Genomic DNA, 115343 nt, shown 5'->3' with positions numbered 1-115343 from the left:
GTACATGGTAGAAGCGGGTCCATAAATCACCTCAATCCGATCAATATCAGACAGCGCATACTGGCGCGAGATGGGAATATTACTCGATGCTAAATCGTTCTCTTCTACCCCGTCGATGAGCATGAGTGTCCGGTCGTTGGCGATGGAACGATAGCCACGCTGGTAGAAATAAGAATAGCCAGGCCCATTGCCTTTGATGATATCAAACCCAGGCAAATCGTGCAAAACCTGTTCGAGACTCTGATACCCCCGTTCGGCAAAGTCCTTGCTCGTCAACGCAATAACCGTAGCGGGTACGTATAAAATATTTTCAGCCTTTTTCGACACCGACGTTACCTGAACAATCTGTTCCTGCGAATCCCGAACCTGCTGAACCAACGCCTTATACCGGGGCGGGGCGCTAAAATCGGCTTCGTAACGCGGATTAAGCGATAGTAACTGATTAATAAATCGTGAACTCTGCTGGAGAGAGTCGATAGCCAGGTAGGTCATCGACAAAATTTTGAAGGCCTGTATACGCCCATTTTCACTAAAGCCTTTTTCGGCACAAGGCATCAGAATCGAGACCACATCGTCGAAATTTCCGGTGGCGTATTTCTTCTCAGCTTCCGGAATCGCAACCAGCTCATCACAGTTCACCTGAGCCCGTGCGGAAAACCACATCAGCCCCAGAAATACCATAAAAATTAGACGATATTGATGCGCGTGAATCATGATAAAGACTTCTAAAGATCAAGTTCTTCGTTGATGAATAAGCGAATGGTTAAGGTTTAAAAGGTTCGTAGGGAATATCCTTGCCGATGTATTTAGTCCACTCGTCAAGGGTTAGGGACCGTTTTACTTTGCGGCTTAACTCGGCGTATAGATCATCGGTATCGACATTTCGAATCCGAACGGTTTTATCGGCTCCACAAGCGGCCAGCCGTCGGCCATCACTGGTAAAGCGGATCGCCATCACCCAGGAGTCGAAATCGTTGATCACAATGGGTTGAAGCTGGGGTGAAAGCGCACTATAATCCCAGATATGGATCGACCAATCCGAGCTACAGGTAGCCAGCAGTTTTCCATTGGGTGTAAAAGCAATATCGTTTACGGTCGATTGGTGCCGACCCGACAACTGGGTACCGCTCGTTTCAGGCTCTCCTCCGCTCAGTTTCCAGCTATACACCAACCCTGCGGCATTCCCCGTAACCAGTCGGCTTCCATCGGGACTAAACGCGAGCGCCGTAACCCGATTCCCAAACTCAGCCCGACTGATCACTTCCGGCTTCTGCTTCAGATCGGCCATCGCAAACCGCACAATCTGCCCATTGCGGGAGCCGCAGTACAAGTATTTCCCGTCGGGTGTCAGTCGAGAACTATAGAATGGGAAATTCACCTGTACATGCTGAAGCGAATCGATACCTGTGGCCGTTGAACGCCAGGTTCGTATAGCTCCACTGCCGGTTACAGAAACCAGATTGCTACTGCCCGGAATAAGCTGTAACGACAGAACAGGATTTTTATGAGCTTTCACCTGAAAGGGCAAATCAGCCTGACTGACATTCCAGCGATAAAGCATACCTTTTTCACTAGCTCCAATCAGTTGTTTACCGTCGTTGACAAACAATATGGCTCGTATGCCATCAGGTTCTCTGGTCGGTATTCCCAAGGATCGAACAGTCTGAGATGGGTTATCATATGGCCATAGTTTTACCGTTCCATCATCGCTTCCCGATGCCACTAAATCTTCCTGTAAGGCAATCGATCGAACAATGTCGGTATGCCGACGCATAGCATTCTGGACATTCGTTGCTTTCGAAAGCGCATTAAAAATGTCAGGGTTATCCGATTGCCCTCCGTTTTTCAGATTTAACCGGTAGGCTTCCAACGCCAGCAAGGCATGCAAGTCGTCCTGGCCATTATCTGTCATTTGAAACGACTGAATGGCCAGGGTCCGGGCAACGGCTTTTCCGCGCTGCTGCTCGGCATATTTCTGCGCTACCTCGGCGGCATGTTTCTGCGTTTCGGCAACGGTCTGAGCAGCCTGGGCCAGATTCTTTTGTATTTCGGCATTTTTCTGAGCCCCTTCAGCCACAGTTCGTTGCTGCTCGGCGTTCTTCTGGGCAGCAACGGCCAGCCGTTGCTGCTCTTCAGCATTATGCTGGGCATCTACCGCAATAATCCGCTGATCGTCGGCATTCTTTTTTTCGCGCAGGGCAATCAAACGCTGCTCGTCGGTCAGTCGCTTTTGCTGTTCAGCGATAATTTCCTGCTGCTCTGCAATTTTCTTTTGCGTAATGGCTTCACGCGTCTGTTCTTCGGCCCGACTACTCTGAATCAAGGCCTGTTTTTTCTCATTGAGGGCTTCAGTAGCACTTTGTTGCGCCTGCGTGCGCAACACAGCCGATATGAGCAGAAACAACAGCGAAACGCCCGCACTGGCCCCTAGAAACAACGCGAAAAAACGAGTCCGACGAAGTTCGTTACGCTGGCGATCTTCCTTGTTCTGGATCTCAAATTCGTATTGATTCCGGCTGTATTCCAGAAAATTAATCGCCCGTTCCAGGTAAGGATCATAGCGGTTGGCCCAAGCCTGTGTAGGTCGATGATCGGCCAGCCATTTCAACCCAATCTGCAACTCAGGATTTACCCATAGCCCTGTTTTGCCCTCATGGTATAAGGTAGCGGACGTACTGAGCTGTCGATAAAACTTCGCCGATTCTACCTCTTCATTCATCCAGCCTTCCAGCCGCTCCCAAAGGTGCAGAATGCGCTCGTGCGAGATGTCGACAATCAGATCCGGGCTAGCCTGGATCGATGTTGGCGGTGTTAAGAACGCGACCTCGGGGTCACGAAACTTGTTTAATACATCAATGAGCAGGTAAAGAGGCACTCCCGACAGCTCGCTGAACGTTTTGACGGGAGCGGGCATGATGACGCCTTCATTCCCCTCGTTGAGTACCAGCAAAGCCTTAAACAGTCGCTCGGTAGCCCGCTGGCTTTTCTCATCGGGCAGGCTCTGGAATACCTCTTCGGCATGGATCGTGATTGCCTTGCTCATGCCACCGATAGCCCGATAATCATTCATACCAATCGGTATGCTCATTTTTCGGTTCTGTTGCCAGTGGTTCCAGGTCCGCATCAGGGCATGCTGCAAAATGGGAAGCTGGTCCGTTCGGGCACCGAGGTCATCCAGCAATTGCACGGTCAAGTCTTCCGAGATGGAAGCGCCCATCACATTGATCGGTGTGACAATAGCCTGCCGGATTTCCTCCCGGTTCATTTTGGGGAGCAGGTAAGAGCCATGATTAATGGCTTCTGTCAAGCCCTCGTAGTCGGTACACTTGTCCAGGTAATCGGAGCGCATGGTTAGCACCGCATAGACCGGGTAGGTTTGCCAGCGCGTCAGTTCCAGCAGCAGATTAATAAACTGGGTTACCTGTTCGGGCTTATTTTCCAGTTGCTGATACCTGAATAGCTCCTCAAACTGATCGATGATGAACAACAGGTTCGCCCCCTGGCACCAGGTCATGAGCTCCTGCGGATTATTGACCAGTAGCGTTTCGACCGATTCGACCGAAAACCGACTGGCAAACATCCGGTTGCGCTCACTGAGTGTCTGGTGTAAAGCGCGGGCGACGTTAAGGATTGGCGTAGCCTCTGGATTAAAATAGCTGATGAGCCATTCTTCGGCATCAGGTAGTGTTTTGTTCACCAGCAGGGGCACAAGTCCAGCCTTTACCAGCGACGATTTACCACTACCTGATGAGCCAATAATAGCCAGAAAACGAGAATCAGCCAGTTTTCCCTTAAGTTCCCGAATCTGATTGTCGCGGCCGAAGAACAAATACGCATCCTCGCGCTCGAAACTTCTCAAGCCCGGAAAAGGATTTGTGTAATTGACTTTGTTGTACGCGTCAACCATAATATCTCCGTTGGTAGCTTCCAAACCTTACTTCGGTTCCACCTTCATTGTGAAAACATTCCGGTTTCGTTGGTTACCCCATTCATATTGGTAGGTATCAACCGCTTTAATGGCCAGGTGTATACCCATCCCGCCAATTGGTCGTTCTTCGAGCGGTTTCGACAAGAATTCGTCTGTCAACTTGTCGCGCTGTAATGGATCAAATTGCGGGGCCTCGTCCTCCAGAATAACCGTCAGATGCCCATCGGCCTGTTCAGTCAGGAGATCAATGGGGCCAGTCATACCATTTTCTTCGTAGCCGTGTACAATAATGTTGGTCGCTATTTCATCAATCGCCAACATGAGATTGTACGCGGCTTTTTTGGATAAACCAGCCTGTTCTGCATTTTCTTTGACAACCTGCCGAATGCCATCAAGTGAATCGAGTGTCCCTGGAAATAGTGTACGCTCCATGCGGTTATCCTTAAGAAGTTATACCAATCTCAAAAACTTATATGACCGAGCCAGACAGGCCCGACGTTATAAGTAGTGATCCACAATATTGACGCTATGCTGAAGACCCGTTTTTTCAAGGGTGTCAACCACCGACTCAGCGGGTTTTACGATGTAGATATTCAGGTGCGAGCCAATTTTTTGTTTGGCAAAAATCAGCACCCGCAGGCCCGCCGATGAGATGAATGTGAGGTTTTCGACCAGCAGGACCAGATCGTCGAGGGGCGAGGCAGCCAGCCGTTCAACTTCTTTCTGAAACTCCCGTGCCGAGAGCGAATCAATTTCACCAACCAGGGTAATCTTTCCAATTTTTTTGGCTTCTGCCAGTATGTTGAAACTCATGATGATACTACGTTTTGAAAGTGAAAAAAGGGATAGGGTTTTACTTACCAATCAGGATAACCACACTGCGTCCGCCAACCAGGAAGCTCGATTGGTTGCCCAGCAGGTCTTCCTTTCCATTCTCATAAATGTCGCCGGGGGCAGGCATATCGGTATTCACAAAGAGGTACCACTTCTTCTCGGACGGTAGTTGTGGCAATTCAAAATGAAGGCCTTTCCAGTACATATTCATGGCTACATACACCATGTCGTCTTTTACGATACCCTGCTTGGCATGGCTGCCATCGAGCATAAACGCAAACGCCCGACTCGATGCCGAGTGATCGGCACTCCAGGCATGTGTTCCATGAAAACTGACATCGGGGAAACCACTCTTCATTGAATCCCAGAACTGGAAGTGTACCGGACTACGCAACACAGGGTGCATCCGCCGGAAGTGGATAATATGCCGCGAAAAATTATAGATGTCGGCATTGGTATCCAGTTGCGTCCAGTTGAACCAGTTCAGATCGTTATCCTGACAATAGGTGTTGTTGTTTCCTTTTTGAGTTCGTCCTACTTCATCGCCCATCAAAAGCATGGGTATGCCCTGGCTCACCATCAGAATAGCCAATGCATTCTTGATCTGCTTGTGCCGCAGGAAATTAATAGCCGGATCGTCGGTTGGACCTTCCCAGCCGCAGTTCCACGAATTATTGTCGTTAGCGCCGTCGTTGTTGTCCTCGCCATTGGCTTCGTTATGCTTCTGGTTGTAGGAAAACATATCATACAGTGTAAATCCATCATGGCAGGTCACGAAGTTGATGCTGGCCGATGGACCACGCTGACTGTACAGATCTGGAGAACCCAGCACCCGCTGCATCATGCCACCTACTTCGCCAGGATCGCTTTTCAGGAATTTACGCACGCTATCGCGGTACTTACCGTTCCATTCGGCCCAACGCCCATAGGCCGGGAATGAGCCTACCTGGTACAATCCACCGGCATCCCAGGCTTCGGCAATGAGCTTACACTTGGCCAGTACCGGATCGTGGGCCAATGATTCCAGCAGCGGTGGGTTGCTCAGTGGGCTTCCGTCTGGCGAACGACCCAGAATAGCGGCCAAATCGAAGCGGAAACCATCGATATGGTATTCGGCAGCCCAGTAGCGCAGGCAATCGAGTACCATATTCCGAACAACGGGGTTGTTACAGTTCAGCGTGTTGCCCGTACCTGAGAAGTTGAAATAATACCCTTCGGGCGTGAGCATGTAGTACGTTTTGTTGTCGATACCCCGGAACGAAATCGTAGGTCCACGCTGATCGCCTTCGGCCGTGTGGTTGAACACCACATCGAGCATAACCTCTATACCGTTTTTGTGCAGGTCTTTGATGAGGGTTTTCAGCTCATCGACCTGCATCCCAAACTTTCCGGTAGCGGCATAGGCGGCTTTGGGCGAGAAAAAGTTGACCGTACTATACCCCCAATAGTTTACAAGAGGCTCACCCGTTACGGGGCTAGGACGGCTGTTTTCCCACTCATCAAACTCGTAAATAGGCAGCAACTCAATACAGTTAATTCCCAGTTCTTTCAGGTAAGGAATTTTTGCCCGAATAGCACTGAACGTACCAGGGTTTTTCACCCCCGAGGACTCATGCTGGGTGAACCCCCGCACGTGCATTTCATAAATGATAAGATCTTCGATGGGTGTTTCGAGCGGATGGTCGTGCTCCCAGTCGAAATCCTCAAAAGCCAATCTCGAACGGTACTGATATACGTTATTCCAGTCAGGCTTGCTCAACCAGGTGTCGCGCCCACCAATCACCTTGGCATACGGGTCACTCAGGATAACCGATTTATTGAACCGCCAACCCACAGCCGGATTATACGGTCCATCCATCCGATAACCGTATTCAAGCCGTTCGTAGTCCAGGTCAAACACCGTCATGCAATACACATTGCCAATCCGAAATTCATCGGGAAACGGTATTTCGGCGTACGGCTTCTCGGCTCCGCGCTCAAACAACACGAGCGTACAGTCGGTAGCGGCACTGGAATAAATGCTGAAGTTTACACCACCTGCTACCATCGTTGCGCCAAAGGGCAACGCATGCCCTCGCCGAAACTTAATACCATCGTGTTCGTGTGTCGGGTAATAATCAATACGAGAGTCGAGCATAGCAGTTAGGCAGCTTTAAGGGTGGCAATACCTTCTTCGAGTGTGGCCGCCGTCAGGAAGAATGACAGGAATCCTGTATTGGCCATAATGTCCAGAATTTCTTCGGAGGTGCCTACCAGCACAACCTTACCGTTTTTGGCTTTCACTTGGCGATAAATCATCAGGAGCACCCGCAAACCGGCACTGGACAAAAAATCTACATTGGTCAGATCAAGGAGTACTTCACTTTGTCCCTGAATAGCTGTCAGAGCCATTCGCTCAAACTCGGGAGCGGTTTTGCTGTCGATACTGCCGGTGGCCTCAAGGATAGTAATGGACTCAACCGTACTAGACGTTACATTCATGCCTAGGGAAATTAAAATAAGTGGTTAGCAGAATAATAAGCGCGTGAAACCGCAACATACTTTCCAAGCATCCGATCAGGACTCCTACGGTACTAACTCGTTGTAAATCCTGATCGGAATGATTGTATCAGATGTCTTTTTAAAAACCTATACCCTTCTGTTCGGACAGTCAGGGGTTTCTAAAAAGCATCGGCTATTAAACCGGCGACAATAAAACCTTCACCCGAACCTGCTTGTCGGTATCGGGAAGTTTCACGGTCAGAGCCTCGGCGTCGAAATCACTGTAAGGAGCGTCGTCGATGTAACATTCGCTGATGACAACACTACCTTTGGGCAGAATATCAGGCGACACATACAGCGTATTGTTCTTGAACGAATCTGGATATGGCTTGAAATAGAAATAGGTAGGTTGCTTGGTAATCAGCAGGTTGGTATATACTGCCGACAGGTAGCAAAGCTCTGTGCTGTGGTAGGCGCTCATGGAGTGGCTACCTTTCAAGCGCTCAGTACCCATCAGATAAGGCATCCCGTTGGCAAACACGTTGAAGTACACCCCACCATCATCGGTATCGAGGAAGAACGCGTTGTAGAACGATGCCGCTTCACGGGCCTGCTTTTCGTATTCTTTGTCGTCGAGCAGACCGTGCAGAATCATGTAGGCCAGAATAGCCTGTTCCTGCTGCCACCAGGCTTTACGGTCGTGCCATACAAACTGGTGCCGCTTGTAGCCAGGCTTTATGACCCGTTCGACCACGTCGTACCAACCACCCCGCTGCTGGTCGGAGCCAGCTTCGGGCATGATCTCGGCAATTTTCTTGGCGAAATCGAGGTATTCCTGCTTCGGCCGCAGCGACTGCATGCGCATCAGGTTCCAGGCAATTTTGAGGTTGTGCCCGACAACCGCCCGGTTTTGCTGCCAGCCCCAGGTCTGGTCTTTGCTCCAGTCTTCCATGAATTTCTCCTGCACGAAGGGGCTGTTTTCGTAATCAGGGAAATATTTGGTGATGGTATCGAAGGTGTATTCCAGGAAATCGGCGTACTTTTCTTCGCCCGTGGCCAGATACAGGTTAATCAGGTAAGCCGGCGCATGGTCGCCCACCGAGTTCCAGTTTTTGCGGGCACGGTTATGCTCCAGGCTGGCATCGCGGGGATCGAGCCCGATGGGATCGATGTGCGAGAAATACCCGCCCTGTTCGTTGTCTTTGAAATAGGTTTCGAATAGGTCGATGGTTTTTTCGATGTCGAACATGATCTTTTTGTCGCCCGTAATCCGGTAGGTCTGGGTAGGCCCTGCCAGCGCGTAGATCTGTTCATACATCGGGATGGAATAATAATCATCGCCGAATTCGGAGGTCAGCAATTTGGTTTCTTTGGCTCCATCTACTTTTACACCGTGGTACCAGTAAACCAGGTTCGCATCCTGATCGAAAAACCGCATGTGCTCGCGGAGGTATTCGGTTCCTTTTTCGGCCCCTTCCAGGAATGCATCGTTACCAGTAAGCATATAAGCCGACGCAAAGCCATAAACCATCCGGGAAATGGTATCGGTTTCCTGCAGGTAGTCGCCTTTTTTGGCACCGGCCAGGTGCAGCATGGTCCGATAGTTGGCGTAATCGATCGGCTCTTCGGGGTGGTTAAACTGCCATTTCAGGTAGCTCGAAGCGATCGACGAAATCTGATTAATCCACCAGTCCTGGTTTTCGTGGCGGTACTGCAATGGCTGCTGACCTGGGAATACCATCCACTGTACTTCGAAGATTGGCTCCACTTGATCTTCACTAGGATAGAAAGATCCATACGCGTGTACATACTGGCCCTTCTGCGACAGCATTTCAAACATTAGGCCCGTAGCATCCTGATAGGGTTCGTTCAGATTCCGGACGGAACGAGCATACGTAGAGGTGATCAGGTATAATTTAAACAGACGGCCATCTGACGTGGTGAGCGTAAATGCTTTTTCAGTCGGGAAAAATTCGGTAATGTACCCCGAAATGGTATCCGAAAATGAAAAATTAATACGCATGCTGGGGCCAACGGTAGGCAGTCCTTTATCGCCAGTGGCTACGTTTTGTGTATCAGTTTCCATGAATGCTGTTTTTGGTTATAAGGTTAAAATCATACTTGAAAAGAGGAAGGACACAATCCCTATTCGTCTGTATAGCCCTGGCTTATTTCTACGATGTTGCCATCAGGATCTTTGATCCAGACCGTTTTCCAGCCGGAAATGAACGCACTAAAATCCAGCGGCCCGAGCGTAATTTGAGCGGCACTACCCATCTGCTCAAGCACCTGATCGACGTCGTCGACCTGAAACGCCAGGTGTCGTATACCACTGTAGTGAGGGCCATCGTTCGTAGCTGCCGGGAAACCTGGATGCTCAGCGTCGGCCTGGAATAACTCCAGATAGACAGACTGATCATTTTTCAGAAAAACGATTTCGGCCCCCTCTCCCAACGGAATGGTACGAGCCCGGCGAAAACCAAAATGATCGTGATAAAACTGCTCCGTCAGGGCAGGATCAGCACAGGAAAGCGCTATGTGCGAAAAAACCATCGGTTGGCCAGTTAAGGTGTGGATAGAAGCTCAATAATCTTTTTAGCAAACAAATGGGCATGGCCTCCCGAACGTCCTGTCACCAGATCGCCATCGACCACCACGTCTTCGTTGGTATAGATCGCGCCATAGGCTTTGGCATCACCAATCAGGTTGTTATGGCAAACCAACGGACGACCTTTCACCAGTTCAGTAGCAGGAGCGGTAAGCCATAAGCCATGACAGATAATTCCTTTCAGAATGGACTTTTCGGCAAACACCCGTTTCAGGAACTCCGTGGCGGGTGGAATTTTTGTCACATCCTCGGTATACCGAAGGCGGTCCGATACCATACCCGAAGGGACAATGATGGCCGAATAGCTTCGCAGCTCTTCGTCGCTCATGTTTTCGAAACTCTCCCAGCATTCCATGGGCACTTTGTATTCGTGCCCGTGAAAGGTGATTCGCTCCTGTCCCCACAGCCGGGTCAGGAAGTGCAGATCTGCCCCTTCTTCCGGAAAGCGGTACTTATAGTAAAAGATTTCGTTTTCGTAGTAGTCGCTTTCCAGAAGGATCCCGATCTTCTTGCCACTTAGTTTCATGGTGATCGTTTTAATAAGTCAGTACGTAAACCGATTAGGCAGAAAGGGCCTCTACGAGCTGCTTCCCAAAAGCAATTGATGATTCAACCGACAGCGCTGTCACGAATGGGTGATCGTAGGCAACCTGAGGCTTTTCGCGATTGGCCGTTGGGTCAGAATATACCTTGCCCATTGGTCCAACAGCATCTTCCACGATCACCTGCAATGGGAATACAAAACCCTGGGTTACCAGGTTAGTCCCTGCATTTTCGTCCGTAGTACGGACCAGCGGATAGTCCATTAATCCAGTGAAATCCCATTCGCGGGGGTGCGCAACAACCTGCTTACCGTAAATAATTGACCGGTGCAGCGTGTCGGAATCGCGGGCCCAAACGAAAGCGCCAACTGCATAGCAGAGCGCACCCAGCAGTTTCTCCTGCTTATACGCGTCTACGCAAAGCTGGTGTACGTAGGGGTTTCCAACAATATCGAGTGGCGAACCCGGACCACCGACCAATACCAGCGCGTCGTAGCCATCCATTTTGGCATCTTCCACTTTGATTGGCGAATCCCATTCACCCGAATCCAGAATTTCGTTGATACGATCCACTACTTCGGGCGGATTCACATTGTAGTTCTGCATGGGATCAATAAAATCTTTATCCATGCTGAGTTTAAGCGGTAGCGGAGTGATTCCTTTGGGAGTTGCCAGGGTTACGTCAAAGCCAGCTTGTTTGAGGGCGTCCCAGGGTGCTTGCAGTTCTTCGCCCCACAATCCTATGTTCGAAGCTAGTATTAAGACTTTCTTGCTCATGGTATGCAAAAAATTAATGAGTTTACGGAATTGATTAAAAATGAGAAACTAGTGGTAATGAGAACCCTTATGCGTTATTGGTATTGTAGAGCGAAAAGGCCGCTAAATCCAGCATATCGACTACTTTATAATCGGGGTATTTTTCCATGATCCGACGTTTGAGTTCGGCTCCATCGGCAGCGGTTTCAAAGACCGACTTGCAGAAAGAAAGCGTGTCGATCAGGGTATCGCAAACGCCTGAGTCGGCGGGTAGGCCGTGACCGGGCAAAATGGTATCATACCCTTTCGCCTTGACGCCTTCCAACGTCTTGATCCAGTTATCGAAACAGGTCTCTCCCGTGATATAGCTCCGGTCGCCGATGTAGGGATAAACCCCGTTGTAAACCAGATCCTGCGCGATAAGGACATTTAGCTGAGGCAGTTCTACCATCAGTGAAATGGTCGACTCTGTCCCTGTGTTTTTGTGGTAGACGATCTCCAGGCCATCCACCGTTTCCGACTCGACCAATAAGGGTTGTGCTGCGAGCACATTGCTGGTCACCGCGTCGCCAAAGGCTGGTTTTTTGCTATAGAGCACCATCTGGCCGTAATTCTGAATTTCATAGACGATTTCCGGAAGGGTGCATATCGGGACATCAGCAAAGGACTCCCACCCAGCCCAGTGGTCGGGATGGAAGTGGCTGATAAGAACCTTATTGATCGGTTTGCCAAGGCTGTTCGCGTAGTCTCTAACGGCCTGAGCCTGTTCTTTCAACAACTGAACATCAACGATCATCAACGCGGAGGGCGTTTCAACAATCTGGGAGCAAACCATCTCGGCCGATTCGGGGCTGAGGTAGCTATGAATAGTGTACGGTCCTTTCTCGACTTTGGTAATGGTGGCAGAATTAGTAAGGCTTGGGTTCATGGCAACAGGCGTTGTAGATGATTGGTCTTGCGTTACGATTACTTGATACCCGAATAATGGCGGAATATTTTCCCATCCTTCATGTATAAGGCATCGTACACTTTTGCCGGGCCATTGGTGGTATTGATGGTAGCTTCCAGAAAAATGCTGTCGTCAGTAATGGCCAGCTTTTCAGTGGAAATAAAGCCCCGGTAGATGTAGTCGATGTAGTCGCTTAGCTGCTTTTTAAGAGCATCTTTTCCCGTTACGAAGATAGGCTCATCAGCTACCAGCAAAATCATCTGTGCGTCGTCGTGGTAATCGTGCTCGACCAGTTCGTTCGCGTCTTTGTTGGCCAGTAATGCCAGGTGGTTTTCGTAAAATGCGTTATTGTCCATTATCGATTAAAAAAGAGGAAGGAATAAGTCAGAAAATAGGTTGGTCAGGAAATGGCTTATTTTACTTGTTCGGCCAGGCTTGTCAGGGCCCGATTGACAACGACATTAGCCAGATGTCGTTGATACCCTTCAGGAACTCGGGTATCCAGAATCGGCAGTTTTGCCTGCTTTAACTGCTCAACGACACGAGCTATTAAATTGGGCGTTAATACGTTGCCTTTCAGGGCTTCTTCTATACTTTCTAACCGTAAGGGCTGCTCGGTGAATCCGGCCAGAACCAACCGAGCCTGATCGATTATGCGTCCCGATTGCGTTATGCTTACAGCAATTCCATGATTGGCCGGCCGACCCGAGAGCTGTTTGAGCGATAGGTATAAGCCCGTTTTTAAGCTTGCGTTGGGAATGACAATCCCCGTCAGTAAACCACCCTGAGGGAGCATGACCCGGCTGCCATTCTGACTAAAATAGTGGATCGGGAGCCGGATGTCCTGGTCACGGGTCAACACAACAGCGGTAGCATCCAATGCCATCAGGGCTGCCAATACCGACGCATGATCAGGTCCGCCGTAGTTCAGCGTGCTGCCAAGGGCACTATGGTGCCGCAGATGCGGATCCGAAATAGTCGATAGTGCCTGAGCCAGTATAGGGTACTGATTAAGTGCCGGATGCTTCAGTAGATCGTTGTATGAAACCGACGTGCCCAGCCGAAGTTCATTGTTCTCGACGTTAATGGTAGCCAGTCCTGGAATTTTACGTAAACTGACCAATGTATGAAGCGCAGGTGTTCCTTTTTTAAGGCCATTTATCAACGATTGGTCAGCTGTAAGAACCTGATGACCTTCACGGCCAATCAGGTCCAACGCTTCCTTTAGCGATTCGGGCGCTTTGTAGGTAAGTTGAATTCCGATCATGGCATTACTATACGGTTAAGGGTTGTTTCTCGTGGAGTATTGTCCAGAGTTTTTCAGGGGTTACGGGCATATCAATATGCTTGATCTCAAATTCAGCCAATGCATCGCAAATGGCGTTGACGATGGCTGGTGCTACGGGCGGATTGCTTACGTCGCCAGCTCCTTTAGCTCCAATCGGGTTGGATGGCGATGGCGTTTCGGTACGATAGAGCTCGATGGATGGTAACCAGCTGGCCCGGGGAATGATGTACGAATCAAGGTCGGTTGTCAGGACCAGACCTGTTTCTGGATCATACTGCGCTTCTTCCGACAGCGCCTGACCGATCCCCAAGGTGATATTACCGTACGTCTGCCCATCGACAACACCCGGATTAACCACGACACCAAAATCATTGGCGGCTATGTATTTCTTAAGATCGACCTGGTACGTCTCCTGATCAATCTCTACAATAGCGATGTGCGTACCGAATGGGAAATTGAAGTTTTTGGGTTCGAAATAGGCCGTAGCTTCAAGACCGGGGTCCATCCCTTCAGGCAGATCCCAGCCAAACCAGAGCATAAGGGCAACCTGCTGGAGCGTCATGACCGCCTGGTCGGGCGCCGGAATGCCAATCACTTTACCCTCTTTGTACTCAATCAGATCAATCGGCATTTTGAACAGATAAGCGGCATACTCACGCGCTTTCTGGATGATTTTCTGACAGCCTTTCTTAACCGCGGCCCCTTCCACACTGAGCGACCGGCTGCCGTAGCTCGCCTGACCGTAATAGATCGGGTTGGAGGTATCCGAATGCTTCAGGCTGATATAATCGACCGGAATCTGTAATTCCTGAGCGGCTACCTGCAAAAACGTTGTATCCTGCGACTGCCCGTGCGGCTGAGCGCCCGTTGTGATGGCAACCTCTCCCGATGGTGCTACGTGAATATACGAACTACCCCAGGTACCACTCAACAGCCCTTCTCCGCCCATTTTGGCCGAGTTGCCTACGCCCGCTACCGCCACATAGGAGCCAATACCCAACCCGAGCCATTTTCCACGCAGACTCGCTTCGGCTTTCATGCTGGCCAGATTGGCATAGTCTGCTTTTTCCAGCGCCAGATTCAACAGGTTTTCGTAGTTACCCGAGTCGTAGGTCCAGCCAAGGCCGTTATCGAACGGAAACTGATCGGGCTGCACCATATTGATTCGACGAACTTCGGCAGGGTCCATCTTCAGTTCACGGGCAAACATTTCGATCATGCGCTCGATAAAGAAGATAGCTTCTGCCCGGCCCGAGCCGCGCATGGGCGCAGTCGGTACCTTGTTAGTATACACGACATCAACTTCGTAGCTGGCATGCGGAATCACATACGCCCCCGGAATGCTTCTGCCAATCAGGGGTAGCGGCTGGCCCGGTGCATTGATTACCGGATAAGCCCCGACATTACTAAACGCCCGGCAACGCAGGGCGGTGATTTTTCCATCCCGCGTACCGGCAATTGTTCCGTACTGCACCTGATCGCGGGATTGGGCCGTGTTACGCGAGAAGCCTTCCCGCGTATCGACCCACTTTACGGGTCGGCCGACCTGTTTAGCCATCCAGAGTACCAGTGGCGTGTCGGGGTACAAATTGCCTTTGCAACCGTTGCTCTCCCCGATGGCTGGCACAATCACACGCAGGCTATTGTACGGAATGCCCAATACGTAGAGCGATATGAGCAGGCGGTGCGGAAACGGAATCTGTGTATTGGTCCAGAGCGTATACTGGTTGGTATGCGTATCGAAGTTGCCCAATACACCCCGAACCTCCAGCGTGTTGTGCATCATCCGCTGGTTATAGATCCGCTGCTCCACCACAACTTCAGCCTCCGCTATGGCCTGTTCGACAGCCGCTTTGTCGCCAAAAACGGTCGTCAGCATCCGGTTGTTAGGAACTGATTCGTGGAGTTGAGGGGCGCCCTCTTTCAGTGCTTCTTCGGGATCAAGTACGACCGGAAGCGGTTCGTAATCGACTTTGATTTTGGCCAGTGCATCATAGGCTTGCTGACGCGTTTCGGCCACCACAGCCGCTAGCTGATCGCCCGCGAAGCGAACTTTATCGGTCGCAAAAACGCGGTGCGAACCCGGCACAATGCCCGATGGGTGCGACAGGAAGTGGCTTTCGGTATAGGGTGGAACCCAGATAACGGGCATGGGCATTACCTGCTCGGTATCTTTGGCCGTAAACACCCGAATCACGCCCGGCATCGCTTCCGCTTCCGAGGTATCAATCGATTTGATAATAGCGTGTGCGTGCGGGCTTTGCAGGATAGCCGCGTGCGCCATGTTGGGCATATCCATGTCGGCGATAAACTTCGCATCGCCGGTCAGGAATGCTTCCGTTTTCCGGGTTTTGAGCGATTCGCCCACCCCCTGGCCAGCCGGTGCCTGTCCATTGCTGTATTGGTTTGATAAGCGTTTGGCGGCTTCTTTTACCGCTTTCACGACCTGCTCATAACCCGTTTCGCGTGCGAGATTCCCCTGAAGCCATTGCTTAATTTCATCATCGCTGGGATCAGGATTATTCTGAAGCAATTCAACCACCGACATGATAGTGCCCGGTGTAGAAAAGCCATTTTGGACGGCAAAATTTTCCCAGAAAGCCGTCTGAACGGGGTGTAGTCCGGTGTCGGAGGCCAGACCCTCGATCGTCGTAATGGCACAACCTTCAGCCTCAACAGCCAGCATTTGGCAACTCTTGGTCGTTTTGCCATCCACTAATACCGTACAGGCACCGCAACTACCCGACCCGCAGCCCCATTTGGTTCCGGTCAGGTTGGCATAGTCGCGTAAAAAATCAATCAATAATAGGCGAGGTTCAACCTCTTGTTGGTGGGTTTTCTGATTGATAAGGAGTTCCAGCTTCATAGGGCTAAGGGAGGATAATCTTTACTGGGCTAGGCTAAAGAACCGTCGGGGTGTTGCACCATACCGGCAAAATGAATCGCAATACGTCCATCGCGAAGCACCCAGCTGTCGGCAAACCGCATGTGGCTTTCGCCATCGGCTGTTTTCATGGTGATCTGCTCCGTAATCATGAGCGTTTCGGGGTCTTCGGTTTCTGCCCAGAATACGATATCGGTTTCCAGCCCATCGATTCCCAGAATTCCCTGCATATGCTCCCGAATCTCATCACGCCCTTTGTAAATGATGGGCTGTTTGGTGAAGCTGCTAATCAGCAACGCGTCGTCGGTATATTGGTCAAGCAGCGCTTCAATGTTTTTGTCCAGAATAAACTGGATATGCGCTCTATACATCTCACCAAGTTTGGTGCTGGGTACGTTTGTCATGGTGGTGAATGGGTTATAACGTGGCCGATCCTTCGTGGTATTTCAGTTCGTCGACCGTGTAGGTCGTCACGACTATTTTGTCGGACTTAGCAGCAACTTCCCAAGTCTGATAGGCATCCAGCTTAATCCGTTTGCTGTTGGCATCAGGAGCATTCCAGACACTGGCCTCCCATTGCACCACAACCTTCACCGTAGCTGTGTCGCCATTGATGGTCGACTCTACCGATTTGACATTATGTACCTCATCAAAGAAAATGCGAATCACGCGCTGATACCAGCCTTCAAAACCGGCATGTCCGTAGACGGTTGCTTCGGGAAAAATCATCTTTAGCTCAGCGTCGGCCAGATAGGGCAGAATTTCTACCATCGGGACGTGGATGTCGAGCATGTGGTACCAGTCTTTGGCTAGTTTGGTAATCGACTCATTCGTTAACATGATGATTTTCAGAAAGATGAATAAAAAAGAGGAAGATAGTTTTATTGCGCACAGTTGGTTTTAACCCAATCTGCATGGTGATTCCCTTCCAGTACTAAGTCAATTAGGAAAGGCTTATCGTCGGCCATCATTCGCTCGATGGCTGGCCCAATTTCTTCGGGCTTTTCTACCCGTACGGCATCGACGCCCATTGATTGCGCCAGTAGATCGAATCGAATAGCCGGATAGGACAGATCGAACGAGAGCGGGTAGTTATGCATATCGATGTTCCGTTCTTTCCAATACACGTCGATATTCAGCTGGAGCAGTTTGTACGAACCGTTGTTGCAGACCACAAACTTGGCTCCTGCATTATGCCGGACGGCCGACCACAAAGCCTGAATCGTATACATGCTACCGCCATCGCCCGAGAAGCCGATGACCGTTTTGTCGGGATTGGCCAGCTTAGCCCCTATTGCGCCTGGAAAACCAACGCCTAATGACCCACCCCGTGTTATAAAATAAGAGCCTGGTAAGCGAGGGGGAATGGCCTGTTGTACGGCACCAGAGCTAGTCAGTGCCTCATCGAAAATGACCACATCTTTCGGTACTTTCTGCGCTAATACCTCCGCAAAATGAGCCATTTTGAGTGGTTTACCGTCGACCGGAGCTTCGGGAGCTTTGGCATTACGAGCAGCCTGAGCTTCGCGAGCCGCTTGCATTCGACTTTCGGCAGCCGCTTTCTGTTCAGGAGTCTGTAGTTTTTCGAGGGCTACTGCCAACGCGGTCAGCGATAGTTTAGGATCACTGACTACGCCCAGATCAACACGGTGGTTTTTCGCAATTTCGTAGGCGTTCAAATCGAAATGAATCACCTTGGCTTCTGGCTTATAGATGTCGTCCAGATGCGGAAAAACCTCTGGAACCATATACGTACCCACAACCAGGTTAGCGTCACTCTGGCTGGTCAATGGATAGCTATAATCGCCAAACATATGGCCTGTTGTACCCTTATACAGCGGATGCGAATTATCCATGAAGATGTCGCCAAACTCAACGCCATATACATCGGCACCAAGCAGTTCGGCTACCTTTTCCAGTTCACTGTTCGCACCTGAATAGGCAACGCCATCGCCCGCAAAAATTCTTGGTAGTTCGGCAGCCAGCAGCCATTGAGCCGCTTCATCAATTTGCTCAGGAGCAGGCGCTACGCGTGTCGAAGGAATGTTCGTCGGAAAAACGGGCTCATCATTCAGGGCATCCAGTACATCCATGGGCAAACAGATATAGACGGGTCCCATGGGTGGCGTAGCGGCTATTTTAATAGCGCGACGGAGCGTACGGAGCACCGACTTGGGCGACAGCACCATGGTCGAATACTTCGTTACGGGCTCCATCATAGCCACCAGGTCGTTTGCCATCTGGGAATCCATATTCATATACTGGAGTCCGGCATCGGAACCGATCACCACCAACGGAGCATGTCCGCGTTTGGCCTGATACAAGGCCCCTACGCCATTGCCAATACCTGGCGAACTATGAAGTTGCACAATAGTAGGCTTCTGTGTAGCCCGTGCATAGCCATCAGCGACCATAACGGCTACTGACTCCTGAAGCGTGAGAATGTACTTCATCTCGGGATACTCCGCCACAGCGTCCAGGAAACCCTGTTCTACCGTGCCGGGATTACCGAACATGTAGTTCATGCCATCGGCCAGAAACTGCTCAATTATTTTCTGATTCCCAGTTTTACCAGCCATATCGCTTTAAGCCATTATCCAACACATTGACGAACTGATCCCCAAACTCCAGCGAGCATTGCAGCGAACGGGCCGTAATGAACGGATAATCAACAATAACCGATGTTTCTTTTCCGAAATTGCCGTGGTACTGCCCTTCTGGCCCTACGGCATCGCTCAGGATGTATTCGAGTACATACGGTGGGGGTCCCATGTTCAAATCGGTATTCAGGAAACCCGTACCGTCGTGGTAATCGTACTCGATGCAGTGGCCAGTTACGTGTTTACCCCGAATAATGGACCTACGTTCGTTGAAATCGCGGGCAAAAACCAGAGGAGCCACCCCGTAGCAGATAGCACCGATTGGCATGTCTTTCTTGTAGAATGCCAGGATAATATCGTGAACCCGCTGGTTATTCACCATATCGATGATGGGGCCACTTCCGCCCACCAGCAACAGGGCCGCATAGTCGTTGGTGAGATCTTCCTGGGCCAGTTTCAGATCGCTATAGTATTTCTCAAAAGCGCGCAGGAAGTTGGGTGTCGAAAAGTAAGGGCGCTCAGGAACTACCTCCGACATGTTCCGGCGGGTTTCCAATCGATTAGTTGCCTCAAAGGCTTTGACCATTTCAGCCGCTTCAGGCGTTGTCACACACACACCCAGTGGCGGATCTACGTAGGTGGTATCGTAGCTGGGAGGAAGCGCTTCGGCCTTTTTACCAGTGGGCGTCATAAATTCGACGGTGTACCCCGCTGCTTCTAGTTTACTTAAAGGGCCAACGAGCTCGATACCCCAGTAGCCATACTCAGATAGAATGGCCAGAATTTTTTTGGACATGACAGAGAGAGTCGTTTTGGAAAAGAGGGAAAAGCACGCAAAAACAGACCAACTGATAATCAAACGATTAAACAGTCATATGAATCATCCAACCCTTAAGCTGGATAAGAATGCCACAAGCGATCAGGCTATGTCCTGAGAGAAGAATTACTAGTAGAAGAGAAAGCCATTTTGGTTGAGGAGAGGAATTAAGTTGATTGAATAGGTTCTTAATGCGAGCCTAATGTTAAAAGTAGCTCCTCTATTAAAAGACTGGGAAAAAAAGGCGTAAACAACGAGCTCGTAGGTGCAAACGACAACCTTTTGGGTGTCAAGTATAGAATTTAATGAATTCAACTTGAATTATTGGTACAGAACTCATAAAAAGTACCTAATACGACCAAAAAATTAACTTATTAATTGACAATCAACCACATATACCGCTTAGTAGCAAATAGGCTAACTACAGCCAGTAACCTCCACCTAACTATAAATTGATTGAAAATGCTAAGATTTAACACCCGGTTTTCTACTCAGAAAGAAATCTTCCCTCCCGTATTCAGAAATAGAGTCCCATTCTGCGTTACTTGCTTCGCCTGAACGGCCTGACTGACTGTAACATGATGGCCTACTGAAATCGTGACTCCATCGTAGTGCCCCGGTACACAGTTACAATTCCAGGTACTGGCGCTCGACCAGTTTCCATCCTGCACGCTGGCTATGATACCATAGGTAGTCAAACTGGTAGACGATGAACAGCCCAACGATGTACCCGTTACCGAATACACCCCGGACGTAGTAATCACAATCGAAGTTGATGTGGCACTGGTCGACCAAAGGTAAGAGGTAGCTCCTGAAGCCGTAAGCGTAGTCGATTGTCCACTTGTGATCGTCGGACTGGGACTAGCTGTAACAGTCAGGCTCGGAATTGGATTTATAGCCAGGGTAACGCTGGCTATTGGACTACTCGCTCCATCAGTAGCCGTCGCGGTAAGCGTATAAACAGTCGGTGTGTTCACCGTAGGGGCCGTAAACGTGGCTGTAGCTCCGGTCGCCGACAGTCCAGTTGGCTGACTCGTCCAGGTATAGGAAGACGGGGTAAAATTGGCCGTTGTAGCTGTCAGGCTAAAAAGCGTCCCCGAACACACAGCGACCGGATTTGCCGGGCTGATCCGTACGATGGCGGGCCCTGCCACCTTCCGTACCCGTTGATTGTCCGTGTCTGCAATGTAGAGGTTATCATTGCTATCGATCGCTACATTCAGTGGATTGGCTAAGCTAGCCGCTGTAGCAGGCCCACCATCGCCACTAAACCCATAAAACTCATTTCCAGCCACTGTTATAATGGTTCCGTTCGCCAATACTTTCCGGATGCGATTATTTTGGGAATCATCAATATAAAGGTTACCGTGAGCATCTAGTACGACATCGGCCGGGTTGGCCAGGTTAGCTGCCGTGGCAGGACCGCCATCACCACCAAATCCAAACGTGCCGTTACCAGCTACTGTAGTGATACTGCCCGCAGGAGTTACCTTCCGAATCCGATGATTACCCTGATCGGCAATGTAGAGATTGCCCGTTCCATCGATGGCAACGGCAGCGGGATAATTCAGTTTGGCCGCAGTCGCTGCTCCGCCATCACCACCAAAACCAGCCGTACCAGTCCCGGCTACCGTTGTTATACTGCCCGCCGGGGTTACTTTCCGGACACGGTTATTCTGCGAGTCAGCAATGTATAGATTTCCATTACTGTCAATGGCTACACCAGCCGGGAAATTCAACTTAGCGGCTATTGCTGCTCCCCCATCTCCCCCAAACGCTGCTGTGCCATTCCCGGCCACCGTCGTGATGCTACCTGCCGGGGTTATTTTACGAATCCGGTTGTTTCCCTGATCGGCAATAAAGAGGTTACCACTCCCGTCAATCGCAATACCTGCCGCATTGGCCAGACTGGCCCCCGTTGCCAAACCGCCATCGCCACTGAATCCATAGGCGCCATTACCCACTACGGTTGTAATGATGCCCGACGCACTGATCTTACGAATACGCTGATTTTGCTGATCGGCAATGTACAGATTACCGCTAGCATCTACTGCCAACCCGAAGGGATTCGACAGACTGGCCAACGTAGCAGGACCGCCATCACCACCATAGTTGATGGTTCCATTGCCCGCAACGGTCGTCATAATGCCTCCAGTCGATACGTTTCGGAGACGATTATTCTGTGAATCAGCAATGTATAAATTTCCAGTTCCATCGGTGGCTACTCCTTTAGGTGAATATAAGCTTAAGGTTGTGGCAGACGCACTATCGCCATTATATCCAGCCGTACCATCACCCGCCACAGTACTGATGATGCCACCAGCCGTTACCATCCGAATCCGATGGTTGCTGGCATCCGCAATGAATAGGTTACCACTGCCATCCACCGATATGCCAAATGGATTGTTCAGACTAGCTGTAATAGCCAGCCCGCTATCGCCACCAAAACCGGCAGTACCATCACCAGCAACCGTAGCAATGGTGCCCGATGCCAACACTTTTCGAATGCGATTATTTTGCGAGTCGGCTATATACAGGTTACCACTACCATCTACCGAAACTCCAGTTGGACTGTTCAAGCTGGCCACTGTAGCCAGCCCCCCATCGCCACCATAGCCAGCCGTAGCACTACCGGCTACGGTTGTAATAATGCCCAGAGCATCAACCTTTCGAATACGATGGTTCTGTTGATCGGCAATGTACAGATTACCGGCTCCATCGACAGCTACCCCCGTCGGATTGGCCAAGCGGGCTGATGTAGCCTGATCGCCATCGCCACTAAAGCCAGCCGTACCAGTCCCGGCCACCGTTGTGATACTGCCCGCCGGGGTTACTTTACGAACGCGATTATTCTGCGAATCAGCAATGTATAAATTCCCACTGCCATCTACAGCCACACCCGCTGCATTGGCTAAACTGGCCGAAGTAGCCTGCCCACCATCGCCACTAAACCCATAGGCACCGTTCCCCACCACTGTAGTGATGCTGCCAGCCGGGGTCACTTTCCTGATTCGATGGTTACCCTGATCAACAATATACAGATTGCCGCTGCCATCGACGGCTATGCTAACGGGATTAGATAGATTAGCGCCGGTCGCTAGTCCGCCGTCGCCTTTTAGTGAAGAACCCGCCACGGTTGTGATAACCTGAGCAGCGAGTTGCGTATGTACGGCAACTAAGGAAACACTTAAAACTAGTCGGATAAAAGAGGTAAAGCGAGGAAAGTTCATAGCGAAAAAGGAAAGGAACGAGCTAGCCCATTCTACTAACTCCACAAGCTTTATTCGCTATCAAAATGTACGCCTAACTATCAACGAGTTAACCTTATCTGATTCTATGGATCATCTATTTCAGCAGGGTACTACTAACTTAAAATCTGGTGAATTTAGAAATTAAACAGCAAAACTAAATAAACGGTACAACTGACTCCAGGCTCATGCCACGCGAGCCTTTGACCAGAAGGTGCGTATCGGTCATGGGATGGTCCATTAGCCAGTTATGCAACGAAAACTTATCGGGGAAATAGTAGGCCTGAGGCAGATATGATAGCGCAAACTTCATGTCTTTACCCGCCAGAATCACCAGATCGAATTTCCCCTCGGCGATCAGTTTGCCCAGGGCGGCATGTTCGGCTTCGCTCTCGTCGCCCAATTCGTACATATCGCCTAAGATTACGACTTTCCGGTTGGCTGGCATGGCGGCAAACTGACGAATGGCAGCCGCCATCGAGCTGGGGTTCGCGTTGTAGGCATCCAGCAGAATCGTGTTTGTCCCCTTCGTAACTACTTGTGAGCGATTGTTCGTCGGATTATAGTCGGCAATAGCCCGGTTGGCTTCCTCGGTCGTTACGCCAAAATAATCGCCGATAGCCAGAGCCGCCAGCATGTTTTCGAAGTTGTAGCGACCGGGCAAATGCGTCGTAATTTCCTGTCCGGTTGTATCCCGATAAATGACAACGGGCGATTCCTGAAGTAGGTCAACGGGTTCGCCCGGATAGAAGATGGCTTCAGCAAAGGTCGTTTCGGGGCGATGCGTTTTAAGGCGGTCGCGGTACAGGGCGGTCAGGATCTTATCGCGAGAGTTGATAAATACCGTTCGACCGTTTTGCGCCAGATAATCGTACAGTTCACCCTTTCCTTTTTTAACCCCTTCGAAACCACCGAACCCTTCTAAGTGTGCCTTGCCCACATTGGTTATTAGCCCATGCGTTGGTTGAGCAATTGAACAAAGCAGTTCAATTTCTTTCTGATGGTTGGCTCCCATCTCGACTACTGCCATTTCGTACTGGTCATTAATAGCCAGTAGCGTCAGGGGCACGCCAATGTGGTTGTTGAGATTACCCAGCGTAGCGTATGTCCGATATTTTTTCGACAAGACCCCCGCAATCAGTTCTTTCGTTGTCGTTTTACCATTTGACCCTGTCAGGCCAATTACCGGAAAGGTGAAGGTTTGCCGATGGTGTCGGGCCAGGTCCTGCAAAGCCGCCAGGGCATCAGCAACAAGCAGACACGAACCGGTTAGCGCTTCACGAGCGGCTACCCCGGCATCATCAACCAGCGCATAGCGAGCCCCGGAAGCCAGTGCCTGTTCGGCAAACTGATTCCCATCGAATGTATCTCCTTTCAGTGCCACAAACAGACAACCGGGCGTAATTCGACGCGTATCCGTGGAAACACCGGTACATTCCAAAAATTTCTGATAGAGTTGTTCTGTGGACACCATGCCGATAGACTTAAATAGATGCTTCGTTCGTTGTTTTCGTGAATTGGCTGGTATACTGGACCCAACCTGTTTGCAAAGGCCCAAAATTAGATGAAAAAGCTATTTACGCTTTGTTTTTTGACCCTACCCTTTTTTACCCATGCTCAGTCGGGTGGTAAAATCGGGTTTCGGTACGACCAAAATCCGACGGTAAGTGTGAACGGCAAGGCCCTGCTGAATCCCTGGGCAGGCGGACTTAATTCGACACAATACTCAACCATCCGACTCAACGACGATACCCGCGATGACCTCGTCGTATTTGATCGCAGTACGGGCAAGGTCAATACCTTCGTCGCCATCGATAATCCAACCGGTAGTGGTATTGCCTGGCGGTACGCACCCGAATACGAAACGACTTTCCCACTAAATGTGTACAGTTGGCTGCTACTGGCCGATTACGACGGCGATGGCCGGAAAGATGTGTTTGCTGCCAGTTCGGCCGGGGTGCAGGTGCTGCACAATGAGTCGCAGAATGGGCAGGTAGTGTTTAAAACGGCCGCCAATCCGCTCTTGACGGTTGGCTTGAGTGGGCTACGTATTCCGATCTATGTAGCGGGTACTGATATTCCGGCCGTTACGGACTTCGACGATGACGGCGATATTGATATTATCACGTTCGATTCGGACGGCAACATTCTAGCCTACCAACAAAATATGAGCGTGGAACGAACCGGCACCAAAGGGCTGGATTTCCAGCGAATGGGCGGTACCTGCTGGGGGCACTTTCGCAAAGAATTCTGTAACGATTTCACCTTTGGTTTTGTGTGTGATGACAACGCTGGTGGCCGGCTAGCGGCTCAGTCGACCGCCGGTAACGCGCGACTCGCTAAACCCTTGCATACGGGCAATACGCTTACGGTTGTCGATACCGATGGCGACGGGCATAAGGATCTGCTATTTGGGTTCGTGAGCTGTGAAAACATCGCCCGACTAAAAAATGCGGGGCCCAATAGCGACAAAGCCAATTTCGTCAGTTACGACAGTCTGTTTCCGGCAACCGCCCCCATTCTGTTTCCTGCATTTCCGGCTACGTATTGGGAAGATGTGGATGGTGATGGACAAAAAGATTTGCTGGCATCACCAAATGTTAGTACCAACGACGGATACGCCTTCGATTTCCGGGCGTCGAGCTGGTTTTATAAGAATACAGGCACCACCCAGAAACCCGTTTTCCAGCTCAGCCAGAAAGATTTTCTGCAAACTGACATGCTCGACCTGGGCGAACGGGCAGCCCCTGCCCTGGCCGATCTGGATGGCGATGGCGACATGGATATGCTGGTTGGTTTCGGTGGAGTTGGCTTAGGCAGCAGCTACCGCTCGGGTATCTGGCAGTTTGAAAACAAAGGCACCTTGCAGAATCCGGCATTTGCACTGGTAACGACGGATTACCTGGGCATTTCCAAATCACTGACGTTAACCAACACGGTTCCTTCATTTGCCGACGTAGACGGAAATGGTAGTATGGACCTGATCCTGACGGGCGTAGGAGCCAGCGCTTTCGAGATTCGTGTGCTGGTCAATGCAACGGCCAAAGGCGCTCCCGTTCAGTACAATCTTGCGAGTGCTGTGCGCTGGACAACACCCAGCCTAATGGGCCCGAGCGATCTGCTGACCGTAACCGATGTTGATAAGGATGGAAAAGCTGACCTGCTCGTTGGCCGATATAGTCTGGGCACTATTCTTTATTACCGCAACACTGGAACGGCCACCAGCCCCTCTTTCCAATTACAAAACCAAACCTTCGGCGGCATCACCACCGACGATTATATATACGCCAAAGCCCGATCGCTGGTCGTAGCGGACTTAAATGGTGATCAGAAGAATGAGTTGATCGCTGCGGCCGACAATGGCACCGTTCGAGTCTATCAGTTTCCCGATAAACCTGACCAATCACTGACCCTGATCGATTCATTGGCCTCAATCGGTGTATCGGGTAAAGGACTCATTGCCACAGTAGCGGATTTGGATGGCGACCAACTCCCCGATCTGATTCTGGGTAGTGTGTCGGGTGGATTGCGCTATCTGAAAAATACCTCGCAGAAAGTTGTTATTACGGGTACGACCGACGAGCCAACCGGCCCCTGGGCATTTCCGAACCCAACGGATCGTTACCTGACCGTACGGCCCCCCTTTACCGGACAGGTAGAACTGCTCTCCTTATCGGGACAGGCCATGCTGCCTACGCAGCCTGTAGCACTCGATACCGACTCGGTCCTGGACCTGGGCAACCTGCCCGACGGCACCTACTTACTCCGGCTTACTGGCGATAATCGTCCGGCTCAGATACAGAAAGTCGTTGTCTGGAAATAATTCCAAACTCTTTTTTCTGTCAGTAGTTAGTCAATAATCATTTGAGGTCATCCCGACCCACCCTTTCTAACTAGTAATGACTATGGAAAATACAGACAACGCCGACATGCAAAGCCCGAATCAGGCTATGGGCAATCCGATGAAGGGCGTATCGCCCCAGCACAATGATCTCCCCCCCAACGATGAGAGCGACGACACTGTCATTTACACCGGGCTGGGCGTCAATAATCATCCCGACATTATGAACCCTGGCGACCAGGAAGCTTCAGATACAGTACTGCATACCGACACCGCAACCGCCCGGCACGCAACCGATGAACTATCGAACGATGCGGAGGAAGACGAATTCACCAATGACTTTGCCAATACCGACCTCTCCGACGATGACATTGATGAGCAAATCATCGAACTAGCCGAAGAGGAAGAAGAAGGCAATGAGCGCTATTAGAAAATCTTTTGAATAGGATAAAATTGAGAGTCCTTCTTATCTTGAAGTTCCTCAATACCAAGATAATGAACGGAATTGCGGCTAATCAGGGCTATAAAGACGGTTCAGTCCGTACGCAAGGGCCAGGCACGGCTGGCAGGTAGAGATTGCACCGCACGGCGGACCGTAAAAGTCAGAAAGTAGCCGGGGCTTTATCCCCAGAAGAATCGTTGGCCGATCGAGCGAAGCTTTAGCTGGTTCAATTTTCGACGGCGGTTGTTTCGGGGCGGAGAAAAGACAATAGAACGTTCGGAGGCTGTGATGCAGGTTGGCTTTATTTCCGTCCTCATCAATTGACTCCCCTACTAATCATCCAAAACATACTCTTATAGCAGCAAACCCACACTTTCGCGTGGGTTTGCTGCAACTTCTACCAATAAATAGCTGGCCTTATCTTAGATCGCCTATTCGCTGTGGCCGTTTAGTTTGCTTGATCACATACGGCGCACAGATGTCAGCTGGACAACCACAGACCGTAGGCATCAATATCACCGTCACATCCCGATAACAACCCGATGCAGTGTACACCCGAACCGTGTAAGCCTGTGCCGTAACTGGATTACCCAGGTTACTCACAATCACCCCGTTGCCCGGTATCGCCTTGGCAGCTCCCGACAGGGAGGCCGCTGGGTTGAAGCTGGCTCCTAACGAATATTGGTACGTCAGACCCGTTCCGAATTCGCTTAAAACGATTTGTCCATTGCTTTGAGCCGTGTTGCCCACACAACTGACCGGTAGGGCCTTAGCCTTAAAGTTCGGCAAGGTATCCTCGACCACAATGAAGGGACAGCAGCTAAAGTCGGGACACTGTCCTGAGCTACCATCGACCACCAGTGAGTAAGTCCCTGCCGTCGTTACACTCAGCACATTGGTCGTTGCCCCTACAATCTCGACACCATTCCGGTACCACTTGTACGAACTTCGACCGGCTGGGGCAGTTAGCTCAAAGGCATACTCATCTCCTGCACACATGTGTACTGGCACAGACGTACAAACTTTGGCTGTATCGCCCGGAATCGTCGCTGTATTATAGAGAATACCTGTACTGTCGGCCCGAGCCTGGAAGGTCAAACGTAAACTTTGACCGGCACTGATGGCCGGAATAATCCAGTTGCTGATGGGACTTCCTGGCGTAAAGGTGGTACCCACCGGAGCCGTTGCGGAATTAGCGATATAGCTTAGTCCAGTCATACTCGAATCCCGAACAACCACATTGGAAGCCGTCACTGTACTTGTATTGGTGAGCACCAATGTGTAGGTCAACACATCACCGACCTGGGCCGTCGACTTATCGACAAGTTTATCCAGCGTGAGCTGAGGAGCCGGTGTACACGATGCCGGAGCCAAATAAGCGGTGTTTACGGTTGAGCATCCTGACTGACTGGCTACCACCGTATGAGAAACCCCATCCGAAATCAAGCCATTGAATACGGCTGTATAGGTCGCTGAACTTACCGCACTAGTAGCAAAAGTCAAACTTTGGGCACCATTGGTAACGGTTAACACACCCGCCCCAGGATTGTTTAACGTCACTACCGCCGTGGCCGAGTAAGTGTTGGTTGCCGAAGCACACTGACCAGCACTTACAACCGCACTCATCGAGCAGACCGGACTCACCGTAATCGATTCCAGATCCGAATCATCTTCATCGCCACCCTGCAGTCCATTTTCATTGATAACATCATTCTTGATGGCACCATCATTGGAGGGGTTATTGTCTGGATTAGAGTCAATATCGGTACCTCCACTTGCACTGCTGATCTCAGCCAGATTGGTGATGGTGCCACTCAAACTGCTTACCGTAAAGACAATGGAGCGAGTAATGGAAGCTCCTGCTGCCAGACTGGCAATTGGGCTGTTAAGGGTAGCGGTGCTACCTGAGGCTGTCCAGTTGGCATCGTTCAAGGTCAACCCAGATGGGATGTAATCCGTAAGTTGGATATTGGTAGCCGCCAGGTTCCCCTGGTTGAATACAGTAATCGTAAACGTGACACTACTACCTGTGGTGACAGTAGCACTTTGGCCAAGAGCGAGGGTTTTACGCAAAGCCAGGTCAAACACAGGTGTTACCAGGCAGGAAGTCGGCGCAGTATAGGTCGTTGAAGCGGTCTTACCGGCATAACTCACCGTCACCGTATGCGAAGCGCCATCCGAAGTCAATCCACTTAACGAGTAAGCTACGGATGTGGCTCCGGCTGCCACACTCACCGTGGTGGTGCTAGATCCATCACTGATGGTAGCTGTACCCGCTACCGCGTTAGTCAGGCTCAAGGTTCCACTGATGCTGTACTGGTTGGTGGCACTCTGACACACACCGGGGGTGACACTCACCGCAATAGCGACTGTACAAGCCGTTGGTGCGGTGTAGATAGTCGAAGCTAGCCCACAAGTGGCCGCCGAGGCTGTCAATGTATGCATCACCCCATCGGAGTTTAGTCCTGTGAGCGTGAAGCTGACAGGCCCATTACCACTCAATGACAAAGTAGTACTGGCGGCACCGTCGACCAGAGTAATCACCTGTGTACCAATAGCATTAGTGGCCGATACAGAACCCGTTATGCTGTACTGGTTCGTTGCTGAGTTACACACACCAGGTGTCACGGTCACCGCCAACAGACAAGGAGGAGCTACAGTACAGCTAGCTGGAGCTGTATAGGTGGCACTGACCGTCTGGCTGGCATACGCAACAGTTACGGTATGCGAGCCTGTCCCTGAGGTAAGCCCAGGTATTGCAAACGTTACCGAGCTAGTACCCGATGCTACTGTGACGGTAGTTGAACTGCTTCCATCAGTGATAGTAGCCGTTCCAGCGGTGGCATTGGTCAGTGACAGGGTGCCAGAAACGGTGTACTGGTTAGTAAGCGAATTACATACACCGGGCGTAACGACCATAGCCAACGATGGCGCTACCGTACAGGAAGCCGGAGCTGTGTAGGTGACTGAAGCAGTCTTACCGGCATAGCTCACCGTGACGGTATGGGAACCTGTTCCTGAAGTCAGCCCTGTCAGCGAATAAGCCACCGACGTAGCCCCCGCTGTTACACTTACTGTGGTTGTGTTGCTGCCATCGGTAATAGTGGCCGTACCCGCAACGGCGTTGGTCAGGCTCAACGTTCCACTGATGCTGTACTGGTTGGTGGCACCTTGACACAAACCGGGCGTTACACTCACTGCAATAGCGACCGTACAACTAGCCGGAGCCGTGTAGGTGCTGGTTATGGTTGAGCAGCCGGGTAACGAAGCCACTACTGTATGCGAAGCCCCATCCGACGTTAAGCCATTGAATACGGCTGTATAGGTCGCTGAACTCACCGCACTAGTAGCAAAAGTCAAACTTTGAGCCCCATTGGTAACGGTTAACACGCCCACCCCAGGATTACTCAGGGTAACTACAGTCGTAGCCGAGTAGGTATTAGTCGCCGAAGCACAGGCCCCAGCCGTTGTTATCGCACTCAGACTACACACCGGGGCTACCGAACAGGAGGCAGGAGCCGTGTAGGTGCTGGTTACCGTTGAGCAACCGGGTAAGCTGGCTACCACCGTATGCGAAGCACCATCGGAGACCAACCCGTTGAACACCGCCGTATAGGTCGCACTACTGACAGCACTGGTGGTAAAGGTCAAACTCTGACCACCGTTGAGCACCGTGAGTACACCCGCCACTGGATTGGTCAGGGTCACTACGGCTGTGGCCGAGTAGGTGTTAGTGGCACTGGCACATTGCCCGGCAGTGACCACTGCACTCATGGAGCAGACCGGCGCTACCGAGCAACTAGCTGGTGCCGTATACGTAGTCGAAACCGTCGAACAACCGGGCAAACTCGCCACGACCGTATGGGATCCACTACCCGAAACAAGTCCGTTGAAGATCGCCTGAGTCGTCATAGTACCTGCGGTCGCTGGTATGTTAAAGGTTAGGCTACTCACGCCGTCAGTCACCGTCAATACCCCAGCCGTTGGATTGCTCAAGCTTACGGTTACGGTGTTGGAGAAGGTGTTGGTCGCCGAAGCACATTGACTCTGGGTCGTTATGGCACTAATTGAACACACCGGCGCCACCGAGCAACTAGCCGGGGCCGTGTAGGTGGTCGAAGCCGTTGCACAGGCGGTTGCACTGCTGGTAACCGTTACCGTATGTACGGCTCCATCACTCTGTAGCGTCGTATAACTGAAATTGATCGTTGTTGTACCGGCAGCGGCCGTCAGTGATCGTACATAGCTACCATCCGTCAAGGTGAGTGTCTGACTGGTAGGGCTATTGGTCAGGCTGATACTACCCGCCAGTACATACAGGTTAGTAGCTGGATTACAATTGGTCCCCGTCGCGGTTACCGATAGGCCACAAGTTGGCGCTACCGAACAGGAGGCAGGAGCCGTGTAGGTGCTGGTTACCGTTGAGCAACCGGGCAAGCTGGCCACCACCGTATGCGAAGCACCATCGGAGACCAACCCGTTGAACACCGCCGTATAGGTCGCACTACTGACAGCACTGGTAGTAAAGGTCAAACTCTGACCACCGTTACTCACTGTGAGTACACCCGCCACTGGATTGCTTAACGTCACTACCGTTGTGGCCGAGTAGGTGTTGGTGGCCGAAGCACAGACCCCGGCCGTCGTCACCGCACTCAGGCTACACACCGGTGCCACCGAGCAACTAGCCGGGGCCGTATAGGTACTAGTCACGGTTGAGCAACCGGGTAAGCTGGCTACCACCGTATGCGAAGCCCCATCGGAGGTTAAGCCGTTGAAGACAGCCGTGAAGGTATTCTGGGCATTGGCTGTGGTGGCAAAGGTCTGGGTGACCCCGGCCAGACTGACGCTCAGGCTACCCGCTACCGGGTTCTGCACCGTCACGACGGCGGTGGCCGAGTAGGTGCTGGTGGCCGAAGCACACTGACCGGCAGTAACCACCGCACTCATGGAACAAACCGGCGCTACCGAGCAGGAAGCTGGCGCGGTGAAGTTGGCAGTGGTAGTGCCGCAGCCAGGTAAGCTAATGGTGGCTGTATGCGAAGCTCCATCCGAGAGAAGCCCCTTGAAGACAGCCGTGAACGAAGGGGTTCCGGCGGCAATCGTCTGGCTGATGGGTGAACTGCCGGGCAGGCTGATGGTCAACGTACCGGCTGGCGCATTGGCCAGACTCACCACGACCGAAGCCGAGTAGGTGTTGGTGGCCGAGGCACAGATGCCCGCCGTGGCGGTAGTGCTTAGGGAGCAGACTGGAGCCACCGAGCAACTAGCCGGGGCCGTGTAGGTCTGGCTGACAGGGCTACAGGCCGCATTGGTATAGGTGGCTGTAACGGTGTAGGTTTGCCCATCACTGACCAGCCCTGAGTAGCTGAAGGTACCCGATGAGTTGCCAACCGGCAGGGCGATAGTACGCGAACTAAAGGCGGCCGAACTTAGGGTTAATGTACCGCTAGTGGGCACATTGGTGGCTGTCAGGGTACCCGAGAGGACATACGCGTTGGTCGCCGACAGGCAAAGTCCGGGGGTCAGATTCAAGGCCAGTCCACAGGCAGGCGCTACCGTACAGGAAGCCGGGGCGGTGTAGATCGTTGAAGCCGTCTTACCAGCATAACTCACCGTGACGGTGTGCGAAGCACCATCGGAAGTCAACCCACTTAACGAGTAAGCCACTGATGTAGCTCCGGCTGCCACACTCACCGTAGTGGTGCTAGCCCCATCGGTAATAGTGGCCGTTCCCGCCACCGCATTGGTTAACGAGAGCGTGCCACTGATGCTGTATTGATTCGTTGCACTTTGACATACACCCGGCGTTACACTCACCGCAATAGCGACCGTACAACTGGCCGGAGCTGTATAAGTAGTTGAAGCGGTTTTACCAGCATAACTCACCGTGACGGTGTGCAAGGCCCCATCGGAGTTGAGGCCACTCAGCAGGTAAGGGACGGAGGTCGCCCCGGCTGCTACACTCACCGTAGTGGTGCTGCTGCCATCCGTGATGGTAGCTGTGCCTGCCACCGCATTGGTCAGCGAAAGTGTACCTGAGATACTATACTGATTAGTGGCACTCTGACACACGCCTGGTGTGACACTCAAACCCAGTCCCACCGTACATGACGAGGGAGCAGTGTAGGTATTGGTGACAGTCGAACAACCAGGCAAGCTGGCTACTACTGTATGCGAAGCCCCATCTGAGGTCAAGCCGTTGAATACCGCTGTGAAGCTGACGCTGCTCACTGCCGTTGTCGCAAAGGTCAGACTCTGCACGCCGTTGGTCACCGTGAGCACACCCGCAGTCGGGTTACTCAGGGTGACTACAGTGGTAGCTGAGTATGTATTGGTGGCCGAGGCACAGACTCCTGCCGTCGTCACGGCTGTTAGCGAACAGGGAGCAACGCTACAGCTAGCGGGAGCCGTATAGGTAGCCGTTGCACTACCACAGCTGCTCAGTGTGGCCGTAACGATATGGCTTGAGGCATCCGACATTAAGTTGGTAAACGTAAAATTGACGGTACTATTACCTCCCGCTACACTCACACTCGTAGTGCTACTACCATCGGTAATAGTTAAAGTCCCCGCAGTCGCATTGTTTAGCGTAACGGTTCCAGTTACAGTATATTGATTGGTCGCTGGCTGACAGGTACCCGGCGTTACACTCACACTTACCGGCTGGCTACGAACTACCTGTACCGTGTCGGAACAACCGTTCAGGGTATATACAAACCCATACGTTCCATTTGCCGTCATTCCGCTGACAGCTCCTGCGTTGGTCACACTAGCGGAGGCAGGGTTGCTTCCCAATGCGGTCCAGCTTCCACCGGTTGGCGTAGCCGACAAATTAGCCGTAGTGCTGGGCGCACAAATGCTTTGATCCGTACCAGCATTCGGTTTTGCATTTCGCACAACGGTCACTAAGCTGGTACAGGAAGTCGCCTGCGAGCAAATCGTCTTGTCAAGCTTAATACGGAACTGAGCCGTTGGGTCGAAATTACCGACTACATTGCCCCAATCGAACTTAGCTGTCCCCGTCAAGGTGAAGCCATTCGCAATGGAGTAACCACGAATCAATAGGTCATCCGTGCTTTGCCCTGTCTGTAAATCCAAATTTCCGGCAATCGAGCTCCCGTTGAGGACAAGATTATCAACAAGCACTCTCGTATTCAGCGACGCATTGTGTGCCCCAAAAATACGGATGGCATTAATATCCATTTCGGTGGGATTAGTACTGGTCGTCGGATCCCATTGAAGCACAGTTGTGCCATTGATGGTAAATACAAATTTGTTAGTACCCGAAGCGGCCGGATTAAAGACCATTGTAAACGGATAGGCCGTGCCACTCACGTAGTTGAAGTTTGACGACGTTTCTACGACGTACGGGTAACTGTGCATATCAGCGATCGCTACCGAACCGGTCGGATTAGTGGTCGTTAATACGCCTGCCGTTACGCCAAAGTGTTGTTCTACCAGACCATCGATCACACTACCATTCGCTCCATAGTCAGTTACGGAATTACCAAAACAACCATCGCCCACCGGAACGTTATTTGTAATTCGGAAAGTATAGGTACCATTAGCCGTTAATCCGCTTATGGCTCCACCGGCGGTAATGGTCGCATTGGCAGGTCCCGACACAAACTCCCAGGCCTGATTGGAAGCCGCTGCCGGTAATACCAAAGCCGTGGTGGCCGGAGCACAAATAGTAGTACCTGTAGTGGTAGGTGGCGTACAGGTCACAGGTGTGTTACAACTCATAGGAGCCGTATACGTTACGCTCACGGTCTGCCCTGCATAGGTGGCCGTTACCGTATGCGTTCCCGTACCACTCAGACTGGTAAATGAATAGGTACCATAATTATCCCCGGCACTAATAGGGATAGTCGTCGTATTGGCTCCATCAGTAATGACCATTGAACCTGCCCCAGTGTTTGTAAACGAAAACTGCCCATTGACGGTATACAGGTTAGTCGTGGTATTACAAGGTCCGGGTACGGCTGTCAGAATAAAGGGAGAGACAACACATGACACAGGAGCTACCGTGATAGTCGTGTCCTTAGAACAGCCGGTTATTCCATTAAACAAGCGAATGGTGTAACTACCTCCCGTATTAGGAATATTGGATTGGACATTGATTGGCAGTGTACCAATGGTTGTTGCGGAAGCATACGCTGGACCTGTATACGTACTACCCGTACTTACACCATACCGATCCGCATTAGAGACTGCCGTAAGCGTGATTTTACCATTATTGTTGGCTGTCGATCCTGTACAGGTGGGAGCAGTTTGAGTAAAGGTAGGAATTGGGCAGACGTCAAAAAATATCACATCCTGCTTGGTATTCCCTGAATTGGAAGCTACGTATAAAGTGAAATTAGTCCCCGAACCATTATTAATGACCGAATTTTTAATCGTATTAAAGATGGTTAATGCATTCCCCGAGGTAATAGGAGTAGTGCCACCAGACTCTGTTATTGTACTGTTACCACTATTAAGGTCCAAAGAAGCCGCCGTACCATCATAGTCCATAACAATTTCAGAAATGGCCATCCCGATAGCGGCTGACAAATCGCCATACGCCTGGGTGGTCCAGTCCATTGTAGCCAGTTGGGTATAATAGGTGGCAAAAATATTTTTGATAGCATTAAATTTCAACGTGCGATTGACAGCCCAGTTATCGCCCAGCCCAAGGTCGTAGCTCAGTTGAGAGCCATCTGTGGCATAAGTATAGAGTACACTACTGTTGGGGTCATCGAAAAGAGGATTGACACAAAACCCCTGTACAGCATGCCCATTTAAGGCCGCAGCGGCTCCTATTGCCCCTGTAACCGTCATCTTAAAATTATAATACGGTATGTTCAGGTTATTCCAGTAAGGGCTCGACCCATCGTTTGCATTATAATATCGATATACCGGAATATTCGTAGTAGGTGTACTGGAAACGTTGGTAAATTGAATATCTTGAGCGAAGCTATTCGCCATAACCCCCAGCATAAGTACTATCCATAGACTGATAGCCTGGATACGAAAGGTAATGTCACAATACGCAACCTCATCTTCTGGGTGAGCATAATGAAACCTTCTTATGAGCAAAAAATTTCTTAAACGGGTAGTTGTTGTCATATTGGTCGATAGCTATAGGCCTAAGTACACAGCCGTAGTTCAATAAGGCCTATACATGACAAACAACATGCCATTTTTGTATACACTTAAATAGTTAAAATATATGAATACATATAATAATACCTTTATTTATAATCAAAAACACGATAGTAATCATACCCCAAAAACGGTAACCGGCCCGCGCTATTAGCAACATATGTGCCAGATAAAAGCAACTCGGCAATTTAAGTCTTGATAGAGTCCTGTTTGTATAGAGGTAGGTTATCCAACGCAGATCTTTACAATCATCATAAGAGATGACCCTGTAACTAAGCCTGAAGCCTGGAATAGCATTTTAACAAGCCCTAATAGGAGTCCGATAAAACAGATATAACTGGAACTCACCAGTTTCCATTTTTCCCATGGGAAGTAAGGTGAACCCAATAAAATTTTGTGGAACATTCCGTGGAACATTTCTTGCTTTCGTGAAAACTATCCGGCATCTTTGGACCTGCAACGTACAGACCCATGGGTAAAGTCATTGCTATCGCCAACCAAAAGGGTGGCGTCGGTAAAACTACAACAACGATAAATTTGGCCGCCAGTTTGGCCGCCCTCGAATTTCAGACGCTCATTGTTGATGCAGATCCTCAGGCGAACTCCACGTCAGGGCTGGGTTACAATCCGAAGGAAATCGAAAACAGCATTTACGAGTGTATGGTCGAAGGTGTTCGACCACAGGATGCTATTATCCAGACGGATTTCCCGAATCTGGATTTGCTGCCTTCTCACATAGACCTCGTTGGTGCTGAAATCGAAATGATTAACCTCCAGAATCGGGAGGATAAGATGAAGGAAGCACTCGGTAGCCTACGCGATGAGTACGACTTCATAATCATTGACTGTTCGCCTTCGCTCGGGTTGATTACCATCAACAGTTTAACGGCTGCTGACTCGGTTATTATTCCGGTTCAGTGTGAATATTTTGCGCTCGAAGGATTAGGCAAATTGCTGAATACAATCAAGATCATCCAATCTCGACTGAACACGCACCTGTCTATTGAAGGTATTCTGTTAACGATGTATGACTTACGGGTTCGGCTGTCGAATCAGGTCGTGAGTGAGGTAACGAGCCATTTCCAGCAGATGGTATTCAATACCATCATTCCGCGCAATATTCGGTTGAGCGAATCGCCCAGTTTTGGTGTCCCGGCCCTAGCCCAGGATGCCGACAGCAAAGGAGCCGTTAGTTATCTGAATCTGGCTCGCGAAATTCTGATTAAAAATGGCATGATGCCACAAGAAGCTTAAAACATGTATGATGTATGATGTATACAGTATGATTGCTGATTAGTGGTCATACATCCTATATCATACATCTTATATCATACATCTTTACGCATGGATAACACCAAAGCACCGAATAAGAAGATGATAGGATTGGGCCGCGGCTTAGGTGCCTTGTTGCACGATACAGAATCGGTCAATCGACAGTCGAAACCGTCACCGTACGAATCCATTAGTACGATGACCGAAATCGGTCTGTCGCAGATTGAGACAAACCCCTTTCAACCGCGTACCCGCTTTGATGAAGAAGCTCTTCAGGAGCTTGCCGATTCGATTCGGACTCAGGGCATTATTCAACCCATTACCGTTCGGCAACTAGGCAAAGATCGGTATCAACTTATTGCTGGTGAACGCCGTTTGCAGGCGTCCAAAATAGCAGGGTTCACGCATATACCTGCGTATGTTCGTACCGCCAACGACCAGCAAATGCTGGAAATGGCCCTCATCGAAAACATACAGCGTGAAAACCTCAACGCCATAGAAATTGCACTAAGCTATCAACGGCTTATCACCGAGTGTAGTCTGAAGCAGGAAGAACTGGGCGAGCGGGTTGGTAAAAACCGGACAACGGTCAACAATTACATTCGGTTACTGAAGCTGCCTCCTATTATCCAGGCGTCTCTCCGCGACAACAGGATTTCGATGGGTCACGCACGGGCCATCATCAACATCGAGAACCCCGACACACAAATCCGGCTTTTTACCAAAGTTGTTGAAGAAGAATGGTCGGTACGGAAGGTTGAAGAAGCGGTTCGGAATTTAGCCGACGGCATTGAGGAAACAGCTAAGAATCGGCGGATAACCCTACCCAAGCAGGAAATCCGCAGCCTTCAGTTCAAACTGTCTTCGCTGTTTGGTACCCGCGTGTCGATCAAAGCCGATGAAAAGCATAAGGGGGAAATCAAAATTCCGTTCACCTCGCAGGAAGAGCTAGCCAAAATCCTGGAAGTGCTGAACTCGCAGGCCTAATCGTGTTAAATTACCTTAAACGGGTGGACCGGCGAGCCCACAGGCATGGGCTCGGGCGTTGTCTATGTATGAATTCATTATCAACTTCATGCAGTATTGTGCTGTTAGTCATTTTAACAGCCGGATCGCTCTTTGCCCAACGCCCAGCCATTAACCCTGCTCCTACACCACCCCCAACCGATTCGACCCGGCAACTCCGCTCAGCTTCCGACTCCATTCCGACAACCATCCGCCGAAATGGAATTCGCGTAGGCACATCAATCCTAACTCCTGAAAATGATTCAACGTCGCTGGATCGTCCCGACACGGTTCGTTTAACGGCAAAACAGGAGCAGAACATTCACAAAATTGTACCCAGAAAAGCCACCACGCGGGCGCTCGTTCCGATACTGGCGTTGGGGCAGGCGTATAATCGGCAATATTACAAGATGCCCTTTGTGTATGCGGGTTACGCGGTCATGGGCTACTTGTTTGTTAAATACCGGGGCCTGGCTCAGGAAGCGGCAATCGGGTATAAACGACTCTTATTTGGCGATGTAGTAACTGGCGCTTATAAGGTTGAGCTTAATCCTACTCTATACCCGTCCAATCTGATTGGAGATCCTATCTCGGTCAAGGCAGTTTCTACACCACCTGAGTTTGTCGTCATTGGCCCCTATAAGTACTATACATCAACGGGGGCTAAAAATGCGTATGATACCTACCGGCGCTACCGGGACTTAAATGTTTTATTATCTGTGGCACTTTATGCCATTTCGATTGTTGAAGCCAATGTAGCGGCCCACTTGAAAACCTTTGATTTATCCGACGACATTTCGATGAACGTCGAACCCAGTGTGCTACCTGCGCCCGGTGTTGGCGTAGTACCAGGTGTTCGGGTAGCATTTACGTTTAAATAATTATGAACATACTTCTGCTTGGCTATGGCAAAATGGGCAAGACTATCGAGCAAATTGCACTCGACCGGGGTCACCAGATTGCAGGCCGTATCGATGCTGATAATCACGCCGATTTGGCGAATCTGGAACCCGACGATGTCGATGTGGTCATTGAATTTAGCTCGCCCGAATCGGCCGTCGACAATATATCCTACTGCCTGAAACGGGGTTGGCCAGTCGTATGCGGTACAACGGGCTGGCTGAGCCATCGCACTGAAATCGAAGCCTTGTGCCGCGAAAATAAAGGCGCTTTCTTCTATGCATCAAACTACAGCATTGGCGTCAACCTGTTTTTCCGGTTGAATAAAATCCTGGCTCAGTTTATGCGGAATTACCCATCGTACCATGTGTCGATGACCGAAATTCACCATACAGAAAAGAAAGATGCGCCAAGCGGCACCGCTATTACCTTAGCCGAAGGTGTCCTTGAACAGTTACCACACAAACACCGCTGGGTAGTCAACGAACCGGATAAAGAGCCCGCTATTGTCGGTGAAGACGACATTGAAATTAAGTCGCTTCGCGAAGGAACGGTACCCGGAACGCACATTGTCCGCTACGAATCGGACGTAGATCGGATCGATATTAAGCATATAGCCCACAGCCGGCAAGGTTTCGCGCTGGGCGCTGTCGTCGCTGCCGAGTGGCTGGTCGGGCGCGAGGGTATATTTGGTATGGACGATCTGTTAGGAATGATGACCGGGTCGCCGGAGCGATGATGAATGATGAAATAAAATCGTTTCATCTTCGTAATTTCGTTAGTTATTATTCATAGTAGCATACCCACAAATTCGACATTCATCATTTATCATTTATAATCGGACCGGCGATCCGGTCATCATTATTGAACGTGTCTGAAGTTAAAACCAAGGCCGAAGCACCGGCTAAAGCCAAGAAATCGCCCATTCGGGAGTGGTTTGATTCCGTCTTATTCGCCGTTGTAGCGGCTACGCTCATTCGGTGGCTGTTCATGGAAGCCTTTACCATTCCAACCCCTTCGATGGAAAACAGCCTGATGGTAGGCGACTTCCTGTTTGTCAGCAAGTTACATTATGGCACTCGAACTCCACGGACACCGTTGCAAGTGCCTCTGACGCACCAGAAAATCTGGGGAACCGATATTCCGTCATACAGTACGCTCATTCAGCTTCCCTCCTACCGGTTGCCGGGTTTTACGCACGTCAAAAATGGGGATGTGGTGGTGTTTAACGTACCGCCTAAGTACCTCAACGACAACATCGATTATCCGGTCGATTTGAAAACCAACTACATCAAGCGGTGCATCGGGATTCCGGGCGATGTGATTGAAGTAAAGATGCGGGACGTGATTGTCAATGGCAAACCCTTCCCGAAACCTCCCCGTTCGGAGCAGAAATATTTCATCAAAACAGCTGAAGTGCTCGATGCTACCTTCTTTCGTAAGTACGACATCGTGAATGACTACCGCGATCCGAACCAACCTACCGAAAACTGGAAGCCACTGGAACAATATGACGATTCGACCAAAACGTCGAAACTGGTTGGTTACAGCGTGAATACGACGGAAGAGGTGATTGCCAAATTCAAAGCGTTCGATTGGGTAAAAGGCATTGAACCGATGGCTGAAAAACCGGGTGAAGCCGCTCCGATGATTTACGGAGCGCCGACTTTCAAGTGGAACCATGACAATTTTGGCCCTATTACGGTTCCGAAAAAAGGGGCTACCATCCAGATCAATCCACAAACAATCGCGTTGTATGGTCCTGTTATTCAGCTGTATGATGGAAATGAAAAGGTTGAGTTGGATTCGGCAGGCATCAAAATTGCCGGTCAACAGATCAAGTCGTATACCTTCAAACAGGATTACTATTTCATGATGGGCGATAACCGCGACAACTCGCTCGACTCACGGTTCTGGGGCTTTGTTCCCGAAGACCATATTGTTGGGAAAGCCGTATTCGTCTGGATGTCACTCGATCCAAATCCAGCCAATATCTGGAACAAAATCCGCTGGAACCGGCTATTCCGAACGATTGATTAGCGAACGAACCAATAAGCTACTCGGTCAACCCCCGACTTTGTGCAGAGAGCCGCAAAGTCGGGGGTTTATCATAAATGCAATTTGGTGACTCATTCGCCCGTTTTAAGTCCGAAATTGAAACCATTTTATCCCTGAAGCATGATTAAGTCGCTACCCAAACTGAATACATATGGACAGATAAGGCTGTTGATTTTACTGGCTTTACTGCTTATTCAGGGAAGTGGTCGATTGGCGTTGGCAAAAGGGAAAGAAAAATCGGCTGCACACCGGGTTCGTTCCGTCAAGAAACGACCGTCGATAAAGTCGGTCAAACGGACTAGTTCGGCCAAAATCCGATCGGTCAGTCATAAATCGGCCACGAAGGTATCCATACCTGAGAACAAGGCTGCCGCTGTGGCTTCAATGGCATTATTAGGCGCTAACTATGCCCGAGTAGCGGTTAAAGACCAAAAACTAGGCGGGGCCGTCTATTACCTGGCCTCAGGACACGGCGGCCCTGATCCAGGGGCCATTGGTCATTATGGAAAGTACGCGCTGGCCGAAGACGAATACGCCTATGACGTAACCATCCGGCTCGCTCGCAATCTGATGGAACATGGTGCAACGGTCTACATGATCATTCGAGACCCTAATGATGGCATACGAAACGAAAGTGTACTCAAACTGGACCACGATGAAGTCACCTACCCCAATCAGGCTATTCCATTAAACCAGACACTACGGCTTCGCCAGTGTACGGATGCAGTAAACCGACTCCACCGAAAGCATAAAGAAGTGTACCAACGTTTTGTTACCATCCATGTCGATAGCCGGAGCGAAGGCCAGAACATCGATGTATTTTTTTACCATCACGAGAATAGCAAAGTCGGTAAGCGACTGGCCAAACACATTCATAAAAGTTTCAAATTGGGCTACAAACGCAGTCAGCCCAATCGCAATTATCTGGGAACCGTGTCGGACCGAAGCAGCTTGTACGTCGTTCGGAACAGCCATCCGCCCACCGTCTTCATCGAACTAGGGAACATCCGCAACGACAAAGACCAGCGACGTTTCCTGCTAGCCGATAACCGACAGGCCCTCGCCAACTGGATTTGCACCGGATTACAAACGGATTATAAAACGAGATAATGTGTTTAATCCCACTTCTACCACTCTATTGGGGCTAAGCCTTTACTTTCCAGGTAGGCATTTGCCTGACTAAAGTGCTTATTACCGAACCAGCCACCATAGTTAGCGGCCATTGGCGATGGATGCTTGGCTTTCAGGACCAGGTGCTTTTTGCTATCAATCACCGCGCCTTTTTTCTGTGCATAAGCCCCCCAAAGCATAAACACGATGTGCTTTTTCTCAGTCGAAAGCAGTTTGATGACGGCATCGGTAAATGTTTCCCAGCCTTTCCCCTGATGGGACCCTGCCTGTCCGGCCCGAACCGTCAGGGTCGCGTTCAGTAGCATAACGCCTTGGCGCGCCCAGCGTTCGAGGTTACCCGACTTCGGAATGGGTTTGCCGAGGTCATCCTGAATTTCTTTGAAGATATTGATTAGCGAAGGTGGCTTGGGAATTCCATCGGCTACCGAAAATGCCAGTCCATTCGCCTGCCCCGCACCATGATAAGGGTCCTGACCCAGGATCACTACCCGTGCATCGTCGAAGCTGCATTTGTCAAACGCATTGAAAATCAGCCGACCTGGTGGGTACACACGCTGTGTACTGTATTCATGGCGCAGAAACTCAGTTAGTTCAGCGAAATAAGGTTTGTCGAATTCGGGCTGTAGTCGGGCTTTCCACGATTCAGCGATAGATACATTCATGGATAACGGAACTGATAAGAGTTATTTGGCATTATAGGCCTATACCAGGCGCAAAGACACTCTTTGAAATTTTTTCGGGAACAGTCTTGCGTAACAAAACTAATCAACTTAATTTTCGTTCTTAGGTTGCAAACGATACTAAATTTATGGTTTCGTCAGTCACAGAAGGCGTAAAAGTTAGCGTGAAAACAGAGTACCAGGCCGACTATTCCAGTCCGCTTCAGGCACATTATGTATTCACCTACCGAATCACGATAGAAAATGCCAGCGACTATACCATCCAGTTGCTTCGTCGGCACTGGTTGATTTTCGATTCAAACGGGACGATCCGGGAGGTCGAAGGCGAAGGAGTCGTTGGCCTGCAACCCGTACTGGAACCGGGCGAAGTCCACGAATATGTGTCGGGCTGTAACCTTCGGTCAAGTATCGGCAAAATGTCGGGTACCTACCTGATCGAACGAATCATCGACGGCAAACAATTGCGCGTAAACATTCCCGAGTTTACGATGGTCGTGCCTTATAAATTGAATTAATAATGAAAAATGCATAATGGATAATGGAAGTGAATGAGCGGTGGTCAGACTCCCTCATCATTCATTTTACATTCTACATTATCCATTCCTTATGTTGCTTCCTTATTTTCGTTACCTGAGTCGCGCCCGCGACGAACATTCGCTGCATTCCCCGTTTCTCTTTTCGCTGTACACACAAGTCATTCGGGCCCCAAATGGCTCGAAAGCTGTCTTTACTCCCATCCAAAAGCTCCGAAAAGAACTTCGAAAAAGTCGCCAGTTGATCACCATTACGGACTTTGGCGCGGGCTCCAAAGTAAATGCATCCCGGCAGCGTACGATTGGTGATATTACCCGACACTCACAAAAATCAGCCCGCTTCGGCCGACTCTTGTACCGACTGATTCGTCGGTTTGAAGCGAAAACGATTATTGATCTCGGTACATCGCTTGGTCTCACAACGGCTTATCTGGCCGAAGCCACCCGGCCATTTTCGGGAAACGTTCTCACGTTTGAAGGTTGCCCGGAAACGGCAGCCATTGCTCGGCAGAATTTCGAGAAGCTAGGTATCCAACATGTAACGCTGGCTATTGGTAATCTGGATGAGCTACTGGTTCCTCAAATCGCGGCCAGTAAACCGATTGATTTAGCGTTTTTTGATGCGAACCACCGCTACGAGCCAACCGTTCGCTACTTCGAAACCTGCCTGACCAACATTCATAACGATACGGTTTTTGTTTTCGACGACATCCACTGGTCCGATGAGATGGAACAGGCCTGGGCGTACATTAAGGCGCATCCGGCCGTCAGTGTAACCATCGATCTGTTCTGGATCGGTCTGGTTTTTTTTCGAAAAGAACAGCCGAAACAGGATTTCATCCTTCGCTTTTAACTGTAAGCCAGTTTAAACTTTTCGTTTTGTAGAACATGTAAGACTCTTTTTTTGTCATTCCGACGCAGGAGGAATCTCAAGTTTCATATTAATCAAGCTTGAGATTCCTCCTGCGTCGGAATGACAAAAAACCGATCCAGCTATACAGAAAGTTAGAAAGTTCAAACAGGTTCTTTAACAGAAAAGTCCAGAATTAACGTTATCTTTCGAAGGGCTTTTTTGGCCTGAAACGGACTATGAACTTCCTGACTTGTACCCGCTTAAGCCTTTGCGTGGGAGTGTCGGCAATTCTGCTGAACCTGGTGTCGTGCAGCAAAACGACCACCGACTCACCTAACCCTACCGAAACAGCTTCCTTTGATCTGATTCAACAGAAAATTTTCACCCCATCCTGCGCACTATCGGGTTGTCACGCTTCGGAGAAAGATGCGACGTTCATTCAGCATGGTCTAGTACTAGCTGAAGGGGTTGCCTATGCGAATCTGGTAGGTGTTGATCCGAAAAATACGAATGCCAAAGCCGATGGGCTGAAGCGAGTGAAAGCCTATGCGTCGCTGGAAAGTCTGCTATACCATAAACTGAACATATCGGCAAGTCACCACTCTGGCAAGTCGTACGGCAATTCAATGCCCCTGGGCGGGAATACGCTGCCTGATGGGCAGATAGAATTTATTCGACGATGGATTGAATCAGGCGCTCCGAAAACCGGTACCGTCGTTGATGCAACGCTATTGGCCGATAATACCGTAACTATTACCCCTTACGAATCGCTATCAGTGCCTGCCTCTGGAACCGGCTATCAAATGGCCGTCCCCCAGTTTGACATACAGCCGAATTTTGAACGGGAGCTATTTACCCGTCGGATGGTAGGCAATACGACCGATATTTATGTAAATCGGTACGAAACCAAGATGCGGAATGGAAGCCACCATTTCGTCGCCTATGATTTTTCGAATAAAAGTCTCCTACCCAACCTAAACGACATCCGTGACCTGCGGAATCCAGATAACTCGCTCAACGTCGTTACGGCCCTGAGTATGTCGAATCATGTTTATCTGGCTGGTTCACAGGCGCAATATCAGAACTACGTCTTTCCTGAGGGGGCGGCTCTACTCATTCCCGCCAATGCTTCGCTCGATCTCAACTCGCACTTCGTCAATAAAACAACGTCGGTCATGAAAGGTGAAGCGCAGATCAACTTCTACACGATTGATAAATCGAAAGTGGTTAATGTGGTGCAAACGCTGAACCTGAGCAATACGAATCTGACGATCCCGACCGGAAAAACCGTTACGCTGAGCAAGTCATTTACGTTCGACAAACCACGCAAGGTCCTGACACTTACCTCACACATGCACAAGCTGGGAACCAAGTTCGTGATCAAAATCAAAGGGGGTACCCGCGATGGTGAAGTGGTGTTTACATCGACCGACTGGGAACACCCTGACATCATTACGTATGCTACGCCGATCGCACTCAAGAAGGGCGAAGGACTAACCTCGGAAATCACGTATACGAATACGACAGCCAAAGATGTGAGCTTCGGCCTGACAAGTGAGGATGAAATGGGGATTATCTTCGGCTATTACTACGAAGATCAATAAGAATTTTATTAAACCCAGAGGCACAGAGAACACAGAGAAAATGAATTTAAAACTCTGTGCTCTCTGTGCCTCTGGGTTTAATCATTAATTAGATTATGTTCGGTATCGACAATTATCTGGCTTTTCTGCTAACAGGGATTTTATTGAACATCACACCCGGTTCGGATACATTATACATACTGGGGAGAAGTCTATCACAGGGAAAGCAGGCAGGTATTTATTCGGCGCTGGGGATTTCGGCCGGGTGTTTTTTCCATAGCTGCCTGGCTGCTTTTGGCCTATCGGCCATTATTGCCGAGTCACAACTGGCCTTCGACATCGTCAAGTATGCAGGCGCTGCGTATCTGGTCTACCTGGGGCTTAGGATGTTGCTTACCAAAGAGGCTACCTTAATCATTCAATCTACAGACAAGGCCAGTAGTACAGGCAAACTGTTTATTTCGGGCGCGTTGACCAACATGCTGAACCCGAAGGTTGCCCTATTCTTCCTGGCATTCCTGCCTCAGTTTGTTCAGAAAGAATACAGCCATGAGCCACTTCCTTTCCTGCTACTGGGCCTAACCTTCACACTGACCGGAACCATCTGGTGCATTTTGTTGGCCCTGTTTTCGTCTGGTTTGAGTTACCGGCTGAAAGAAAGTCCAACGATTCAATACTGGTTTGCCAAAGCTACGGGTAGCGTTTTTATCTTACTGGGTCTTAAACTCACGCTGGAACAGGCCAAGTAATACAGGCTAAACGTTTATTGTTCGATCAATAATTGGCGTGAGTTTGTCATTCCGACCGTAGGGAGGAATATCAAGTTTACCTTATGGGCACGTTGAGATTCCTCCCTACGGTCGGAATGACAAACTCACATCTAATTTTTCTGTAAAAGGGAAAGTTTAACAGTTTCCTTAATAAAAACAGCCTGAAAGTTTACTGCTTTCAGGCTGTATAAAATACTCTATCTCTTACAGAATTAGATGTATTGATTGATAATGCTTTCAAGCCATTCCTGCTTACCACTCCGCATCTGTGGTTCTCCGTTCTCCAATGTGTACGCACGCAGATCTTCCAATGTCAGTGTACCGTCTTCAAAGGCTTTACCCTGACCATTATCGAATGATGCATACCGCTCGGTTCGGAATTTGAGGTAGTCGGACTCTTTCAAAATGGCATCGGCAACGATAAAGGCACGTGCAAAGGCATCCATACCACTGATGTGCGCGATGAACAGGTCGTCAACATCAGTCGAGTTCCGACGAACTTTCGCATCGAAATTGATACCGCCGGGCTTGATACCTCCTGCCTGTTGTATCACTAATGCAGCCTCAACAAGTTCATAAACATTAATTGGGAACTGATCCGTATCCCAGCCATTCTGATAATCACCCCGGTTAGCATCGATACTACCCAGCATGCCCGCATCGGCAGCTACCTGTAATTCGTGGTCGAAGGTATGGCCCGCCAGCGTTGCATGGTTGACTTCGATGTTCAGTTGGAAATCTTTATCAAGTCCATACTGGCGCAGGAAACCAATTACCGTAGCTGCATCGTAATCGTACTGGTGCTTAGTTGGCTCCATGGGTTTCGGCTCGATGAAGAAGGTCCCTTTGAAACCTTGTTTCCGGGCGTAATCACGGGCGATGGTCAGGAATCGGGCCAGGTGCTCCACTTCCCGCTTCATATTGGTGTTCAGCAACGACATGTAGCCCTCGCGACCACCCCAGAATACGTAATTCTCACCACCCAGAGCAATGGTCGCATCAATGGCGTTTTTCACCTGCGTACCGGCATAAGCCAATACGGCAAAATCAGGGTTCGTCGAAGCACCATTCATGTAACGAGGATTCGAGAACACATTGGCAGTTCCCCACAGCAGTTTTACACCACTGGCGGCTTGTTTCTGCTTGCCGTAGTCAACGATGGCTTGCAGGCGACTCTCATATTCGGCCGCCGACGAGCCTTCATCGACCAGATCAATATCGTGGAAGCAATAATACGGAGCACCAATTTTGGTGAAAAATTCAAAAGCCGCATCCATTTTGAGCTTAGCCCGAACGTTTGCATCGCTATCCTGATCCCAGGGGAAGATACGCGTACCAGGGCCAAAGGGGTCACCACCCGTTCCACAGAAGGTATGCCAGTAGCTAATCGCAAAACGCAACTGCTCGCGTAACGATTTACCGTTTATGATCAACTCGGGGTTATACCATTTAAAGGCTAACGGATTTTTGGATTTAGGGCCTTCATAGGCAATCGCACCGATACCTTTGAAAAACTCCTTATCGCCAAGCGTGATATTTGACATGTTTTGAAATTGGTTAAGCGTTAATGTTTCAGCAATTTCTATAGTGTAAAGTTGACGCTTTATTTTTAATTGTCAAAGTGACAATTAAAAAAATGTGTGAGTTTTCTTTTACACAGAGATGGTCGATTACCATTCAAGTAAATAGTATGACCTCATCGGGGCCGTACTATTTACTTTGTTCTATAAAGCAAACGTTTACAGAATGGTATCCGTATTCGGAATGAAGTTTAGAAAGGAATTGGTTAGCTGGCTGTACTTGGCCGCATCGACCTGATAGTAGTACGCTCCCTTTTTCGAGAACCCCTTCTGCTTCTCGTCTAATTTGATGAGCAACCCCGTTGAAAGAATCTTCCGGCTGAAATTCCGCTTATCGAAATCCGTGTTGTAGATCGCATCGTAGAGCTTCTTTAGCTGAGGGATGGTAAATTTTTCAGGAAGCAGCTCAAAGCCAATTGGATGCTGGGCCGCTTTATATCGTAATCGCTTGATGGCCAGATCAACCATCTCGGCATGATCGAACAGTAGAAAAGGCAGGTCGTAAATCGAAAACCAACGGGCCTGAAACGCTTCGGAGAGGTTGGTTTCGTAATCGGCTACTTTGACCAGCGAAAAATAGGCAACAGAAATTGTTCGAACGATGGGATCGCGGTACGGATCGCCGAAGGCATGCAGTTGTTCGAGATAAACGTCGGTAAGGCCAGTAAGCTCAAACAGAATACGAGCAGCAGCCTGCTCCAGACTTTCGGTAGGTTGAAGCCAGCCACCCATCAGCGACCATGTATTGCCTTCAATGCCCCGTTTTACCAGCAACACCTTTAAGCCTTCCCCATCGAAACCGAAAATAATTGAGTCTAAAGCCAGTAAATAAGGTTGCTGCTGTTTATATTGGTCTACCATCGACAATGCTGTGCGATACGAGTGGGAAGGTCGTTCAAGCCGCAAACTACGGAATTTTAGCGGCTTTCTTCAGAACAAATAGAACACAGATCATTATGATGATTATGATTTGTTAAGATCTGCGTTGATCATAATCATCGGTGTTCTATCTGGCCTCAATCTAGGGGCCGTTTGAGTTTAAATTCTTTTCCGATCTCAACAGAGGTTTCAAGCGGTCGGTAAAAGCTTTCGGGTGGACCGAGGTAACTTGGCTTTAAACCGCCAAAGTCAACTACGAGTTTCTGGAGCACCACTGCCGGATCTACCATCCAGAATTTCAGTATGTGTTCGCCGGGTTTGGCAAGGGTATGCTGCGATGTCAGAATACGGATATTATTGGCTACAGATTTCTCCCAGCCTTTGGTCGTCTCTCCTGCGTGCATATCAATGACTTGTGGCTTCTCATCATCGAAGGAGATCGCGAACCGTAATCCTTTGTTCTCGTTGAAATTAAGTGTAGGCGACAGATACGTATGGACCTTCACGGTGCCCGTATCGGCGGCATAGATGCGGTATTCCAGATGTGGGCTTTTTGTCGTAAGCTCAGCCTGACCGGGTGCAGTAACTGGCGAAATTATCATGCCTGTTCCCATACGGCCAATATCCGGTACAATCTCCCACCGAATCGAATCCGTATGAATCGCTTTGGTATAATGTGCAGCCTCCATCGATACATAGCCATCGCTTTCCAGAAAACCATCCATTTCGCTACGTTTCGGCCATACAAGGTTTTGAACAACGGCATCAATCACAATGACCTGACTGCCGTTAAACCCGCTGACCGTAATCGGAATCCGGTGTATACCGATGGGCACTTTCTTCCAATCCAAAACACTGACAGCCACGCGCTCCTGGTCTGTTATGCGGGCTCCTGAAAGGACTTTCAGCCAGGGAACGGATGATTCGATGGTACACGTAAACGGCGTTTTCCCCCGGTTGAACACCTCAAAATAAACCGATTGGTTCTGATATGAATTGATAACGGGCAGTACTGGTTTGGCCGTTGCCGAAGGCCACCAATCGTCCGACCCTTCGATGGCCACGCCCATTTCCTCCGCTGTTGGTTCATCGATCGTCTTTACCTCAGGCATTGCATTTTTGTCGGGTTGTTGCCAATAGGTATAACCAATGTGTGTCTGGTCCATCAGGTGGTGCCATTTGCCATTCGTCAATGTATCGTTGTAATAACGCGTAATTTGGGCATCACGCTCAAACAATTCGGCAGCCCGTTGTGCCAGTTTATTCGTCATGGCTCTCCGCTGCGTAGCATACTGGCGATTTTTGGCAACGGTTACGTAGAGTTCATTCAGGTTGGCACAGGCCCGTACCGGATGTAATACAAGCTGATAATAGGCATCGTGATAGGCGGCTGGCAGGTCACTGTAAATCTGCTCAGCTTCCCGAAGCAATGCGTTATATTCGTTCACCACAGTTTCCGCTTCGCGATAGTGGTTAAGGCTATATGTATCGGGCGAGAGTAGCTCAGGTTTTCGGCGACTGTTGTAGCTGGTGTATTTCTGAAGGATACGGCCAATGGCCCGGGCGTGTTTTTGCCCAAACTGACGCTCGGCCCATAGCGACGCATAGGCATCCAGCCGCTCGGCAGGCCATCGATCAGGTGCCCAGGCATAATCCAGAAAAAACTCAATCGGGAATTCCATCGGCTTAATATCACCGACGTTCACGATCCAGATACGATCAACGCCATGGCCATACGCCAGGTGCATTTGTTCCCAGGTACGGGCAATCGGACTGGTGTTCAGCCACTTGTAGTTCCGTGGTCCACCCACGTAATCGAAGTGGTAGTAGATGCCATATCCCCCAACTCGTTTGGGTGAACCTATAGCGGGCAGCTTGCGGATATTTCCCCAGTTATCGTCGCAGAGCAGCAGCGTTATATCATCGGGAACCCGCATGCCTCTGTCATAATAGTCCTGTACTTCTTTGTATAGGGCCCAAAGCTGCGGGGTTTCTGAAGGATCTTTATGCGTGACGTCGCCAATGATTTTGCGCTGATCGGCCACAATTCGCTCCAGCAGGGCAATATTACTTTCCTGACTCATAGGCTCATCGCCATCGCCCCGCATGCCAACGGAAACGATGCTTTCATTCATCCCCATGCGTCGGATACCTTCTTTCCAGAAACTCTTCAATGCGGCCTCATTTTTCTGATAATTCCAGGGACCTTTTCCATAGCGTCGCCACTCGTCGTGAGCCCGCATGAGCGGTTCGTGGTGCGTAGTCCCAATCACGACACCGTACTCGTCGGCCAGATACGGATTCAGGTTATCGTCGTCGTAAAAAGCACTTCCCCACATGGCAGGCCAGAGGTAATTGCCTTTCAGCCGGAGTATTAATTCGAAGACTTTCTCGTAGAACTTGTGGTTGAACCCGCCGAATTTTTCTTTTGCCCAACCTGACAGAGCCGGTGCTTCGTCGTTGATGAAAATCCCCCGGTACTTAACGGCCGGCGTTCCCTGGCTGTGTCGTCCTGGCAGAACATAAAGTGACGACTGCGGACTTACTGGTACATCGGCCCACCAGTTCCAGGGCGATACACCGATTTGAGCCGACAGGTCATAAAGGCCGTAAATCGTCCCGCGCTTATCACTTCCGGCAATCACCAAAGCCCGATCAACACCTGGTGTTGGGTTATCAACAATCTGCGTCAGGAATGTTTCCCATTTGCCCGTGATAGCCGTCACATCCAGTTTCTTCGTCTGAACGAGTCGGTCGATGAGGGGGCTTTTTCCTAACGTACCAACCAGAACGATCTCGTTGGCATACGAGTCTTTGTCATTCTTCAGTACCGGCAGAACTTCGGTTACCTGTTTTATATCGGCTTGTAGGTTTTTTAAAGCCCGAACGACACCCGGATATTCAGCCGTACTGGCCATGAAAGGTGTTGCCTTTCCGTTGGCAACCAATGCAAAACGGCCCGTTCCGTTCTGGTTACTCACATACGCATTGGTGTCGATAGCCTGCGTGGTTAGGGGAAGCTGACAGGCAATGAGGAGGATGAAGTAAATGATCCGCATAAGAAACCGAATTAAAACCTCCCTCCTGCCAACTGACAGGAGGGTGTCTTACGTTAACCTATGATTAAAATTTGTACTAGTACCTTTCGGTAGCACCTAAAAGCGCCTGTTTGGTTAGTTATAACGATAGAGCTTCACTTTCTGAATGCCATACTCACCTACAGGAATACGGATATGCCGCCCCTGATGGTCCTGATCGCCATTTAAACGTCGTCTGGCCACCCATTTCCCGTCGATAAATTTTCCTTCGTCGATTCGGGCGATACCGGCCACAGGCGCGTCGGGTTTGTCGGACACGCAGGTTAGTACGATACCTGTTCCGGCTACGGTAAACTCATCGGATGCGGTCTGAATAATAAGTCCGCCCGTAGTAGGCCATTCATCATCCTTGGCTTTTGGCGACCAGCCCAGCGTATAGTCGTGCTTACAGGTAAAGGTATAGCCGCCCAATCGGATGGTATCGACGGCCGTTTTTTTATCAAACAGCACTCCGTTCATCACGCCTTTACCCTGATGCGCCAGAATAAGCGGGGTTAGTTGTTCCAGTATCGAATAGCTTCTGGCAATAGGTTCCTCAGCCGGTTTGTCGGTTGATTCAATCGAGAACGGCGAAAAACCCATCGCATCGTAATGCCCGATAGCATAAAACACTTTGGCGGCTACGGTTGGCTCGAACCGAATTTCCGGGATGAACAATGGATTATCTTTCCGGCTATACTGGTCGTTCCAGTGCTTGAAATCGGGATTGTAAAAGTCGGGCGATAGGAAATCGACGGCCGGAGCTGCTGCTTTCCAGATGTCGATGATGTGGGGCAATGGGCCACCGCTGGGGTAATCGCCCGGTTTTACGTTGGGTCGGTTGAGGGCTGCATTTACAAACATGGGTAGCGGATACACGGCTTTACCTGCCTCTGTAACCCGATTGGCATATTGTGCCAGATGCCAGGCAATAAAGATTTCGTCCGTTGCCAGACTCTTACCAAATACTTCCTCCCAGGTTCCATCCATTCGGAATCCACCAGCTTTCCAGGCATTCTGCACGGCAGGCGTTAACGTATTCCGGGCAATCTGTAGGTGTTGCATCAACGTTTTCGGAACGGGTTGACGAAACACAGACGTAGCCGCAGGCGAATGGTCACGGGCATCGGGTAGCATACCAATTTCGTTCTCGACCTGAATCATGACTACTGTTTGTTGCTGCTCGTCAATCTGACGTACATGTCGCAACAGAGCCGTAAACGCCCGAATGTCGGCCTCCAGATTGTTCTGACTAAAAGGCGTCAGGATTTCCTGCCCCCGCCCCGCTTTGTTCTGCGCTCTCGGAAAACGTTTGGTATCCGTTTTAACCCATTCCGGTACGTAACACGACATGCTGTTTTTCCAGCTACCAAACCATAACAGTACGAGTTTCATCTGGTGAGCCCGAGCGTCCATGATCAGTTCATCGACCAGCGTAAAATCGAACTTACCCTCCTGTGGCTCCAGCAACTCCCAGTAGATGGGCGTCAGTACCGTATTGACATGCATCTGCTGCAGTTTCGGCCAGATTGGTTTCATATACCCCATATCCGACGCGCTGGAATTACCCAGCTCACCGCCCAGCATCAGAAAAGGCTTACCATTGATAATTAATTGGGTAGCTCCGCCTTGCTTTTGCAAATGCGGTATCTGCGCATACAATGACAGTGATAGGAATGCGATAGCCAGTATAAAGTAACAGCGAATCATGGATCAACAAGGTTCAGGTAAGTCAGTTAGGATGCAAAATTAGTATAATTAGCATACATCAATAGAACGCAGATTTTTATGATGATTATGATCAGTGTAAATCATAATCATCATAAAAATCTGCGTTCTATTGATAGCGTACCATCACCTAATTTGACTGACGACTATCCAGTCCTTGAGAAGGTATCGACTTGAATTTCCGAAACCAGATGGAGCCTTGTCGGCAAATGAGTAACTTATAGCAACTGAATCTTACAACAACACACTCTGAAATACTTCGTCCAGACGAGTCACCGGTTTAACACTGATCTTATAATCTTTGGTGTCGAGCCCTTTCATGTTGTATTTGGAGATAAAGATTTTCTTGAAACCCAACTTTTCGGCCTCAGCAATGCGTGATTCTATCCGGCTGACCGCCCGAACCTCGCCCCCTAAACCGACTTCGGCCGCAAACGCTACCGAGGGCGGAATGGCAATATCTTCGTAGCTTGAGACTACGGCTGCACAAACCGCCAAATCGATGGCCGGATCTTCAACACGTAAACCACCGGCAATATTCAGAAAGACATCCTGCTGTCCTAGACGGAAACCGCCACGCTTTTCCAGAACTGCCAGAAGCATATTTAGTCGTTTGGCATCAAAGCCGGTACTACTGCGTTGAGGAGTGCCATAGGTAGCGACACTGACCAAAGCCTGGGTTTCGATCATCAGTGGTCGATTACCCTCCAGCATGGAGCCGATAGTTACACCACTTAGGGCTTCATCCCGTTGGGAGATCAGGATTTCAGAGGGGTTGGTTACCTGGCGAAGTCCCGTGCCGAGCATTTCGTAGATACCCAGTTCATCGGTGCTGCCAAAGCGGTTTTTGGTGGTTCGCAGAATCCGGTAGGTTGTATGACGGTCACCTTCAAACGTTAGCACCGTATCAACCATGTGCTCCAGGACTTTAGGCCCGGCCAATGACCCTTCTTTGGTAATATGGCCAATCATAAATACGGGCACTGCACTTTCTTTGGCGTACTTCATCAGTTCGGCCGTACACTCGCGTACCTGCGACACACTACCCGCTCCCGACTCTACCAACGACGACTGCATAGTCTGAATGGAATCGATGATCAGGATTTCCGGCTCAAAATGCTCGACCACTCGAAAGATGTTCTGCGTCGATGTTTCCGACATCACATGGCAATCGCTGGTGGGTGCATCGAGTCGTTCGGCACGCATTTTTATCTGTTGCTCGCTCTCTTCGCCCGATACATAGAGTACGCGCATACCAGTCAGACTGAGGGCAATCTGAAGCAATAGCGTCGATTTACCAATACCGGGCTCTCCACCAATCAGCACCAGCGACCCCGGCACAATACCTCCACCTAAAACCCGATTCAGTTCAGCATCGGAGGTCCGAACGCGCGGTTGTTCCTCATAATTAATGGCATGAATAGCTTTCGGTTTCGCAGCAACTTTTAAGCTGCCTGGGCCCGACGATGGGCTGCGCCAGTTACCTTTTTCGGGTTCGTCCTTCTGTACAATTTCTTCAACAAAGGTATTCCATTCGCCACAGGATGGGCAGCGTCCGAGCCATTTGGCTGACTGTAGACCGCAATTCTGACAGAAATAGGTGGTTTTTAACTTGGCCATCTTTTCGGGTGAAAGTAAACAATAAGGCGAGATCAGCGGTTGGATAGCGGAAGCTGATTAAACCTTTTCAACAGCGTTTTATCCAACTCGCATCAGCAACAAACTGACACCTGTTTTAGGGATAACTGCCTACTAATTTAAACGCCATTCACTCAAAATTAGTTGGCTTTTTGTACCGGAATAAACCGATTTCCGTTAATCAGACAGTACAACCATTTTACAACCAGCTATGAACAAAATCCTGCTTTTCGTTTCACTGACTCTTTTGCCCGCATGCGTGTTTGCGCAGGGCTTTCAATTTGGTATTAAAGGAGGGGTAAACCTCTCCAAGCTTAGCTTTGGTAACTTCGTTTCGACTGGAACCAATACCAACGGGTCGCCTAGTGTGAGTGTGGATGGCCAGACCTTTCGCAACAATCTGAACACGAGTCTGGACAGCCGAACGGGAACGTCGTTCGGTGTGTATGCACGTATTGGTAATAATCTTTTTGTACAACCCGAGCTTCTCTATTCGACCCGAGCTGGTTCGTTCGACGTGATCCGGAATGGCCAGACGGAGACAGTTACCGTAAAGACCACTACGTTCGATGTACCGGTGCTGCTTGGTATTAAAGGTGGGCCTATTCGGGTGGTAGCCGGGCCGGTAGCCTCCTTCCGGATAAACGACAACCAATCGTTGGGGCAGGCCGTCAAACAATATACCAACGGAACGCTGAACGATGCCTGGTCGCAGGCCTATTATGGCTATCAGGTTGGTGGTGGTCTGGATATTGGTTCCTTCGGCCTTGATGTCCGCTATCAGGGTAATATTACCGACATTGCTCAGATTAAAGACAATTCGTCGCAGTTCAGTCAAGGCATGAAAACCTGGCAAATCACGCTAGCTTTCAAAATAATCTAATAGTCGATAGTCGTATCTTTGGAAACATTAACGACTATTAAAAAAACAAACCGTTGCTGTCCGCCCCAGAAGGGTTTGCAGCAACGGTTGTTTTTTTAATTAACCCACTAAATACGTACAGTCTTTGAATCGACAGTCTTCAGCAGTGATAAATGATTCACTTATCACTGCTGAAGACTGTCGATTTTTTAATTATACAACCGTTGCCAGTACTGGGCCAGTTGCTGCGAAATGTCTTTCATACGCCGACGGGAAATCGCGACTTCACGTCCATCAGCCAGCCGAACCTGACGATCCCGGTTGAAGATGTTGCGCTGCACATAAGCCAGATTGACGATATATGATTTGTGAATACGAAGGAACATCGAAGCGTCTAATGTCTTCTCAAACTCTTTGAGTGTTTTTGACACTAAGAATCGCTTCCGGTCGCGAGTGTGGAGGAATGTATAATTACCCTCTCCCTGGAGACACAGAATATCATCGACCGAGATAAAAATGGTACGGTTCAGATAAGGCAACGCAATACGTTGCGCACTACGCTGATACGAAGCGGGGAAATGAGGAACAACGGAAATCGGTTGAGCGGACGAGAATAAATTGGCTTCCATGATAGAGAGTGTTTTGGTTCGTGTTCTAAGTGGTTACTGACGAAGCAAAACTACCTGATGGTTACCGCCTGAAAAAGAAATGGCCTGATCAACAAGGGTCGAAAAATAAATTCAACCAGTTGTTAATCAGACCATTACGATCTAAAATCGTATTTTATTCGAGTGAATGTACTCAGAGTATTGCGTAAAACTACGTGGAGGTAAGTATGTGAATTTGCCCTATAATTAATCGGGAAATTCCACCTTTACTCCTCAAACTAAGGCAACGGGCTGAAAATCCCGAATCCGATCCATAAACATCTGCGCCCGTCGACGTGAAATTTTAACCTGCTGTCCATCAGTCAATTCCAGCTCGCCTTCTTTTTTAACAAAGAACTTGCGAACAAAGCCAAGGTTAACGATACAAGATTTGTGTACACGAACGAAAGCCTGTCCATCGAGCATCAGTTCGTATTCTTTTAAGGTACGCGACACCAGCATTTTGGTACCATCTTTTAGAAAGAACTTGGTATAGTTTCCACAACCTTCAAGTCTTACTATTTCGTCAGTAGAGACTGTACGTTTCCGATCATAAAATGGGATGAGTAATTTCTGTAGGCAATTCGTATCGGCAATTTTTTCCACACTATTGTGGAAGCTTCTGGACACTGTGTCAAAAAGTGAGTCATTAGCGAATGCATTCATAGCTGTTTGATCAGGTGTTAAATTATGGTTATATAGAGGCTGACATTCAGAAACTTACCAATCAAATCTACGTACCGGCGTCACTGGTTAACCTGTCTTCTCTCTCGAATCAGTCTACAAGAATCAGTCCTACTTATTAAAAGTTACGTATATCCATAAAACTAGTTTATAATTAACTATAAATCAGACCATATTACCTTTCACTCAACAACCGCCCTGTTATCCTTCTATACTCCTTGTCTTGGGAACGCCCAAATTTGACGACAAGCGCCCCATTTCATAACAACCACCGTAGCCAAATGCGGCTGCTCTTCTTAGTTTTCCCTACCTTTGTAGAAGCGAATAGCTAACTGAGTAACCTATGCTGGACAAAGTAAGAGACCTCCATCAGGAGATTGACCAATATACTGTAAGCTCACCCGAGCAACTGGAGCAGTTTCGGATGCGATTCATTAGTCGCAAAGGGGTAATAACTGAACTATTTGAACACCTGAAAACCGTTCCTCAGGCCGACCGTCGGGCGGTTGGACAAGAGTTGAACGGGCTAAAAAATCTGGCGCAGGAACGCTTCGACTCCTTCAGTCAATTGATCGACGAACAACGTTCAGCCGCCAACAACGCCCCTCCAGTCGACCTAACGTTACCAACCATTCCCAATCTAACGGGTACACAGCATCCGCTTAGCCTGGTTCGGCAACGTATCATCCAGATTTTTGAACGAATTGGATTCAATGTAGCCGACGGCCCCGAAATCGAAACGGACTGGTACAACTTTGGTGCGCTAAACTTCCCCGACAATCACCCTGCCCGCGATATGCAGGACACGTTTTTCGTGGAGAAATCGGGCATAGGAGAAACTTCGTCCGACGTATTACTACGTACCCATACGTCTAATGTACAGATTCGGCTGATGGAACGGCAAAAGCCGCCCCTTCGATCCATTATGCCTGGGCGTGTTTACCGGAACGAAACCATCTCGGCGCGGGCGCACTGCATGTTCCATCAGGTCGAAGGTATTTACATCGACCGGAATGTTGGTTTTAAAGATCTGAAAGATACGCTTTATCATTTCGTCAAAGAGATGTTTGAGCCGGGCACGCAGATTCGTTTTCGGCCATCGTATTTCCCGTTTACGGAACCCAGCGCCGAAATCGACATTTCGTGTCAGATTTGTGGCGGAACAGGCTGTAATATCTGTAAGCATTCGGGATGGGTCGAGATAGCCGGTTCAGGTATGGTCGATCCACAGGTAATGGCCAATTGCGGTATCGATCCCGAAGAATATACTGGTTTCGCATTCGGCATGGGTATCGAACGCATCACCCAATTAAAATACGTGGTGAACGACCTGCGACTCTATACCGAAAATGACGTCCGTTTCCTCCGTCAATTTGAAGGATTATAAACAAAGAGCGAAAGAATGAAAGAGTGAAAGAGCGAAATAAAATACGCCAGCCGGAATGCCGGAAACTCTCTCTTTCACTCTTTCACTCTTTCACTCTTTCACTCTTTCACTCTTTAATCATGTCTCCAATTCGCCTTTCTGATCTGGCCTTTACGCTCGAAGCTGTCCTCGACGAAGCTTTCGGTCAGAAAGCGATGTGGGTAGTGGCCGAAACCAGCGATATTAAAAATTACCCCGATCGGGGATACTGCTTCCTGACGTTGGTGGAGCGCGACTCGGCCAGCCGCGAAACAGTGGCGAAGCTGGAAGCCTGCATCTGGCGCCGGAATTATCACACGATTGGCGATTTTGAGCGGGAAACAGGAGTGGCATTTGCCCGGAATATTCAACTGCTGCTGCTGGTATCTGTTGCATTCAACCCTGTATACGGGCTACGATTGGAGATTTTGAAGATCGATCCCTCGTATACCCTCGGCAATCTCGAACGGGAACGACAGGCCGTACTGGATTCGCTCGTCAAAAATCACCCGGATCTGGTCTGGCTCGAAGCCGGGCATTACATTACTGCTAATCAACTTTTGCCACGACCTGCCGTTCTGCAACGAATAGCCCTAATTGCGGCTCCTAATTCGGATGGCTGGCGCGATTTCCGGCATGAGCTGGCTCAGAATCCGTTTGGGTACGACTTTGTGGTGGACGAATACCTGACGCAGGTACAGGGACAGGGAGCCGAACGCGCTATATGTGGGCAACTGGAGCGTATCCGGCTCAGCGGAATTGCGTATGATAGCGTTGTGATGGTTCGGGGAGGAGGTTCGCAACTCGATTTTGGCTCGTTCGATACCTATTTGATGGGCCAGACAGTAGCCGGTTTCGAAATACCTATTTTGGCGGGCATCGGACACGAACGCAATGTAAGTATCACGGATTTGCTCTGCCATCAGAGTGTCAAAACACCAACCAAAGCGGCTGCCTTCCTGATTGAGCATAACCGGCAATTTGAAGAAAGTTGTCTACAGCTTCGTGAACGACTGCGCCTGGTGGCTCGGGAAGCGATGCTGACGGCTCGGGAAAACCTGGACCGGGAAACGGAACGATTGCGTTTTGTGACACAGACCTACTTTCGGGAGCGCCATACCGATCTTACCGAAAAGGCGGTCACCCTACGACACCTCGACCCGTCGAATGTATTACGACGTGGCTATGCCCTTCTACTTCGGAATGGACGGATCGTTACGCAGGCTAGTTATGTTCAGCCAGACGAAAACCTTCAGGTGCAGATGCGTGACGGAACGCTAAATATTAAGGTTATAGAGTTATAGTGTTATAAAGTTGTAACGTTTTTAATGAGCCGGGCAACGTTACAACTTTATAACACTATAACTCTGAAACTACCCAAAAATGACTTATCAGGATGCTTACGACCAACTGACGACGCTGGTCGATGAAATTGAGAATGAACAGGTTCCTCTGGATGAACTACCCGCCAAGATTCGGATGGCTACTGAGCTGATCACATTCTGTCAGGAACGGCTTCGGGCAGTAGAAACGGAGTACCAGGAGGTTATCGAAAAGTTGCCGAAGCGATAAATTAGGATTTTTATTATAAGGTCGTATGTAACCTTTGCTAAACCTTGCCTAATTTTATCCCCAATGAAAAATGTAGGGTGGTTTTAGGAAAGTGTTGGTTGTGATGAATGAATAAGCCCCCCATTTACCGCCTGATTGAGTCTGTTGAAAATATGAATTTATTCGCCAATATAACGAATGTCTTAAGTTCGGATGTTCTGTCGCGCATTGCTACGTACATCGACGAACCACCTGCTAAAACTACCAAAGCCGTCAACGGTCTCGTCTATACGATTGTTGGGGGGCTGATGAAACGGACTACGAGCGAAATAGGTGTTAATCAACTATATAGCCACATTCAGAAAGGCCGGTTCGATGGATCGTTAGCTGAGAATCTGGCTACTGTTCTCCGCGATCCATCACTTACCAATACGCTCATCATGCAGGGCAACGATGTCATTAGCCACTTGCTGCCTGCCATGAAAAGTTCGATTGGTAACATGATTTCGGGCTATGCAGGGATTCGCAACTCGTCGGCCATTGCTCTGTTAGGTTTGATCACCTCACTTGTACTTCATGTATTGGGTAAACAGGTAAAAGATCAGAAACTTGATGCCGACGGATTGGCTGCGGCTTTATTTACGGAACGGGAAACTTTTGTCAATGCCGTACCGGAGGACTTTATGCCCCAGTTGGTGGAGAAAGTAGGGCTTCATCAGGTTGTGGCTGGCTTAGCCATGCCTGCCCGGCGTTCAGCAGAGTCGTCGGGTCGTTCGACGGCAACAGCTACCCGCCCGGCGGTCAGCTATGAGCCTGTAGATGATTCTGATAACGAAAACGAAACCTTAACCAAGTGGGGCGTAGGGGCCCTGATTGCTGTAGCACTGGCTATTGGCGGGTATTATCTTTATCAGAATACCCAACGGTATTCTGATAGCAAGGAAGAAGTGCAGGACGTAACCACGATCACCAGCGATACGGTACAGGCTGATACGGTGGCGCGGTCTTTGGCTGTTCCTATTGACTCTTCGGCCAAAACTCCTCCTAAGTCAACCTCTGTGGCAGCCGCCACCACTACGGCAGCGGCTTCGACGCCGGTAGCCACTGCTGGTGATCTGACCAGTCGCATAACCCCCTATTTAACGAATGCAGCCCTACCTAAAGGTCGTGTATTCCCATTAACATCCGTTACCTTCCAACCCGGCTCATTCTCCATGACACCGGGCTCAGAGGCTGGTATCAACGAACTGGTTACACTGCTGAAAACCCATCCTAGCTTACAGGTCCAATTTGTTGGCTATGCTAATGACGCCAAAGGCGATATGACCAACAAAAGCCTGTCGTTCAAGCGGGTAGTTGAAATTAAGCATCGGTTGATGGCCGCTGGTATTGATTATATGCGACTCGATGCCATTGGTCGCGGTACGGGGGTTTCCAAGGCCGACACATCGGGTATTCCAAAGCCAACCATGCGAAAAATCGATGTGAAAGTCGTGGTCAAATAATCACGTTTTTTCGATAAATAGCTGCCAATGAAAAGGTCTGCCCGTACGTACGGGCAGACCTTTTCATTGGTTCATTATCCAGGAAGTTGTTGAGAATTTCTAGTCATTTTCTCTAAACAACTTCACTCGACTACAGTTCATACCCCATAGTGACTAACTAACAAACTGGTATGAACACACAAACAGGAAAAACCGCTCTGATTACAGGTGCCTCCAGCGGTATCGGTCAGGAAATTGCCAAACTGTTTGCTCAGGATGGCTATAATTTAGTGTTGGTAGGCCGTAGCGATGAAAAATTGGAACGGTTGTCCGACGTCTTCAAAAATAACTATGGTACCCAGCAAATCACCGTAATTGGCAAAGACTTAGCCACCGAAGATGCCGCACAGGATGTGTATGATCAGGTTAAGGCCAAAGGAATAACTATTGATGCGCTGGTTAATGATGCGGGCGTTGGTCTTTACGGCATGTTTGCTACGGATACGGATTGGGAGCGGGAAAAAGCCATGATCCACCTGAATGTGCTAACTCTCACCCAGATGACCAAGCTGTTTCTGTATGACATGCTCTCCCGGAACGACGGTAAAATTCTGAATCTGGCGTCGATAGTTTCTATTACCCCAAATCCGATGATGGCGGTGTACGCTGGTACAAAGGCCTACGTGTATAATTTCACCCAATCGCTTATCAACGAGCTGAAGGATACTAATGTGACGGTGACGGCTCTCCTGCCCAATGCAACCGATACGGATTTCTTCCACAAAGCGGGAGCCGACAACACGAAGGTAACCGACGAAGTCCAGGATCCGATGATGGTGGCTAAGGCCGGTTATGATGCTTTAATGGCGGGCAAACACAAGGTTATTCCGGGTGGACTGAAAAATAAATCGTACGAAATTCTGGCTTATGTAGCTCCTCAGGAAACGTTGGCAGCTGTGATGCGAGGCAAAATGGCCCAAAAACCGGAACCCGAAGAGGCCGAAAAATCGTCGGCAGCGGCCTGGGGTATTGGCTTCGGCATTGCCGTACTGGCAGGTATTGCTCTTGGGGTCGCCTATGCTAACTCCAATGCCCTTGATCGAGTAAAATATCGGTATAAGGCAAAATCGTGGGGCGATACGATTTCGGATGCACTCTCATCCGTGACCGACAACGTAGTCGACTCCTTGGTTGATGCGTATAAATCCACGAAGAGTAAAGCTGAAAAGGTTGTTGCTCGCGAAGCCGAAATGGTCGAAGATGAAGTTGAAGCTTAATAAGTTCAAATTATAAGCCTTGCCGAAGTTGATCTAAAGTCATGAAAAACTCATCATTCTGGCGCATTGCTACCGCCGTTGTCGCCGTAGGAAGTATAATTTACACGACCGTTATGAGCAATCGGTCAGGGTCGCAGGCCGATCAGCAGGCCGACGATGATGAACCCGGCGGCTCAGAATATGAATACGACGTTCCGCCCGAATACCAGCACGTTTTTGAGAAAAACAGCCTGGTACCGGCTGGCTGGGCATTTGGCGTTGTCTGGTCAACGATTTATACAGGCTTAACGGCGCTGTCGGTACACCAGGCTCTGCCAGATCAGGAGGGGAACCCCCGGTATAGTCGGGCTGTACCCTGGTGGTGGGCAAGCTGGGCTTTGAACGCTCTCTTTGGGCGATTCTTCGCCGAAAACGACCCACAGAGTATTGTCATTTCTGACTTAACGACCAAGTTCAACTTGCCAGCAGCCCTTGCGCTGCATCAGAGTCTGGAGATTGGCCAAACCGATGTACCCTCGCCTGAAAAGTATCTGCGCATTCCCGTTAGTCTGTACGCAGGCTGGCTCACGGCGGCTACGGTTGTTGGTACGCCGAATACGCTGCTAACGCTGGGGCTCTGGCAGTCCGATAAAAAGCGGGATGATGCCATCGCTTCGGGTATTCTGAGCGCTACCGCTGGTGCTGGCTATCTGATTGGGCGTCGGCTAAACGACCCGTGGTATATGCTCCCATTCGTGGCTGGTTTTTCGGGTATCGCCAGCCGCCAGTGGAATAAGCACTCACTAGTGGGCTGGACGGCGGCCGTTCTGGCTGCTGCTTACGCCGGTGCCCTTGCCTATTGGCTACCCAAAGGTAAATTCCATGACTACAACCGGATTGCCGTTCACGATGCCGAAGCGGAAGTGTTAGCAGGCCCCATGGAAACCGACGAACCTGTTCAGGCAGCCATCGCCCGCGAACGGACTAAGCCTTTTGAGGTTGAACATATTGATTAAGTTTTATTCAGCAAGTAGTCAAAAAGCCATCTCTATAACAGGGGTGGCTTTTTGGCTACTTAATACGTTACACATAGCCTCAATTAAAGACATTTTGACCGAAAACCATACATAATACCCATAAAACAGGCCAAAATGTCCGAAAAACTTCCCCGGCCCGTGATTTGTTAATGAACAAGGTAGAATGCACAATGAATAATGTCGGAGGCTCCAAAATCCCATATGCATTGTACATTATCCATTTCATTCCTGAACAATCATGGACTTTAAGAATTACACCATCAAAGCACAGGAGGTCGTGCAGAAGGCGTCGGAAATTGCCCTCGGAAACGGCCAGCAAGCTATTGAAACAGGTCACCTGCTCCAGGCGATTCTGTCGGAAGATGAGAACGTGATTGGTTTTATCACTAAGAAATTAGGGATAAACCTACAGAATACAACCAGCGCTTTACAGGCTATACTGACCACTTACCCTAAAGTGTCGGGCGGCAATGGAAGCGTTTACCTAAGTAATGATACAGCCGTAGCCTTAGCCAAAGCCAGCACCATCACTAAAGAATTCGGCGACGAATTTGTCAGTGTCGAACTGATGCTGTTGGGACTTATGGCGGGTAAAGACCAAATTGCAACGCTATTAAAAGATGCCGGTTTTGTCGAAAAACAAGTGAAGGCGGCCATCAATGAACTTAGAAAAGGAAACTCAGTGAAAGACCAGAACGCTGAAGCAAAATATCAATCGTTAGATCGGTACAGTGTTAACCTGAACGAACGCGCCCGCACGGGTAAGATCGACCCAGTAATCGGCCGCGATGAAGAAATCAGGCGTGTACTGCAGATTCTGAGCCGCCGGACCAAAAACAACCCGATTCTGCTCGGTGAACCTGGTGTTGGTAAAACCGCTATTGTGGAAGGGCTGGCCCAACGCATCGTATCGGGCGACGTACCCGAAAACCTGAAATCGAAAACCATCGTTTCGCTCGACATGGGTCTGCTCATTGCAGGGGCCAAGTATAAAGGCGAATTCGAAGAGCGTCTGAAAGCTGTTATCAAAGAAGTGACGGATTCCAATGGCGAGATCGTTCTGTTCATCGACGAAATCCACACGCTGATTGGCGCCGGTGCGGGTGGCGAAGGGGCTATGGATGCCGCCAACCTGTTGAAACCAGCCCTATCGCGCGGTGAGTTGCACACCATTGGTGCTACCACGCTGAAGGAGTACCAGAAGTACATTGAGAAAGATAAAGCGCTCGAACGCCGGTTCCAGGCCGTCATGGTCGATGAGCCCGACATGGCCGACGCCATTTCGATTCTGCGCGGTATCAAAGAAAAATACGAGCTGCACCACGGGGTTCGGATCAAGGACGACGCTGTTATTGCTGCCGTTGAACTGTCGACCCGCTACATTACCGACCGTTTCCTGCCCGACAAAGCCATCGACCTGATGGATGAAGCTGCGGCTAAACTGCGGCTGGAAATGGACTCGGTACCCGAAGAGCTTGACGAATTGAACCGGCGGATTATGCAGCTCGAAATTGAGCGCGAGGCCATCCGTCGTGAGCATGATAAGGAAAAAGAAACCTTATTGAATAAGCAAATTGCCGACCTAACCGAACAACGGAATAGCCTTCAGGCTAAATGGGAAACCGAAAAAGCATCGGTTAATGAAGGGCGAACCTTGAAAGAGGAACTTGATAAATTACGACTGGAAGCTGAACAGGCCGAACGGGCGGGCGATTACGGCAAAGTAGCTGAGATTCGATACGGTCGAATTCCTGAAATCGAAACTAAGCTGAATACCCTGGCTAAAGAAGGTGGTGACAACGGCTCGTCGGACCGGATGATGCAGGAAGAAGTTACGGCCGAAGACATTGCCGAAGTGGTTGCCAAATGGACGGGCATCCCAGTCTCGAAAATGCTGCAAAGCGACCGCGAAAAACTGCTGAATCTGGAAAAAGAACTTGGTAAGCGGGTAGCTGGTCAGCAGGAAGCCATTGAAGTCGTTTCGGATGCCGTCCGTCGGAGCCGAGCCGGTATGCAGGACCCTAAGCGGCCAATTGGTTCGTTTATCTTTCTGGGCACCACAGGGGTTGGTAAAACCGAAGTGGCCCGGACGCTGGCCGAATACCTGTTCAACGATGAGAACGCCATGGTACGGATCGACATGTCGGAGTATCAGGAACGTCACGCTGTTAGCCGACTGATTGGCGCTCCTCCGGGATACGTTGGGTATGACGAAGGTGGTCAGTTGACCGAAGCCGTACGTCGGAAACCGTACTCGGTCGTGCTACTTGATGAGATCGAAAAAGCGCACCCCGATGTCTGGAACATCCTGTTGCAGGTGCTCGATGAAGGCCGACTAACCGACAACAAAGGTCGTGTAGCGAACTTCAAGAATACGATTATCATCATGACATCGAATATCGGTAGCCACCTGATTCAGGAGAAATTTGCCGAAGATGAAGGCTGGAATCACACGCTGGTACTGGAAGAAGCTAAACGGGCGGTGATGGAGTTACTGAAACAAACTATCCGACCGGAGTTCCTGAATCGAATCGACGAAATCGTAATGTTTGAACCGCTAACGCAGGCCAACATCCGCAAGATTGTGGACATTCAGTTCGGCGAAATCAAGAAGCGACTGACCGAAAACGGTATCCAGCTCGATGCAACCGACGAAGCTTTAACCAAGCTTGGCGAAGAAGGATTCGATCCGATCTTTGGCGCCCGTCCGCTGAAACGCGTACTGCAACGCCGGGTTTTAAATGAGCTGTCGAAAAGCATCCTATCGGGCGAAGTAAAGAAAGATTCAGTCGTGCTGATGGAGTTGAATCATGACGGTGAGATTGCTTTCACCAACCTCGACGCTGAAATTGAGTTGTAAACGATACCGGCCTGATGGCCGTACAAACAAGCCCGGCTGCTGCAAAGTAGCCGGGCTTGTTTGTCTATTTATAACGTATGAATAGTTATGCTATTCATAAATAGAGTGCCTCCCTCTATGATAAATACAATTTTATTTACTTCTGCTTGCTTGTTTGCATAATTCTTCTTACTTTTGCAACAGATTTTCTAAAGCGGCATCCGTCGCGTCTCTGTTTCTCTCCTTTTTACACGCTGAGTTAGGTCTGACAGAGCCAATGTACGGATGTACAGGATGGGTTTCTGGGTGGACGCTTCATGAGTGAAGCATTTGCGCGTGGGCTAATCGTAGAATCGGTCATAATCAGTACGTCGTGCGTCGACACACTGGTTTGTTGTCATTCCCCTTTAAATAGGTCGGATCGGGCCGCCGTTGCGGGATTATATGGGTCCTTGTTGGGTCGTTGGGCAGCTTCGTTGGGCAATTCTCACAGTATCGCGCCGTTCACCGGCATACACTCGTCTTCGCTTGGAGGTTTATACATCTTATAATCCAGGTTAATGAAAACGAAAACAACCAAAGCCGTAGATCAGGCCGATCTGCTGGATATTGACAAAATTGCTACCGAACTGGCAGCACAGGCCGAACCTAAAAAAGCCAAAACCCCTAAAAAGAAAGTAACGCAGGAAGATGACCTGGCCACTGATTCGGCCGTTGAAACCGTAGTGGAAGGAGTGGCCGATAAAGTGATCATCGTAGCCGACGAACCCGTTGCAACGCCTGCCGAAGCCCCCAAAGCAACCGTCGAAACAACACCTAAAGCCGACCCTAACCAGATCCTGTTCTCTAGTCTGGATATTTCAGACGAAATTCTCCAGGCCGTAACGGATATGGGTTTTGTGAGCCCATCGCCCATTCAGGCCGAAGCCATTCCCCCCATTCTGGCCGGCCGCGACGTGATTGGTCAGGCACAAACAGGTACGGGTAAAACTGCCGCATTCGGTATCCCAGCCCTTGAACTGATTGATGTACAAGACCGTGCGGTTCAAGCGCTAATCCTCTGCCCTACTCGCGAACTGGCCCTACAGGTAGCCGACGAAATTCGGAAACTGGCCAAACACAAGCGTGGTATCCGGGTAGAAGCTATTTATGGTGGTGATTCCATCGAACGGCAGATTCGCTCCCTCAAGAGTGGTGTCCATATCGTGATTGGTACGCCCGGCCGGGTAATGGACCACATGGAGCGCAACACGCTGAAGCTCGACAACGTCAAGATGATGATTCTCGACGAGGCCGACGAGATGCTGGACATGGGCTTCCGTGAAGATATTGAAAGCATTCTGGACGACATGCCCCAGGAACGGCAAACGATTCTGTTCTCGGCTACCATGTCGAAACCCATCATGCAGATCACCCAGAAATTCCTGCAGGACCCTGTATTGGTGAAAGTGGTTAAGAAAGAGCTGACCAATACCAATATTGAGCAGGTCTATTTCGAAGTGAAGCCAAAAGCTAAAGTGGAAGTAATGTGCCGACTGATTGACACATACGACCTGAAACTGCTGCTGGTTTTCTGCAATACCAAGCGTAAAGTGGACGAAATCGTTGAAGATCTGCAAATCCGTGGGTATCAGGCTGAAGGGCTTCACGGCGATTTACGGCAGGCACAACGCAATAACGTCATGAGCAAATTCCGGTCAGGTACCACCAGCATTCTGGTCGCTACCGACGTAGCGGCTCGGGGTATTGATGTCGACGATGTAGATGCCGTTATCAACTTCGACATTCCGCTCGACGAAGAATATTATGTACACCGCATTGGCCGGACGGGCCGGGCTGGTAAGTCAGGCCGGGCGTTCTCGCTGGTGGGTCGTGACGAAAAATTCCGGTTCCGCGAAATTCAGAACTATACCAAGGTTCGGGTTGAAAAAGGCGTTATTCCGTCCTTCGAAGATATCGTTGGCATTCGGAAAGCCCGTTTCATCGAGCAACTTCAGCAGACCATTGCCGAGAGTAATGACCTGAATCTATATGATGACCTGCTTACCCAACTGCATCACGCTGGCTTCTCGACCGAACAAATCGTAGGCGCTCTGGTGAAACGTAGCATGGGTATCGAGAAAAACGAATTTGCTGACCAAAACCTGGGTCTGGACGATGACCGTCGTCGGGAGGATCGTCGGGATCGTTTCGGCGACCGTGACAAGGGTGGCCGTTTTGGCGACCGTGACGATCGTGGACGTGGCCGTTTTGCGGATCGTGATGATCGGGGTCGTGGTCGCTTTGGGGATCGTGACGACCGTGGCAACTCGCGCTTCGGCGATAGAGACCGGGGTGGTAACTTCGGAGATCGTCCACGCTTCAATGACCGTGATCGTACTGATCGGGAACGTTCGGTCGGTCCACGTGACGGTGGCCGTGGCGACGGACCGGGCCGCAACGGCTATTTCGAAAAAGACGACAAACGCCAGCCTCGCGAGCGGGAAGCCAACATGACCCGTCTGATGGTGACCATCGGTCGTCGGGATTACGTACGCCCAGGCGACATCGTAGGCGCTATTGCCGGTGAAGCTAATATTCCGGGCAACAGCATCGGCAGCATCGACATTTTCGACAAGTTCACGTATGTGGATGTACCGAAAGATGTAGCCAACCGGGTTGTCGACGCTATGGAAGGCAATACCATTAAAGGTCGTCGGGTCAATATCGAAGTGGCTCGGTAATCCTTGATTTTGATAAAGAAACAGGCTGGGAGGGCAAACCTTCCAGCCTGTTTTGTTTTGGGCCACCCGTTTTGCATATGATGTAACACTTCTGTTCAGAAACGGACAAAATCTGTACGGTTTCGGACAGGCATTTTTTACAAAAATGCCCAATTCAGCCGGATTGGGCATTTTCCTGTCATGGCATAGTAGTTGACTCCGTTAGTTAAGCCAACGAATCCTAAACCGCTAATGGTCTTGCTAGTTGATGGCAGCACACGGATACAAGCAACGTTTTGTTTCCCGAACTGTCTTTGCGGGGACACTAGCCTGGAGCAGGGTCGGCATGGATTACAAAGAATAAGCAAGTCCTTGCAATCCATGCTAACCCTGACCCAGGCAACTCTTTTCCCCTAAACCCTTAGCCTTTATGCTCAGAAACTATCTCAAAATCGCGTTTCGGAATCTATCCAAAAACAAGGCGTACTCGGCTATTAATATTGTCGGGCTGGCAGTCGGCATGGCAATAGCCATGTTGATTGGTTTATGGATTTATGATGAACTGTCGTTCAACAAATTCCATAAGAACTACGACCGGCTGGCTCAACTGTATATTAACCAGACATTCAACGGGACTACAGGAAGCAGTCGGGCTGTATCTCTTCCTTCGGCCACTACGATCAAAAACAACTATAAATCGGACTTTTCCGACGTAGTGCTGGCTTCGTGGAATTATGGTCACCTGCTGGTAAACGGCGAGAAGAAGATCAATAAAGAAGGCATGTATGCCGAGCCTGAGCTGCCGAAGATGCTCTCGCTCAACATGCTCAAAGGGGATTACGCCACAGCCCTTAAGGAGCCATCGTCCATTCTTATTTCCGAATCGATTGCGAAAGCCTTGTTTGGTGATGCTGATCCAATGGGAAAGATCATCAAAACAGACGCTAAGCGCGATGTGAAGGTGACGGGGGTTTTTGAAGACCTGCCGTTCAACTCCGAGTTTTACCGTGTCAATTTTTACCTACCCTGGAGCGCTTACCTGGCCGATAACCCCTGGGTGAAAGAGTCGTTGCAGCAATGGGGAAATCACTCCTTCCAGAGCTTTGCCCAGATTGCCGACCGGGCGGATATGGATAAAGTATCGGCCAAAATCCAGGATGTAGAGAAAAAACACGCTTCGGTCAGCGAAAAGCCGGAGTATTTCTTACATCCAATGAGCCGCTGGCACCTCTACTCCGACTTTAAAGACGGCAAAAACATTGGAGGGGGTATCCAGTTTGTCTGGCTGTTCAGCCTGATTGGGGTGTTTGTACTGCTGTTGGCCTGCATCAATTTCATGAACCTGAGCACCGCCCGAAGCGAGAAACGGGCAAAAGAAGTAGGGATTCGCAAAGCCGTTGGCTCGCTTCGTCAGCAACTGATTTTCCAATTTCTGAGCGAATCGATGCTGGTCGTTTTCTTCTCTCTGATTATCGCTCTCATCATTGTACTAATTGCCATACCGTCGTTCAATGATCTATCGGGCAAGCAGGTTAGTATTCCATTCGCCAACCCCATTTTCTGGTTGCTTCTGATCAGCTTCTCGCTCATCACGGGTTTCCTGGCTGGAAGCTATCCGGCGCTATATTTATCGTCGTTCAATCCGCTGAGTGTGCTGAAAGGTACATTCCGGGTAGGGCGCTGGGCAGCTATTCCCCGCAAAGTGCTGGTGGTGGTTCAGTTTACGGTGTCCATTACGCTCATCATTGGCACTCTCATTGTATTCCGGCAGATTCAGCACGCTAAAAATCGCCCGGTTGGCTATGACCGGTCCAATCTGCTGCAAACTTCCCTTAGTCCCGGAACAAACGGCAAATACAACCCGCTGCGGGAAGATTTGCTCAAAACGGGCGTGGTGTATGAGATGAGCCAGTCGTCGAGCCCCACAACCGGCATCTGGTCCAATCAGATTGGGTTCGAGTGGGAAGGCAAAGACCCGAAATCATTACCTCTGTTCGGCATTGTGGCCTGTAGTCATCATTTTGGCAAAAGCATCGGCTGGCAGATTCTGGAAGGCCGTGATTTCTCGAAAGAGTTTTCAACCGATACCTCAGCCTTTATTCTCAACGAATCGGCCGTCAAACTGACCGGTTTGAAAAATATCGTCGGCAAAACCATCCGCTATAACGGCAAGCCCATGCAGGTCGTAGGTGTTGTGAAGAATATGGTGATGGAATCACCCTACGAACCCATCAAACCGACTATTTTCCTGATCAATTACGACTGGGCAAATGTGGTCAGTATCAAGCTAAAGCCTAATGTACCGATTGACGATGCCCTCAAGCAGGTCAAAGCGGTTTTCAAAAAATACGACCCTGATACACCTTTCGACTTCAAATTCACCGACGAAGAGTACGATGCCAAGTTCCGGGCCGAAGAACGGGTAGGTAAACTGGCGCGGGTATTTGCCGTATTGGCCATCTTTATCAGTTGTCTCGGCCTGTTCGGTCTGGCTTCATTCGTGGCGGAACAGCGGATTAAGGAAATTGGTGTTCGGAAAGTACTGGGCGCGTCGACATTCAGTTTGTGGGGATTGCTGTCCAAAGACTTTGTGCGTCTGGTCATCATTTCGTTCCTGATTGCCACGCCCATTGCCTGGTATTTCCTGGACGACTGGCTCCAGCACTATGATTACCACACCACCATTTCCTGGACCATTTTTGCTCTGTCTGGTTTAGGAGCCACCTGTATTACACTCATGACCGTCAGTTATCAGGCCATACGGGCCGCCTTAATGAACCCAGTAAAATCGTTACGAACGGAATAAATAGCGAGGAGCATGGGGCTAGGGGCAAGGTGTAAACTTCTCCCTGCTCCTCGCTCCTAGCCCCATGCCCTATGCTACGCAACTACATCAAAATTGCCTGGAGAAATATCTGGAAGAACAAGACCTTCTCCTTCATCAACATTCTGGGGCTGGCCTTAGGCATGGCCTGTAGCCTGCTCATCATGATCTGGGTGCAGGACGAACGCCATATGGATCACTTCCATACGAACGATGCCCGGCTCTATCGGGTGATGGAAAACCAGCATTATGTGGGTGTGATCAACACGTTTGCGTCGACGCCAGGGATTCTGGCCGAAAACATTGTGAAAGACATTCCCGAGGTTCAGATGGCGAGCCAGATGCTTTGGGAAGAACAAACGCTGTTTACGGTAGGCAATACGTTCGAGAAAGAGAAAGGCCGTTCGGTACAGGGCGATTTCCTGACGATGTTTTCGTTTCCGCTCAAGGAAGGGGACCCCAAAACGGCTCTCAAACGACCCGATGGACTGGTTATTAGCCAGAAACTAGCCGACAAATATTTCAAAGGGCAGAATCCGATGGGTAAAATCATCCGGGTCGATAATACCGACGATCTGATGGTAACGGGTGTCCTGGCCGATATTCCCGAAAACTCCTCACTGAAATTCGACTACCTCAAAAGCTTTGACCACTGGTTGAAAAACAATAAATGGGCCAAAGAATGGGGTAATAACGGGCCACGCTGCTATGTGATGCTGGCCAATAACGCATCGGTCGATAAGGTCAATGCCAAGATTAAGAACTATATCAAAACCAAGAATAAAGACAGCAACGTGGAGCTGTTTTTGCAGAACTACGGCGATTCGTACCTCTACTCGAACTGGGAAGGTGGGGTGCAGAATGGCGGACGGATTGAGTACGTACGCATCTTTTCGATTGTTGCCATTTTTATTCTGGCTATTGCCTGCATCAACTTCATGAACCTGGCCACGGCCCGCTCGGTCAAACGGTCGAAAGAAGTAGGTGTCCGGAAAGTAGTAGGTGCTTATAAGGCTAGCCTGATCGGGCAGTTTCTGGGTGAGTCCATGTTGATTACGGTGCTCTCGCTGGTGTTTTCGGTCTTGATTGTTTTATTGATCCTGCCCGTTTTCAACGAACTGACCAGCAAAACACTCTCGCTCGATTTTTCCGACCCTACCTTCCTGCTCCTGCTGATTAGTTTGTCAATCGTAACCGGGCTTGTATCGGGAAGTTATCCGGCCTTGTTCATGTCGGCGCTGAATCCGGTGGTTATTCTGAAAGGTTCGCTAAAGTTCAGGTCGAGTGCAACGTACTTCCGCAAAGGGTTGGTGGTGTTGCAGTTTGGCCTGTCGATCATGCTGATTCTGGGTACGCTGGTTGTGTATCGCCAGATCAACTACATCCAGACGAAAAACCTGGGTTATGACCGCGAAAACTTACTATACACGTCGCTGGAAGGTGACCTGCAACGCAACTTCCCCACGTTCCGGCAGGAGCTGGAGCGGCAACCGGGCATTAAATCGGTGACCTGTGCGCAGTCGGACCCATTGGAAGTAGGCAGTTCGACCCAGGGCGTACGCTGGCCCGGAAAAGATACGACCCAACTGATCCTGTTCAGCCAGAACGCCGTTTCGTATGACTACATCAAAACGATGGGCATCAAATTGCTCGACGGACGCGATTTTTCGAAGGATTTCAGCACCGACACCAGCAACTACATCATCAACGAAGCATCGGCCCGGAAAATCGGTTATAAAAATCCCGTTGGCAAAGAATTGACGATGTGGGGCAGGAAAGGGAAAATCATCGGCCTGATGAAAGACTTCCACTTCAACTCGCTCCACAGTGCCATTGAACCACTGATCCTGCATTTACAACGCGGCAACGATACGACCCGAAACTGGGGTACGATTCTGGTGCGTACGCAGGCTGGCGAAACTAAACAGGCGATTGCGAGTATGGAGTCGCTGCACAAGAAATTCAACCCGCACTTCCCGTTCAAGTACCTGTTTACGGATCAGGAGTTTGGAAACCTGTATAAAGCCGAAAATACGGTCAGCAAATTGGCTAGCTATTTCGCCTTTCTGGCCATTTTCATTTCCTGTCTGGGTCTGTTTGGGTTAGCCGCCTTCACGGCCGAACAACGCACGAAAGAGATTGGTATTCGAAAAGTGCTGGGGGCCAGTGTACCCAATCTGGTCGGTATGCTCTCGAAAGAGTTTATACTGCTGGTGCTACTGGCGGCTTTCATTGCCTTCCCACTGGGTTGGTATTTCCTGAGTGGCTGGCTGGAAAAGTATGCCTACCGCATCGAGCTGGCGTGGTGGTATTTCGTAATTGCGCTGGTTGCAGCTATGCTCATTGCCCTGATAACGGTAAGTTTTCAGAGCATTAAAGCGGCTTTATTGAATCCGGTCAAGTCGTTAAAAACGGAGTAGAGACGCGAAGGATCGCGTCTCTACGCAAAGATTTCGTTTAATACCAGTTCGATTCCGGTTGTTGGATCGGTCAGGGTTGTATCATCGGTGAAGAATTTATACTGATTCAGACTGGTATATACAGAGATCGCTTTGAAGATGGGCATAACTAACCAACAAGACTGGACACCCGCGTTGAAATACCGCTCGAATTTGGCGATGATCTCAGCATCCGATTGGGATGGAGAAACAATTTCAATAACCGTCAGGGGCATCTCAGTCATCGACGAGATGTCATGCAGAAAGTCGATTTGCAGTTTAGGATAAATGGCGATGTCAGGAACGGTATCAGGGCGTTCTGGCATCGATAGGTTGATTTCGGGCAGTAGAGAAAATTGGTTGCGATAATGAAGTTTTAGCGCAAAGGTCAAATTGCCCTGTATAATCGAATGATTCAGAGTTGGTATAGGTTTCCCTCGCTGGAGTTCGTAATCAGATACTTGTTCGATGATTTCTTCCATAATCGACAGTATTTTTTGGCAGAGTGATTTAGTCAAAGATAATAAAACCCGGTACTATGTTTCGAAACTATCTTAAAATCGCCGTTCGGAATCTGTGGAAAGCCAAAGCGTTTTCTGCGGTCAATGTGCTGGGACTAGTCGTTGGCATCACGGCCTGTCTGATGATTCTGGAGTATGTTAGTTTCGAGCTAAGCTTCGACCGCTTTCAAAACGGCATCGACCGGATTTATCGCGTTACCAACGACCGTTTCCAGAAGGGAAAGCTCGTGCAGCATGGTACCATCACTTACCCACTCATCGGTAAAACGATGGCGAAAGATTATAACGAAATTGAAGGCTATACGACAATTGTGGGTGGTGGCAATCTTAAGTTTCGTCTGGACAAAACCATTTACCCCGAAGACAACGGCCTATACGTCGACGACCACTTTCTGACGTTTTTTACGTTCCCCATGCTAGTGGGCGATCCGAAAACGGCCATGAAAGCGCCCAACAGCCTGGTACTAACGGAAAGCAACGCCCAACGTATTTTTGGCGTTTCATCCGGCAACTATACCAAACTGATCGGCAAAACGCTGTTCATCGACCGGGATACGGTGCCGTTTCAGATTACGGGTATTATCAAAGACGTTCCGGCTACTTCACACCTGCAATTTGGTGCCTTGTTCTCCTACGAAACGCTGGTCAGAACCTGGGGCGACTGGGTGAAAACGAGTTGGGATGGTTCGGATATGTGGCACTACCTCAAACTCAAGCCCAATGCCGATGCGGCTGCACTGGAAAGCAAATTCCCGGCGTTCAGCGATCAATATTTCAAAGGCGATCAGGTATCGGGTAGTGTTGAGAAATTTTACTTACAGCCCCTGAGCAAAGCCCATCTGTACTCCGATTACGAGTATGAAATCGGGGTGATCAACAATGGGAAAGCGGTTTGGACCATGCTCATCATCGCGGTATTTATTCTGCTCATTGCCTGGATCAACTACATCAATCTGGCCACGGCCCGGTCGCTGGAACGCGCTAAGGAAGTGGGCGTTCGGAAAGTAGCAGGCGCTACAACTAGTCAACTTATCCGGCAGTTCCTGTCCGAATCCATTCTATTGAACCTGGTCGGCTTGCTACTTGCCCTTCTGCTGACGGTAGCCTTACAACCGCTGCTGAACGAGCTTATTGGGCGACCACTATCGTTGTCGCTGCTCATGGGTGCGGGCTACGGGGACACGCTGATGGCCCTGAGTTTGCTACTCGTTTTTGTCCTGGGCATGCTGCTTTCCGGTTTTTATCCGGCCTTTGCCATTTCGTCGTTTCAGCCCATCAGCGTCCTGAAGGGAAGTTTCAAACGGTCGGTAACGGGAATATGGGTACGTAAATCGCTGGTCGTCTTTCAGTATACGGCTTCCATCGCCCTGATTGTCGGCACGTTCATCGTCTTCCGGCAAATCGACTACATGCGGAAAGAAAACCTGGGGTTCAATATGGAGCAAACGCTGGTGATTCCCGGCCCAGACCTCACCAACTGGGACTCAACTTCCATTGATCGCATCAACAGCTTTAAAAACGATCTCAGGCAATATCCCGCCATTAAAGCGACCTCGGCTTCGATCAATCTGTTTGGTGATCGACTTCCCCGCTCATTCAATGTGAAGCGGGTTGGCTCAAACGAAGCGAAGGGAGTTACGGTCAGCAGGATGGCCGTTGACCATGAGTTCTTTACTACCTACACCGTGCAGCGGTTGGCCGGGCGGGATTTCCGGGTAACTGACTCCAATCCAAATCTGCAGAAGGTGACCAACACCATTCTAAACCGATCGGCGGCCAAATTACTTGGGTTTACGGATGCGAATGCCGCTGTAAGTCAGAAAATTCAGTTTTTCGGCAGATCCTGGGAAATCGTTGGCGTTGTTGATGATTTTCACCAACAGTCGCTTCGCCATCCGATTGAACCCATTGTTTTCCTGCCCTACTATGCCAACGGAGGGTATTATTCATTCAAAGTTGCCACGGCCGATCTACCGCAAACCGTTGATCTTATTAAGCAGAAATACCAGGCATTTTTTCCGGGCAACACGTTCTCGTATTTCTTTATGGATGAGCAGTTTAACCGGCAGTACAAAGACGATCGGATTTTTGGTAAGATCACTAGTTTCTTTTCGCTGTTGGCTGTACTGATTGCGTCACTGGGCCTGTTTGGTCTATCATCGTACACCATTGCCCAGCGCACGAAAGAAATAGGCATTCGGAAAGTGCTGGGTGCTTCGGTATCGGGTATTGTGGCCCTGCTGTCGAAAGATTTTCTGAAGCTAGTGCTGGTTTCCATTCTGATTGCCTCACCCATTGCGTGGTTCGGAGCCAATCAATGGCTGGCCGACTTCGCCTACCGCATCGACATACCGTGGTGGGTGTTTGTATTGGCAGGTGCACTGGCGGTTGCCATCGCTTTCGTAACAGTAAGTTTCCAGAGTATCAAAGCTGCCCTGGTGAATCCAGTGAAATCATTAAAAACGGAATAAATGGCGTGGAGCAGGGAGCAGGGAGCGTGGAGTAATTCAATCCTTGCCCTTGGCCCACGCTCCACGCCCCCTGCTCCTATGCTCTTCAACTATCTCAAAATCGCCCTGCGGAATTTAAGCAAGAACCGTGTTTATACCCTGCTCAATATTGGCGGACTGACGACTGGCCTAGCCTGTTTTGCCTTTATTGCCCTGTGGATCAGCGACGAGTGGAGTTATGATCGTTTCAACGAAAAAGCGGATCGGATTTACCGGATTTCGGGGAGGATCATCAACGAAACAGAAACCTTCGAGCATGCGGTGTCGTCGGTACCGATGGGACCTAATCTGAAAAACGATTATCCGGAGGTGGAAAACTACGTTCGGTTCGACCAGAGCGACGCCATTGTCAAAAACGGTACGCAGCAATTTCTGGAAAAGGATATTCTGGCAACCGATCCCTCGTTCTTCGACGTTTTCAGTTATAGTCTCACCCAGGGAAATCCTAAAACGGCCCTCCGTGACCCCTATTCACTTGTGCTGACGGAAAGCATGGCCAAAAAATACTTTGGGGCCGAAAATCCTCTCGGCAAGTCACTGACGATTCTTCTCTACGACAGTACGGGTCGGGGCTTACCGTTCCGCATTACAGGCGTTATGCCCGACGCGCCCAAAAACGCCCATTTCAACTTCAATTTTCTGACCTCCTTTGAATCCCTGATCGCCTTCGATCGGCGGCAATTTATGTCGTCCGATGCCTGGGGCGACAATAGTTATTATACCTATCTCTTGCTCAAACCGGGTGTCGATTACAAATCGCTGGAAGCCAAACTGCCTCAATTCTACGAGAAACACATTGCCCCGATCATGCGTAAGTATGGGGATAACAGCAGCCGTACCGAATTTACGCTACAACCCTTAACCGACATTTACCTAACCTCGCACCGGCGCTATGAAATCAACCCAACCAGCAGCCTGAACAACCTGTATATTTTCGGTACCGTCGGACTGTTTATTCTGTTACTGGCCGGTATCAACTACATGAATCTGGCAACGGCACGGTCGGTTCAGCGGGCCAAAGAAACGGGTGTCAAAAAAGTCATTGGCGCCTTGAAGGGTCAGTTAATCAGTCAATACCTGGTCGAAGCGTTAGTGCTAGCCCTTGTGTCGTTCGTGCTGGCCATAGGCCTTTGTCAACTGGCCCAGCCCCTTTTCGAACTTATTACGGATAAGGCGGTTTCCGTGTCCGACTCGCCTATCCTCGTTGGCTTTATGCTGGGGGTAGCCTTACTGTTGGGCTTGCTTTCTGGTCTTTACCCTGCTTTCGTCATCTCGTCGTATAGCCCCATAACCGTACTGAAAGGGTCATTCACCACCTCGACTAAAGGTACCTGGCTGCGTCAATCCTTAGTGATTTTACAGTTTACGATTACTGTTATTTTGCTGGTGGGCATTCTAGTGATTAACGCGCAGATGTCGTTCATTCAGCATAAGAACTTAGGCTTTACCAAAGATGCGCTTCTGACGCTGATGGTAACCGACCGCGATGTTCAGACCAATGTGGAAGCATTCAAAAACGATGTACTGGCCAGCAATCTAGTCAAGGGATTAACCACCTCGAATAGCATTCTGGTGGGTGGGCTGGGCAACAACGGCGTCAGCACGGTCGATCGGCAGGGTAAGAAAGTATCAACCAGTATGTATCGGCTGTTGGTCGATTATGATTACCTCAACGTGATGAACATAGCCCTGGCAGCCGGTCGTAATTTTTCCCGCGAGTTTCCGGCCGATGCCCGAACCGATTCTACGCAAAACTACCTGCTGAACGAAGCGGCTATCAAGTCATTCGGCTGGCGAAATCCGGCGGAAGCCATTGGCAAACCGTTTGCGATGAATGGCAAACGAGGAGTTGTCGTTGGGGTGGTCAGGGACTTTCATTTTAATTCGTTACAGCACAAAGTTGAACCGGTGGCACTGCTGCTTCGTGGCGAAAACTTTGCCCGGATGGTACTAAAAATAGACATGCAGCATCCGAAGGAATCGATTGCCTGGATCGAAAAACAATGGAAGAGCCACTTCCCGACGGCCTATCTGGACTTTAGTTTCCTGGATGAAAAACTCGGGGAGCAATATCAGGCGGAGACTCGTTTTGCGGCTATTTTCTTTTATTTCTCCCTGCTCTCGGTTTTAATTGCCTGCCTGGGCTTATATGGACTTACCGCATTTGCTACCCAGCAACGGACCAAGGAAATCGGCGTTCGGAAGGTATTGGGCGCATCTGTTTCCAGCATTGTCACCCTACTGTCGAAAGATTTCCTGAAGCTGGTGTTGATTTCGACACTGGTGGCGGCACCCATTGCCTGGTACGTGATGGATCGATGGCTGCAGGATTTCGCTTATCGAATCGATGTTGCCTGGTGGATGTTTGTTGTCGCCGGTCTGCTGGCGTTTGGCATTGCGTTATTGACCGTCAGTTTCCAGAGTATTAAAGCAGCGTTGATGAATCCCGTAAAATCACTTAAAACGGAATAAATGGCGCGGAGCTGGGAGCGTGGAGCTGGGAGTAATTCAATCCTTGCTCCTTGCCCCCAGCTCCACGCTCCCAGCCCTTATGTTCAAAAACTACATCAAAATCGCCTGGAGAAACCTGCTGAGAAATAAGCCGTTTTTCCTCATCAATACCCTCGGTCTGGCTGTGGGTATGGCCGCTTGTCTGCTCATTTTGCAGTACGTTACCTTCGAGCGGAGTTACGACAGTTTCCATTCCGATGGGCAAAACATCTACCGCGTTGAGCTGGATAGTTATCAGAATGGCAAGCTGGCCTTTAAGTCGGCGACATCCTATCCGGCTATTGCGCCTACGCTGAAGAAAGACTTTCCTGAAGTAGTGGAAACGGCCCGGCTCTACGACGCCAACACGGGCGTGGTGACCTACCAAAATATCCATTACCGGGAAGACAACTACTACTTCGCCGACAATTCGATTTTCAATCTGTTCAAGATTGACTTTCTGAGTGGCAATCCGGCGACTGCGTTGACCGATAAAAATACAGTAGTCATGTCTGAACGGATCGCCCACAAATATTTTGGCAATCAGAATCCGCTGGGCAAAACAATTAAACTGGGTAACGATCCGTATCTGGTCAAGGGTGTTTATAAAGATTATCCAAAAAACTCTCACCTTGAACTGGATCTGATCTTCTCCTACCTGACTGACCGGGACGCCCAAACGAGCTGGGGCTGGTACGATTTCTTTACCTACGTAAAACTGAAGCCTGGTACGAATCCCCAACAATTTGAGGCCAAGATGACGGACCTGGTCAGTAAATACGAGCCAAACCGGGCAAAAAACGGCAATCTGAACAAGTTACTCCTTCAGCCCCTGCGAGATATTCACCTGAATTCGAACCTGAATCAGGAAGCCGAAGTCAATGGTAATGGTCGCTCGATAGCGGTATTATCGATTATTGCCTTATTTATTTTAGCCATCGCCTGGATCAACTACATCAATCTGGCCACGGCCAGGGCCATGGATCGGGCGAAAGAAGTGGGAATCCGCAAAGTAGCCGGTGCCGAACGTACGCAACTGATCTTCCAATTCCTCCTGGAATCGCTGATACTCAATCTGCTGGCCGTAGCCGTGGCGCTGATCATCGTTCAACTCAGCGCTCCTTATTTCAATAGCCTGACTGGCCGACCACTCTCCTTGGCCCAATGGTTACAGCGCGATTTGTGGCTTCCGGCAGTTGGGGTGTTTATGGCCGGAACGTTGCTATCGGGTTTGTATCCAGCCTTCCTGCTTTCGGGCTTCCAGCCGATCACTGTCCTGAAAGGGAAGCTCAATAACCTGACCGGTGGGCTTTCACTTCGACAAAGCCTTATTGTGTTCCAGTTTGTCGCTTCGGTTATACTGATTATTGGCACCATTACGGTCTACCGTCAACTGCGATATATGCAGGAACAGGATTTGGGCTTTAGCGTTGCCAACAAACTCATTGTACGGGGCATCGAAAACACCGATTCAACCTACGAAGCCAAAGCCAATGCCTTCAAACAGGAACTGATTAATGCCAATCTGGTTGAAAAAGCCACCATTTCGGCCTACGTTCCCGGCATCGAAATTCTATGGACAAATTCGGCAAAGCGGTTAGATCGTACCGATGCGGTCAACAATACGCTCTACAACACATCGATGGATTATAACTTCCTGGATGCGTATGACATCAAACTGGCCGCCGGTCGCAATTTCGACCGCACCTTCGGCACCGATCGTCGGAATGTACTCCTCAACGAAACGGCTGTTAAACTATTGGGGTATACCAATCCGGCTGACGCAGTAGGCAAACGTATTCGATCGGGCGATACACTAACGATTGTTGGGGTGGTTAAAGACTATCACCAGCAAGGGCTGCAAAAAGGACACTGGCCAATGATCGTCCGGTTCCGCCCGTCCAATGCCCGATTCTTTTCATTGAAGCTGGCCTCTACCGACGATCTGGAGCATAAGCTGGCGGGTATCAAAGCCAAGTACGATCAGTTTTTCCCAGGCAATCCGTTTGAGTATTTCTTTTTAGATACGTTCTTCAATGAGCAGTACAAAGCCGAGCAGCAGTTTGGCCGGGTATGCACACTCTTTGCCGGATTAGCCATTTTCATTGCCTGCCTGGGGCTATTTGCTCTTGCCACGTTCATAGCGAAACAACGTACCAAAGAGATCGGCATCCGTAAAGTGCTCGGGGCCAGCATCCCCAGCCTCATTGGCCTACTCTCGAAAGACTTTTTAAAACTCATTGTTGTCGCCATTCTGATTGCGTCACCACTGGCGTGGTATGCCATGAGTCGCTGGCTCGAAGATTTCGCGTATCATATTGCCGTTCCCTGGTGGGCATTCGTGTTAGCCGGATTCGCAGCCGTTGGCATTGCCCTACTCACGGTAAGCGCTCAAAGTATAAAAGCGGCCCTCATGAACCCGGTAAAATCGTTACGAGCGGAATAAAAAGCGTGGAGCAGGGAGCGAGGTGCAGGGAGTAATTCAACCCTTGCTCCCTGCACCTCGCTCCCTGCTCCACGCTTTTTTTACCCACCTACTAAAAATTCGGCTTTATTGCCCTATGTTCGCTGCCAATCCCGTGACTTCATTTTTGGTTTATGCGACACCTGGTTCTGTCTTGTATTCTACTCTATCTTCTTGGTTCATGTACCGCTGAAAAGCAAACCGACAAAACGGAATTTGATGACCTACCGGTTTCGGGTCTTTCAGGTAAGCAACTGGCGGTAGCGCATTGCAGTCGGTGCCATGCGTTTGTGAGCCCCGATTTATTGGCAAAAACGAACTGGCGGGATGTGTTGCCAGCCATGGGGCATCGGATGGGTATTTACAGTAGTGGCGTTAGACCCGACAGTTTGTTTGATGCGGGCGAAAGTGGAGCCGTTGTGCGTGAGGCCAATATCTTTCCAGAAAAACCCGTCCTGGCCAAAGAGGATTGGCGGAAAATAGAAGCCTACTATCTCCAGAATGCGCCCGATACCATCGTACCTCCGCTTCGCAAACATCCTATCCGAATGGAGTTAAAACACTTCAAGTATCGGGAAGCTTCGTTTTCAAATCGACCTGCTTTTACCTCCCTAGTGAAGATTCTGCCCGATAATCGAGGAATCGTTTTTGGCGATGGTAAACCCCGACGCAATAACCTGACATTTCTAACCCCTGACCTGCATGAGAAGTACAGTATGCGGATAGGGACAACGCCTATTCAATTTGATGAAAAGGGCAATGAGCTGTACCTGACAACCGTTGGGAAGGGCGTTTTTCCAACCGATGCCGCCAATGGATCACTAACCCGATTGCAGAAAAATGGGACGGGGTCGGGCTATACAACAGAAACAATCGCGATTCCCAACTTACGGCGCCCCGTGTTCATGGCATACGGTGATTTGAACAAAGATGGGTTTGAGGATGTGGTCGCCTGCGAATTTGGTAACCAGACCGGGCAATTAGCCTGGTACGAAAACGATGGAAAGGGCAACTATGCCAAACGGGTTTTACGGCAGAAACCCGGTGCCAGCACGGCCATTATCAAGGATGCCAATCACGACGGCTTGATGGATATTTATGTCCTGATGGCGCAGGGTGATGAGGGCGTTTTTCTGTACGAAAACCAGGGATCGGGTAAATTTCAGGAAAAACGATTGCTCACCTTTCTGCCGCTCAATGGCTCTCAACAGATAGAACTGGCCGATTTCAACAACGACGGGTTTGAGGACATCGTCTACGTCTGTGGCGACAATGCAGACAAAACCCCGATCTTAAAAAAATACCACGGTGTCTATATTTTCCTGAATGATGGGAAAGCTAATTTTAAGCAAGCGTACTTCTATCAATTGAACGGTGCATATAAAGCCATCGTGCGCGATTATGATTTGGATGGCGACCTGGATATAGCCGCTATTTCATTTTTCCCGGATTATCAGCGTTACCCGGAAGAGAGCTTTGTGTATCTGGAAAATAAGGGGAAGTTAAAATTCGAGGATTATTCCTTTCCCGAAGCTACCCGAGGTAGATGGGTTGTTATGGATGCCGGCGACATGGATGCCGACGGGGATATTGACCTGGTGTTGGGATCGTTCGTCTATTTCATCCCCCAGGGCGATACCACTGGATTAGGCAAAAAGTGGCTCTCGGATGGACCATCGGTCATTGTTTTAGAAAATACAAGTCGGTAAAAGGATGAAGGGAAAAAGGAGAAGGGAGAAAGGGATTTGGACTGCCGACTCCCTCCCTTCTCCCTTCTCCTTTTATTGATTCACCATTTTCTCCAGCACGATCTCATACTGCTTGTCGGTGGCATTGTACCGGATGGCATATGAACTGGGGTAATAGCCTGCAGGTGCTATTTTCTGGGGTTGTTTGATCACAACGTGCTCATGCGTTGCTTTCTTCAGGTAGTCGACCGTAATCATGGGTTCGTAGAAGATAACATCCCCTTTGTTACTGCCATACAGGAAGGCCTTGGTAAATGTCTGCCCGTTGAGTTCGGGGCTGGTGGCATCCACCCAGTGGGCGCCCATCATCGGAACGGGGCCTGCACTCACATAACCCGTAGGCAGATAAGCAGCATCCGGTGCTTTACCGATTTCATTCATCTTATCCGGGGTCATCGTCAGCCGTTCGGCATTGGTGATCTTGTAAAAATGGAAATCGAAGTGCGGAATGTTGTAGATACCATCGGGCTCATGACCATGCGGCATATACGTGACGTAGGCATGCTTGAAGGGTGTCTTTGTTCCTTCGGTCGGTAGGTCGAGGACCAGTTCAGCCATGTCGGCAGGTAGGCTACTCAACGCACTTTCCGAAACAGCAATACCCACTTCATCAGGGTTTCCATTACCATCCAGCTTGACAAAGGTACGGGCGGTACCCTTGCCCAGCGTCTGCGATGTACCGTAATGGGGAGCCGTTGGGTCGGGCGTAGTGACCTCGTCTTTTTTACAGCTGGTCAACTGTAAGGTGATAGCCAATAATGGCAGCGCAATCAGATAAGTAGTCTTCATAAAAAGAGAATATTTGTTGTTTAACAGCCCAAAAGTAGCGGGACCATTACGAGCAGGTAAATGCCTACCTCCTGAACAAGCAATTCTATTCTATGAAGTGGCCAAAGTGGCCGATGAACTAGCAGGATTCTACACTTACACTTCGCCGGAGAGTATCTTTTCCCGATGTAGCTTACCCCAATCATACAGGGCGTCAATGACTCCGCTGAGGGTTTTGCTATGCGGAGTCAGGGCATAAGTGACTTTAACCGGGTAGGTATCGTATACGGTTCGTTTGACTAACCCGTTCAGCTCCATATCACGCAGTTCTTTCGAGAGCATGCGATCCGTAATGCCGTGGACTTCTTTGGCAATCTCGCCAAACCGCTTCTCCCCGAAGGTAAGGGCCACAATGATGGGCAGTTTCCATTTACCATTCAATACATCCAGTGCATCCCGGATAGGGCGCAAAATACTGACACATTCTTCGTGTTTTAGCTCAAAGGTTTCCATGGCATTCTGACAAGCTCAGATTCGCTATACTGAAGTATAGTGCTATACTATGATATAGTACTTACAAAAGTATAGCAAACAGCGTAAATTTGCATCATCAATGAGGGCAAAATTTTGAGGCCTTCTTTAACAAAGACAGAATATGGATTTCCATAGGAAACTAGTCAATATATACACCCCGCCTACGCAACCGGGGTTTTTAGGCGCTGGCCACCTGGCAAGCCCAGTTATTCAGGTCGATTTCACCGAAAGTGATCCGTTCATCGTGTTGATGGACGATCGGCTCAACAAACAGGATGATGAGCCTGTTGGCGGACCACACCCACATGCCGGTTTTGAAACGGTATCCCTACTACTAAAAGGCGAAATGGGCGATGGGGCTCATCGGCTTAAAGGAGGTGATTTACAACTCATGACTGCCGGAAGTGGCATCATTCATACCGAAACCATCGATCGGAAAGCGTCGATGCGGTTGTTACAACTCTGGTTGAACCTGCCTAAAAAAGATCGGTGGACTGAGCCTCGTGTACAGGACCTTCCGCTCGAAAAAGTACCTACTTTCTCACATAATGGGGTCGACATAAAAGTGTACAGCGGTTCGCTGGCAGGTGTAGCCTCACCGATTCAGAACTATACACCAATGATTATAGCGGATATACGGTTGCAGCCAGGGGTAACGACCATACAACACCTTCCTGCTTCATACACAGCTTTTCTGTATGTCATTGAGGGAAGCCTGCAAGTGGGCAACGAAACCAGTGGTTTAAACGGCTTACATCAGGACCAGGTGGGTTGGCTCAATCGATATACCGAAGAGGGTCAAAGTGAACTCAACTTGTCGGCGGGTGAAACTGGAAGTCGGGTCATTCTTTACGCCGGACAGCCACAAGGCGATGCGATCGTGTCGTATGGGCCTTTCATTGCTGATACCCAGGACGACATTCGACGGCTCTATCAGGAATACAGACAGGGCAAAATGCGTCATATAGAAACCGTTCCGGCAGCACAACGAATTCTCTGGTAAAGCCGACCGCTTCTGTCCACTGTGATTTTGCCTGCTGTATTACCTACAGCACTTATCAGTACGTACCAATTACTAATTTTTCTCACTCTATGTCTACTACAAAATGGGTCCTCGACCCCACACACAGCGAATTAGGTTTCAAAATCAAACACCTGATGATCAGCAACATCTCAGGTTCGTTTCAACAATTTACGGTAGAAGTTGAAACCGAGAATGACGATTTTAGTACAGCCCAGATACAGGCTACTGCCGAAATTGCGTCTATCCATACCAACAACGAACAACGCGATCATCACCTGCGTAATTCTGATTTTTTCGAGGCCGAAACCTATCCCCAGTTACGCTTTCAATCCACAAGCGTCGAAAAACTGGATGCGGAAACCTTTACTATTTATGGCGATTTAACCATGAAAGGTGTTCGGAAACCGGTCAAACTGACGGTTGAGTACAGCGGCATTACGAAAGATCCCTGGGGTGGTGTACGAGTCGGCTTCACCGTTTTGGGCAAACTAAACCGTAGTGATTGGGGTATTAACTTTAACGGTGTCCTGGAAACAGGCGGATTAGCACTCAGTGAAGAAGTAAAGATTCACAGTGAAATCCAATTGGTGAAACAACTTGAAGCCGTACTGGCATAAGGTTTTTTTACGAGAGTGCATTTTAAACTGTGGCACGGCTAATGCAAGCGTCTGATTACCAAGCGTAAAATCAGCCGTGCCACAGTTCGGCGAGCAGTCTCTTTTTTACACGATCTGTAAACCGAAAAACGACCCGATTATCCAACTGGTAATCGGGTCGTTTTATCTAGACGACAGAATAAAAAATACTGACATGACGGCGCAAGGGCAGACTGTTGCGCTATCAGTTTTTATCATCGTCAACCACTTCGCCTGATGAAGTCAACCCGGAGGCTGTCTTGACCAATCGCACAAACTCGCTCCGATACCCTTCTGAATCGTCGGTCAGAGCACCCTTTGCCAGTTTAACCACCTGCCCATATCGGGCAGCCCCTTTGTAGGCGGATTCACTTAATAGCAAGCCAAATTCAGCCACAGCAGCCGCAAACCGAAAGTCAGCCGTTACCCGATCAAAGGAAATCGTCTGCGTTTTAACAACCCGCTGCAATTGCTGACTGACCGAGTCGGCGGGTTGTTTATACCGGACTTTAAGCGTTAACAATTCACCCGATTGGGTCGATGCTCTGGTGCCTACCAGCGTCTGGTATTTTAACGAGTCAGCTTTAGGAAGATACGGACTTTTCGTACCAGCAGGAATCAGTTCGTAGAGCGCCGTTACGCTATGGCCCGCCCCCAGATCACCCGCGTCTTTCTGATCGTCCTTAAAGTCTTCGTTCGCTAATCGTCGATTTTCGTAGCCCAGTAACCGATAGGCTTGTACGTAGGTCGGGTTAAATTCCAACTGTAGTTTTACGTCTTTAGCTACCGTAAACAGTGTTCCCCCGAATTCATGAATGAATACTTTACGTGCTTCGGGTAAGTTGTCAATGTAGGCATAGTTGCCGTTGCCCTTGTCGGCCAGTGTTTCCAGATGGTTATCTTTCAGATTGCCCATCCCAAAGCCCAGCACACTCAGATAAATACCAGTTTTCCGCTCCCGCTCGATCAATCGCTGGAGTTCGCCCTCGCCCGAAACACCCACGTTGAAATCGCCATCGGTAGCCAGAATAACCCGGTTATTGCCGTTGCTAATGAAATTATCTTTAGCCACCTTATAAGCTAGCTCAATACCCGCCCCTCCGGCCGTAGAGCCACCCGCGTGTAGTTGGTTGACCGCATCCTTAATCCGTTGGGGCTGGTCGCCCGACGTTGGCGGCAGCACTAACCCAGCCGCTCCAGCATACACCACAATAGCCACGCGGTCGATGGGGCGGAGCTGGTCAGCCAGCAGATTAAGCGAAGCTTGTACCAGCGGCAGTTTATTCGCATCGCTCATCGAACCCGATACATCCAGCAGGAACACCAGATTCGACGGGGGAAGCTTGTCATTTTTGACACGACGAGCCTGAAGTCCAACCCGAAGCAGTTGTAGACCGGAATTCCAGGGCGATTCGGTCAGTTCGGTGGTAATCGATAACGGGGCATCGCCAGTGGGTTGCGGATAGTTGTAGCTGAAATAGTTGATCATCTCTTCCAGCCGAACGGCGTCTTTCGGAGGGCGTTGTCCATTGTTCAGTAATCGACGGATGTTACTATACGAAGCCCGATCGACATCGGCAGAAAAGGTGGTAACGGGCTGTCGACGAACATCCTGGAATCCAGTCTCCTCCATCGCTTTATAGCTTTCCGTTGACGGATTTGGCTGAGGTCGGAACAATCTGGGTTGAGCGCCCATTGTGGCAACACTACCTGTGATACTTCGTTTGAATTGCGTTTTATAGCCGGTCACAACAACTTCGCTTAATGCCTGAGCGTCGGGCGCAAGTGTTACATTGATCGTTTGCCGATTTCCGATGGCAATTTCTTGCCTGATATAGCCAACATAACTGAATACCAGGTAGGTATCACCGGTAGAAACGTCAATTGAGTAATGGCCTTTGGCATCCGTAGTTGCTCCCTTTGTGGTGCCTTTAATCCCTACAGCAACACCCGGCAATGGCGTATTACTAACTTGTTCGGTTACTGTCCCCGTAATGGTTCGGACCTGGCTGGATTGCGCGCTGGCACAGGCCATCAAGCCCAGCAGCATCCAGCATACAATGAAATTTTTCATGATCAATGGGATTTAGGATAGTCGATTTCTACTGCTACTAACAAGTCACTCACTAATTGATGATATGGATTCCATTTTTCCACAAAGCGTTGGGATGAGTGGGTTGTCTGGGCCGAAAGCTTTGTAAGTCTGGTCCTTTTCATCTCCCGTTTCCATTCATTCCACCTGCCCAAACTTCCGTTTCACCCATGACTCAACTGGCGATCTGACGAGTGGTCCGCAATTTTGATCCAGCAAACAACAAGTACTGGCTCAAAGCGCCATTCACCATGAAGATTTTTATCGCCTTTTTCCTCTTTATCTGTCTCTGTACAACCGTGCAGGCTCAGTCGATCACCTACCGGGGTGTTGTGATCGACGGGCAGACTAAAGAGCCTATACCCGGTGCTACCATCCGCCCGGTAGGCGTCAACACAGGGACAAGTACCGATGTACAGGGCCGTTTCAGCCTGACGGTTCAACAAGCGTCTGATAGCCTGATAGTGAGCACAATGGGTTATCAGGAGTACAGAATTGATTCGGGTGATAACCTCACCATTGCCCTGATTCCCAAGGTAGAAGACCTCCAACCAGTGGTTGTAACGGCCAGCCGCGAAGCACAGGCCCGCTCGGAAGCACCGATGGCGATCAGCCGTATTTCGCCAACGATGCTACAGGAAACTAAAGCGGTGAATCTGTACGAAGTCATCAACAAAACACCCGGCGTCGTAATGCCGAATTTGGGCAACGAACAGCACATGATGGGCATCCGCCAGCCCTTCGGCACCAATGCGTATTACCTCTATCTGGAAGATGGCCTGCCTGTACGTCCAATGGGGGTCTTCAACCATAATGCGTTGATCGAACTGAATTCGTTCGCGATTAGCTCGGTCGAGGTAGTTAAAGGGCCGGTTTCGTCACTGTATGGCCCAGAAGCGGTGGGTGGAGCGGTTAACTTTCTGACGCATCGGCCTACGGCGGTGCCTGTCGTTCGGGTTGGCGTTATGGGCGATGGCTGGGGGTATCGCCGGGCACAGGCGGGTGCAGGGGGTATGCTATCCAAACGGCTGGGATTGTTTGTCGGTGCTTCGGCCGCTCAGCAGCGCAATAGCTGGCAATCACAAAGTGATTTCGACAAAATTTCGCTGAACGCTCGGGTCGAGTATGCCCTCTCCAACAAAACCCGACTGACCAGCACAGCCACCTACAATCAATACCATTCACAAACCGGGGGTAGCGTGGATAGCGTGGCTTATTACAGCCGACAATATACCAGCACGACGGATTTTACCTACCGGGATGTAGTGGCGCTTCGATCGCGGCTAACGCTGGAACACCAATGGACTACCAATAGCGAAACGTCCGTAACCGCTTTTTACCGGGATAACAGCCTGAAACAGAATCCAAATTACAGTATCCGCTGGAAAACGGGAGCCACAACGGCCACGGGCGAAATCAACGAAAACAGTTTTCATAGTCTTGGCCTGATGGCCCAGCATAGCCAACGGTTCGCCTGGATGGACAGCCGACTGCTGGCAGGGGTTCTGTACGACAATTCGCCAAATTCATATTACGCGTATCAGACCGATTTACAAGCGGTACTGAGGGCAGATGGCCGTTCGGTCGAGCGGTATAGTCAGGTGCGGGAATTGCCCGATCAGTTTCTGAGCCGCTACGAAGCCACGATTTACAATACGGCGGTTTATGCGCAATACGACTTCATGCCTGTATCCCATCTGCGCCTGTCGGTCGGTGCTCGCTATGACCGGATGGCGTTTGACTATGAAAACTTTCTGGATAAAACGACGGGTACTAAATCCTATAACCAGCTCACCCCCAAGCTTGGTCTGACGTACAATCTGGGACAAGGTCGTGGATTTTATGCCAACGTTAGTCGTGGCTTCTCACCGCCGGGCCTGACCGCCATCTTCCGCAAAAATACGACTGTTACGGCTGGCCAACCTCCTTTTTACTACAACCTGCAACCGGCCTTATTTACCAACGTTGAGATCGGCGGCTGGGCTTCATTCCTGAACCGGAAAGTGCAAGTCGACTGGGCACTGTACCAGATGAACGGACAGAACGAACTGCTAAGCATTCGCCAACCTGACAACTCAACGGATTACCAGAGCGCGGGCCGTACGCTCCATCAGGGATTCGAATACAGCCTGACCTATAAACCATCCAGCCAGTGGTTTTTCCGGTTCGGCGGCACTAACTCAGTCCATCGCTTCATCGACTTCGCGCTGAGCAACAAACAGTCCGACGCGGTGCAGAACCTGGCAAATTACGACATGCCACAAGCACCACGCTGGGTCGCTAATACCGAACTCACCTACAAACCTCGCTGGGCAAAAGGATTACGACTAGCTGTGGAGTGGCAGCGGATCAGTACCTGGTACCAGAATCAGGTCAACACGGTGCGCTACGATGATCGGGGAGCCTTCGGAGCCAAAGGAGTTAGTGTGCTAAACCTACGGACGGGTTATACCTATAAAGGTATCGAGCTGTACGTCAACGTGCTGAACCTGACAGATGAACTTTATGCCAACAACGCCACCCGTGGCAATGCAACAACCGATCGGACCACCTTTACGCCAGCCGCTCCCCGCACGTTTGTGATTGGATTACAATACCAGTTCACAGGAAAATAATCAACCGACATGAAAGCTACCTTCCTCTTTTTTAACCTGATATTCAGCATTTTTACAGCTATAGCGGGTTCGCCTGTTCCACAACTGACAATTCCCAAAGCAGCTTTCCCCCGGCTGTCAACCGATGAGCGCGGACGTCCAGTACTTAGCTGGATTGAACGGAACGATACCAATCTAACACTGGTCTACCGAATTGCTACTGACGGTGGAATCACCTTTGGCGAACCGAAACGGATTCTGTTGCCCCCTGCCACAGCAGCGCATGGCGAAGATGTACCCAAGCTGATTTTTAAGGTCGATGGCACCCAGATGGTCGTATTCAGCCTGCCTAAGCCAATGCCGGAGGCTCTTCGGGCCGGTAATCTGCTCTACCAAACATCGACCGATCAGGGAAAAACCTGGACTGCTGTCCAGCCCGTTCACCGCGACACCACAGCGGGTAAGAGCCACTCCTACGCCGACCTGACCCGACTACCCAATGGCGAAATCGGGCTGATCTGGCTGGACGATAAATTACCCGGTCATGAAGGGCGTACCGTTCGATTTACCCAGACGTTACCCTCCGGCGGTTTCGGCCCCGAAGTAATCGTCGATTCCAACGCCTGTCAATGCTGCCGCCCCGGCATTGTGGTCGATAAACAAGGTCGCATCTACCTAACCTACCGCGACTGGCTTCCTACCGAAACAGGTCCGGGTGCTCGGGACATTAGTTACGTGGTTTCGACGGATGGCGGCCAATCGTTCTCGCAGCCAACGATTTTGGCGAACGACAACTGGCAGATCAATGCCTGCCCTCATTCTGGGCCTCAGTTGTTCGTGCATGATGAAGCCGTCTATGCGACCTGGTATTCGGGGGCAAGTGGGCACGAAGGCATCCGACTCACCCGTCTGGATGCCCCCCAGTCGCCCGAATTCATCCTGGGTCCGCAACGGACGCATCCGCAACTAACCGGCTGGGCCGATGGTCGCCTGGCACTGGTTTGGGAAGAACTCATCGGCGAAGCGCCTAATGCTTACCGCCAAACGATGCTGCGCACTTATACTGCCAATGGCAAGTCCCGAACGGTAGCGTTAACCGCAGCCGGTGAACTAACCTCGCTGCCCGTCTTGCTGCCAACCGAAAAAGGCCTGTTGGTTGCCTATCAGGTCTGGCATGGGCAGGAAACCAGTGTTACCCTAAAGCAAATTTCTTTTTTTCAACCATAAACAATCAAATCTAATGAATCTAATTGCTCTGGCTCTTGTAGCCGCCACCACCCTGACGGGTTCGATTGACACGCCTAAGGGCGACAAAAAACCAGCTACTACCATTCACTATGGTGAATCCGTAAAAGCGGGTAACGGTACACTGCGCTCGTTTGTACGCACCGACGAGAAAGGAAATCCAACTCAGTTTGGCGTAGCCATTTCTGAAGCTACGCTCAATAGCCTTTCCACGGAAATGTCGCACTGGATTATCAGTCCGCCTAAAGAGGCCGACAAAACCCTGATCAAGCACGTTGCCTTTGGCTGGATGCCGCACGGTCACGAACCCGATGGCGTTTATAACGTCCCCCATTTCGATTGTCATTTTTATTTCACCTCCAGTGAAGAGCGGGATGGTATCCAGCCGAACGATCCCCGGTTTGCGAAGAACCCAGATATGGCCTATCTACCTCAGGGGGTTATCCGTGATGCAGGCGTTCCACAAATGGGTGTACACTGGATTGACCCAAAAAGCAGCGAATTCCAGGGGAAACCGTTCACCACAACCTTTATCTATGGCGCACTCGATGGTAAAGTGACGTTCCTGGAACCTATGTTTACGCTGGATTTCCTGAAAAAGGTAAAGGATGAGCGCCTTTCGGTCAACCAACCTCAGAAAGTTGAAAAAGCGGGTTATTACCCCACCGAGTACCGGTATGTGTACAACGCTGCCGAAAAACAGTATGAGGTAATTCTGGAAAATCTGCAAAGCCGTCAGTAGGCTAATCCGTTTAAACGTTCAAGAACGAGTTATCAAAAATCGTTTTGTCATTTCGACCAAAGGGAGAAACCTCAACGCTGCTAACTAGGAGCCTTGAGGTTTCTCCCTTTGGTCGAAATGACAAAAATGAATTCTAGGCAAGCGGTTCTACTGACTGTTAATGGGCAATGTCCACAAGCACACCATCCCGTTCCTGAAGCACCTCCTGCTCGATCAGCCGGCGGAGGTAGTTCTCGATACTCCAGTCGCCTAAGCCATAAATTCGATCCGTTGACAACCATTCGCCCACAACCTGCTGGGGTGTCTTAGGCGACGACTGAACCAAGCTAAGCAATTGGTTTTCGATCGTAGATAATCCATTCTCTCCCACCTGCAACCGATCCAGTTGCGCCCGTAAAGCCTCCCGTAGGTAACGTAATCGGCCAAAATCTTCTGATAGCAAATTAGTCAGTGTGGTTACGTCCGCCGTAGCATAGGCCGACCAGACATGAGCTGCCAAGGCCAATTCATAATCGGTTAGGGGTTCAGCCTTTGGATATAATGTGGCCAGTTGAGCGCCCGTTAGTTCCCCAAGTCCTTTAAAATTCGGCATACCATCGAACTGATTGACAGACACTTGCTTCACTACGGTTGTCCCCAGTTCGACACGGGAAAAACGGGAGAGCAGAAAGACCAGATTGATCTGGCAAAACAGATCGTGCTCAAACCAAAGAATGATCTGGTCGTACGTGTTGGGTTGATAAATTCGTTCAAATTCAGCCACGACTTTCCGGTAATACGTATCTGCCTCATTTGGCCGGTCGCCAAACTGGGCATTTAGCCAATTTTCGCGCAATTTCCATAAGTCATCAGTTTGCAAGGCATCCAGCAATGGACCTTCGGACAGCATTTCACGCCATACGGCTACGTCGCCGGGTAACCCAGCTTCTGCAAACGAATAAGCGGTACTATCACCATTGAGTACGTGTAAGATTTTTTCCATTAGTCGATGTTGTTGGTTTTAACCCTGCTTATCTCCTCAGTTAAAGATAGCTTTTCCTGTTCGATCAGCTACCGTTGTCAACCACAAACTACCCGAAAAAGGCAGTTAGCTAGGCCGGCAGATATACCCAGAACGTAGCGCCGGACCCTGGCGCACTGGTAGCTGTAATACCGCCCCCATGCGCTTCCGCTACGCGCTGGCAAATGGCCAGGCCCACCCCCGTTCCCGCATATTCGTTTTTACCGTGTAGCCGTTGAAAAACCTGAAAAATGCGGTCTACATACTGAGGGTCAAAACCTATTCCCTCGTCGCGCACACTGATCTGGTAAAACATAGACGCCCGACTGGCAGGCTTAACCGTTTGAGGCAGTTCACTTCGGGGTCGGAGCGTACTGCCGACTTCCACAAACGGACGCTGATTGGGCAGGCTAAACTTCAACGCATTGGAAAGCAGGTTTTGAAAGAGCTGTTCCAGTTGCGACGCATCCCCATTTACCATCGGTAAGTCATGTATTATTACCTGAGCATCATATTGACTGATCGCCCAGTCGAGTGTGGTCAATACATCGGCAACAACGGTAGCCAGAGAAACAGAGTCGAAGTACTGTTGATCAATGGGAGTGCGTGAATAAGCCAGCAGATCTTTAATCAACAACGACATGCGGGCTCCCGACTGGTTTATACGCTGGAGATAACTGCTGCTGGTTTCGGTTAGCTGTCCATCCAGTTGACTAACCAACAGAGAACTAAAGGATTGAATTTTTCGTAGCGGCTCCTGTAGGTCATGGCTGGCGATATAGGCAAACTGCTTTAAGTTTTCATTGGAGCGGTTCAGCTCGTCAATTTTAGCTTCAAGCTGGAGTTGCAGTTGCCGTAGTCGGGTGAAATCGGTAAAGAGAACAACCACCTCTTCGTCGAGCTTGAAGGTACTCATCAGATTATACAGCTCAAGCCCGTCTTTATCGTAGTGTATTTCAAAGGTAAGCGGCTGGCCTGTTCGGTAGGTTTCAATCGGATTGGTAAAACTTACCGTTTCAAAATAGCCCGGAAAAACCTCGCCGACTCGTTTTCCCTGCAACTGGTCCGGCGTCGTGTTCGCATAGGACGCATAGGCCTGATTGGTGAGTTTAAAGCGAAAATCGACGATTTCGCCATTCTCAAAAATCGGCTGTAGAACCTGCAAAGGTTCCTTTAATAAATTGATGATGGTCTGTAAATATTGGTTTGCCTGGGCCACCTCCACCAATTGCACTTCATGAGTCACGTCTTCGACCGAGTGGATGATATAGGCTAGTGCCCCATCAGGGCCAATTACGGGTTTATTGACCGGTCGCCAGACGCGCCATTCGGGCAAACCCGTTTGAGCATTAGGCCATTGGCGACGCTGATCGGCCATTGCATGAACCTGTCTGGTTTCTATAACTTGCTGCAAGGATTGCCGAAGTTGATCAGCAATGACCTCATAAATCCCGTCTCCAAAGAACGCATCGAATAGCCCATGCCCGACCAGGGATTCCCGTTGAAGGTTGATAGCAGCCAGGTATTCGTCCGATACCGCAGCAATGGTAAACGTTGGCGCATCAGGCCACAAGACCAGATGCTTACCAGGCATCGCATTAAGAAGATGAATGGGGATGGATTGGCCATCCGGTTCATTTACTAAAAAAGGCGTCATCAAGAACCAACCTGATAGATTTTAACGACTATTAACGATGAGTGGGTACCGCAGGAGCGAATGCAGAACAGATAAGTATCTCTATTACTGCTCTAAAATTATAAGCAAAGTAGATATTTACCTAACTTATACGTAGGAACGGTTCTTTCCAGCGCCCAGAGAGGCTTTTTACTAAAGAAAAAGGGACCGTCAGGCAATCGCATTCACTCAGAAATGAGACGAACCCGATCATTAAAAATGAAAAGTCTATAGGCTACTATCGTCCTTGCTGCTACGCTACGTCGGAATGCGTATCTTTCGGAAAAATTAAGTTTAGGCAGTACGCTATTTTCTCATGAACAACAATCGATTTTTAGTTCTTTCGGCCACCATTCTGCTGACCGTATTCACTGTCACCGTCACCACCGCACAGTTAAAAATACCGGCGGCCAGCCCTTCTCAAACCACCAAACAGAGTTTCGGACTAGGCGAAATCACCCTTGATTATTCAAGACCCGCTATCAAAGGCCGGGCCATTTTCGGCGATCTGGTTCCTTTCGACAAAGTATGGCGCACGGGAGCCAATGCCACCTCAAAAATCACGTTTTCTACCGACGTAAAATTTGGCGGAAAAGAGGTGAAAGCCGGAACATATGGCTTATTCACCATACCCGGCAAATCAAGCTGGCAGGTGATGTTGTCGAAAGATTTGAATCTGGGGGCTAATGTCGCCGATTACAAACTGGAGAACGAAGTAGCGCGGGTGGAGGTAAAGCCGATGAGCTTACCGTATAAGGTCGAAACGTTTACGATCAATATTGCCGACATCCTGCCCAGCTCGGCCACGCTGGAAATCATGTGGGATAAAACACGCGTAGGTGTTCCCCTCACCGTCGACATCGACCAAACGATCTCTCAAAACATTAAGGCGTCCATGGCTTCTGAAAAGCCTGCTTATTTTGAAGCCGCCAGTTACTATTATGAGACCAATCGGGATTTGCCACAGGCGCTGAGCTGGGTGACCAAAGCGACGGAGCAAAACCCGAATGCCTTCTGGATCATGCTGCTGAAAGCCCGGATCGAGCTAAAGCTGAACGAGAAGAAAAACGCAATTGCCAGTGCTCAGAAGACCGTTGAGCTAGCCACAACCGCTAAAAATGGCGATTACGTAAAAATGGCAAAAGACCTGATTGCCAGCGCTCAAAAGTAAATCTACCCTATATAACCGGGTAATGTAAAATCAAATAAAAACAGACCGAAGCGCTTCGGTCTGTTTTTTTTATAAACTCATACTCAACCAGCCCAGCTTTCGCGGTCGAGGCTACGGTATTGGATGGCTTCGGCCAGGTGCTCGATTTTGATTTCCTCACTAGCGGCCAGATCGGCAATGGTGCGCGACACTTTCAGAATCCGGTCGTAGGCACGAGCCGATAGCCCCAGTCGTTCCATGGCCGTTTTGAGTAGCGCCCGCCCGGCATCGCTGATCACGCACACTTCTTTCACCATCTGCGAGGGCATCATCGCATTAGAGTATATCCCCGAATTCGTCTCGAAGCGCGCCGTTTGAATTTCCCTTGCCCGAATTACCCGCTCCCGAATTACGTCACTGGACTCGGCCGGTCGATTGGCTGTCATCTGATCGAACGAAACAGGCGTTACTTCAACGTGTAGGTCGATTCGATCCAACAAGGGCCCGCTGATCTTCGCCAGATATTTCTGGACAACGCCCGGTCCGCAAACACACTCTTTATCCGGGTGATTGTAATACCCACAGGGACATGGGTTCATGCTGGCGATGAGCATAAAACTAGCCGGAAATTCGACCGCCCATTTCGCCCGCGAAATACTCACTTTCCGATCTTCGAGTGGCTGCCGCATCACTTCCAGCGCCGACCGCTTAAACTCAGGCAATTCGTCCAGAAACAACACGCCATTATGTGCCAGTGAGATTTCACCGGGTTGTGGGAAACTACCACCGCCCACCAGAGCGGCATCAGAAATAGTATGGTGAGGAGCCCGGTACGGCCGGGTAGCAATCAGATTGGCTCGTGAACCCAGCTTCCCCGCTACGGAATGAATCTTCGTTGTCTCCAGCGCTTCGTGCAGGGTTAGTGGCGGCAATATGGTGGGCAAGCGTTTGGCCAGCATGGTTTTACCAGCACCGGGTGGCCCAATCATAATGACGTTGTGCCCACCGGCAGCCGCAATTTCCAGCGCCCGTTTGATGTTTTCCTGCCCCTGCACATGCGAAAAATCCACTTCATAGGCATTTATCTGCGTCATGAACAGATCGCGGGTGTCGCTGACCAGAGGAGCAATGTCTTTTTTACCCTCGAAAAACTCAACGGCCTCCTGCATGGTCGACACGCCAATCACATCCAGGCTATTTACAATGGCGGCTTCCTGTGCATTTTCTACGGGCAGTACAAAGCCTTTATAACCCTGCTTGCGAGCTTCGATGGCGATGGGTAAGACGCCTTTGATGGGTCGTAGAGAGCCGTCGAGGGCCAGTTCGCCCATGATCACGTAGTCTTCCAAATTGCGCTGGGCCGTTATTTGCTCAGACGCCTGCAACACACAGAGCGCAATCGGCAAATCGTAGGATGACCCTTCTTTCCGAATATCGGCCGGAGCCAGGTTAACCACCACTTTCTGGCGGGGCATCCGGTAGCCGAAGAACTTAAGGGACGCTTCCACCCGCTGTTCACTCTCTTTGACGGCACTATCGGGCAAACCAACTAAATGAAAATGTAATCCCTGTGCAACAGCTACTTCGATGGTAATCAGACTGGCATTGACGCCATAAACAGCAGCCCCAAACGTTTTGGCTAACATATACGGTACAAGTAAACGGATTAGGTCTATTTGTCTCAAAACTACAGTACAGACAAACAATATAAAAGAACAGGGAGTCAGTTTCTTCCGAACGATTGACTATCGGCTTATTCCCGGTTCAGTAGCATCTGCGCTCAGAACAATTTCTGGAACTGGACCGGTACCTGTCTGCCTAATCATCCATCTGCCAATTGTATTGCCATTGCCCCCACTTGTCAATTCAAGTCAGCCTGTTGTGGATTCATACGTTTCGCCCAGGCTGGCGGGCTTACCTTTGTCTTGTTAAATCCCGGTAAGACAGGCCATTCGCCACTAAATAGAGGAGAAACTGGCCAAGTACGTGCTAAAGAAGACTGACGACGATGACCATATATCAAGTCACCGCCACCACTTTTTCTTTATTCCGCACCATCTATCAATCTAATTCACTCCCTACGGATGAAGACAATTTTTTGTACGTATTTTCAACATCAAAAGAACAGGACGACGGTATGGAACGAGGGGATTATTTCACAAAAAAAGGCGATCTAAAGCCGTTGACGAAGGGTCTTTCCCGCTTTATTGAGAAAGGATTCGACTGGCTGGTCCTGATTCTGGTGACGCTGATCGTCTTATCAGTTTTGGTGTTTTTTTAATCGTTGGAGGACTTCATCCAGAGTTACAGCCAATTGAACAGACTAATTCAGGTGGTACCGTTGTGAATTCATCTGGCTACCCTTACTTTTCGGAGAAATAGACCCAGGTTCTGCGAAAAGAAGGCCATACCGCACGAGGGCAGGTGATGACCAAATGCATTTTCGAATCGCGGCTAGCGATCTCTGGGTGGATATCCTTGGTTTGATTCACAATCAGCATGAATCGGTTGGCACTCGTGCCGTACTGATATTCCCTCTTGAAAACCTTGACTTATGAAAAAACTACGCGCCGTTATCATTGATGATGAAACCAACGCCCGGCAGGCGCTCACCAATCTGCTCCAATTGCTCTGTCCTGATGTCGATCTGTGTGGCGAAGCTAAAAACGTCGATACAGGTATTGAACTCATCAAAAGGGAGCATCCTGACCTGGTTTTTCTGGACATTCAGATGCCGGGCAAAACGGGATTCGACCTGCTGGCCTCATTCGACAAGGCTGATTTTGGGGTCATTTTCACGACGGCTTACGAAGAATTTGCGATCCGGGCTTTTCGGTTCAGTGCCATCGACTACCTGCTCAAACCTATCGACCCCGACGAATTACAATCGGCGGTGAGTAAGTATAAATCGCAGTTGGTGAGCGTGAGTCCGCAACAGATCAAAATCTTACAGGAGCACATCGAAACGTCTCACCCGAACAGCCTGACCCAACGCACCAAAAACGATCATCAACGAATTGCGCTACCTACTGCCGAAGGGATTCATTTCGTTCAGATGACCGATATTATCCAGTGCGAATCGATGGGGTCGTATACCAAGTTTCATCTGGTTGGCAATAAGCCCATTGTGGTATCTCGGCTATTGAAGGAGTATGAGGAAATTCTGGACAACTATTATTTCTTCCGGGTGCATCAGTCCAACATCGTCAACCTCGAACACATCAAGCGGTACGTGAAGGGCGATGGTGGGCAGGTCTGGCTGAGTGACAATACAGAAGTGGAAGTATCGCGCCGACGGAAAGAAGAATTCCTGACGCTGCTGTCGGAATTCTACGTCAACTCGGGCAAAATAAACTGAGTAATAGGGTACGAATTACGGGATTCGGGTTATCTTCGCATAGGGCAAATCAAGCACCGTAATTCGTACCCTGCTACTTAGTATGTCATTATTTATTACCTCGTTGAATTCGGGGAGCAACGGAAATTGTTACTATGTTGGGAATGAGCAGGAAGCCGTCCTGATCGATGCTGGTATCTCGTGTCGACAAACCGAAGCGCGTATGCAGCAACTAGGGTTGTCGCTTCGAACGGTCAAAGCCATTTTCGTCTCACACGAGCATTCCGATCACATTGTTGGCATTCCGCAACTGGCAAAAAAACACCAACTGCCGGTTTTTATTACGCCCCACACCTTACGACACGCCCGCTTACCCGAAAAATCCTTTCCGATTCGCACGCTGCAGGCCTATGAACCCGTACAGATTGGCGAACTGAGCATTACGGCATTTCCGAAACTGCACGATGCCAGCGACCCGCATAGTTTTCTGATCAGTTGCCAGGGCACTAACGTTGGCGTTTTTACCGACATCGGAGAACCGTGCGAGCATGTCATTCATCACTTCCGCCAATGCCACGCAGCCTTTCTGGAAGCCAATTACGACGACAACATGCTGGAGAATGGTCGGTATCCGTATTACCTGAAGCGCCGGATTCGGAGCGAAAAAGGGCATCTGTCCAACCAGCAGGCATTAGATCTTTTCCGCGTGCATAAGCCGTCGTACATGAGTCATGTGCTGCTGTCGCACCTCTCGAAGGATAATAATAGTCCACAGCTGACCCGCGACCTCTTCACCCCCCATCTCGACGGTACCGAACTAATTGTAGCCTCCCGCTCCGAAGCCACTCCAATTTTCAGGATTAAGGCGGAGGTAGCGAACTCAGTTGAAGCTTAATAAGCCAAAGGCGAACTTAAGACTCAAGTTCGCCTTTGGCTTATTAAGCTTCAACTGAGTTCGCCTGACCATTAACTAACGACTTAATCGTCATCATCATCACCTTCTTCCTCGTCGTCATCGTCCATGCCTTTACCCAGACGCACGAAGGCTCCCCGGCGAGGGGCAGGCATGACACTCTTTGGCCCGCGCACGGTTTGCCAGACAATTTCGCTGAAGATCAGGTCGTCGATATCGTCGGGGTGGGTCAGGTTAAATTGCATCGACCGTTTTGAGTTGTAATTGACCGCTACGTTTTTCTCATTCAGGTCGATCCCGGCTTCGCGCGATTTGAAAGGGGTTGAGTCTACTTTTTTCGAAAAACACCGCCACATGGGCGTAGCTGCTGCATCGTACTGGCTCATCGGTTTTAGTCCCAAAATTAGTTCAATGGTCCGCAGCATGCCTGAGGTCGAATACATGGTGTGATCGACATAACCCCGTTTCACAAACCCACCCGCTATAAACGCAATAGAGCGGTGGGCATCGACATGATCAGGGCCATTTTGGGCGTCGTCTTCCAGAATAAACACGACCGATTCATTCCAGATAGGGCTTTTCGACAGATGCTCGACTAGTCGACCGACGGCCAGATCATTGTCGGCCACAGCGGCATCGGGTGTGGGTAAGCCAACGCGAGCGCCCGATGTATGATCGTTGCCCATGCGAATGGTGTTCAGTTTGGGTAAGGTTCCTGCCGCCAACAACTTGTCGAAATCTTTTTCCCAGGCCTCTTCGCGTTTTACATCCATATAGCCCAGATCGAAGCCTTTAAAGTCAGCGCAGTAATGCCCCTGAAGTACTTTATCTTTCGGTTTTTCGTCGGTAAACCAGCCGTAGCTCCGATACGGAATCCCGGCCCGTTCGCAGTGATTCCAGATGAAGCCATCGCGTGGGTAGGCAATTTCTTTCTGACCTTCGTAATCGTACGTACCGCCCCGACCGCCGTAGCTGGTGACCCAGTTTTTTTCGACATAATCATTGGCATAAGCCGCCGATGACCAGTTATGTCCGTCGGCACTAACTTCGGCATCAACGTAGAAATTATCCAGCAGTACGAACTCTTTGGCTAACGCATGCTGGTTCGGGGTAACTTTTCGCGGGAACAGGCAAAGGCTGGCATCCCCATTTCCTTCCGTCATATCGCCCAGAATCTGGTCGTAGGTTCGGTTCTCTTTGATGATATAAAACACATACTTGATCGGCGATTTGTCGCCTACCCGCATCGGAATCGGGTTGCCGGTTTCCCCCTCAGCCTGAAGTTCCTTGTTTTTGGTATAGGGCGTATTGGCATACACCAGCCGCGAATAGGCCGACAGCAAACCAGCATCGGGTTTGTCGATAATCGACAGCGTTCCCTTAAACAGGCCTGCGATATACTGCACTGGTCCCGGATTGGCCTGCGGATTAGGCCCAACCTGCTGTGGCGTCCGGGTACGTACCGGGTTAGGTCCTCGCGGGTTCGCCTGCGACGAAAAGCCTTTCCCATTGGTCACGAATAGTTTTGAGCCGATGACTTTAACGGCCGTTGGATACCAGCCAGTCGGAATGAAACCACTGGACTGGCTGTGACCTTTTCGGGTTACATCAAATACCGCCAGGCAATTGTTATCGGCATTGGCAATGTATAAGGTATTCTCATCGTCGCTCAGAGCCAGGCCGTTCGGAGTAGTACCCACTGGTGCATTCGGGAAAAGCGAGGCTGTCAGAGTTTCAACTACTTGCCGTTTGGTTACGTCGATCAGGGCTACGGTATTATCATTGCCATTGGCCACAAACAGGTATTTGCCATCGCGGGTGAGCAGCAGATCATTCGGATTTTTGTTAGTGGCGATTTCGGCCGTTATGGCCAGCGTAGCCGTATTAATGACCAACACTTTAGCCCCTCCCCATAACGACACAAACAGTTCAGTTTTGTTAGGTGAAAGCAAACAGGTATACGCAGCAGCGCCCAGGTTCATTTTCTGGATGGTTTTCCGGGTTTTGGTATCGACCGTATACAGTGAGCTATCTTCTTTGGTGACGACATACAACCGGCTTTTCGCATCATCGACACTCAGACCCGCCGGAGAGATTTTCACCGGCCACGGTTTCCCCAACACGATAGGCTCATCGACCTGTAAATCGCCATTATCCAGTTTATAGACCAGAATTTTATTGTCGTTACCGCCCGACGCGTATACCCACTTTTCATCGTCGCTGAACGCCAGCCCGAGGTACGCTTTCCCGACTTTGGCCGTATCAACAATCTGTTCGGTTTGCGCATCAATCAGGGTAATGCTTTGCGTACTTTGCCCGTTGTTGGTTACGGCCAGGTACTTTTTCGATGGCGAAACGACCAGGTTCAACGGCAGGTCGTCAAGCTTTAGGCTGCGTCCCGGCGGGGTCAACGCCCAGCCATTGGGTAGCTTCACCCGCGTAGCTGCCAGTTTTTGGTAGGCTTCAGCCTCGTCTGAGGAGTTAGTCGAGGCATCTCTCCGACAACTGAATGTCAGCAAAAATGCCAGCAACCCACACAGGCAAAAGATTGTAACAGAACGGTTTGCCATGATCGAAATAAGTTAAGAAGTAAAGGTAGTCAAGCCTGAAAGCCAGTTCGAGTTAGATTTACAATAAAGTCTGCGATCAGTCTTCTCTAATCGTCGTCATCATCTTCCTCTTCAGCTCCAGCCAGTTCGGCAGGGTAGCGTTTTTTACCCTTGGCCGTAAACCATAAGATCCGGTTCAGCAGGTCATCATGGCCCCGGTCGATCTGATAAAACCCATGCCGAATGGATTGGTTAGCGAACCGAAGCGCCTGCCCTTTCAGACCGGTCGGTGATGGATTCATTTCGGCCAGATTTACCCGGTTAGGTAACGCTTTATACGCAAACGACCGGTCGGGTTGGTCGGTAAAGCAGTCGAACATAGGCAGGGCCGTCGCATCGATCACATTCATGGGCGGTAATCCCAGAATCTGCTCCATGGTTCTGACCATCGAGGTCTGGTTGTAATTGGTATGAACCGTTTTCTGCAAGCGCGAATACTGACTAACGATATACCCCGTCGTTCGGTAGGCGGATACGTGGTCCCAACCTGCCTGTGAATCATTTTCGGTAATAAAAATAACCGTCGATGCCGCAAACCGACTGTGGGTAATGGCGTCGACAATCCGGCCAACAGCCAGGTCGTTATCAGCTACCATAGCCCTGGGAACCGGAAAAGCAGGATTCAATCCAGATGTATGATCGTTGGGCAGCGACATCACCATCAGGTTTGGCAGATCAGCATTTGGGTTCGCTTCTAGCTCCTTCAGTTCCTTGATGAACGCATCGGCCCGCATCTGATCGCTGATATTCTCATTGTCGCAACCCGGAAAGTCCATCGCCAGATGCGGTCGGATACGCGAGATCGTGGTTGTGTTCGTGTAGGAAAACGGTTTGCTCTCCTGACGCATCTGGTTCAGATTTTTCCAGTTGTATTGTTTCGCATCGAAGTGGCAGGTGCAGGCTTCGCCATACAGCCGGACCGTTTTGCCATGATCCAGCGCATTGTTCCAGATCAGTCCTTTTTTGTCGTACACCAGTGCATCGTACAACACATGCGGGTAGCTCCGAAACCAGGCCCGAACGTTCTTTTCGGTATAATCAGTCACCATAGCGGCACTCGCCCAGTGGTGCCCCTCCGCCGACGATTTGCCCGATACATGATAATTGTCCATCAGCAAATAATCGCGGGCTATTCGATGCTGGTTAGGCGTAACGCTATCGCCGAAGATGCACAGATCGGCCATTCCCTTCCCTTCCGGCATATCGCCCAGCACCTGATCGTAGGTCCGGTTTTCTTTAATAATGTACAGCACATGTTTGAATACGGATGGTTCGCCAATCCGCTCAGGAACAGGTTTGGGCGCTACATTGGGTCGGGGAGCCTGCTCGGTCAGCGATAGCCGAAACTGAAGACTCTGCTGCTTTACTTTCTCGGTATAGGTACGTAGCTGGGCATCATCCGGCAGCGGGATAAACGAGACAGAAGCCAGTTGCTTGTGGGAATTGAAGGCTTTCAGCTCTTTTTTGGTCAATCCTCCCCCTTGCCCACCCTGATCAACTGGATTCGCAATGCGGGGCCCAATCGCTTCCAGGTTTGTTACATAGAGTTCACCCTTGTTGAGCACCAGTCCTGACGGATAGGCTTGGGTAGGAATGTACCCTTTAATTTGATTGCTTCCCTTACCCGCCGTCGATGCACTGCTGCCTAACCCAACGACACAAACGGCGTTGTCCATTCCGTTGGCGACATACAGCGTAGTTCCCTGTTGATCAATAGCCAATGCGTTGGGTGTACTGCCAATATAGCCGTTGCCCCGGTTGAATAATCCAACAAAGATGGAATCGGTCACCTGCTGTTTCTGTGCGTCAATTACGGACACGTGGTCGCTATTGCCATTAGCCACGTACAAAAATCGACCATCGGGACTACTAATGATGGCGTTTGGATGTAGCCCAACTGATAACTCAGTCTCAGGCTTGCCCTGTTGTATATCAATAATTGAAACCGTACCGCGTGCCATTGCCCCCGTTTTCGGATCGACATAAGCGCTGCCCCAGGGAACACCCGCCGTTTCAAAACCACTGGCTGGATCTGGTATCGGACCTGCCCAGTTCGTCACATAAGCTTTTTGTCCAAGAATAGTTAAGCCAAACGGAGCAACACCCGTGGGGGCTGTCCACACGGTCTGCGGATCTTTAACCCGAACTTTGACCAGTTGATTATTGCCATTCAGTACCGTGTACAGATACAACTCCCCGGCTTCTTCCCGAACTGCGACTTCGTTTGGCAAGGCAATGGTAGCTGGTGCCAGTGGTTCGAACGGAATAACCCGAACCAACCGGGCCTGCGATCCATTCCAGACGGCCTGCACCACATACGAATTAGGCTTCCCACGCCCTCCGGCACCCCAGAATAGATACGTCGAATCGTGGTACACAATGGCTTTTATACCCGAAAACGAACTCATACTTCCACGTAGATTCGAGCCTTTGGTATAATCCCATCGAGAAATAAGTTGGTGGGCTTTCGCGTCAAAAAAAGCAACGCCATACCGATCCTCGACCGCCACTGTTTTTCCATCGGGCAGCAACACCGCATCCAGACTGTGGTTTTCCTGACTCGCATCTCCAAAACTAACCGACTGCCCGGCCGCATCGATAATTCGATTATAAGGCATCAGGAAAGGCGATTTCAGATTATAGAGGGTACTATCATCAGTCGCGGTTTTATACGCGGATGGGCCATAGCCGATTGAAGGGCTCAGCGAATGACGACAGCCAGCTAGCAGATAGAGAATAATCAGGCTGAGTAGCCCATATAAACTTGAGGTACTATTAATTTTCATAAGATGCCGTTACCAACCGAGCCAGAAAGTTAAACAAAGAATTCCTACCTGATAGTAAATGACAATCTATAGCCTCATTAATTTAACAATCTGGACACAAGACACAAAGAATTGTCCTGAACCCCTAAATGTGAGCCAGTGAAAACCGACTGCTTTCCGCGCTAATTCTTGAAATCAGCTTAACACCTGCCGAGCAACTGTTGTCTTGATCTATGAGCGACAGGTGTCTGCTACTGACATTATGAATATAGGACTGGGTTAAAAAGTAGAGGAATTAACCTAGGCTAATTCCTCTACTTTTTAACTGTAAAATTGAGTTATCGTAAGCGACTAATTACAATTGGAAGACATCGGATTGGCGGACAAATGCAAGAAGGTGGAGCTATATATGAGGTCGAAGCTGCTTTACCGGCGTAACTTACCATGACGGTATGTGATACTCCATCTGAGGTAAGGCCACTCAGCACATAAGCTACTGAGGTTGCCCCAACTGCTACACTTACTGTGGTACTACTAACTCCATCACTGATAGTAGCTATGCCTGCTACAGCATTGGTCAGCGAGAGCGTCCCGCTAATGCTGTACTGATTGGTGGCTGACTGACACAGACCCGGGCTGACAGTCAGGCCAAGGCCGATGCTGCAACTGCTTGGAGCAATGTAGGTCATTGAGGCTAGGCCGCAGCTAGCCGCCGAGGCCGTCAGCGTGTGCAGGATACCATCCGAGTTCAATCCGACTAGGGTGAAGCTGGCCGGGCCGTTACCACTCAGCGTGAGGGTGGTACTGGTGGCGCCATCCGAAAGAGTGATGACCTGAGAACCCGTAGCATTGGTCGCTGACACGAAGCCCGTGATGCTATACTGATTAGCGGCTGAGTTACAGACGCCTGGTGTAACGCTTACGGTCAACAGACAAGGGGGAGCTATGGTACAACTGACCGGAGCTGTGTAAGAAGCCGTCAGCGTCTGATTGGCATAACTGACCGTGACGGTATGAGAACCTGTACCTGAGTTGAGCCCCGATAGGGCAAACGTTACCGAGCTGGCTCCTGATGTGATAGCCACTGACGTGGTGCTGGTTCCATCCGTAATGGCGGCCGTACCGGCAGTAGCATTCGTCAAGGAAATCGTACCGGATAAGGTGTATTGGTTGGTCACCGAGTTACAGGCTCCGGCAGTAATGGTGAGAGCCAGCGAAGGAGCTACCGTACAACTAGCAGGAGCCGAGTAGGTGGTCGAAGTAGTCTTACCTGCGTAGGATACCGTTACCGTATGGCTGCTGGCATCGGAGATAAATCCACCCATAGTGAAGGTTGCCGAAGTAGCCCCGACAGCAATGGCTATTGAGGTGGTACTGGCTCCATCACTGATGGTGGCTGTGCCTGCTACTGCATTGGTCAAACTCAAGGTGCCACTAATTGAGTATTGGTTCGTTGCCGTGTTACACACACCCGGCGTTACTGTAATACCAAGCCCAACCATACAACTCGATGGAGACGTATACGTAGTGGAAGCGGTCTTCCCTGCGTAGCTCACTGTAACCGTGTGCGAAGATCCATCCGAAGTCAACCCCCTCAGTGAGTAGGCTACGGATGTTGCCCCTGCTGCCACACTTACCGTCGTCGTGCTAGATCCATCACTGACGGTGGCCGTTCCCGCTACGGCATTGGTCAATGAAAGCGTCCCGCTGAGGCTGTATTGATTGGTTGCACTTTGGCATAGACCGGGTGTCACACTCAGACCCAGTCCGATCGTACAACTAGCCGGTGCCGTGTAAGTCTGACTCTGAGTCTGCCCATTGAAGCTGGCCACCAGCGTATGCGAACCCGTCCCCGAACTCAAGCCGGTCAGCGAGAAGCCGACCGAGGTGGAGCCAGCCGCCACCGCTACAGTGGTGGAGATGACTCCATCAGTAAAGCTGGCCGTGCCTGCCAGAGCGTTGGTCAGCGACAGCGTGCCGGTGATAGTATACTGATTGGTGGCCGATTGGCAGACACCGGGCGTAATGATGAGCCCGACCCCAAGGGTGCAGGAAGCCGGGGCGGTATAAGTAGCCACAGCCGTTTGCCCCAGGTAGGAGACGGTAACCGTATGAGAAGTTGTACCCGAGGTGAGTCCAGGCAGCGTGTAGGCTACTGAAGTGGCCCCGGCTGAAATGGCAACGCTGGTGGTGCTAGATCCATCGGTGATGGTAGCCGTTCCCGCTACGGCATTGGTCAGACTAATCGTACCACTGATACTGTACTGGTTGGTAGCGGGGGTACAACTTCCCGGCGTAACCGAGAGAGCGACGGCCACCGTACACGAACTGGGGGCCGAGTATGTCTGACTCACTGTCTTCCCTGCGTAGCTCACCGTCACAGTGTGGCTACCCGTCCCTGAACTCAAACCCGTGAGTGAGTATGGCACCGAAGTGGCTCCCGCACTGACGGAAACAGTAGTGGTACTCACGCCATCGGTGATGGTAGCCGTACCAGCGATAGCATTAGTAAGCGAAAGGGCTCCCGAAACAGCGTATTGATTGGTTACCGGGTTACATGTTCCCGCCGTAGCTGAAATGGCAACTGCTACCGTACAACTAGCAGGGGCTGTATAGGTAGTACTGGTCAGTCCACAACTACTCAGAGATGCTGTCACAGTCTGACTACCACTACCCGACAATTGGCCCGCTAGGCTGAAGCTAACCGCAGTTGTGCTGGTAGTTACTGCTGCGGTTGTACTGACAGCCCCATCGGTGATCGTCAATATCCCTGCTATCGCATTGGTCAACGAAACCGTTCCACTCAGTGTATACTGATTGGTTGCGGTACTACAACTGCCAGGCGTAATGCTCAGGCTAAGTCCTCCCCGAACCACTTGTACCGTATCGGTGCAGCCCATGCCTGCCGACAGGATAAACTTATAAGTCCCTGTAGCCGTCATGCCTGTAATCTGACCAGCCTGAGTGATCGTAGCCGATGTGGGATTACCTGCCTGAGCCGACCAGGTCTGACCATTTGCGGCTGCTGCAACCGTAGCACTGGTCGTTGGCGCACAGATACGAACATCCGTTCCGGCATTGGGTTTAACACAGTTCGGCACCAGCACCTGCACAGTCAGACTGGCGTAGCAGCCGTTGTTATCAACAGTAACCTTATAGGTTCCCGCATTGGCCGTCGTGACATTGGGGATAGTTGGATTGGGCAGAGTAGAGACAAAATTATTGGGGCCCATCCAACTGTAACTGCTTCCACCACTGGCGGATAAAGAGAGGGTTCCCCCTATTAAAACCGGTGAGTTGGAGGCCACTGTGGGGGTAAATCCGCAATAGATACCCAGATCCCAGGTCAGGTCGGTTTCATTGGCATCCAGTTGGGTAATAGCTGTGATATAGGCTGGAACTCCCTGGGAGGTCGTTAGGGTTCCATCAGAATCAATAGTATCGTCGGAACCCTGATTAGGAGGTGATACCGAATAGCTGGTGGGTGGGAAGAATACGGCATAGTAATTCCCTGCCTGTAAATTGGGGAAGAGGTATTTGCCACCATTGCCGGTAATGGTAAAGGCGATTTCGGTATCAGTAGCTGGATTAGCTACATTATCCCCATTGTCCTGATAAAGAATGACTTTGACACCATCAACCCCTTGCTCACCGGTATCTTGAAGTCCATTGTGGTTGGTATCGTACCAAACATAGTCTCCATAGAAGGCTGGTGCAGGAGCGGCAAGTTTAATGCCCACTTTAATAGGCTCAGCGGCCAGCAGTGGCGTATTATTATCCGTACGGATGGCTACAAAACCGAACGAGTTCCAGGCAATTTCGCCATTGGTAGGTGCATCGACGGGAGCCCGCATAGGCCAGGTGAGCAGCAGGGAGTCACCGGGTTGAACCACAATAGAGCCAAAGTCAAATTTGAGGGACTGGACAGTGGTAATGTCTGTAGGTGGAACTGTGGTCCAATTAGCAATGGTACAGCCAGTTGGGAAAGGCGATGGATCTGTAACCGCTTTCATTTCATCGCGACACGGGCTCTGGGCAGTGGAATAGTAAACGGTGACCCCAGCAGGAGCAGTAATAGGTCCAGCCAGGTTGGGTCTCCACTCGGAATTACGCGCACTGAGATCAATAACCCCATGATCGCCCACGAAAGGCAGAATATCAACGATAGAGATATTCTTCGTAGGAACATTACCTGTATTTCTGACGACGAGTTTGTAGTCAGCTTTGCCACCCCGGACGGTGTTGCCCGAAGCCGGATAGCGGGAGTAGTCGGTATCGAGTTGGCCCTTCACCCATTTAATTGACTCCATTTCAGCCGCACCGATTATTGACTGTGCGGCTGTATTATAGCACAGTGAGTCAGTAGTACTTCCATTGCCATTGAGGTCATAGGTATCGATTACTTTTACAGAGTTGATGCTGCTGCCTGCTAAGGGATCAAATAAACACTGCTTATTGGTACCCGTAATATATCCGGTGTTTTTTAAGCCATTTACATCAAAATAAGGCTGATTGAAAACCTGCCCATTCGTGACCCCATTATCGTTGGGCGAACCAGCCCGCATTAGGCTCGTAATGGTAGTCTTGATGCTCACAAAATACTCAGCACCGGCAGGTATTGGCGTATTCCATTTTAAACGCACCAACGTACGACCTGTACCGTTGTAATTAGGGATAATATCAACTGCATCCGCCATTGGCGTATCAGGCCGATAAAATAAACTACCAGCATAATCTGCTCCTTTAGGTAATAAATCCATAATAACTGGATTCTGTAAGGCTTGTCCACCAGCATCGTTATTAGCCGCCAGTGTCATCCAGACCTGTGTTCCTATTGGAATTGGGTTGAAATAGTTCGTATAAATGTTATTGGGGTCAGCTAACAGCAACTTGCCGATCGTTATGCCCGCAAAATTGTCGGCAGGCAGCACCGGTATCGTTAAACACAGAGCCGAGGTCGGATCAATGGTAACCCCAGAGGTCGTTGATGTGATGTCAAAACAATTCTGAATGGCCGTGGCCGAAGTGGGCTTAACCGTAAAATTAATGCTAGGACCATTTAGAGCAAAACCAGGATGTAATATGTCCGCAGTAACCTTAAAGGCAAGTAGTGTATCGCCAGCGACTGGTGTATAGTTAGGACCACCTGAAGCAAGGGTGATACTCGTATATACTGGATTATTTTTGGTCTTAACCCAAAACTTAATATTCTCATCACCAGCAGCGCCAGCCGTCGAATAATAAGCATCTATGGATGCTACATAAATGGTTGCCGGGAAACTATCTTCGAGAACGGCATTGGCTAAATCTGTATTACCTGTATTTGAGAAATAAACCCCGTAAAATCCGCTTTGGCCTACCTTTAATGAGCTACGATTGGCCGTCTTCGTTGCTTTTAATTTAGGAGCGGGTGCCTGTAATACATCACTCACTTTCAGCGAAGCGGTGCAGTTGTTGGTTGTCGCGGATTGGTATAATACACCATCCAGAAAGGTTTTGGTACTACCGTCGACCAAAACGGTAGGTGACCCACCAGGGGGCGTGTACGTGACAGAAGCCGTATTGGTAACGGTCTGGCTGGCGGCAAACGAAGTGGAGGGGTATTTTGCCTTAATGGTAATAGTTGTAATAGGTGCACCATTGCCTTTAATTTCAAAAAACGAAGCCGGAAGATTACAGGTAACTTTAGCATTAGCCGCGTCGATCGTGCAACTTCCAGACTGCTCATTACTATAATTATAGGTAGCCGACTCAATAATGGTTCCGGCGGGTAACTGATCAACTACCGTAACGGAGCCTGCCGATTGTGTTCCAACGCCCTCGTAGCCGTAACCATTGGTACCAGCGTAATAAAGCTGAATACTATAGGTCGTGGTATTGTCCAGCCCCAGCCCCGTACCATTGGATTTTATGGCACAAAACTTATCGGATGAGTGTATTTTCACATCGGTCGTATTGGTCTGGGTGATTGTACCGCCGGTTAATATGGAGGAGGTCAGCGTGCCGATGCTGTTATTGGCCGCGTAACTCGACGCGAGGGCGGTCATCTCGATCGTGCCTGTAGAACCTGACGGCAATGGTTCTTTGAAGGTATAGGTGATCGACTGCAAATCCGGTGAGATGGTGTACGAAGCAATATCGCTTGTGGTGGTAGTCCCAGTTATCAACAACGTGTTGAGTGGAAAATTACCCGTCATGGTTACGTTCGTACAGTTCTGGGCGCTACCCGAACAAGAGTATTTGAAGGTGTATATTACCGACTCACGAGTAAAAATATCTGTTTTGTCGACGGTTGTTTCCAGGCTGAGTACCTGGGCATGAACGGAAAACTGCAGCACGACTAAAATGAAGGCTCCGAAAACCTTCCATATGGCCTGATAAAGTATATAGTTTTTCATTAATAAGTAGAGTTTTGTATTAGTGGATAAGCTGGCTCTACAGCAGAACACTCCTTATTCTGGCGCAGAGATAACGTGCTAGCAAACTACTGGCTTACAGTGCATTAAAGATCACTGATTGGATTAATGACAAGCGAAATGCAGGTATAATCAAGAGGCTCTGACAGTGATGGGGCAGGGATTAAGACGAGCCATGCTAGCCACCAATAGGTTGGATAGGCCCATATAGTATTAAGGGCCATAACTAATCTGGTTTTTGTTGGCAGTAAAGTAGTTGTGCTCATAGCCCAGGCATTGTTTTGTGATACTATCAAATCGTAGTTTTAATACTTTAGCTTCAAGAGACTG

At 49.8% G+C, this 115343-nt stretch carries 75 protein-coding genes (1 of these 75 running past the window's edge); 36 read left to right on the top strand and 39 right to left on the bottom strand.

All coding sequences use genetic code 11. The annotated features are described in order from the left end of the window. The 20 genes from ACYVFD_RS09705 to ACYVFD_RS09610 form a co-directional block, all read right to left on the bottom strand. Positions 1-714: the start of a TonB-dependent receptor plug domain-containing protein gene (locus ACYVFD_RS09705; protein WP_461089736.1), read on the bottom strand. Its footprint begins 1923 nt before the window's first position; 714 of the gene's 2637 nt are visible here — the first part of the coding sequence; it begins with the start codon at positions 712-714; its stop codon lies off the left edge, out of view. A 49-nt stretch (positions 715-763) separates the two neighbouring features. Next, positions 764-3931, bottom strand: coding sequence for an nSTAND1 domain-containing NTPase (locus ACYVFD_RS09700; protein ID WP_461089735.1), 3168 nt, complete (start codon positions 3929-3931; stop codon positions 764-766). 3 nt (positions 3932-3934) lie between these two features. Beyond that, a complete protein-coding gene (locus ACYVFD_RS09695) occupies positions 3935-4360 on the bottom strand; it encodes an ATP-binding protein (RefSeq protein WP_461089734.1) in 426 nt (141 codons plus the stop codon). Positions 4361-4426: 66 nt separating this feature from the next. Beyond that, complete coding sequence (locus ACYVFD_RS09690; protein WP_461089733.1) at positions 4427-4741, bottom strand: STAS domain-containing protein; 315 nt, start codon at positions 4739-4741, stop codon at positions 4427-4429. A 40-nt stretch (positions 4742-4781) separates the two neighbouring features. After that, positions 4782-6899, bottom strand: a complete 2118-nt coding sequence (gene glgX / locus ACYVFD_RS09685) for a glycogen debranching protein GlgX (RefSeq protein WP_461089732.1) — start codon at positions 6897-6899, stop codon at positions 4782-4784. 5 nt (positions 6900-6904) lie between these two features. Continuing rightward, a complete protein-coding gene (locus ACYVFD_RS09680) occupies positions 6905-7243 on the bottom strand; it encodes an anti-sigma factor antagonist (RefSeq protein WP_461089731.1) in 339 nt (112 codons plus the stop codon). 196 nt (positions 7244-7439) lie between these two features. Beyond that, entirely contained in the window at positions 7440-9329 is a 1890-nt protein-coding gene (locus tag ACYVFD_RS09675) for an AGE family epimerase/isomerase (RefSeq protein WP_461089730.1), read from the bottom strand. A 59-nt stretch (positions 9330-9388) separates the two neighbouring features. Further along, on the bottom strand, positions 9389-9796 hold the full coding sequence (locus tag ACYVFD_RS09670; RefSeq protein WP_461089729.1) for a VOC family protein: 408 nt from the start codon (positions 9794-9796) through the stop codon (positions 9389-9391). A gap of 11 nt (positions 9797-9807) precedes the next feature. Further along, a complete protein-coding gene (locus tag ACYVFD_RS09665; protein WP_461089727.1) occupies positions 9808-10377 on the bottom strand; it encodes a DJ-1/PfpI family protein in 570 nt (189 codons plus the stop codon). Between the two features lie 34 nt (positions 10378-10411). Continuing rightward, positions 10412-11170, bottom strand: coding sequence for a DJ-1/PfpI family protein (locus tag ACYVFD_RS09660; RefSeq protein ID WP_461089726.1), 759 nt, complete (start codon positions 11168-11170; stop codon positions 10412-10414). A 67-nt stretch (positions 11171-11237) separates the two neighbouring features. Further along, positions 11238-12077, bottom strand: coding sequence for an MBL fold metallo-hydrolase (locus tag ACYVFD_RS09655; RefSeq protein ID WP_461089725.1), 840 nt, complete (start codon positions 12075-12077; stop codon positions 11238-11240). A 38-nt stretch (positions 12078-12115) separates the two neighbouring features. Beyond that, on the bottom strand, positions 12116-12454 hold the full coding sequence (locus tag ACYVFD_RS09650) for a hypothetical protein (RefSeq protein ID WP_461089724.1): 339 nt from the start codon (positions 12452-12454) through the stop codon (positions 12116-12118). Between the two features lie 56 nt (positions 12455-12510). Next, on the bottom strand, positions 12511-13365 hold the full coding sequence (locus tag ACYVFD_RS09645) for an FAD binding domain-containing protein (RefSeq protein WP_461089723.1): 855 nt from the start codon (positions 13363-13365) through the stop codon (positions 12511-12513). Between the two features lie 7 nt (positions 13366-13372). Next, complete coding sequence (locus ACYVFD_RS09640) at positions 13373-16252, bottom strand: molybdopterin-dependent oxidoreductase (protein WP_461089722.1); 2880 nt, start codon at positions 16250-16252, stop codon at positions 13373-13375. 29 nt (positions 16253-16281) lie between these two features. After that, the gene (locus ACYVFD_RS09635; protein WP_461089721.1) at positions 16282-16674 is read right to left on the bottom strand and encodes a nuclear transport factor 2 family protein; all 393 of its coding nucleotides are present in this window, start codon (positions 16672-16674) and stop codon (positions 16282-16284) included. Positions 16675-16687: 13 nt separating this feature from the next. Beyond that, entirely contained in the window at positions 16688-17110 is a 423-nt protein-coding gene (locus ACYVFD_RS09630) for a hypothetical protein (protein ID WP_461089720.1), read from the bottom strand. 41 nt (positions 17111-17151) lie between these two features. Continuing rightward, the gene (locus ACYVFD_RS09625) at positions 17152-18849 is read right to left on the bottom strand and encodes a thiamine pyrophosphate-binding protein (RefSeq protein WP_461089719.1); all 1698 of its coding nucleotides are present in this window, start codon (positions 18847-18849) and stop codon (positions 17152-17154) included. Further along, on the bottom strand, positions 18839-19666 hold the full coding sequence (locus ACYVFD_RS09620) for a type 1 glutamine amidotransferase domain-containing protein (RefSeq protein ID WP_461089718.1): 828 nt from the start codon (positions 19664-19666) through the stop codon (positions 18839-18841). The genes ACYVFD_RS09625 and ACYVFD_RS09620 overlap by 11 nt, the downstream gene beginning before the upstream one ends. Before the next feature lie 512 nt (positions 19667-20178). Further along, positions 20179-22917: an NHL domain-containing protein gene (locus tag ACYVFD_RS09615; RefSeq protein WP_461089717.1), complete on the bottom strand. Its 2739-nt coding sequence runs from the start codon at positions 22915-22917 to the stop codon at positions 20179-20181. A gap of 175 nt (positions 22918-23092) precedes the next feature. Beyond that, positions 23093-24409: a UDP-N-acetylmuramoyl-tripeptide--D-alanyl-D-alanine ligase gene (locus ACYVFD_RS09610; protein WP_461089716.1), complete on the bottom strand. Its 1317-nt coding sequence runs from the start codon at positions 24407-24409 to the stop codon at positions 23093-23095. A gap of 90 nt (positions 24410-24499) precedes the next feature. On the opposite strand from ACYVFD_RS09610, the gene ACYVFD_RS09605 reads away from it, so the two are divergent. After that, the gene (locus ACYVFD_RS09605) at positions 24500-26758 is read left to right on the top strand and encodes an FG-GAP-like repeat-containing protein (protein WP_461089715.1); all 2259 of its coding nucleotides are present in this window, start codon (positions 24500-24502) and stop codon (positions 26756-26758) included. Positions 26759-26840: 82 nt separating this feature from the next. Then, positions 26841-27206, top strand: coding sequence for a hypothetical protein (locus ACYVFD_RS09600; RefSeq protein WP_461089714.1), 366 nt, complete (start codon positions 26841-26843; stop codon positions 27204-27206). Positions 27207-27635: 429 nt separating this feature from the next. On the opposite strand, the gene ACYVFD_RS09595 is transcribed toward ACYVFD_RS09600, so the two are convergent. Beyond that, entirely contained in the window at positions 27636-36188 is an 8553-nt protein-coding gene (locus ACYVFD_RS09595; RefSeq protein ID WP_461089712.1) for a DUF7507 domain-containing protein, read from the bottom strand. A 648-nt stretch (positions 36189-36836) separates the two neighbouring features. Here ACYVFD_RS09595 and ACYVFD_RS09590 point away from each other — a divergent pair. The 6 genes from ACYVFD_RS09590 to ACYVFD_RS09565 all read left to right on the top strand — a co-directional run bounded on the left by ACYVFD_RS09590 (position 36837) and on the right by ACYVFD_RS09565 (position 42710). Further along, the gene (locus ACYVFD_RS09590; RefSeq protein ID WP_461089711.1) at positions 36837-37619 is read left to right on the top strand and encodes a ParA family protein; all 783 of its coding nucleotides are present in this window, start codon (positions 36837-36839) and stop codon (positions 37617-37619) included. A 90-nt stretch (positions 37620-37709) separates the two neighbouring features. Beyond that, the gene (locus ACYVFD_RS09585) at positions 37710-38624 is read left to right on the top strand and encodes a ParB/RepB/Spo0J family partition protein (RefSeq protein WP_461089710.1); all 915 of its coding nucleotides are present in this window, start codon (positions 37710-37712) and stop codon (positions 38622-38624) included. Between the two features lie 68 nt (positions 38625-38692). Further along, positions 38693-39523 carry a DUF5683 domain-containing protein gene (locus ACYVFD_RS09580; protein WP_461089709.1) on the top strand — a complete coding sequence of 277 codons (831 nt, stop codon included), beginning with the start codon at positions 38693-38695 and terminating at the stop codon, positions 39521-39523. Between the two features lie 2 nt (positions 39524-39525). Then, positions 39526-40281, top strand: coding sequence for a 4-hydroxy-tetrahydrodipicolinate reductase (dapB, locus tag ACYVFD_RS09575; RefSeq protein WP_461089708.1), 756 nt, complete (start codon positions 39526-39528; stop codon positions 40279-40281). A gap of 131 nt (positions 40282-40412) precedes the next feature. Further along, on the top strand, positions 40413-41582 hold the full coding sequence (lepB, locus tag ACYVFD_RS09570) for a signal peptidase I (RefSeq protein ID WP_461089707.1): 1170 nt from the start codon (positions 40413-40415) through the stop codon (positions 41580-41582). A gap of 138 nt (positions 41583-41720) precedes the next feature. Then, positions 41721-42710, top strand: a complete 990-nt coding sequence (locus ACYVFD_RS09565) for an N-acetylmuramoyl-L-alanine amidase family protein (RefSeq protein WP_461089706.1) — start codon at positions 41721-41723, stop codon at positions 42708-42710. Between the two features lie 17 nt (positions 42711-42727). Here ACYVFD_RS09565 and ung read toward each other — a convergent pair whose 3' ends face one another. Further along, entirely contained in the window at positions 42728-43393 is a 666-nt protein-coding gene (ung, locus tag ACYVFD_RS09560; RefSeq protein WP_461089705.1) for a uracil-DNA glycosylase, read from the bottom strand. Positions 43394-43539: 146 nt separating this feature from the next. Between ung and apaG the strand changes: the two genes are divergently transcribed. The 4 genes from apaG to ACYVFD_RS09540 all read left to right on the top strand — a co-directional run bounded on the left by apaG (position 43540) and on the right by ACYVFD_RS09540 (position 47129). Next, on the top strand, positions 43540-43926 hold the full coding sequence (gene apaG / locus ACYVFD_RS09555; protein ID WP_020594907.1) for a Co2+/Mg2+ efflux protein ApaG: 387 nt from the start codon (positions 43540-43542) through the stop codon (positions 43924-43926). A gap of 91 nt (positions 43927-44017) precedes the next feature. Further along, entirely contained in the window at positions 44018-44797 is a 780-nt protein-coding gene (locus ACYVFD_RS09550) for an O-methyltransferase (protein WP_461089704.1), read from the top strand. 236 nt (positions 44798-45033) lie between these two features. Then, complete coding sequence (locus tag ACYVFD_RS09545; RefSeq protein WP_461089703.1) at positions 45034-46401, top strand: monooxygenase; 1368 nt, start codon at positions 45034-45036, stop codon at positions 46399-46401. 95 nt (positions 46402-46496) lie between these two features. Further along, on the top strand, positions 46497-47129 hold the full coding sequence (locus ACYVFD_RS09540; RefSeq protein WP_461089702.1) for a LysE family translocator: 633 nt from the start codon (positions 46497-46499) through the stop codon (positions 47127-47129). Between the two features lie 233 nt (positions 47130-47362). Here the strand turns inward: ACYVFD_RS09540 and xylA are convergent, their stop codons facing one another. The 5 genes from xylA to radA form a co-directional block, all read right to left on the bottom strand. Further along, a complete protein-coding gene (gene xylA, locus ACYVFD_RS09535; RefSeq protein WP_461089700.1) occupies positions 47363-48694 on the bottom strand; it encodes a xylose isomerase in 1332 nt (443 codons plus the stop codon). A 195-nt stretch (positions 48695-48889) separates the two neighbouring features. Then, positions 48890-49591 carry an NUDIX hydrolase gene (locus ACYVFD_RS09530; RefSeq protein WP_461089699.1) on the bottom strand — a complete coding sequence of 234 codons (702 nt, stop codon included), beginning with the start codon at positions 49589-49591 and terminating at the stop codon, positions 48890-48892. A gap of 155 nt (positions 49592-49746) precedes the next feature. Next, positions 49747-52668: a glycosyl hydrolase 115 family protein gene (locus tag ACYVFD_RS09525; RefSeq protein ID WP_461089698.1), complete on the bottom strand. Its 2922-nt coding sequence runs from the start codon at positions 52666-52668 to the stop codon at positions 49747-49749. A gap of 114 nt (positions 52669-52782) precedes the next feature. Then, positions 52783-54396 carry a GH35 family beta-galactosidase gene (locus tag ACYVFD_RS09520; RefSeq protein WP_461089697.1) on the bottom strand — a complete coding sequence of 538 codons (1614 nt, stop codon included), beginning with the start codon at positions 54394-54396 and terminating at the stop codon, positions 52783-52785. A 252-nt stretch (positions 54397-54648) separates the two neighbouring features. Continuing rightward, positions 54649-56034, bottom strand: a complete 1386-nt coding sequence (gene radA, locus ACYVFD_RS09515) for a DNA repair protein RadA (protein ID WP_461089696.1) — start codon at positions 56032-56034, stop codon at positions 54649-54651. A gap of 229 nt (positions 56035-56263) precedes the next feature. On the opposite strand from radA, the gene ACYVFD_RS09510 reads away from it, so the two are divergent. After that, positions 56264-56935 (top strand): outer membrane beta-barrel protein, encoded by a 672-nt coding sequence (locus ACYVFD_RS09510; RefSeq protein ID WP_461089695.1) that lies wholly within the window; start codon positions 56264-56266, stop codon positions 56933-56935. Positions 56936-57123: 188 nt separating this feature from the next. On the opposite strand, the gene ACYVFD_RS09505 is transcribed toward ACYVFD_RS09510, so the two are convergent. After that, positions 57124-57543 carry a LytR/AlgR family response regulator transcription factor gene (locus ACYVFD_RS09505; RefSeq protein ID WP_461089694.1) on the bottom strand — a complete coding sequence of 140 codons (420 nt, stop codon included), beginning with the start codon at positions 57541-57543 and terminating at the stop codon, positions 57124-57126. Between the two features lie 252 nt (positions 57544-57795). Continuing rightward, positions 57796-58227 (bottom strand): LytR/AlgR family response regulator transcription factor, encoded by a 432-nt coding sequence (locus ACYVFD_RS09500; protein ID WP_461089693.1) that lies wholly within the window; start codon positions 58225-58227, stop codon positions 57796-57798. 361 nt (positions 58228-58588) lie between these two features. Here ACYVFD_RS09500 and pheS point away from each other — a divergent pair, with 361 nt between their 5' ends. The 10 genes from pheS (at position 58589) to ACYVFD_RS09450 (ending at position 75763) form a co-directional block, all read left to right on the top strand. Beyond that, positions 58589-59632 (top strand): phenylalanine--tRNA ligase subunit alpha, encoded by a 1044-nt coding sequence (gene pheS / locus ACYVFD_RS09495; RefSeq protein ID WP_461089692.1) that lies wholly within the window; start codon positions 58589-58591, stop codon positions 59630-59632. Positions 59633-59751: 119 nt separating this feature from the next. Continuing rightward, a complete protein-coding gene (locus ACYVFD_RS09490; RefSeq protein WP_461089691.1) occupies positions 59752-60954 on the top strand; it encodes an exodeoxyribonuclease VII large subunit in 1203 nt (400 codons plus the stop codon). Between the two features lie 79 nt (positions 60955-61033). After that, entirely contained in the window at positions 61034-61222 is a 189-nt protein-coding gene (xseB, locus tag ACYVFD_RS09485) for an exodeoxyribonuclease VII small subunit (protein ID WP_461089690.1), read from the top strand. 152 nt (positions 61223-61374) lie between these two features. Next, entirely contained in the window at positions 61375-62706 is a 1332-nt protein-coding gene (locus tag ACYVFD_RS09480; protein ID WP_461090147.1) for a DUF937 domain-containing protein, read from the top strand. A gap of 170 nt (positions 62707-62876) precedes the next feature. Then, a complete protein-coding gene (locus ACYVFD_RS09475; protein ID WP_461089689.1) occupies positions 62877-63962 on the top strand; it encodes an SDR family NAD(P)-dependent oxidoreductase in 1086 nt (361 codons plus the stop codon). A 41-nt stretch (positions 63963-64003) separates the two neighbouring features. Further along, a complete protein-coding gene (locus ACYVFD_RS09470; RefSeq protein WP_461089688.1) occupies positions 64004-64957 on the top strand; it encodes a TspO/MBR family protein in 954 nt (317 codons plus the stop codon). A 259-nt stretch (positions 64958-65216) separates the two neighbouring features. Beyond that, a complete protein-coding gene (gene clpB, locus ACYVFD_RS09465) occupies positions 65217-67838 on the top strand; it encodes an ATP-dependent chaperone ClpB (RefSeq protein WP_461089687.1) in 2622 nt (873 codons plus the stop codon). Between the two features lie 539 nt (positions 67839-68377). Beyond that, entirely contained in the window at positions 68378-70540 is a 2163-nt protein-coding gene (locus ACYVFD_RS09460; RefSeq protein ID WP_461089686.1) for a DEAD/DEAH box helicase, read from the top strand. Between the two features lie 409 nt (positions 70541-70949). Then, entirely contained in the window at positions 70950-73325 is a 2376-nt protein-coding gene (locus ACYVFD_RS09455; protein WP_461089685.1) for an ABC transporter permease, read from the top strand. Positions 73326-73396: 71 nt separating this feature from the next. After that, the gene (locus tag ACYVFD_RS09450; RefSeq protein ID WP_461089684.1) at positions 73397-75763 is read left to right on the top strand and encodes an ABC transporter permease; all 2367 of its coding nucleotides are present in this window, start codon (positions 73397-73399) and stop codon (positions 75761-75763) included. A gap of 20 nt (positions 75764-75783) precedes the next feature. On the opposite strand, the gene ACYVFD_RS09445 is transcribed toward ACYVFD_RS09450, so the two are convergent. Beyond that, positions 75784-76263 (bottom strand): Uma2 family endonuclease, encoded by a 480-nt coding sequence (locus ACYVFD_RS09445; RefSeq protein ID WP_461089683.1) that lies wholly within the window; start codon positions 76261-76263, stop codon positions 75784-75786. 56 nt (positions 76264-76319) lie between these two features. Between ACYVFD_RS09445 and ACYVFD_RS09440 the strand changes: the two genes are divergently transcribed. From ACYVFD_RS09440 to ACYVFD_RS09425, 4 genes are all read left to right on the top strand, one after another. Then, a complete protein-coding gene (locus tag ACYVFD_RS09440) occupies positions 76320-78773 on the top strand; it encodes an ABC transporter permease (protein ID WP_461089682.1) in 2454 nt (817 codons plus the stop codon). A 78-nt stretch (positions 78774-78851) separates the two neighbouring features. Continuing rightward, on the top strand, positions 78852-81284 hold the full coding sequence (locus ACYVFD_RS09435) for an ABC transporter permease (protein ID WP_461089681.1): 2433 nt from the start codon (positions 78852-78854) through the stop codon (positions 81282-81284). 79 nt (positions 81285-81363) lie between these two features. Beyond that, positions 81364-83748 (top strand): ABC transporter permease, encoded by a 2385-nt coding sequence (locus ACYVFD_RS09430; RefSeq protein ID WP_461089680.1) that lies wholly within the window; start codon positions 81364-81366, stop codon positions 83746-83748. A 152-nt stretch (positions 83749-83900) separates the two neighbouring features. After that, positions 83901-85475, top strand: a complete 1575-nt coding sequence (locus ACYVFD_RS09425) for an FG-GAP repeat domain-containing protein (protein ID WP_461089679.1) — start codon at positions 83901-83903, stop codon at positions 85473-85475. A 72-nt stretch (positions 85476-85547) separates the two neighbouring features. Here the strand turns inward: ACYVFD_RS09425 and ACYVFD_RS09420 are convergent, their stop codons facing one another. Together ACYVFD_RS09420 and ACYVFD_RS09415 are read right to left on the bottom strand one after the other, a co-directional pair. Then, positions 85548-86303 (bottom strand): DUF5602 domain-containing protein, encoded by a 756-nt coding sequence (locus ACYVFD_RS09420; RefSeq protein ID WP_461089678.1) that lies wholly within the window; start codon positions 86301-86303, stop codon positions 85548-85550. Between the two features lie 135 nt (positions 86304-86438). After that, complete coding sequence (locus tag ACYVFD_RS09415; protein WP_461089677.1) at positions 86439-86795, bottom strand: winged helix-turn-helix transcriptional regulator; 357 nt, start codon at positions 86793-86795, stop codon at positions 86439-86441. A 142-nt stretch (positions 86796-86937) separates the two neighbouring features. Here ACYVFD_RS09415 and ACYVFD_RS09410 point away from each other — a divergent pair, with 142 nt between their 5' ends. Continuing rightward, positions 86938-87819 carry a pirin family protein gene (locus ACYVFD_RS09410; protein WP_461089676.1) on the top strand — a complete coding sequence of 294 codons (882 nt, stop codon included), beginning with the start codon at positions 86938-86940 and terminating at the stop codon, positions 87817-87819. A gap of 89 nt (positions 87820-87908) precedes the next feature. After that, complete coding sequence (locus tag ACYVFD_RS09405; protein ID WP_461089674.1) at positions 87909-88457, top strand: YceI family protein; 549 nt, start codon at positions 87909-87911, stop codon at positions 88455-88457. Positions 88458-88680: 223 nt separating this feature from the next. Here ACYVFD_RS09405 and ACYVFD_RS09400 read toward each other — a convergent pair whose 3' ends face one another. Further along, complete coding sequence (locus ACYVFD_RS09400; RefSeq protein ID WP_461089672.1) at positions 88681-90549, bottom strand: vWA domain-containing protein; 1869 nt, start codon at positions 90547-90549, stop codon at positions 88681-88683. A 269-nt stretch (positions 90550-90818) separates the two neighbouring features. Here ACYVFD_RS09400 and ACYVFD_RS09395 point away from each other — a divergent pair, with 269 nt between their 5' ends. From ACYVFD_RS09395 to ACYVFD_RS09385, 3 genes are read left to right on the top strand one after another with little or no spacing between them, the layout of a single operon-like run. Then, entirely contained in the window at positions 90819-93182 is a 2364-nt protein-coding gene (locus ACYVFD_RS09395) for a TonB-dependent receptor domain-containing protein (RefSeq protein ID WP_461089670.1), read from the top strand. 9 nt (positions 93183-93191) lie between these two features. Continuing rightward, complete coding sequence (locus tag ACYVFD_RS09390; RefSeq protein WP_461089668.1) at positions 93192-94388, top strand: sialidase family protein; 1197 nt, start codon at positions 93192-93194, stop codon at positions 94386-94388. Positions 94389-94401: 13 nt separating this feature from the next. Then, positions 94402-95148: a hypothetical protein gene (locus ACYVFD_RS09385; RefSeq protein WP_461089666.1), complete on the top strand. Its 747-nt coding sequence runs from the start codon at positions 94402-94404 to the stop codon at positions 95146-95148. 157 nt (positions 95149-95305) lie between these two features. Here ACYVFD_RS09385 and ACYVFD_RS09380 read toward each other — a convergent pair whose 3' ends face one another. Both ACYVFD_RS09380 and ACYVFD_RS09375 read right to left on the bottom strand, forming a co-directional pair. Then, entirely contained in the window at positions 95306-96130 is an 825-nt protein-coding gene (locus ACYVFD_RS09380) for a DUF1835 domain-containing protein (protein WP_461089664.1), read from the bottom strand. Positions 96131-96239: 109 nt separating this feature from the next. Continuing rightward, positions 96240-97805, bottom strand: a complete 1566-nt coding sequence (locus tag ACYVFD_RS09375; RefSeq protein ID WP_461089662.1) for a sensor histidine kinase — start codon at positions 97803-97805, stop codon at positions 96240-96242. Positions 97806-98139: 334 nt separating this feature from the next. On the opposite strand from ACYVFD_RS09375, the gene ACYVFD_RS09370 reads away from it, so the two are divergent. Next, positions 98140-98994: a DUF2911 domain-containing protein gene (locus ACYVFD_RS09370; RefSeq protein ID WP_461089660.1), complete on the top strand. Its 855-nt coding sequence runs from the start codon at positions 98140-98142 to the stop codon at positions 98992-98994. Between the two features lie 83 nt (positions 98995-99077). Here ACYVFD_RS09370 and ACYVFD_RS09365 read toward each other — a convergent pair whose 3' ends face one another. Further along, positions 99078-100619 (bottom strand): YifB family Mg chelatase-like AAA ATPase, encoded by a 1542-nt coding sequence (locus ACYVFD_RS09365; protein WP_461089658.1) that lies wholly within the window; start codon positions 100617-100619, stop codon positions 99078-99080. Positions 100620-100981: 362 nt separating this feature from the next. On the opposite strand from ACYVFD_RS09365, the gene ACYVFD_RS09360 reads away from it, so the two are divergent. The 3 genes from ACYVFD_RS09360 to ACYVFD_RS09350 all read left to right on the top strand — a co-directional run bounded on the left by ACYVFD_RS09360 (position 100982) and on the right by ACYVFD_RS09350 (position 103205). Then, complete coding sequence (locus tag ACYVFD_RS09360; protein ID WP_461089656.1) at positions 100982-101254, top strand: hypothetical protein; 273 nt, start codon at positions 100982-100984, stop codon at positions 101252-101254. A gap of 273 nt (positions 101255-101527) precedes the next feature. Then, a complete protein-coding gene (locus tag ACYVFD_RS09355) occupies positions 101528-102331 on the top strand; it encodes a LytR/AlgR family response regulator transcription factor (RefSeq protein ID WP_461089654.1) in 804 nt (267 codons plus the stop codon). Positions 102332-102413: 82 nt separating this feature from the next. Then, positions 102414-103205 carry an MBL fold metallo-hydrolase gene (locus ACYVFD_RS09350; protein ID WP_461089652.1) on the top strand — a complete coding sequence of 264 codons (792 nt, stop codon included), beginning with the start codon at positions 102414-102416 and terminating at the stop codon, positions 103203-103205. 83 nt (positions 103206-103288) lie between these two features. Here ACYVFD_RS09350 and ACYVFD_RS09345 read toward each other — a convergent pair whose 3' ends face one another. The 3 genes from ACYVFD_RS09345 to ACYVFD_RS09335 all read right to left on the bottom strand — a co-directional run bounded on the left by ACYVFD_RS09345 (position 103289) and on the right by ACYVFD_RS09335 (position 114995). After that, a complete protein-coding gene (locus tag ACYVFD_RS09345) occupies positions 103289-105793 on the bottom strand; it encodes a bifunctional YncE family protein/alkaline phosphatase family protein (protein ID WP_461089650.1) in 2505 nt (834 codons plus the stop codon). Positions 105794-105879: 86 nt separating this feature from the next. Further along, entirely contained in the window at positions 105880-108618 is a 2739-nt protein-coding gene (locus ACYVFD_RS09340) for a bifunctional YncE family protein/alkaline phosphatase family protein (RefSeq protein WP_461089648.1), read from the bottom strand. 317 nt (positions 108619-108935) lie between these two features. Continuing rightward, a complete protein-coding gene (locus ACYVFD_RS09335) occupies positions 108936-114995 on the bottom strand; it encodes an SdrD B-like domain-containing protein (RefSeq protein WP_461089646.1) in 6060 nt (2019 codons plus the stop codon). Between the last annotated feature and the right edge of the window lie 348 nt (positions 114996-115343).

The sequence above is a fragment of the Spirosoma gilvum genome, from assembly GCF_054776815.1.
Note: the sequence above shows the minus strand (reverse complement) of the source record. Positions and strands in the feature narration are given on the sequence as shown.

What these genes read in the sequence shown, in the direction of transcription:
- ACYVFD_RS09350 (WP_461089652.1), top strand. Translation starts at nt 102,414, where the DNA reads ATGTCATTATTTATTACCTCGTTGAATTCGGGGAGCAACGGAAATTGT.
- ACYVFD_RS09405 (WP_461089674.1), top strand. Translation starts at nt 87,909, where the DNA reads ATGTCTACTACAAAATGGGTCCTCGACCCCACACACAGCGAATTAGGT.
- ACYVFD_RS09410 (WP_461089676.1), top strand. Translation starts at nt 86,938, where the DNA reads ATGGATTTCCATAGGAAACTAGTCAATATATACACCCCGCCTACGCAA.
- ACYVFD_RS09425 (WP_461089679.1), top strand. Translation starts at nt 83,901, where the DNA reads ATGCGACACCTGGTTCTGTCTTGTATTCTACTCTATCTTCTTGGTTCA.
- clpB (WP_461089687.1), top strand. Translation starts at nt 65,217, where the DNA reads ATGGACTTTAAGAATTACACCATCAAAGCACAGGAGGTCGTGCAGAAG.
- ACYVFD_RS09385 (WP_461089666.1), top strand. Translation starts at nt 94,402, where the DNA reads ATGAATCTAATTGCTCTGGCTCTTGTAGCCGCCACCACCCTGACGGGT.
- ACYVFD_RS09395 (WP_461089670.1), top strand. Translation starts at nt 90,819, where the DNA reads ATGAAGATTTTTATCGCCTTTTTCCTCTTTATCTGTCTCTGTACAACC.
- ACYVFD_RS09475 (WP_461089689.1), top strand. Translation starts at nt 62,877, where the DNA reads ATGAACACACAAACAGGAAAAACCGCTCTGATTACAGGTGCCTCCAGC.
- ACYVFD_RS09585 (WP_461089710.1), top strand. Translation starts at nt 37,710, where the DNA reads ATGGATAACACCAAAGCACCGAATAAGAAGATGATAGGATTGGGCCGC.
- ACYVFD_RS09665 (WP_461089727.1), bottom strand. Translation starts at nt 10,377, where the DNA reads ATGAAACTAAGTGGCAAGAAGATCGGGATCCTTCTGGAAAGCGACTAC.
- ACYVFD_RS09510 (WP_461089695.1), top strand. Translation starts at nt 56,264, where the DNA reads ATGAACAAAATCCTGCTTTTCGTTTCACTGACTCTTTTGCCCGCATGC.
- ACYVFD_RS09415 (WP_461089677.1), bottom strand. Translation starts at nt 86,795, where the DNA reads ATGGAAACCTTTGAGCTAAAACACGAAGAATGTGTCAGTATTTTGCGC.
- dapB (WP_461089708.1), top strand. Translation starts at nt 39,526, where the DNA reads ATGAACATACTTCTGCTTGGCTATGGCAAAATGGGCAAGACTATCGAG.
- ACYVFD_RS09590 (WP_461089711.1), top strand. Translation starts at nt 36,837, where the DNA reads ATGGGTAAAGTCATTGCTATCGCCAACCAAAAGGGTGGCGTCGGTAAA.
- ACYVFD_RS09375 (WP_461089662.1), bottom strand. Translation starts at nt 97,805, where the DNA reads ATGACGCCTTTTTTAGTAAATGAACCGGATGGCCAATCCATCCCCATT.
- ACYVFD_RS09600 (WP_461089714.1), top strand. Translation starts at nt 26,841, where the DNA reads ATGGAAAATACAGACAACGCCGACATGCAAAGCCCGAATCAGGCTATG.
- pheS (WP_461089692.1), top strand. Translation starts at nt 58,589, where the DNA reads ATGCTGGACAAAGTAAGAGACCTCCATCAGGAGATTGACCAATATACT.
- ACYVFD_RS09580 (WP_461089709.1), top strand. Translation starts at nt 38,693, where the DNA reads ATGAATTCATTATCAACTTCATGCAGTATTGTGCTGTTAGTCATTTTA.
- ACYVFD_RS09400 (WP_461089672.1), bottom strand. Translation starts at nt 90,549, where the DNA reads ATGAAAAATTTCATTGTATGCTGGATGCTGCTGGGCTTGATGGCCTGT.
- ACYVFD_RS09540 (WP_461089702.1), top strand. Translation starts at nt 46,497, where the DNA reads ATGTTCGGTATCGACAATTATCTGGCTTTTCTGCTAACAGGGATTTTA.
- ACYVFD_RS09690 (WP_461089733.1), bottom strand. Translation starts at nt 4,741, where the DNA reads ATGAGTTTCAACATACTGGCAGAAGCCAAAAAAATTGGAAAGATTACC.
- ACYVFD_RS09450 (WP_461089684.1), top strand. Translation starts at nt 73,397, where the DNA reads ATGCTACGCAACTACATCAAAATTGCCTGGAGAAATATCTGGAAGAAC.
- ACYVFD_RS09370 (WP_461089660.1), top strand. Translation starts at nt 98,140, where the DNA reads ATGAACAACAATCGATTTTTAGTTCTTTCGGCCACCATTCTGCTGACC.
- apaG (WP_020594907.1), top strand. Translation starts at nt 43,540, where the DNA reads ATGGTTTCGTCAGTCACAGAAGGCGTAAAAGTTAGCGTGAAAACAGAG.
- xylA (WP_461089700.1), bottom strand. Translation starts at nt 48,694, where the DNA reads ATGTCAAATATCACGCTTGGCGATAAGGAGTTTTTCAAAGGTATCGGT.
- ACYVFD_RS09355 (WP_461089654.1), top strand. Translation starts at nt 101,528, where the DNA reads ATGAAAAAACTACGCGCCGTTATCATTGATGATGAAACCAACGCCCGG.
- ACYVFD_RS09640 (WP_461089722.1), bottom strand. Translation starts at nt 16,252, where the DNA reads ATGAAGCTGGAACTCCTTATCAATCAGAAAACCCACCAACAAGAGGTT.
- ACYVFD_RS09505 (WP_461089694.1), bottom strand. Translation starts at nt 57,543, where the DNA reads ATGGAAGCCAATTTATTCTCGTCCGCTCAACCGATTTCCGTTGTTCCT.
- ACYVFD_RS09380 (WP_461089664.1), bottom strand. Translation starts at nt 96,130, where the DNA reads ATGGAAAAAATCTTACACGTACTCAATGGTGATAGTACCGCTTATTCG.
- radA (WP_461089696.1), bottom strand. Translation starts at nt 56,034, where the DNA reads ATGGCCAAGTTAAAAACCACCTATTTCTGTCAGAATTGCGGTCTACAG.
- ACYVFD_RS09455 (WP_461089685.1), top strand. Translation starts at nt 70,950, where the DNA reads ATGCTCAGAAACTATCTCAAAATCGCGTTTCGGAATCTATCCAAAAAC.
- ACYVFD_RS09470 (WP_461089688.1), top strand. Translation starts at nt 64,004, where the DNA reads ATGAAAAACTCATCATTCTGGCGCATTGCTACCGCCGTTGTCGCCGTA.
- ACYVFD_RS09440 (WP_461089682.1), top strand. Translation starts at nt 76,320, where the DNA reads ATGTTTCGAAACTATCTTAAAATCGCCGTTCGGAATCTGTGGAAAGCC.
- glgX (WP_461089732.1), bottom strand. Translation starts at nt 6,899, where the DNA reads ATGCTCGACTCTCGTATTGATTATTACCCGACACACGAACACGATGGT.
- ACYVFD_RS09645 (WP_461089723.1), bottom strand. Translation starts at nt 13,365, where the DNA reads ATGATCGGAATTCAACTTACCTACAAAGCGCCCGAATCGCTAAAGGAA.
- ACYVFD_RS09545 (WP_461089703.1), top strand. Translation starts at nt 45,034, where the DNA reads ATGAACTTCCTGACTTGTACCCGCTTAAGCCTTTGCGTGGGAGTGTCG.
- ACYVFD_RS09530 (WP_461089699.1), bottom strand. Translation starts at nt 49,591, where the DNA reads ATGGTAGACCAATATAAACAGCAGCAACCTTATTTACTGGCTTTAGAC.
- ACYVFD_RS09430 (WP_461089680.1), top strand. Translation starts at nt 81,364, where the DNA reads ATGTTCAAAAACTACATCAAAATCGCCTGGAGAAACCTGCTGAGAAAT.
- ACYVFD_RS09630 (WP_461089720.1), bottom strand. Translation starts at nt 17,110, where the DNA reads ATGTTAACGAATGAGTCGATTACCAAACTAGCCAAAGACTGGTACCAC.
- ACYVFD_RS09670 (WP_461089729.1), bottom strand. Translation starts at nt 9,796, where the DNA reads ATGGTTTTTTCGCACATAGCGCTTTCCTGTGCTGATCCTGCCCTGACG.
- ACYVFD_RS09650 (WP_461089724.1), bottom strand. Translation starts at nt 12,454, where the DNA reads ATGGACAATAACGCATTTTACGAAAACCACCTGGCATTACTGGCCAAC.
- ung (WP_461089705.1), bottom strand. Translation starts at nt 43,393, where the DNA reads ATGAATGTATCTATCGCTGAATCGTGGAAAGCCCGACTACAGCCCGAA.
- ACYVFD_RS09360 (WP_461089656.1), top strand. Translation starts at nt 100,982, where the DNA reads ATGACCATATATCAAGTCACCGCCACCACTTTTTCTTTATTCCGCACC.
- ACYVFD_RS09490 (WP_461089691.1), top strand. Translation starts at nt 59,752, where the DNA reads ATGTCTCCAATTCGCCTTTCTGATCTGGCCTTTACGCTCGAAGCTGTC.
- ACYVFD_RS09445 (WP_461089683.1), bottom strand. Translation starts at nt 76,263, where the DNA reads ATGGAAGAAATCATCGAACAAGTATCTGATTACGAACTCCAGCGAGGG.
- ACYVFD_RS09480 (WP_461090147.1), top strand. Translation starts at nt 61,375, where the DNA reads ATGAATTTATTCGCCAATATAACGAATGTCTTAAGTTCGGATGTTCTG.
- ACYVFD_RS09520 (WP_461089697.1), bottom strand. Translation starts at nt 54,396, where the DNA reads ATGATTCGCTGTTACTTTATACTGGCTATCGCATTCCTATCACTGTCA.
- ACYVFD_RS09420 (WP_461089678.1), bottom strand. Translation starts at nt 86,303, where the DNA reads ATGAAGACTACTTATCTGATTGCGCTGCCATTATTGGCTATCACCTTA.
- ACYVFD_RS09435 (WP_461089681.1), top strand. Translation starts at nt 78,852, where the DNA reads ATGCTCTTCAACTATCTCAAAATCGCCCTGCGGAATTTAAGCAAGAAC.
- ACYVFD_RS09695 (WP_461089734.1), bottom strand. Translation starts at nt 4,360, where the DNA reads ATGGAGCGTACACTATTTCCAGGGACACTCGATTCACTTGATGGCATT.
- ACYVFD_RS09500 (WP_461089693.1), bottom strand. Translation starts at nt 58,227, where the DNA reads ATGAATGCATTCGCTAATGACTCACTTTTTGACACAGTGTCCAGAAGC.
- ACYVFD_RS09525 (WP_461089698.1), bottom strand. Translation starts at nt 52,668, where the DNA reads ATGCGGATCATTTACTTCATCCTCCTCATTGCCTGTCAGCTTCCCCTA.
- ACYVFD_RS09340 (WP_461089648.1), bottom strand. Translation starts at nt 108,618, where the DNA reads ATGAAAATTAATAGTACCTCAAGTTTATATGGGCTACTCAGCCTGATT.
- ACYVFD_RS09610 (WP_461089716.1), bottom strand. Translation starts at nt 24,409, where the DNA reads ATGGTGTCCACAGAACAACTCTATCAGAAATTTTTGGAATGTACCGGT.
- ACYVFD_RS09460 (WP_461089686.1), top strand. Translation starts at nt 68,378, where the DNA reads ATGAAAACGAAAACAACCAAAGCCGTAGATCAGGCCGATCTGCTGGAT.
- xseB (WP_461089690.1), top strand. Translation starts at nt 61,034, where the DNA reads ATGACTTATCAGGATGCTTACGACCAACTGACGACGCTGGTCGATGAA.
- ACYVFD_RS09655 (WP_461089725.1), bottom strand. Translation starts at nt 12,077, where the DNA reads ATGAACCCAAGCCTTACTAATTCTGCCACCATTACCAAAGTCGAGAAA.
- ACYVFD_RS09625 (WP_461089719.1), bottom strand. Translation starts at nt 18,849, where the DNA reads ATGGCTGGTAAAACTGGGAATCAGAAAATAATTGAGCAGTTTCTGGCC.
- ACYVFD_RS09660 (WP_461089726.1), bottom strand. Translation starts at nt 11,170, where the DNA reads ATGAGCAAGAAAGTCTTAATACTAGCTTCGAACATAGGATTGTGGGGC.
- ACYVFD_RS09615 (WP_461089717.1), bottom strand. Translation starts at nt 22,917, where the DNA reads ATGAACTTTCCTCGCTTTACCTCTTTTATCCGACTAGTTTTAAGTGTT.
- ACYVFD_RS09390 (WP_461089668.1), top strand. Translation starts at nt 93,192, where the DNA reads ATGAAAGCTACCTTCCTCTTTTTTAACCTGATATTCAGCATTTTTACA.
- ACYVFD_RS09605 (WP_461089715.1), top strand. Translation starts at nt 24,500, where the DNA reads ATGAAAAAGCTATTTACGCTTTGTTTTTTGACCCTACCCTTTTTTACC.
- ACYVFD_RS09595 (WP_461089712.1), bottom strand. Translation starts at nt 36,188, where the DNA reads ATGGCGAATAGCTTCGCTCAAGATATTCAATTTACCAACGTTTCCAGT.
- ACYVFD_RS09365 (WP_461089658.1), bottom strand. Translation starts at nt 100,619, where the DNA reads ATGTTAGCCAAAACGTTTGGGGCTGCTGTTTATGGCGTCAATGCCAGT.
- ACYVFD_RS09675 (WP_461089730.1), bottom strand. Translation starts at nt 9,329, where the DNA reads ATGGAAACTGATACACAAAACGTAGCCACTGGCGATAAAGGACTGCCT.
- ACYVFD_RS09680 (WP_461089731.1), bottom strand. Translation starts at nt 7,243, where the DNA reads ATGAATGTAACGTCTAGTACGGTTGAGTCCATTACTATCCTTGAGGCC.
- ACYVFD_RS09620 (WP_461089718.1), bottom strand. Translation starts at nt 19,666, where the DNA reads ATGTCCAAAAAAATTCTGGCCATTCTATCTGAGTATGGCTACTGGGGT.
- ACYVFD_RS09565 (WP_461089706.1), top strand. Translation starts at nt 41,721, where the DNA reads ATGATTAAGTCGCTACCCAAACTGAATACATATGGACAGATAAGGCTG.
- ACYVFD_RS09635 (WP_461089721.1), bottom strand. Translation starts at nt 16,674, where the DNA reads ATGACAAACGTACCCAGCACCAAACTTGGTGAGATGTATAGAGCGCAT.
- ACYVFD_RS09345 (WP_461089650.1), bottom strand. Translation starts at nt 105,793, where the DNA reads ATGGCAAACCGTTCTGTTACAATCTTTTGCCTGTGTGGGTTGCTGGCA.
- ACYVFD_RS09335 (WP_461089646.1), bottom strand. Translation starts at nt 114,995, where the DNA reads ATGAAAAACTATATACTTTATCAGGCCATATGGAAGGTTTTCGGAGCC.
- ACYVFD_RS09550 (WP_461089704.1), top strand. Translation starts at nt 44,018, where the DNA reads ATGTTGCTTCCTTATTTTCGTTACCTGAGTCGCGCCCGCGACGAACAT.